The following is a 113831-nucleotide window of genomic DNA, read 5'->3' as shown; positions in this document are numbered from 1 at the left end:
AGCTTCTCGGCTGCGTTAAACCAGGCTGGCGTGTCACAATCGCAAGCCAACTAAGCTGAGCGGCTGGGGGGCCGTACATGGGGGTTGAATGGTCGAATGGGCGCCGGCTTGCCCGTTGCAAGCTGGCGCTCCTTCTTGCGGGATCGAGCAGCGCGCTTGCTGCGCAGACGCCGTCCAAGCAACCCCCACCTCCGCCGCCGACCGACACCACCACCCAGATCGAAAAGCCGGACGCTGTTCCTCCCACTCCGGAGGGGCAGCCGCCGAGCGAGCCTGTAACTCCGGCGCCGACCAAGCCCAACGCACCTGAGCAAACCAGCCCAGAGCATGTCCCGCAGGACGCTTCGGGATTCCATCTATCGACGCTGGAAACCGACAACCTGTCGCTGCTCTACATCGACCCGGTCCAGACCTATTTGGCGCCTTATCTCGGACGGGCGTTCGAGAACGCGCTCGCCTTCCACGAGAAGCAATTCCACTGGAAGCCGTGGAGCCGGACGACGATCCTGCTCAAGGATTTCTCCGACTATGGAAACGCCGCGGCTCTCGCGAGCCCGAGCAACATGGTGCTGCTCGACGTCGCGCCGCTTTCGCTGTCGATGGAGACCTTCTCGCCGGGAGAACGGTTCTTCACTCTCACCAATCACGAGCTTGCCCATGTCGCGGCGATCGACGTGTGGAACAGCCGCGACGCGTTCTGGCGCCGCTTCCTCGGCGGCAAGCCGGTGCCGCTGCAGAAGCACCCGGAATCGATCCTCTACAACTTCCTGACCAGCCCGCGGAACCTGACGCCGCGTTGGTACATGGAGGGAAGCGCCGTCTTCTTCGAAACATGGATGGCGGGCGGACTCGGCAGGGCGCAGGGCGGCTATGACGAGATGGTCTGGCGGGCGAAGATCCGTGACGACCTCAGGATCTTCTCGCCGCTGGGGCTCGAGAGCGAAGGCACACAGGTCGACTTTCAGGTCGGCGCCAATTCCTACCTCTACGGCACCCGCTTCTTTTCCTATCTCGCGCTGACCTACGGCGTCGACCGGACGGTCGAATGGCTTCGCCGGTCGGAGGATTCCAAGGCTTATTATGCGGCCCAGTTCAAGCATGTGTTCGGCCGCCCTCTGGACGATGTCTGGAACGACTGGATCGGCTTCGAGCGCAAGTTCCAGCAAGACAATTTGGCGGCGCTGGCCAAATATCCGCTGACCGACGTGAAGCACCTTTCGCCGCACGGGCTCGGCTCCATGTCGCGCGGGTTCATCGACGACAAGACGAACAGCCTGATCGCCGCATTCCGCTATCCGGGACGAATCGGATTTCTCGGAAAGATGGACCTTTCGAACGGCAAGGTGACGCCGTTGACCGACCTCGACGGGATGATGCTCTACAAGGTGACGAGCGTCGCCTACGATCCAGCGGCGCGGACGGCGTTCTACACCAACCAGAATTACGCCTTCCGCGACATCTATGCGATCGATGTCGACACCGGGAAGAAGCGGCAACTCCTCCACGACGCCCGCATCGGCGACCTCGCCTTCAACCAGGTCGACAAGAGCCTGTGGGGGATCCGCCACCAGAACGGCTATGTGACTCTGGTCAGGATCCCCGCGCCCTATTCGAGCTTCAACCAGCTCAAGACATTTCACTATGGCGAGATCGTCTTCGACCTGGACGTCTCGCCCGACGGCGAGCTCGTTTCCGCCTCGTACAGCACGATCGATGGCAAACAGTCGGTCAAAGTCTGGAAACGTTCCGATCTCGAGCAAGGCAATGCCGACGAACCGGTCGCGACGCTTTCGCTGCCCACTTCGGTGCCGGAAAATTTCACCTTCACGCCCGACAGCAAGGCGCTTCTCGGAAACTCTTATTACACGGGCGTTTCCAACGTCTTCCGTTTCGATATCGCAAGCGGGAAATATGACGTCCTGACCAATGCCTCGACCGGCTTCTTTCGGCCTCAGCTTCGTCCCGACGGATCATTGTTCGTCTACGACTATGCCGGCGATGGCTTCAACCCGTCGATCATCCAGCCGCAGGTCCGCGAGGATCTAGCCAACGTACGCTTCCTCGGAAGCGAAGTGGTCAAGGCTCGCCCTGAGCTGAAGGAATGGGGAGTCGGCTCGCCGGCCAAGATCCCGCTCGACCAGATGATCACGCAGCGCGGGTCCTACATCCCGATCCAGCGGATGCGGTTCGATGCCCATTATCCGATGGTGTCCGGCTACGGCCGTTCGCCGGCATTCGGCTATTACATTCACGTCGCAGATCCGCTCCAGTTCAGGCAGCTCAGCGTCAATGCGGCCGTGTCGCCGTTCGACAAGGTCGACGGAAGCGAGCGATTCCACTTCGACGTCGAGTATCAGACGCCCAACTGGAAGCTGACTTACTGGCACAACCTGTCCGACATCTACGACCTCGCGGGGCCGGTCCTCCGCAGCCGCAAGGGCGACGCCTTCATCGCCAGCTACACCAAGCCGCTGATCTACGATCCGCCGCGACAACTCGACGTCTTTGGGTCAGCCTCCATTTTCTTCGGCCTCGACCAGCTGCCCGGCGCGCAGAATATCGCTAGCCCGAAAAACCTTCGAAGCTTCGAGATGGGGCTTCGCTACACCAATACGACGAAGGCACTGGGCGGAGTCGACCACGAGAAAGGCTTTGCAGCGCGCATCGTAGCCGCCGGTGACGAGGCGGAGGGCCACGTCTTCCCGCGGCTCTACGGCGGCTTCGATCTCGGTACGGCTTTGCCATGGTCGAACAGTTCTGCCTGGCTCTATGCGTCGGCGGGAACGGTCGGCGGCCGCCGGCACCTCAACCCGCTTGCAGCCTATTATTTCGGGGCTTTCCGGAACAACTATGTCGATAACCGGCCGGAGAAGAGATACCGCGAGATGGAGAGCTTCCCCGGCTTCGAGATCGACGAACTGGCGCTTCGCCACTTCGGGCGAGTCACCGGTGAGGTGAACCTTCCACCGATCCGTTTCGCCGAACTCGGCACCCCGTCTTTCTATCTCAGCCACATCCGCCCTGCCGCCTTCGTCGGAGTCATGGCGGCGCAGAACCAGGACGGAACCAAGCACACCTACAGCGACGTCGGCGCGCAGTTCGATCTCAACTTCACGGTCGCGTTGCGACTGCCGATGGTTCTCTCCTTCGGTGCCGCCGCAGGGTTTGAAGACGGCCACTATCGCAAGACGGAGTGGCTCGCTTCGCTGAAGATCATGTGATGGCGCCGTTCCTGGCCGAGAGCGCCCACTGGGCCTTCGCGCTAGTGCCGGTGCTGATCCTGCTCGCGGTGTTCGTCTGGCTCGACGCCTTCAAGCTGATGAGATTTCGGGAGATCCTGTTCCTGCTGCTACTCGGCGGAGTCGCGGCGGGCGTCGCCTATCCGATCAGCGGCCGCTTCATCGACACCCTCCCGATCGGCTTTTCGAACTACAGCCGTTTCGTCGCGCCATGGATTGAGGAAGCGCTGAAGGCGTTCGTGATCATCGGTCTCTTCCGGTTCAACCGGATCGGCTACAAGCTCGACGCGGTGATCTCCGGCTTTGCCATCGGCGCCGGATTCTCAGTCGTCGAGAACATTATCTACCTCACAATCTTCCCGCAGTACGGAACCGGCACGTGGCTCGTTCGGGGTCTAGGAACGGCGGTGATGCACGGATCGACCCTGGCGATGCTCGCGGCAATCGCCCACGAATTCGCCGAACGGGAAACCCGGGAGGCGTCGACGGATTTCAACTTCAACTTCTTATGGTTCCTTCCCGGCTATCTGGTCGCCGTTGCGATCCACACGGCGTTCAACCAATTCCCGGATCAGCCCATGATCGCGATGATGGCCGCCGCGGTCCTGGCGCCGATCGCAATCATGACCGTGTTTCAATTCGGCGCCGCCGAAGCCGAACGCTGGCTTCGAACGGAATGCGCCGCTCACCAGGCACAGCTTGAGACTCTTCGCGCAGGAAGCTGGCCGGATTCGCCCGCCGGCCGCAGGATCGCCGCGCTGGCGGAGCGGCTTGGCCCCGAGACCGCGAAGCGAATGCGCCGATATTGGGAATTGCAGACCTGGCTGGTCGTTCAAGCCGAAGAGACCCTGATCGAAGAAGCGGTGGGCGATGCATCGGTCGACGAAGCGGAAGTCCGCTCCGCCTTTGCCGAGCTCGACGGCCTCAGGCGGGCCTTGGGGAGGAGCAGTTTTGCAGCGCTCAAGGCGCTGCTGCCGTTCAGCCGCAACGATTATTGGGAAATTTCCGAGCTTCGGCAGCGCCTTTAGGGACAGACCTCAGTGCGCTCGCGACTTCAATAGGTCTGAAAGCGCCGCACTGACCGCCGCGGGGTGCGCCGGTTTGCGAATCACCGGAACGTTTGCGAAGCGCCCTTCCGGGTCCACCATTTCATAGCCGGTGCAGAAGAGGAACGGCACGTGGCGTGCCCTCAGCGCTTCGGCGACAGGGTAAATCGGCCGGCCGCGCAGATTGACGTCCAGCACGGCTGCATCGACGCCATGCGACAACAAAGCCTGCGCTTCCGCCAGTGTCGCCGCGGGGCCCACGATCGCCCAGCCCAATCTCGACAACTCGGAGCTGAGCTCAAGCGCGACCAGCTCTTCGTCCTCCACGACAAGGATGCGCCGCTCATCGCCGGTCGCACGCGCCTGCGGCAGTTCGGGGGTCGCATCGTCGGGCGAACTTCCGGAACCGGCTCGAAGGAACAGCTCGCGCGGGAGCCGAATCTCCACTCCCAGCCCTTCCGGATTCCAGTCAAAGTTGAGATCGGCATCCAACTGCCGTCCGGTGACCTGCCGGAGCAACTTTGTCCCGAATCCCTGACGCTTTGGCGGAAGGACCCTTGGACCGCCGCGCTCCTTCCACGACACAATCATAGCGGAGGAAGCGAGCTTCCATTCGATATCGACATGGCCGTCCTGGCTGCCCAGCGCTCCGTGCTTGACGGCGTTGGTCGCAAGCTCGTGGAACAACAGGCTCAGCGACTGGACCGCTGCGGCACTGCAACTGACCTCCGGCCCTTGGAGAGTGAGTTGCAACTCCTTGGCGTAGGGAAGGATCTCATCCCGGATCAGTTGCTCCAACGGCGCGCCGCGCCACTGCGATTGCGACAGCAAAGTGTGGGCGCGGGCGAGGGACGCGATCCTGCCTCGAATCGATTCCCCGAACTCTTCGACCGTATCGGCCTTGGTGAGGCCGACAAGCGCCTGAGCAACGGCGAGCGCATTCTTGGCCCGATGATCGACCTCGCGGGCAAGAAGCGCCCGCGCCTCTTCGTTGGTCTTGCGGTCGGTGATGTCGCGAAGGATGATCGTGCCGACTCGCTCGCCGCTGACGGTCACCTGCGACATGGAGGCTTCGATCGGGAATTCCTCTCCCGATTTTCGAAGCGCGACGGTCGAGTCCGCTCCGTCGAGCGGGCGATTGACGTCACCGCTGGTGAAGAAGTCGCGGAAGCGTTGGCCCTGACGCTGTCGCGACGCCTCCGGGAAAAGCATCGTCACTTGGGACCCCAGGACTTCCCCGGCCGTATAACCGAATATCCTCTCCGCGGCCGGATTGAACACGACGATCCTGAGATCCTCGTCGAAGGTGATGATCCCGTCCATCGCAGACTGGACGATCGCTTCCATCCTGCGGCGAGATTCCAGGATTGCCTTGCCGGCCTGGCTGCGGTCGCTGATGTCGCGGGTGACCTTCACGAAACCGGTGACGTCGCCGTTTTGGTCACGCATCGGAAACAGGCTGACATGGGCGGCGAAAATCGTGCCGTCCTTGCGCATCCGCGGCGCCTGTTCCTCGAACCGGCCGGTTTGTGCGGCGATCTTCAGCTCGCGCCCCGGGGCATTGGTCGCGCGGCTCTCCGGCGTGTGGAGGATATTATACGGCTTGCCGATGATCTCCTCGGCCTTCCAGCCCTTCAGCCGCTCGGCGCCCTTGTTCCAGGTGAGGATTCGGCCTTCGCGGTCGAGCTCGTAGATCGCGAAGTCCTGCGCCGCGTCGATCAGCCGATATTCGCGAGCTTCGCTGACAAGCTTCTCCTCGCGCTCTTCGTACTGAGTTCGTTGCGCAAGTGTGCGCCAGGCAAACAGGATGACTGCTGCGCAAATTGCCAGAAACGCGAGAGCGTTCGTGAGCTTATCCGGGTCGGAAAAGGTGAAAGCCGGGGGCACGAATGCATATGTCGCAACAAGGCCGCCGATGACGGAGGCGAAGATTGCCGGTCCGATGCCGATGCGCGCCGCCGTGAACACGACCGCCAACACGAAAAACACAAACGTTGCGGACGTGCCGAGCAGCGGCGCAAGCGCCAGCCTGGCGCCGAACGCCAGAACCACCGCGACCAGAGCGATGCCGTAATTTCGAACCTGCTGCGTAATGCCCCCAACTCCTATCTTGGCGAGAGAACGCGGACGGGCGGAAAAGGTTACAGCCGTTGTTTCGAATGATTCAGGCGAATCGGCCGCGAAGAACTTCCAGCGAAGGATCGTGGGTGAGATCGAGATGCAGCGGAGTGACGCTGATGTACCCGTCGTCCATCGCCTCGAGATCGGTCGAATGGCCCGGCGTCTGCACCATCGGCCCAAGGCCGAACCAGAAATAGTCGTAGCCGCGCGGATCGGTCCTCTGAACGATTCGAAGGCGGCCGTAATCCCGGATCCCCTGCCGGCAAATGCGGATTCCGTTGACCTTCTCGGGAGCTAGGGCCGGGAAGTTGACGTTGATGAGGGTTCCCGGCGCGGGCTCGAAGTCGATCAGTGCGGCCAGGACCTTCTCCGCCCAGGCCTCGGCAGCGGCAAACGGCACCGTGTCGCCCATGCCCTCGCGTGAGTAGCTCTGGCTGAGCGCGATCGACGGAACGCCCGCGAGCGCCCCTTCCATCGCCGCCGAAACGGTGCCGGAATAAGTCACGTCTTCGCCGAGATTGGCGCCACGGTTGATGCCGGAGAGGATCAAGTCAGGCGGCGAGTCCTTCATCACATGGGCAAGCGCCAGCATCACGGCATCGGTCGGCGTCCCCGTGACGGAAAAGCGGCGGTTGTCGTGCCTTCGCAGCCGAACCGGCTCGGTAAGGGTGAGCGAATGGCCCGCGCCGGACTGCTCTTCCGTCGGAGCGACGATCCAGACGTCGTCCGAAAAGGACTGGGCGACCGTCTCCAGCAGGTCGAGTCCGCGGGCGTTGATGCCGTCGTCGTTGGTCAGCAGGATGCGCATTTCCGAAACCCTCATAGCGGCGACGGTCAGTGCCGCAACCGAGGCGCTTGCCGAACGGAAATTGCGCTATATCCGCAACAGCTTGCGCTTTTCTGTGGGTTGATTCCGTCAGCGCTTGTTAAGGACCCGGCGCTTATTTATAGGCGCGGTCGGGGATGACCGACTTGCCCGGTACTAAGTCCCGGGAAAGTCTAGTTGAATCCGCCTCCGGCTGCACCGGTGGGCCCCGGTCGCAGCGGCGAGGCGGGCTTGCGGTGTTCCCTCGGGTCTTCGGACCCGATGGACAGAGTGGGGGAGGGGTTTCAAATGGCGACTGCGCTAGTCGATTTCTTCAATGAAAAACCGGTTCCGTTCGACCGGACCGTCGTTCCGGAGAGCTATCGGCCATCCGAGAATGAAGAGTTCATGTGCGATCTCCATCGCGCCTATTTTCTCAAGAAGCTGCGCGAATGGAAGGATGCCATCATCGATGAGTCGCGCCAGACGATGGCGCAGCTGCAGGTCGATTCGCTTCGCGAGCCGGACATTGCCGATCGCGCGTCGAGCGAAACCGACTGGTCGATCGAGCTTCGGACCCGCGACCGCCAGCGCAAGCTGATCGCCAAGATCGATTGCGCGATTCGCCGTCTTTACGAAGGCGAATATGGCTATTGCGAAGTCACTGGCGAACCGATTTCGCTGGCCCGACTCGAAGCGCGCCCTATCGCGACGATGTCCCTCGAGGCGCAGGAGCGCCACGAGCGAATCGAGAAGATTTCACGCGACGACTGAGCTTCGGCGCGGCGAAGCCGGTAATCTGCTGAGAGTGCGACGCCGGAAGGGCCGGCGGCTACGGCCTAATGCGCGTAGTGGCCGGCAAGCGCGTCCTTGAGCCTGAGCTTTTCCTTCTTAAGCTCGTGGAGAAGGTCTTCGTTGGGGTGCGGCTGATGCTCTTCTTCGTCGATCATGGCGTGGAGAGCCGCGTGCTTGGATGCGAGAGATTCGGCCTCTGCATTGTCCATCGGTGTCATTCCTTTCGTGAAAACGAGTGACAGCGCCTCGCAGTAAATCACGAATCTTCGCTTTTGTCTTGGGGCTGTAATAACCGTCCGACGGATCGTGCGCGCGGGCTGTCGCGCAAATGTGTGATCGCCGCCTCGTCCCGCTTCGGGACAAACGAGGCACTCCATCGGACCTTCGGCGAGCATTTCGCGTTTTCTTGGCCCCCCGAAAGTGGCACCTTCATGCTTATGCACGATCCCAACGAAACGCCTGAACCGGAAGTCCGGATCACGCCGCGGCTGGTGGATTCCTTCTACACTGAGGCGATGCTGCTGGCCGACGAGGCGCGGTCCTATTTCGACGATGCGGGGCGCGAAGAGCGATGCACGCTCGACCCGTTCGTCCGGGTGAATTTCGCCTGCGAATCGCTGAAGGTCACCACTCGAATCATGCACATCGTCGCCTGGCTGCTAACCCAGCGCGCGATCGAAAGCGGCGAGATCGCCTATCGCGAGGGACGGCGGCCGGAGCGCAGGCTAGGCAATGCCCAGCTGAGCGATCCGGCGGTCGTGGCGCGCCTTCCGGAAGCTGCACAGCGGCTCGTCAATGCGAGCTCCGACCTCTACGCGCGGGTGAAGCGGCTCGACGAAGGCAATGTTGGGGACGAGCCGGTGGCCAGTCCGGCGCGCGCGCTGATGGGCCGCCTCGAACGCGGGCTCACCGGCCAGGGTTAGAACAGAGGCGCGAACGCGCTTCCGTATACTCCCGCTCGAGCTGAGCGATGTAATCGCCTGCCGGCTGAACCTTCCTGATCGCTCCGATCCCCTGCCCCGACCCCCATATGTCGCGCCATGCCTTGCTCTTGGTCGAGCCGTCGGAGCCGAATTCCGTGGGGAGTGACTCCAGCTTGTCCAGGGCGTTCGGATCGAGGCCCGAGCGCTCGATGGACGAGCGCAGGTAATTGCCGGCAATTCCGGTGAACAACGCGCTGTTGACGATGTCGGCGGCGCCGCTGTCGACGATTGCCTGGCGATATTCGTCAGAGCAACGCGCTTCCGGAGTGGCGATGAACGGCGAGCCGACATAAGCAAGGTCGGCACCCATTGCTTCCGCGGCCAGGATCGCAGAACCCGTGGCAATGGATCCGGACAGGATCAGTGGGCCGTCGAACCAGCTCCGGATTTCCTGCACCAAAGCGAACGGCGACCAGTGCCCGGCGTGTCCCCCTGCCCCCGCCGCCACGGCGATGAGGCCGTCAGCGCCTTTCGCCACCGCCTTGCGCGCGAACCGGTCATCGATGATGTCGTGAAGCGTGATCCCGCCCCACCCGTGAACCGCCTGGTTCAGCTCCTCGCGGGCGCCGAGCGAGGTGATCACGATCGGCACCTTCCATTTTTCGCACACCGCCATGTCCGCTTCGAATCGGTCGTTGGAGCGGTGGACGATCTGGTTGACCGCGAAGGGCGCAGCCGGCCGGTCGGGATTGTCGCGATCGTGAGCAGCCAGCTCCCCGGTGATTTCATGGAGCCATTCGTCAAGTTGCGAAGCTGGCCGCGCGTTGAGCGCGGGAAAGCTTCCGACGACCCCGGCGGCACACTGGGCAACGACCAGCTTGGGGTTGGAAATGATAAACAGAGGGGCGGCGATCACCGGCAGGCGCAGTCCGGAAAGTATATCTGGAATTGCCATGCCGCCCCCGCTCCTCAGGAGCGAGGCTTAGCCGCCGTGGCGGCTATGAATCCAGCGCTGGATTAGAGAACCGGCTTGCCGTCGACATTCCCCGGAGGCGAGTAGCGGCAGATGAGGAAATCACTGGCGGGGGTCCTGTAGATCGCGCAGCCGACGCGGGTCGTCGTCCGCCACACGATGGTCGTATAGTGGGACACGTCGAGCCAATTGCCCGTGCTGCTGACCGCGGGAAAGATGCCGGGGCGGAAGTAGCGCTTCTCGCTGGTCCAGTTGGACACCATCTGCTCCGGAGTGAAGGCGCCTTTGGTTCCCATCCACAGGTTTTCGCGCTGTCCGGGACGGGTCTGCTTCGGCGAGTGTTGGAGCGTGCCGATCGCCGCGAGCGCCGGGCCGTAGGAAGCGGCGGCTGCGGCCAGCGCCGGATCCCAGCTGAGCGGCGGAACTCCAAGGGCAACGCGCTCGCGGTTGTGCGCAACCAGCAGCCGCATCGACAGCGGATCGAGTGGCTGGCCCGGCGCGGGCGCCGGAAGCACACCTGCGGTTAGTATGACTGCTAAGCAGCTGAGAAACGTACGCATTCGACCTCCTGGGAGGTCATATCACTATGCGGCCGCGCGAGTCATCCAGGGCGCGTAGAATTCCCGGAGCATCGAAATGACGACCGCCGGATCATCCTGCTGGTTGATCCGGTTGCGGAGCTCCGCCGAGCCCGGAAGGCCCTTGGTGTACCAGCCGATATGCTTTCGGGCGAGGTTCACTCCTGTGTGCCGCCCGTAGAGCGACAGCATTTCGTCATACTGGCGCAGCATGACGTCGAGCTGCTCGTCGAGCGACGGCTCGGTCCAGGCGCGGCCCTCAACCAGCTCGGCCACGGTCTGGGCGAGAAGCCAGGGGCGTCCGTAGGCGCCGCGACCGATCATGACTCCGTCGGCGCCCGACTGGCGAAGCGCCTCGCGGGCGTCGTCGACCGAGCAGATGTCGCCGTTGACGATGACGGGGATTGAAACAGCATCCTTCACCTTGCGAACGAAGCTCCAATCGGCCTCACCCTTGTAGAGCTGGCAGCGCGTCCGGCCGTGGATGGTGATCATCTTCACGCCCAGATCTTCCGCGATTCTCGCAAGCTCCGGCGCGTTGAGGCTGGCATGGTCCCAGCCCATCCGGGTCTTGAGGGTCACTGGAACGCTGACCGCCTTCACGGTCGCATCGATGATCGCCGCGGCCGTGGTGAGGTCGCGCATAAGCGCCGAGCCGGCCCACCCGTTGACGACCTTGCGGACCGGGCATCCCATGTTGATGTCGATGATCGCCGCCCCGCGATCCTCGTTGAGCTTGGCGGCCTCGGCCATCACCTGAGGCTCGCAACCGGCAAGCTGCAGCGAGACCGGCTGCTCGCAAGGATCCCACAGCGATTTCTGGAGTGACTGACGAGTCTCGCGGATCATGGCCTGGCTCGCGATCATCTCACTTACGGTCAGGCCGGCTCCATAAGCCTTTACTGCGCGGCGGAACGGCAGGTCGGTGACGCCCGTCATGGGCGCCAGGATCACCGGCGCGTCGATCCTCACCGGACCGATGGATATGGGCTTCAGCATCGTCATGGGTCGGCGGGAGATAGTGGAACAGCCCTTGGCGGACAAGGCGAGGCAGCCTAGACGCGCGGGCCGTGAGCACGACCGCCCTCATTGTCGCAGCCGGGAAAGGCGAGCGGGCCGGCGGCGGATTGCCGAAGCAATACCGGCTGCTCGGCGGAAAGCCGATGCTTCGCCGGGCGGTTCAGGCGCTGGCTTCGCACCCCGCCATTTCGAAAGTTCGGGTGGTGATTGGGTCCGGCCAGCAGGCTCTGGCCCAGCAGGCGCTCGACGGCATCGACGTCGGCAAGCTGGTCGAGGGCGGCGAAGAGCGCGCCGATTCGGTCCGCGCCGGGCTTTCCGCGATCGAAGGCGAGGCGATCCTTGTCCACGACGCCGCCCGCCCGTTTTGTCCGCCGCAAGTGATCGATAGGCTGCTTGCCCCCCTGGAATTCTTCGAGGGCGCGGCCCCCGTTCTTGCAATCGGCGATACGCTGGCTCGGGCGAGCGACCGGCTAAACGAGCCCGTCGACCGGACGGGGATGGTGCGCGTGCAGACCCCTCAGGCCTTCCGGCTCGCCGCACTCCGCAGTGCGTATGAATCCTGGTCCGGCGCGACGCCCACGGATGAAACGACCGTCGCTCGCGCAGCCGGCCTCACAGTGGCCGCGGTCGAAGGGGATCCGGCGCTCGAGAAGATCACCACGCCGCGGGATTTCGCTCGCGCCGAGGAGTGGCTCTTATCGCGGCTCGTTCCGCGCACGGGAATCGGCTTTGACGTCCATGCATTCGGCGGCGAAGGCCCCATCATGCTCGGGGGAGTCGAAGTCCCGCATTTGCGCGGGCTCGCGGGCCACAGCGATGCAGACGTCGTCTTGCACGCGATCACCGACGCACTCCTTGGCGCAGCCGGGCTGGGGGACATCGGCGAGCATTTCCCGCCGTCCGACCGCCGCTGGGCCGGTGCTTCCTCCGACCTCTTCGTTGCCCATGCCGCAGCCCTCGTTCGAGACAACGGCGGAATCATCGACCACATCGACTGCACCATCATCTGCGAGGAACCGAAAGTCGGTCCGCATCGCTTGGCCATGCGCAAGGCTGTTGCGGCCGCATTGGGTATCGAGGAGGCACAAATCAGCATCAAGGCGACCACGACCGAGGGCCTGGGATTCACCGGCCGCCACGAGGGAATCGCAGCTCAGGCTGTTGCCAATATCCGGCAGGAGGTTTCGCGGTGACCGAGCGACTCCTTCCGCAGGAACTGTACGACAAGGCCAAGGAGGTCATTGCGGCCAACCGGAAGCTCGGACGCACCGTCGCGGTGGCGGAAAGCTGCACCGGCGGGCTGGTGTGCGCAGCTTTGACCGAAATTCCAGGATCTTCCGACGTGTTCGAGGCTGGTTACGTGACTTATTCCAACGCGTCGAAGATCGAGGATCTCGGCGTCAGCGAGGAGGTCGTGGAAACCTTCGGTGCGGTCAGCGTCGCGACCGCATGGGCGATGGCGCGCGGCGCGCTTGCTGCGTCGAAGGCGGACATCGCAGTCGCAATTACCGGTATTGCCGGCCCTGGCGGCGGAACTCCTGCCAAGCCGGTTGGGACAGTGGTGTTCGCGAGGGCAGAGCGCGGGGCGGACCCTTCGCAGATTGTCGCCGACCAGAAGCATTTCGACGAAACCACGCGTTCGGGCGTGCGGCTTCAGGCCGCGCTCTGCGCGCTCGAGTTGTTGATGCCGTAAAGCACGGCGGCGCGCTGCTCGAACGCGCCGGTCATCCGCCGAAGCGCGCGGTCGAACATCTGGCCTGCAAGCGTTTCGAACAGGCGCGAATTGAACGCAAAATCGACCGAGAAATGAACGTTGGTTCCGCCGTCGCGCCCGCGCTCGAACTGCCACTCGTTGTGAAGATATTTGAGCGGTCCCTCGACATAGTCGACGCAGATCCGCTCCGGGCGCCGTTTCATGACCTTGCTGGTGAACCGTTCCTTGAAGGCGCTGAAGCCGACGATGAGGTCGGCGATGGTTTCAGTCTCGCTGGATGAGCGGATTCGGACCGCAACCACCCAAGGCAGAAACTCATCATAGCTCGCGACATCCGCGACCAGGTCGAACAGCTGCTCCGGCGTATATGGGAGATGGCGCGTTTCGCTGTGCCGAGGCATCAGCCGTTCGCCCGCTCCAGTTGGGCGGCGCGCGATTCCTGCATTTTCCTGAAGTCGTCGCCGGCGTGATAGCTCGACCGCGTGAGCGGCGAGGCCGCGACCAGCAGGAAGCCCTTCGCGCGGCCGATCGCCGCATAAGCGTCGAATGCGCTGGGGGTTACGAACTCTTCCACTTTCGCGTGACGCGGCGTTGGCTGAAGATACTGGCCCATCGTCAGGAAATCGACGCCGGCGGAGCGCATGTCGTCCATCACCTGGTGGACCTCTAGCCTTTGCTCGCCCAGGCCGACCATCAGGCCGGACTTGGTGAAGATGTGCGGCGCCTTGCGTTTCACGCTCTCCAGCAGCCGAAGCGACGCATAGTAGCGGGCTCCTGGCCGGATCGTCGGATACAGCCTCGGGACGGTCTCCAGATTGTGATTGAAGACGTCGGGCCCCGCGGCAACGATCGCGTCGACTGCGCTTTCGGCCTTGTTCCGAAAATCGGGGGTCAGGATCTCGATGGTGGTGTTCGGCGTGTTGCGGCGGAGCGCTTCGATCACCTTCACGAATTGGGACGCTCCACCGTCGGGCAAATCGTCACGGTCGACGGAGGTCACGACGATATGCTCCAGGCCAAGCTCGGCCGCCGCTGTCGCAACATGCTCGGGCTCCAGCGGGTCAACCGCCCGCGGCATTCCCGTCTTCACGTTGCAAAAGGCGCAGGCGCGAGTGCAGGTGTCGCCGAGGATCATCACCGTCGCATGCTTCTTGGTCCAGCACTCGCCGATGTTCGGGCAGGCCGCTTCCTCGCAAACGGTCGCGAGGTTTAGCTCGCGCATCAGCCGCCTTGTCGCGTGGTATCCCTCGCTGACCGGCGCCTTGACGCGGATCCAGTCGGGCTTGCGCTGCTTCGGAGGGACTGCTGCAGGAACGTTCATGCGGGCCAGATAGCGATGCGGGCTTCCGCTTGCCAGCCCTGCACTGCCTGTTTAGCGCGGCTCCCATGCCCCGTTTCACTCGACTGATCGAAGGTTATCGCCGATTTCGCGAACGCGAATGGCCGCGCGAGCGCGAGCGCTGGTCCGAGCTCGCCGAGGGCCAGAGCCCGAAGGTCATGGTCATCGCCTGCGCCGACAGCCGCACGGACCCCGCACAGATTTTCGACACGAAGCCGGGCGAGATCTTCGTCGTTCGAAACATCGCGGCGCTTGCGCCTCCGTACGAGACTACCGCCGGCTACCACGGCGTGTCCTCCGCGCTCGAGTTCGGCGTCACGCAGCTCGAGGTGGAGGAGATTCTGGTGCTAGGCCACGGCTCATGCGGCGGCTGCGCAGCCGCCCTGACGGGTCAGTTCGACGGCGCCGCCGCGGGCGAGGGCCGTTTTATCGCGAACTGGGTATCGATGCTTCACGGCGCCCGCGACCAGGTCCGCGAGCACCATCACGAACTCGACGCCGATGCCGTTCTGGAAATGGAGTGGGAGGCGGTGAAGCTCAGCCTCGCGAACCTTAGGACGTTTCCCTGGATCGCGGAACGCGAGCGCGCCGGGCGGCTCAAGCTGCACGGCGCTCATTTCTCTATCGCCGAGGGCCGATTGTACGTGCTCGACGAGGTGAAAGGGACCTTCCACCCCGCCTAGCAGCGTTCGTCGGACGACTAACTTAAGTCCCTGAAAGGACTAGCAGCGCACGTTATAGTTGTAATGCGGCTGACCGTACTGGTCGACGTAATAGCAATAGCCGCGGGTATCGCGATAATATTGCCGGCCGTTCACGACGGCTCCAAGGACGCCGCCCAGGATTGCGCCGGCAATGGCGCCTTCGCCAGTGCTGACGCCCGGGATAACCGCGCCGGCAATTGCTCCGCCGGCTGCGCCTACGGCCGCGCCGGTCGCGGCGTTGCCGAGGGTGCTATTGTTGTAAGGCTGCTGGTAGCCATAAGGGCTGTTGTAGCCATAGCCGTAAGGGTCGTTGTAACCGTACGGGCTGGTTGCGCAGCCGGTCAGGCCAATCGCGCCAATGACAGCGGCTGTAAGTGCAAGGCGTTTCATTTTCTCGTCCTCCAAACTGCCCCCCATCCCATGGGTTGTTCAGTGCGTGAGAGGGCGTTTCGTTCCCGAATTAATAGGCTAAGACGCGCCGATACGAAGGGAAACAGCCGATGAGTAACGGCAATAAAGGCGCGCGAGACCCGAATGTCGCGCTACTGATCGATGCGGACAATGCGTCGCCTGAGCATCTGGACGAGGTCCTGCTGGTTCTCGGCGAACTCGGGACCATCAATATCCGCCGCGCCTACGGCAATTGGGCTAAGGCGAGCCTCAAGGGCTGGGGCGACCTTTCAGGCCTCCACTCGATCGTTCCGATGCAGCAGTTCGACGTCGTGAAGGGCAAGAGCGCAACCGACATGCGGATGACGATCGACGCGATGGACCTACTGTATCGCGGAAACGTCGACGGATTTGGGATCATGTCGTCGGACAGCGACTTCCTTCCGCTCGCCCAGCGCATCCGCGAGGACGGACTGCCAGTCTATGGATTCGGAACGGCCAAGACTCCGCTCAGCTTCCGCCAGGCGTGCACGCGCTTCTTCGACATCGCCGCTTTGGTCGCAGACCAGCATGTGGAGGGGCAGACCGAGAAGCAGGTCGAGGAACGCCCGGTCGACGAAGCACTGCTCGAGCTTCTCGGTCATGCCTACAAGGCTTCCGAGCGCGACGAGGACGGCTACACCACGCTCTCCGAACTCGGCCAGCGGGCCAAGGCGGTTTCGAGCTTCGCGACACGCAACTACGGCTACACGCGGCTGTCGGACCTCCTCCGCGCAATGCCCAATTTCGATGTGAAGACGGGTCCGGACGACCGGCTGCTCGTCAAGCGTCTGCGCTAGCGGAACCCAACTGTTGCCTTGCAGACACAAGGCCGCCGCGAACGCGTTTCCCCACACCTAAGCGTGGAACAGAAACGCGCCGCGCCTGTTCTTCCCGCTAACCTGAATTAGCCAAAGATTGCCAAATCTAATGCTCGCCGCGCCGCAGCCACAGGAAATTCTAGACACCGCCTTGGAGGCCCTACGTAACAGCGAGGATTGGAAATCCGTCCTCGATGATCTGCCCGTTCCCGTTTACACGACCGATGCGGATGGATCTGTCACCTATTGGAACCAGGCCTGCGTCGACTTCGCGGGCCGCGAGCCGCAGCTTGGCACCGACCGCTGGTGCGTCACCTGGCAGCTCTACACGCTGGATGGAGAATTCCTGCCGCACGCAGAGTGCCCGATGGCCGAAGCCGTGAAGACGCGAACCGAGGTTCGCGGGAAGGTTGCGATTGCGATGCGTCCTGACGGAAGCCGTCGCGCCTTTTGCCCCTACCCCACTCCCTTTTTCGACGAAGCCGGCAATTTCGGCGGCGCCGTAAACCTGCTCATCGATGTCAGCCACAAGCAGGCGCAGGAGCTGTCGGCGCAGGCAGCGCGATGCAAGCGGCTCGCCCGGGCGACGACGGATTCCCAGGCATCGTCCATCCTTGCCAGCATGGCGCGTGAATATGCCGCCACGGCCGCGACGCTGGACTGCGCCGACTAACGCACCAAGGCCACATTTTCGAGCTTGAGCGGCGGGCGTCGCTCGGGGCTTCTCGCCGCTCATCCTGCAAGCTATGAAAGGCGGCCGTTCGCCGCAGTGCGGGTGCGGCCTGTACGCGTGATCTTCAGCTGAAGGCCATTGGGGGGTGCGGTTATGTACGAAGTCGGTCCGGACGAATTCAGTGAGCGTTGGGCACCTTATGCGGTCGGAATCCTCCGCATCGTGACGGCGCTTCTCTTCTTCGAACATGGCACTGCGAAACTGCTTGGTTTTCCCGCCACCGACATGGCGCATCCCGCAATGTGGTCCCTCCCATGGATTGCAGGCGTGTTCGAGCTCATCGGCGGCTTCCTGCTCCTGATCGGCCTTTGGACCCGCTGGGTCGCGCTTCTTCTCTGCGGCGAAATGGCGGTCGCTTATTGGTATGCGCACGCGCCCCACAGCCCATTCCCGATGGTCAACATGGGCGAAGCAGCGATCCTCTACTGCTTCATCTTCCTGACGCTGTTCGTGGTTGGCGCCGGGGAATGGAGCCTCGACAAGATCCTTCACCGCCGCAGCTCGCCGATCGAAGGCTATGCGGCGCCGGGCGGCGAACGCGGCCTCTCAGACGAGTAGGTCGAGCCTGACGGTGACCTCGTCGCCGGCGCTAATGCCGGCGTCTCGACGCACCTTGGCCTTGATAGGCAGGATGTAGCCTCCGCCGTTCAGCGGAAACACGGACGTGCGCCAGACGACGTCGTCGATCGCTGCCTCGACTCGCACCGAGCCGAAGCCGCGCGGAGATGAATAAGCCTGCGCCTTGATGGCGTCCGACTGCTCGTCCGGGACCGTGACGAAATACCACCTCCCTGCTGCCTGTGCCTTCCAGATCCACAGCAGCGAGGTGAAGACGATCACTAGCGGGTGAGCTTCCGGTACGTCATCCGGTGGGGCCGGTCCGCCTCCGGGCCCATCCGCCGCTTCTTGTCTTCCTCATAGGCTTCGAAGTTGCCTTCGAACCATTCGACATGGCTGTCGCCTTCGAACGCCAGGATATGGGTCGCAAGCCGGTCAAGGAAGAAGCGGTCGTGGCTAATGATCACCGCACAGCCGGCGAAATTCTCCAGCGCGTCTTCGAGTGCACGAAGGGTTTCGACGTCCAGGTCGTTGGTCGGCTCGTCGAGGAGGAGGACGTTGCCGCCTTCCTTGAGCATCTTCGCAAGATGGACGCGGTTCCGTTCGCCGCCGGACAGCTGGCCGACCTTCTTCTGCTGGTCGGGACCGCGGAAGTTGAATGCTCCAACGTAGGCGCGCGTGTTCATCTCGTGCTTGCCGAGCTTGAAGATGTCGAGGCCGTCCGAGATTTCCTCCCAGACGTTCTTCTTCGGGTCCAGGGCGTCGCGGCTCTGGTCGACGTAGCCCAGGTGAACAGTCGGCCCGACTACGATCTCGCCGCAGTCGGGCGTCTCCTGCCCGGTGATGATCCGGAACAGCGTCGTCTTGCCGGCGCCGTTGGGGCCGATCACTCCAACGATTCCGCCGGGCGGGAGGTTGAACGACAGATTTTCGAACAACAGCCGATCGCCATAGGACTTGGTGAGGCCCTTCGCCTCGATCACGTTGCCGCCCAGCCGCTCCGGCATCTGGATGAGTATCTCGCCCTTCGCGGGAGCGCGATTTTCCTGCGCTTTCACAAGTTCGTCGAAAGCCCTGATACGCGCCTTGGACTTCGCCTGGCGGGCTTTCGGCGAGCGCCTGATCCACTCCAGCTCGTCGGCGATCGCTTTCTGTCGGCCGGCCTCCTCGCGCTCTTCCTGCTCGAGCCGCTTCGCCTTCTTTTCCAGGTAGGTCGAGTAGTTGCCCTGGTAGATGTAATAACGGCCGCGATCGAGCTCGAGGATCCAGTTCACCACATTGTCGAGGAAGTACCGGTCGTGCGTGACGAGGATGACGTTGCCTGGATAATCGACCAGGTGCTTTTCCAGCCACTGGACGCTTTCGGCATCGAGGTGGTTGGTCGGCTCGTCGAGAAGCAGGATGTCGGGTTTCTCGAGCAAAAGCCGGGTGAGAGCCACGCGGCGCTTCTCGCCACCTGACAGCTTGTCGACCGCGCTGTCGCCGGGAGGGCAGCGGAGCGCGTCCATCGCGATCTCAAGCTGGTTGTCGAGCGTCCAGCCGTCGACTGCGTCGATCTTCTCTTGAAGCTCGCCCATCTCCGCCATCAGTGCATCGAAATTGTCGCCGGGGTCTGCCATTTCCGCCGAAATCGCATTGAACCGCTCGAGCATGTCTGCGACCGGGCGAACGCCCTCCATCACATTTTCTTTGACCGTCTTCGAAGGGTCGAGCTGCGGCTCCTGCTCGAGATAGCCGACGGTGATGCCTTCCCCCGGCCAGGCTTCGCCGCTGAACTCCGTGTCGCGGCCGCCCATGATCTTCATCAAGGTCGACTTGCCGGACCCATTGGGCCCGACAATCCCGATCTTCGCGTCGGGATAGAATTGGAGATGAATGTTGTTGAGGATGGGCTTGTGGCCCGGAAAGGCCTTGGTCAGGCCCTTCATCACAAAGCTGTATTGGGCGGCCATGGGGTCGCTTGCGTCCTTCGGAATGCTGGAAACGTGCCGCGCGACGTAGTGGAGCGAGCGCGATTTTTCTAGTCGCGGCCCACCATGGCGGCAGCATCGGCGAAGCGATAGTCGCGATATTGGTCGCGTAGGGTCTTCTTCGACAGCTTCCCCGTCGCGCTGTGCGGGAGTTCATCGACGAACTCGATCGCGTCGGGCTGCCACCAGCTGGGCACATGCTGCTTGAGGTGCGCCCTTATGTCCTCCTCGCCGACCCGGCTTCCATCGCCCCGAACCACCAGCAGGAGCGGTCGCTCGTCCCATTTGGGGTGACGAATGCCGATGGCGGCGGCCTCGGAAACTCCGGGGCAGCCGACCGCGGCATTTTCGAGCTCGATGGAGCTGATCCACTCGCCTCCGGACTTGATCACGTCTTTGGCGCGATCGGTGATCTGCATCGTTCCGTCCGTATGCATGACGGCAACGTCGCCGGTATCGAACCAGCCATCGGCATCGAGGGCATCCTGATCCTCCTTGAAGTAACGCTTCACGATCCACGGGCCGCGGCATTGCAGCCGGCCGGAGGAGATGCCGTCGCGCGGCAGTTCGCGGCCCTCATCGTCGACGACACGCAGTTCGACCCCGAAGGGCGCCCTGCCCTGCTTCGCGATCATGTCGAGCTGCTCGTCGCTACTAAGGTCGTTCCAATTCGTGGGTTTCGAGCAGCAAGTGCCGATCGGGGAGGTTTCGGTCATCCCCCAAGCGTGGCCGATGTCGATACCGCGCTTCCTGAACCAGTCGATCATGGCCCGCGGCGCCGCCGAGCCTCCGATCGTCACTCGCTGAAGTGTGCCGAGGTCCTCGCCGGTCCGTTCGACATGCTCGATCATCGTCAGCCAGACCGTAGGCACGCCCGCGGAATGAGTGACGCTCTCCTCGCGCATCAGCTTGCACATCCGCTCCGGTCTGTAGTCCGCCGAGAGCACAAGCTTGGCGCCGGTCGCAGGAACCGACCAGGGAATGCCCCAGGCATTGGCATGAAACATCGGAACGATTGGAAGCACGACCGCGCGTCTCGACAAGTCGAACACGTCGGGGGTGACGGACATCAAGGTGTGAAGGACAGTCGAGCGATGTTCGTAAAGAACACCCTTCGGATTGCCGGTTGTGCCTGACGTGTAGCAGAGTCCGCACGGATCCCGCTCGTCGCCTTCGACCCACGAGTAATCACCGTCTTCCGGCGCAATCCACTCAGCGAAGCCGGACTCACCCTCGAGTGTGTCGAAGCAGATGTAATGCTCGATGGTTCGCCAGCGCGGCTTCATCCGGTCGACGATGGGCTGGAACAACCGGTCGTAGAGGAGGACCCGGTCTTCGGCGTGGTTGGCGATATAGTCGAGCTGGTCGTCGAATAGCCGCGGATTGATGGTGTGGAGCACTCCGCCCATTCCGCACGCTCCGTACCAGGCGGTGAGGTGGCGCGAATGGTTCATGGCCAAAGTGGCGATCCGGTCGCCCGGCTTCATTCCAAGGCGCTCTAGGGCCTGCGCCATCTGCCGGCCTTGATGGGCAACCTCTCGCCAGTTGGTTCGGCTCATCGATCCGTCCGCCCAGGCGGAAACGATCTCCTGGTCCGGATGCTCGCGCTCGGCATGGTCGACCAGCCGCATCACGCGCAGCGGCCAGTCCTGCATGGCGCCCAAGCTCATCCTGCCGCTCCCCGGCTTTCCGAGCGGGCATCATGAAGCAATTGGGACGGCAGGCAAGCCGTTTAGAAGGGAAGCTTGAACCCGGGTGGAAGCGGGATTCCGCTGGTCATTTTCTGAAGTTCGGGTGCCGCCGCGGCGTCAGCCTTCGTCTTCGCATCGTTGAGGGCGGCGGCCACCAGGTCTTCGAGCATGGATTTCTCGGACGGCTGGAGAAGGCTGTCGTCGATACTCACGCTGACGATCCGGCCCTTCGCCGAGGCGACGACCTTGACGAGGCCGCCTCCTGCCGCGCCCTCAACCTCGATCTTGTCGAGATTTTCCTGCGCCTTCTGCATCTCGGCCTGGACGCTTTCGGCCATCTTCATGATTTCATCGAGGTTCGGCATCTCAGGCATGGTCATTCACCCTTGGTGAGAGAATAGGATTCGAGCTCGGCGTCGGGAAAGGCTGTGAAAGCTGCCTGCACAGCCGGATCCTGCAGGACTTCGGCGCGCACTTTTTCCTCCGCCATCTTCTCCTGCTCCAGAAGCGAGGGCTGAGCGCCCTCGTCGGCAATGGAAACGGTCCAGGTCGTCCGTGTGATCCCCTTGAGCGCGATCGCGAGGTCGCGCGACCAGTCGGCGCCAAGGGGTCGGAGCGGTTTGACGACCAACTCCGGGGGCTCGAAGCGGACAAGTCCCACCTGGTCGTGGAGCTGGACGGCCATCTGGTGCTTTCCGTCGGATTCCAGCGCCTGAACTAGAGCGGGGAAATCGGCCGGAAGCTGGGTCGCGGGTGCAGTCGTCGATCTCGGCGCAGCGGATGCAGACGGAGCGGCGGCAGGCGATGCCGATCCTCCGCTCAGCTGCCTGAGGAGCGTGGCAGGATCAGGGAGTTCTGCCGCGTGGATCAGACGCAGGACGGCCATGGTCGCCGCCTCGTGCGGATCCGGAGCGATGTTAACGTCGCTGAGGCCCTTGAGCAGCATCTGCCACAGGCGGTGGATCTGGCCCCACGAGAGCTTTGCCGCGAGATTGTCGGCGAATTCGCGCTGCTCGCTGGAGAGCAGAGCTTCGGCTTGGGCGCCGGCCTTGGCCCTGGTCGCGGAGTGGAGCGCCTCCATCAGCCCTCGAACAAGCGATGCCGGGTCCATGCCCAAATCGTGGGCTTCGTCCATCGCGGCAAGCGCCTTGGTGGCTTCACCTTGAAGGATGAGCTCCAGAAGATCGCGGATTCGGCCACGGTCGGCGAGACCAAGCATGTCGCGCACCTGCTCCGCAGTGACCGTGCCGCCACCGTGGGCGATCGCCTGATCGAGGATCGACAGGCCGTCGCGGGCGGATCCTTCGGCGGCACGAGCGATCATCGCCAGCGCATCCTGCTCGACCTCCACACCCTCCGTCTGGGCGACGGAGCCGAAATGGGCGACCAGCTCTTCCGGGTCGATCCGCCGAAGGTCGAAACGCTGGGTCCGCGACAGCACGGTTACCGGCACCTTGCCGACCTCCGTGGTCGCGAACAGGAACTTCACATGTTCAGGTGGTTCCTCAAGAGTCTTGAGTAACGCATTGAATGCGCTCTTAGAAAGCATGTGAACTTCGTCGATGATGTAGATTTTGTAGCGAGCCGAAACCGACGCGTAGCGCACGGCGTCAATGATCTCGCGGATGTCGTCCACACCGGTGTGCGAGGCAGCGTCCATCTCGACCACATCGATGTGGCGCCCTTCCGCGATCGCGCGGCAATGCTCGCATTCGCCGCAAGGATGGATGGTTGGGTGGCCCTGCCCGTCCGGCCCGATGCAGTTGAGCGCCTTGGCGATCAGCCGCGCCGTCGAGGTTTTGCCCACTCCGCGCACGCCGGTGAGCAGGAAGGCATGGGCAATCCGGCCGCGTTCGATGGCGTTCGCCAGCGTCCGTACCATGGCGTCCTGCCCGATCAGCTGCTCGAACGTCTGCGGGCGGTACTTGCGGGCAAGCACCCGATAGGGCGAAGCCGCGGGCGCCACTTCGGGCAGGTCCATTCCAAGCGATGGCGATTCGTCGGTCATTGCCGCTGTTGTAGGCATCGCTTCACGTCTTTGCGAGCGGTTGCCACGCCGCGAAACTGTCCCCATATGGCCCCCGGGAGCCGGGCGGACGGGGCTGTCGCCAACCTGGTCAGGTCCGGAAGGAAGCAGCCACAACGATTTCGTCCCGGGTCGTTCCGGTTCCCACCTACCCCCTAAGCCAGTTGCGCGCACTCGGCGGTATCCGCACCGTGAGGCTTTCCATCTCCGCAGTCAGGAATATCTGGCAGGCCAGCCGCGACGTCCGAGTCGCGTGCGCGGCGAAGTCCAGCATGTCCTCTTCCTCGTCGCTGGCCGCCGGCAATTTTTCGAAGTCGGCTTTGTCGACGATCACGTGGCAGGTCGAGCAGGCCATCACCCCCTCGCAGGCGCCCTCCAGCGGCTGCTTGGCGGCCCAGGCAACGTCGAGCAGCCGCCGGCCGGGCTTCGCCTCGACCTCTTTGTCGAGAGTCCCGTCGGCCTTGTAGAAACGCACCAGTGTCACGCGGCAAAACGCTCCTGGGCTTCTGCCGCCTCATTGATGTGGCTGATGGCGCCCACGAGCTCCTCTTCCGTCGTGTAGCGTCCAAAGCCGAGACGAACTGACGAGCGAGCTTCGCCGTCATTCAGGCCAATCGCCCGAAGCACGTGGCTTGGCCGGCCGGACCCGCTTGCACAGGCGCTACCGAGCGAGAAGGCGATATCGCGCAAATCGGAGATTAGTCGTGCTGCATCAATGTTTTCGCGACGAATATTGAGATTTCCTCGATAGCGCTGCTCAACCCCTCCGTTGATGATCCACCCGGCGCCAAAAGCATCCAACGCGGCTGTCCAAAGCTTCTCCACGTGAGCATGGTCCTCGTCGAAGCGCTCCGCCGCAAGCCTCGCCGCAGCGCCGAAGCCTACGCACAGCGCCGGCGAAAGCGTTCCCGAACGCAGCCCGCGCTCCTGTCCTCCACCATGGATTAGAGGCGCCGGCTCCGCGCCCTTGTTCATCCACAGGGCGCCTATCCCCTTGGGCCCATGGATCTTGTGCGCCGAGACCGCGACGAGGTCAGGCCCTTCGGGGATTTGCACCCGGCCCAGCCCCTGGACCGCATCGCACAGCATCAGTGATCCTGCTTGGTGCGCAAGGTCCGCAATCTCGCCGATCGGCTGGATTACCCCGATCTCGTTGTTCACGAGCATCACGGCCACCAGCGCGACACTGTCGTCGAGTGCCGATTTCAGGTCACCCAAGCGCACAAGACCGTCGCTTCCTACCGAAAGGCGGGTGATCGGCACCCCGCGGCCCTCAAGCCACTCACAGCTGTCGAGGACCGCTGCGTGCTCCGTCTGGACGGTGATGACGCGGTTCCGCCCTGAAGGCGCCTTTTCGACCGTCCCCTTTATCGCCCAGTTGATCGCTTCCGTCGCGCTGCCCGTGAAGGCGAGCGAGCCTCCGCCAAGGCCAATCGCGTCGCTGACCTGGTCGCGAGCCACTTCAACAGCGGCCGCAGCCTCTCGCCCCGCACGATAAGGCGAATGAGGATTGGCGAAATTCTGCTCGATCCACGGCTGCATCGCCGCTGCCACTTCAGGCGCGACGGGCGTCGTTGCCTGATAATCGAGGTAGATCATGCCGCCTTGGTGACCGCCCGCTCAGCTATCCGGCGCCATTCGTCTAAAAAGGCGTCGATCTCTGCCTCGTTCGTCTCCGGCCCGAAACTGATCCGCAGGAATCCGCCGGCGATTTCGTCCGGGAGGTTCATCGCGGCAAGCACATGGCTCGCCTTCGCCTTGCCCGAGGAACAGGCGCTGCCCGCGGACACCGCGATCCCGGCGAGGTCCATCTGCACGAGGAGGGAGGCGCTGCTTCCTCCCGGAAGCGCGATTGCGCCGATCGTGGGCACTCGAGGCGCATCCTCGGCGATAACGACGCCGCCGGACGCCTTCACCCCCGCTTCGAGCTGTTTCCGAAGGCTGGTGAGGCGATCCATGTCATATGGCCTGGCTTCCACCGCAGCGGCGAAGGCCATGGCCCCGGGCACATCCTGAGTTCCGCGGCGATAGCCCTTCTCCTGACCGCCTCCGCAGGCGCGCAGAGTCGCGATATCCCGAACCAGAAGCGCTCCGACGCCCGGCGGACCGCCGAGCTTGTGGGCGCAGATCGCGATGAAATCGGCATCGGGCAGTGCGAGCTTGGATGCGCCCTGCGCGCAATCGGACAGCAGCAGGCTCCCGGCCTCGCGAATCCGCGGAGCTAGGCGCTCGAGCGGCTGGATCACCCCGGTTTCATTGTTGACCTGCTGTATCGCGACGAGTGCCGGGCCTCTGGCAAGCACCTCATCGAGCGAGCATTCGTCGATCAGGCCATTCGAATCGACCGGAAGGACCGTCGAACCTGCGCCCATCGCATAGCCGACGATCGCATGCTCGGTCGCTCCATGCGCGCGACCGCTGGGAACGGCGCAGCGCGCGGCAAGCTCAACACTCTCGCTGGCTCCGGAAGTGAAGATGACGTCATGGCGCCAGCCGAGCGCCTCGCGAATCGTCTCGCGCGCCTTCTCGAGCAGCGATCTTGACCGCCGCCCCTCCGCGTGCGGGCTGTTCGGATTCGCCCATTCGTCGACCCCGAGCGCAAAGGCTTCGCGAGCGGCAGGGATGACGGGCGTGGTGGAAGCGTGATCCAAGTAAATTCGTTGAGTCATTTTGCGCGGATATCTGCCGATTGCCAGTTGAACTCCCCTCCCTATATAGAACCCGCCGCCGAGGCGCACCCGTCGGCACGAAAACCATCCGTTAGGCGAACCCGCAACCCATGCCCGAAGTCATCTTTCCAGGTCCCGAGGGTCGCCTCGAAGGCCGTTTCCATCCCGGCCCTCGTCCCCGTGCGCCGGTCGCGCTGATCCTGCACTCACACCCGCAGGCCGGCGGGACGATGAACAACAAGATCGTCCAGCTGCTCTACCAAACCTTCGTCAGACGCGGCTTTGCTACCCTTCGCTTCAATTTCCGCGGCGTCGGCAAGAGCCAGGGCACGTTCGACAACGGCATCGGCGAGCTTTCGGACGCAGCGAGCGCGCTCGACTGGGTCCAGCAAATCCATCCCGAGGCCGAGACCACGTGGGTTGCGGGCGTGAGCTTCGGCGCCTGGATCGGGATGCAGCTGTTGATGCGCCGCCCGGAAATCCGTGGATTCATCTCGATCGCGCCGCCCGCGAACATGTACGATTTCAGCTTCCTCGCGCCCTGCCCTTCGTCCGGGATCATCATCCAGGGCGAAGACGATGAGGTCGTAACTCCAAGCGCAGTCCAGAAGCTGGTCGACAAGCTTCGCACCCAAAAGCACATCACGATCACTCACGATGTGATCCCCGGCGCCAACCATTTCTTCGCCAACGAGCTCGACCTGCTGATGAAGAGCGTAGACGACTATCTCGACATGCGGCTGGCGACCGACCCCAAGCGGCCAGCTATAACGACCAAATCAGGACGTTAGCGAGCAGGATAGCGGCGGCGCCGAGCATCAGCGCTCCCTTTGCGCGGTCGGACTTGCCGATGATGATCCTGAAGCCGCCAAAGCCGAGCAGGAAGGCCGAGATCACGGCCAGCGCCAAGGCTGCGGAGGTTAGCGTTTCCACTCCAGTCGGTCCCCTTCACCAACACTTAACGGATATCGTTCATTGTCGCGAAGGTGAACGTCAAAGAACAGCAAGCGCGGCTCGAAGAGGCCTTCGAGCGCATTGAGGAAACCATCCTCCCCTGCATCTCGATGATGCTGGAGACGCTCCTCGACGCGTCCGCCAATGCCGCCGACACCGATCCCAAGGCGCTTGCTGCAGAATTGCAGATCCTCGCCGCGGAGCTCGAAGAGCTGACCCAGGCCGTCGAGCGGTCGAGCCCGGTCCATCTGACGCCGGGCGAATATAAGACGAACACCGCGGCGGCTTAGACCCCGTCGACTATCCGGGCATGAAGGTCCGGGTCGATATTCCCTCCCGAAACCACCGCAACCGTCCCGTCCACCGGCTGGACCTTCCCCGCAAGCAGTGCAGCGAGAGCGGCAGCTCCGCCCGGCTCGACGACCATTTGATGCTCGCGCCATGCGAAGCGGACCGCTTCCTTCACCTCCTCGTCCGTGACGGAGAAGGCGGCGGCATTGCGGTCGCGCAAAATTTCAAAGGTTATCGGCGAAACTCGCGGAGTCTGGAGCGCATCGCACAAGGTAGGCGGCGCGTTCGGCGCCACAGGCACGATTTCGCCGCCTTCCAGCGAGCGTTTCATGTCGTCCCAGCCTTCGGGCTCGACGATCGCAATGTCGGCGTCGGGACAGGCCAGGGCGATTCCCGAGGCGAGCCCGCCTCCGCCGCAGGGAACGATGATCAGGCGCGGGGGCTCGGGCATCTGGTCGAGGATTTCCAGCCCCACCGTGCCTTGGCCGGCGACGATTGCGACATCGTCAAAGCTGGGGACCACGACCGCGCCGCGCTCCTGCGCCAGCTTCTCCGCAATCTCCTCGCGGCTCTCGGTCAGTCGGTCATAGAAGATGATCTCGGCTTCGTGGCTGCGGGTGGCGTCCACCTTCACCTTCGGAGCGTCGGCCGGCATGACGATGACCGCAGGAACGCCGAGGCGCTTCGCTGCGATGGCGACGCCCTGGGCGTGATTGCCCGACGAAAAGGCGACCACGCCCCGCTGCTTTTCCTCGTCCGACAGCTGCAGCAGCCGGTTGGTCGCGCCCCTCAGCTTGAAGGCACGGCCGGTCTGAAGGGATTCGCACTTCAGCCAGACCTTCGTCGTTCCGACCTTGGTTTCAATGAGCGGAGTGCGCTCGACCAGGCCGGCGATGCGCTTCGCTGCGGAGGTGACATCCTCGGCTGTTACCGAAGCTGGATTTGCTAAGCGGTTGATATTTCACCCTTTCGATATTCCGTTGCAGATCAGCGACATATGACGGCCAATTGTCGGCTTCCCGCCCAAAAAATCTTTACATGGGCGACCCCCATACATATATCGCGCGTCCGCTGCCCCATGGGACTTCCAACCGCAAGGCAGCTCTTTTGGAACGTACCTGTTGGAGGTCCCTTGAGTTGCACAAGCATCATCGCCCGCTGGGGCTAGCTACTTCCCAGAGCGGCGCCCGGGGGGGTGTCGAAATCGCAAAGCTTCGTCCGGTCCAGCCGGTCACGTTGCTGCGTCCTCACGCCGCGCGGCGAGCCGCCCGATTCTTCGTCGAGAAGTTTCCGGGCCGGTCGCTCTATGCCGTGAAGGCCAATCCATCGCCGGATCTCCTGCAGATTCTGTGGGACGGCGGGATCACCCATTACGACGTGGCGTCGATCGGCGAGGTCCGCCTGGTCTCCGAAGTTCTGCCCGGCGCCGTGCAGTGCTTCATGCACCCGGTGAAGGCCGAGGAGGTCATCGCCGAGGCCTATTTCGAGCACGATGTCCGCACATTCTCCCTCGACACGATGGAGGAGCTCGAGAAGATCGTCCGCGCGACGTCGAAGGACGGCGTCGTGGCCTCCGATCTCAACCTGCTCGTGAGAATTCGGGTCGACAACCAGCACGCCAAGCTCAGCCTTGGGGCGAAGTTCGGCGCGTCGGAGGCGGACATCAAGCCGCTGCTGATTGCCGCCCGCCAGGCAGCGGACGCGCTCGGCATCTGCTTTCACGTCGGTAGCCAGGCGATGAGCCCTGCCGCTTATGCCGAGGCCCTTGCGCGGGTTCGCGACGCGATCGTTCTCGCCGCGGTCACCGTCGACATCGTCGATGTGGGCGGAGGATTTCCCTCGGTCTACCCGGGCATGGAGCCGCCGGAGCTCGAAACCTATTTCTCGGTCATCCACGCCGGCTTCGAGGCCCTTCCCGTCAGCTACTCGTCGGAACTGTGGTGCGAGCCGGGCCGAGCGCTCTGTGCCGAATATGCGAGCCTCGTGGTCCGCGTCGAAAAGCGCCGCGGCGACGAGCTGTATATCAACGACGGCGCCTACGGCACGTTGTTCGACGCTGCGCATATCGGCTGGCGCTATCCTGTGCGGCTGCTCCGAGAGGCGGAGTCGCTCGTCCGGTCGGCGGACTTCAGCTTCTACGGGCCGACCTGCGACGACCTCGACCGGATGGCTGGGCCGTTCGCCCTGCCGGGCGACGTCGGTGCCGGCGATTACCTCGAGATCGGAATGCTCGGAGCCTACGGCTGCGCGATGCGCACCGGCTTCAACGGCTTCGGATCGGTGGCGAGTGAAATCGTCGAGGACGAGCCGATGGCGAGCCTGTACGGAACAAGCGCACCGGCGCGGACCAACGTGGTCACGCTCTAGAATTTCCTCCCCTTCTGCTCCGGCAGGAGGGAGGTCCGCCGCAAGGCGGTTGATGGGGTGAGGCTGTCCCCCACATTGAACGACATGCCTTTCGTCGCAGCGATGCCTATGTGGGCCGCGCAATGGAGCATGAGATGAACCAGGATTCCAAGGTCAACGACACTCGCAAGGCGGAGCTGCTGTCTTCGCCCGTCGAACATATCGACATCACCAAGTTCGACGCTCGCCCGATCGTCGACGCGATGGGGAAGATGAGCTTCACCAGCCGCGATCTGTCGCGAGCGACGAAAATCTACAACACCATGCTCGAGGACCAGTCCTGCTCGATCATCCTGGTGGTCGCGGGCTCGACCTCGGCCGGCGGCTGCATGGACCTCTATGCCGAGATGGTGAAGTCGAACATGGTCGACGCCATCGTCGCCACCGGAGCGACCATCGTCGACATGGATTTCTTCGAAGCGCTTGGCCACAAGCACTACCAAGCCAATGAAATCCCTGACGACGATACTCTGCGCTCGCTCTACATCGATCGCATCTACGATACGTACATCGACGAAGAGAAATTGCAGGATTGCGACTTCACGATCGGCAAGATCGCCGACAGCCTGGAGCCGCGTCCGTACTCGAGCCGGGCCTTCATCCGCGAGATGGGCAAGTGGTTGAGCGAGGGCAACGCCAAGAAGGAAGGAAGTCTCGTCCAGCTCGCCTATGAGCATGATGTCCCGATCTTCTGCCCCGCCTTCACCGACAGCTCAGCCGGCTTCGGGCTGGTGAAGCACCAGGTCGACGCGATGAAGCGAGGCGGTCACTACATGACTCTCGACAGCATCGCCGACTTCCGCGAGCTCACCGACATCAAGATCAAGGCCGGCACCACTGGCCTCCTGATGATCGGCGGCGGCGTTCCCAAGAACTTCACCCAGGACACGGTCGTCTGCGCCGAAATCCTCGGTCACGAGGACGTCGAAGTGCATAAATATGCGGTCCAGATCACCGTCGCGGACGTGCGCGACGGCGCCTGCTCGTCGTCGACGCTCCAGGAAGCGGCGAGCTGGGGCAAGGTGTCGACGGCTATGGAACAGATGGTCTTCGCCGAAGCCACCAGCGTCCTTCCGCTGCTGGCGTCCGACGCCTGGCACCGCGGCGCCTGGCGCAACCGCGAGAAGCGCAGTTTCGCGAAACTGTTCGACTAATCGATTGCACCGAGCAACCAACTGAAGCACCCTCCTCCTGAGCTCAGGGGGAGGGTTTTTCATGCACGACTATAGTCCGATTCTGATCCCGGTAGTGGCTCTGGTCGCCTGGTCGCTGGTTATGATGGTGTGGATGGCGATCGCTCGCCGCAGGGCGTTCGCCCAGTTGGGTATTAGCTGGAGCACGATCCCCCGAGGTTCACGAGGAGTGAACCTCGAAGGCAAGGCACCGCCCGAAGCCCAGTGGCCCTCGCACAATTATAATCACCTCATGGAACAGCCGACGCTCTTCTACGCGATCGCGCTAACGCTCGCGCTGATGGGGATGGGCGGCGGAATCAACTATTGGCTGGCGTGGGGCTATGTTGGCTTTCGGGTCGCGCACAGCATCGTCCAGTCGACCGTGAACATCGTCCAGATCCGCTTTCCCTTGTTCGCGCTCGCAAGCCTGTGCCTCCTCGGCCTCACCGTCCACGCTGGCGCTCGAATCCTCCACGGTGCCTGAAACCCGCCGCGACGATAGCGGCGAAACGCTGAAGCTCCTGGCGCACGTGGCGCCGCTATTTGCGCTCAGCTACGCCGTGCTGTGGTTCGCCAACCTCGACCTCTCACATGCAATTCCGCGCGACGGGACGACCCTGGTGGTCGGGCGCGACTTCCTCAATTTCTGGATGGCGGCACGCGCCTCCTGGGCTGCCGACCCTCAGCGCTTCTATGACCTTGCGACCTATCAGGCGGAGGTCGCGAGAATGGTCGGGCCCGGCTACCTCGGCCAGGTCTGGTCCTACCCGCCGAGCATCATGCTCGTCGCCGCGCCATTCGCCGGGCTGCCGTATCTGCCGGCTCTCGCGCTGTGGACCGTGCTCGGTCCGCTAGTCCTGTTCCTTTCCGTCCGCACGTGGATCGCGGATCGCCAGCTGCAGATCGCGCTCCTCCTCTCCCCGGCGGCGGTTTTCTGCGTCATCTCCGGCCAGTTCGCCTTCCTTGCGACCGCGGTCATCCTCAACGTCCTGCGCCTTCGGCAGAGCCGTCCGTGGCTGGCCGGCGCACTTCTCGGCCTGCTGACGCTGAAGCCGCAGCTCGGGCTGTTCTTCCCCGTCATGCTGATCGCCGCGCGCGACTGGCGGGTAATCGGCGGCGCGATTGCATCGGCTGCGGGGATCGTGGTGGCGACGGCGATGCTGTGGGGTGTCGAGCCGTGGCTCGCCTACTGGACCCTTGGGATGCCGACTCAATCGCGAGTGCTGAGCGATCCGCAGGTTCTCGGCGGTCCGTTCATGCCGACGGTGTTCATGAACCTGCGAAGCGCCGGAGTAGCGACCTCAGTCGCGGGCTGGGCGCAAGCCGCAGCCGCGCTCGTCGCCGTGGCGATGATCGCCTGGCGCTTCCGCAGCCGTCCCTCAGCCGCCGATTGGTCGGCAAATGCGCTGTTCCTGGCGGCGGGTGTGTTCGGCACGCCCTATCTCATGTCCTACGACACGCTACCGCTAACGGCGGCCGCCCTGCTGGCGCTGCCCACGGGTCGGACCGGCCGGCTGCTGGTGCTCGCAACCTATTTCCTGACTCTTCTGCAGCTCGTCTGTGGTGGCCTGCACCTGCCGGGGCCCGCACTGATTCCGCTGGCGTTGGCGCTCTATCTCGCGAAGCAGGCGGCAAGCTCAACGTGGGTCGACCAGCGGAACTGACCGACCGGCTTCACCCACTCGAGCCGATAACCGCCGTCGGCGAGCCGCCGCGCGTCGCGCGCGAACGTCGCCGGGTTGCAGCTGACATAGGCGATCCGCGGCACCGCTGACGCAGCAAGCTGATCGACCTGCTGTTCAGCTCCTGCGCGCGGCGGATCCAGGACAACAGCACCGAAGCCGCTGAGTTCGCTTGAATCGAGTGGACGTCGATAGAGGTCACGGTGATCGACTTGCATGGTCGGGGCCGCCCGCTTCAGTGCAGCCGCCGAATCGCGCGCGGCCTCGGCGGCGTAGGCCGCTCCGGTCGCCAGCGCGAAGGTGCCGAGGCCGGCGAACAGGTCGGCGATCGCCTTCGAACCGGCGGCGCATTCGCGAACGCACTCGACCAGCGTCTCCTGGCCATCGGCTGTCGCCTGGAGAAACGCCCCGTGCGGAAAGGTGACCTGCGCTCCGGATAGGCTCACGGTGGCGGGAACCGGCTCATACATCGTCTCCGGGCCATTGCCGCTGTCGATGGAAAGGCGTGCCAGCCCGTACGTCCCAGCGAAATCGGTCAGCGCCTGAAGCGCGGGCAGGTCCGCTGCGCTCACATTGCGCAGCAGCACGTCAGCGCCGCCGTCGATCAAGGTAAGCTGTGCCTCAGCGACCTGCTTGGGTTTGAGCAGCTGTGTGAAGAGCCCGCGAACCGGAGCCACGAGCGCAAACAGCTCGGGCCTCAGGATATGGCATTCCTGCATATCGACGATCCGGTGCGACTTCTCGGCGTTGAAGCCGACCACCGCGCCCCTGCCCAGCTTAAGCGCCTTCAGGGTCGCGCGCCGACGCGATCGGGGCGGAGATAGATGCGGGGGGCGGATCTCGGTCTCCAGCCCGTGCTGGGCAAGAGCAAGCTCGATCCGCGAGGAGAGGTAGCCGATGTACGCCTCGTCGTCGGCATGCTGGAGCTGGCAACCGCCGCATTCGGGAAAATGACGGCACGGCGGCGCCTGGTGGTGCGGGCCGAACGCCAGTGCTCCGTCATCGAGCACGGCGTCGCCCGGAACGACGAACGGCACATGGCGTCCGGTGGCGGTCACTCCGTCGCCGCGGGCCGCGATCCGGACGATAAGCTCGTTCACCGAAGGTCGAGTGCGGCCGGAATTGCGGCGGCTAGGTCGTCCGCAATCATGTGCGGCCCCGCAATCTCCGCAGCCCGCCCGTGAAGCCAGACGGCGGCGCAGGCCGCTTCGAAGGCTTCCAGGCCGCGCGCACGCAAGGCGGCGATCATTCCGGCGAGAACGTCGCCGGTTCCTGCACTTGCGAGCCATGCGGGCGCCGGGGGAGCGAAGCCGATCCGTCCGTCTGGGGAAGCAACGACGGTGTCCGGACCCTTGTAAACCACCACAGCGCCCGAGCGGCACGCGGCTTCGAGTGCCTGCTCCGCCTTGTTTCCGGGAAGCTTGCCGAACAGCCGGACGAACTCGCCCGAGTGAGGCGTCAGGATCGCGTCCTGCCCCCGCAGCCGTTCCGCATCTCCCACCTGTCCGATCGCGTCTGCATCGATCACCTTCGGAGCCCTTGCAGTCAGCGCCAGCGTCAGCAGCTGCGGTATCTCGCCCATTCCCGGACCAACGAGGATGCAGCCGATCCGCGGGTCGTCGAGGATAGCCGTGTCCGTCTGGACGATCGCCGACGGAAGCCCGTCGATCGCTCGCGATGTGCTGACCCGGACGTAGCCGGCCCCCGAGCGTGCCGCTGCAACCGTCGAAAGGGCGATCGCCCCGGGCATCTTGCCGGCGAGCGCATGAACGAGGCCGCGCGAATATTTGTGGCCGGCGGGATCCAACGGCGGGAGGTCGGGGCGACCGATCTCGCGCCACGCCGTATCGATCGCGAGACCGATGTCGGCCAGCACCACCCGCCCGCATTTGTTCATCGCCGGCATTAGCCGGTGGGCGGGCTTGAGCGCGCCAAAGGTCACCGTCAGGCCAAAGCCTGGAACGTCGTTCAGAAGCTCGCCGCTGTCGCTTTCGGCACCGCTTGGAAGATCGCAGGCAATGCACACAGAGGCATCGGTGCTGAGCCGCAGAAGCTGTTCAACCAGATCCGGTTGAAGGGCTTTCTTCAGTCCTGTTCCGAACAGGCAATCGATCAGAATAGGCGCGCGACCTGTTTCCGCGCCCAACTGCTCGACCTCGCCGTTGAATTTCGAACGCGCCCACTTGGCGGCGTCGCTTTTGGGGTCGCCAAGCGCAGCCACGCGAACCCTGATTCCACGATCTGCCAAATGGCGTGCCGCGACATAGCCATCGCCGCCATTGTTGCCCGGCCCGCAGAGAATCAGCACGGGCAGCGGCGCACCGAAGCGAACCGTCGCTTCCGCCAGCGCGGCCCCGGCGCGTTCCATCAGCGTTTCGACTGGCATCCCCGCGTCGATTGCCGCCTGCTCGGCGGCCCGCATGCGTTCGGCAGTGAGGATCGGGCGCCCACTCATGAGCGGGCGTTTAGCGCAGGCGTGTGGAAAGGCGCCACCATTCCCGCGGAACGCCTTCCGCCGAATGGTCGCGCTGCTCCTCGCTTTCGAACAGGGCGAAGCAGGTCGCCCCGCTTCCCGACATGCGAACGCAGGTCGTTCCCGGCTGAGCAGAGAGCCACGCCAGCACCCCGCCAATCTGCGGTGCAAGCGACGTGGCTGCCTGCTCCAGGTCATTTCGGCCGTGCCGCCAGTCTTCAAGCGGCCCGCGGTCGTTCCCGTCCCAAAGGGCAAAGACCTCGGCGGTCGGAAGCGTCTCGCGCGGGTTGACCAGTAACACCGGGGTTCCGGTGAGGCCGAGGTCCACGCTTTCGAGGACGTCACCCCTGCCATCGCCGCGCACCGACCTCGAGTGGACGCAGGCGGGGACGTCTGCCCCAAGCTCGCGGCCGATATCTTCCAGTTGGTCGGCTGACAGCTTCAGCCCCCACGTCCGGTTCAGCAGGCGCAGGGTCGCAGCAGCATCGGCTGAGCCGCCCCCTAGGCCGGCCGCGACTGGCAGCTGCTTTTCGAGGTGGAGTAAGGCCGTCTGGTCGCTCCCGCTTACCTCCCGAAGAGCATTCACAGCCTTCAGAACCAGATTATCTGCCTGGCCCAGGGCGTCGGCGAATTCGCCGTCCAGTGTCAGCGAAACCGGAACCGCGGGCTGGGCGGTGACCTCGTCGCCATCTTCGCAGAAGGCAAAGACCGTCTCGATCCGGTGATAGCCGTCCGGCAGTCGCTCGCGAACGTGCAGGGCCAGATTGACCTTCGCGTAGGCTGTTTCCCGGTTTCGGCTCAAGGCGCCGCTGTCGCCTTTGTAAGGCCCCCTGCAATCTTGCTCTTTAGCCGCCCCGTCTCGTTCTCGTCGGCGGTCGCCAGCGCGGCGCTCCAGGCGAAGCGCGCCTCGAAGCGGCGACCGGCGGAATAGAGCGCGTCGCCCAGATGCTCCTGAATTTCGGCCTGCGAGGGATCGCTGACCGCGGCTTTCTGGAGAATTTCGATCGCCTCCTCGATCCGGCCCCGCTTGAACAGCGCCCAGCCGAGCGAGTCGGAGATGGAGGCGTCGTCGGGCGCGAGCGAACTCGCCTTGCGGATCATCGCTTCGGCGGAATCGAGATCTTCGCCGTGGACCAGCTTCGCATAGCCCAGGAAATTGAGCACCTGCGGCTCGTCCGGCGCCAGCGCGATGGCTGAGTTGAGGACCGCCTTCGCCTCCGGCCAGCGTTCCGCCGATTGTAGCGCGCTCGCCTGCAACAGAAGCAAAGGCCAGCTTTGCCCGCTCGTCGGGTTCTGCATCCGGGCGATCGCCTGCTTGTACGCCGCAGCAGATTCGTTGAATCGCTGCATTGCCGAATAGACGTCGCCAAGCCGCGCGAAATCGTCGCTCGTTGCCGCTGGACTAGCAGCCGCGCGGCTTGCAAGCGCCAGCGCCTCATCGAAGCGCTTGGCGTCGGCGAGAGCACGGGCTTCCGCATCGACAGCTTCGGACTTGAGCGGGTCGCCGTCCCGCAAGGACCGGAACGCGGCGAGCGAATCCTGTAGCCGGCCGTCCTCGGAAAGCACGTTTCCAAGCAGGATCGCCGCCGAGCTGCTTTCGGGTGCGGCGTAGCGCGCGATCTGGACGATATTAAGCGGATCCGCACTAGGCTGCTCGGACTGGTGCATTTGCAGGGCAAGGGCGACCAGCTGGTCCGAAAACGCTTTTGCGACATTGTCGATCGCGACGCTGTCGGTCCGCCCGGAATCGAGCGCCTGCCGGATTGCGGTCGTATCGCCCGATATCCCTTCGAGCATCGCCAGCGCCCGTTGCCGGTCGCCTGCCGAGCGGAATCCCGCCGCAAGGGCAATCCTTACCCGGAATTCGCGAGCGCCGGCCGTCCCGATCGCCCGGCGCGCATAAGGCTCCGCGTCGGCGGTCTTGCCCAGCTTGAGAAGCGCATAGGCCGTCTGCTCGTCCGCGAAGGCCGCAAACGCACTGTCGCGCGGCACCTGCGAAAGGATCGTGACAGCCGCTGACGCATCACGACGCTCGACTGCCTGCCACGCGCGCAGAAGCGGCTGCCAGAAGCTGAGATTGGCGCCGGTCGCCGATGGGGAGAGTAGCTGGTCGGCTGCCCCGTCTTTACCGCGGCGCAATGCGTCGGCGACCAGCAGGAGCTTGGAATCCACGGTCGAAGGCTGGCGCGAATTGCCGATCAGGCGAAGCGCCAGCGGCATGTTGCCGGCGCTGATCGCCTCGGCAATTGCCCGTTGCTCCAGCCCGCTGTTCTTCGATGCCGTGGCGAGGCGGGCATAAATTTCCGCCGCTTCGACGTGGTTGCCGCTGATCGAAGCAGCCCTGGCGGCGACATAGGCCCTCGCCGGGTCCGTCGCCGCCGGAAGCGACGCCGCAGCCGGGGCCCCGACGCAAAGCATCGCTACAGCGAGTGGAAGTGCATTACATGTTCGGATAATTGGGCCCTCCACCGCCCTCCGGCACGACCCAGTTGATGTTCTGGGTCGGGTCCTTGATGTCGCATGTTTTGCAGTGAACGCAATTCTGGGCGTTGATCTGCAGGCGCGGCCGTCCTCCCTCCTCGACGAACTCATATACTCCCGCTGGGCAGTAACGCTGCTCGGGACCGTCATATTCGGCGAGGTTCACCGTGACGGGTATGTCGGCGTCCTTGAGTGTCAGATGAACCGGCTGGTTCTCTTCGTGGTTGGTGTTCGAGATGAACACCGACGAGAGCCGGTCGAATGTGAGGACCCCGTCCGGCTTGGGATAGGCGATCGGGACGGCCGCGTCCTTTCGCCGAAGCGATGAATGATCCGGCCGATGCTTGAGCGTCCACGGAACTCCAACGCGCAGGTAATTGAGCCACATGTCGATGCCGGCGTAGAGCGTGCCAGCGAGCCCTCCCCAATGAGCGACCGCCGGCTGGGCGTTGCGGACGATCTTCAGCTCCTTTGCGACCCAGCTGTCGTGCAAGGCTTTCGGATAGGCTTCGAGCACGTGGTCCGAACCGTCGGAAGCGATCGCTTCGAACGCCGCCTCGGCGGCGATCATCGCCGACTTCATCGCCGTGTGGCTTCCCTTGATCCGGGGCACGTTCACGAAGCCCGCCGAGCAGCCGATAAGGGCGCCGCCCGGGAAGACCAGCTTCGGGATTGCCTGGTAGCCGCCCTCGTTGATCGCCCTGGCGCCGTAGGACACCCGGCGCCCGCCCTCGATCTCCGCGCGGATCGCCGGGTGGGTCTTCCACCGCTGAAGCTCCTCGAACGGCGAGATGTACGGGTTGGAATAATCGAGCGACACGATGAAGCCGAGCGCGACCTGGTTGTTCTCCTGGTGATAGAGGAAACCACCGCCCCAGGCGTCCTCGAGCGGCCAGCCTTGCGTGTGGATCACCCGACCCGGCTTATGTTTCTCGGGAGGAACGTCCCACAACTCCTTGACGCCTAATCCGTAAACCTGCGGTCCGCTTTCGCCGCGAAGGCCGAAGATCCGGGTCAGCTCCTTGGTTAGATGACCCCGGGCGCCCTCGGCGAAGAAGGTATAGCGGGCATGGAGCTCAATTCCCGGCTGGTAATCCGGCCGGTGGGTTCCGTCGCGGGCGACGCCCATGTCGCCGGTCGCGACACCTTTGACCGACCCATCCTCGTTGAACAGGATTTCCGCCGCTGCAAAGCCGGGAAATATCTCCACTCCCAGCTCTTCCGCCTGGCCAGCGAGCCAGCGGCACAGATTGCCCAGGCTCAAGGTAAATGTGCCGTGGTTGTGCATGAACGGGGGCATCAGGAACTGCGGAAGCGACCACTTTCCGCGCTTCGTCAGCACCCAATGCAGGTTTTTCGTCACCGGAACGGTCAGCGGCGCGGCCTTCTCCTTCCAGTCGGGAATAAGCTCGGTCAGGGCCTTTGGATCGACGACTGCGCCGGAAAGGATGTGAGCGCCGATCTCGCTGCCCTTTTCGAGGACGCAAACGGCAATCTCGCGGCCGGCGTTCGTCGCCAGCTGCTTCAGCCGGATCGCCGCGGACAGCCCTGCAGGCCCGCCGCCAACGATCACCACGTCGTACTGCATCGACTCGCGTTCGCTCACTCTTGCTCCTTTTGCCGCACGCTAGAGGCAGTTCGACTCTATGGCGCAGCCGCTTGCTTGACGCCACCGGCAATGGTGGGGAAGACTCTCCGCCATGGGTGGGCCAGGGATCGCGATCGACGCACGCGAGGCCGCCAGCGCCTTGCGCTGGTGGTTGGACGCCGGCGTCGATGTCGCAACCCAGGAGGAGCCCCGCAATTGGCTCGAGCGAACGCCGGAGATTCGGCCGCTCGACCCGTCGACCGAGCCCGAGCCCCTGCCCTCCACGCTCGAGGCATTTCGGCGGTGGCTGGCCGGCCCCGATGCCCCGCTCGCCTCTGCCCGCTCAAAGCCGGTGCTCCCCGACGGAGCGGAAGGCGCCGAGGTCATGCTCCTGTGCGAGCCGCCGACCCGCGATGAGCTTGCGGCCGGGCAACCGATCGGCGGCGAAGCAGCCATCCTGATGGAGCGGATGCTCAAGGCCATCGATCTCGACGGCAAGGCCTATGCCGCGAACCTCGCCTGCTTCTACGCTCCGGGTTCGAGGCTATCGGACAAAGAACTCGAACTTTGCGCTTCGGCGGCCCGCCGCCACGTCGCCCTTGCGCGGCCGAAACGGCTGCTCCTGCTCGGCGACGCGCCCTGTCGCGCCCTTCTTGGCAAGCCGCTGCTCCAGGCGCGCGGCCACGTTCACAAAGTCGAAGGCATACGCACGGTAGCAACATTCCATCCGCGGCAGCTGCTCAAGCGACCGTCGGACAAGTCGCTGGCGTGGAAGGACCTTCTGTTGCTGATCGAGGACGTCGCATGAGCATCCTCTCGCTCGCGCTTTCGGCTGCAGTGGCGGCCTCGGCGCAGCCGGTTCCGGCGGGCGATCCGCTCGCCCCTCTTCCGCAGGTCCAGGTACCTCCTCCTGCGGCGCAGCCCGCAGCCCAGCCGCAAGCACAGACGCAGGTTCCACCGCCGCCGCCGCGCGCGATCGTCATCCCGCGCGATTGGCGCGAAGTATTTGCGGCGATCCGCGCCGGAGACTGGGGGTCCGCCCAGGCCGGAATCGCGGTGCTTCCTGACGACGTGCTGGCGCCGGTCGCCAAGGCCGAGCTTTACACCGCCAAAGGGTCTCCGCCTGTCGATCTTCCCCGAATCCAGTCGCTGCTGGCCCAAGGTCCTGACCTTCCGGACGCCGACCAGCTGGCTCGGCTTGCCGCGGCCCGTGGCTCGACCACGCCGATGGCGATAATTCCGGAGCGGCCAACCGTCGGTCTTGGAGCGGGCCCTCGCCGCTATCGTCCCAAACCGGTCGGTGCCGAACCCCTCGCCGATGCGCTCCGCGCACAGATCGACGGTTTCGTGAAAGCTGACGACGCTCCCAACGCCGAGGCGGCGCTGATCGCTCAGGCACCGTATCTGTCCGCCGATGCGCGCACCGAAGCGGCCCAGCGCATAGCCTGGATATATTATACGAACGGCGACGACCTGAATGCGCGCCGGGTCGCCGACACCTGGCGTGCAAGCGCCAGCGGCGAATGGGGCTCTCAAGCGGCCTGGGCGTCGGGCCTGGCCTCTTGGCGGATGGGGGATTGCAACGCCGCCGCACGAGCGTTCCGCGAGGTGGCCGCCACGGCCCCCCAGCGCGAACTCTCCGCCGGCGGCTATTATTGGGCGGCACGTTCCGAACAGGCTTGCAGGCGCCCGCAGAGCGTGGAGCCCTTGCTGAAGGCCGCAGCCGCCTCGCCGGAGAGCTTTTACGGGCTCGTCGCTCGCGAAACCCTCGGAACCAGCACCCGACTCCCGCCCCCTGCGCCGATATCTACGGCTTCGGTGGAGGCCTTGCCGAACGTTCGCCGCGCAAAGGCGCTTGCCGCGATCGGCGAGACCGCGCTTGCGGAGGAGATGCTGCGCCACCAGGCGAGGATCGGCGCACCCGCCGATCACGCCGCCCTTCTGGAGATGGCAAGGAGGCTGAACCTCGCAGGCGCGCAATATTGGCTGGCAACCAACGGCCAGCGAGGCGTTCGGGTGCAGGCCGCGTACCGCTATCCCAGGCCGGAATGGACGCCGATCCGCGGCTGGCGGGTCGATCCTGCCCTCGCCTTCGCCCACATCATCCAGGAATCGAACTTCCGGCCGGGCGCCGTAAGCTCGGCGGGCGCCGTCGGACTGATGCAGGTCCTGCCCTCGACCGCAGCGGCGATCGCCGACCAGGACGGGCTGGGTTATTCGCGCGAGAACCTGTTCAGCCCGACCTTAAACCTCGAGTACGGGCAGAGCTTCATCGAGCGGATGCGCCGCTCGGCCAACACGGGAGGGCAGCTTCCGAAGGTGATCGCCTCGTACAACGCCGGGCCCCTTCCGGTCGGTCGCTGGGCGGCCATCCGCGACAAGGGCGACCCCGTCTTGTGGATCGAGAGCATCCCTTATTGGGAGACTCGCTACTACGTGCCCGCAGTGATGCGGAATTTGTGGGTCTACGAAGGCCTGGAGGGTGACGACCAGTCGTCGCTCAAGGCGATCGCACAGCATCGTTGGCCGGCATTCCCCGCGCGTTCCGGAGCGCTTCAGCGCTGAAGCAGCCTCACGCCGCGGTCTGGCGGTTCTTCCGGTAGATCGCGACCAGGATCAGCAGGAACGCGGCCAGCCGAAGCAGGTAGATCGACCCTCGCTCCTCAGTCGGGATGTTTGCGAGGGCGAGCACTGTCTGTCCCAGCCCGAGCAGGAAAAAGGCGAGCGCGAAGGCAAGGAACAGCTCCTCGCGAGTCCGGCGCCAGAACCGAAGGAAGAAGAGAGCACAGGTCGCAAAGCCGAGAGCGACCGCTCCGGAGAGGAAGTCGTAGAGTGTCATAAGGGTCATTCCTCGCCAACCTTCCAGATGAAACCGAAGAGCATCGAGCAGCTGGCCGCCAGAGCGAGCAGCAGGCGCGGCAGCCGCAGGTCCACTTCAGGGGCGGGCCAGATCACAAGATCGATTACCAGCACGAGGTTGTTCAGGGCGAGGAACACGAAGCAGATGCTGCTCCACAGCAGCATTCCCGTCCCGTTCCGCCTATAACTTCGTCCCAGAAGCCAGGCGCACGCAGCGCTGGTCAGGAAACACAGGATGTACACGACCGCCGGAAACATTTCCCCCATTCGTCAGTCCTTCCGAAGCCTGAATGCATCGGCGAAGGCGGTAGCCCCGCTCGCGCTTGCTGATACGATCGCTCTCCGAACCGCATTCGGCCGGGCAGAATAGACCTTTTCCACTTGATCGACGTAACTGGCGATATCCCTGCTCACAGGCATGTAGCGAAAGCCGTCGCCCTCCCCGGCCAGCAGACCTGCGGCAACGAGCTCGTCCACCGCCTTGTTGACGACAAGCTCGCTTGCCCGAAGCGTCGATATCAGCTCGTCTCTCGACCAGGACCGGGCCTCGCGTTTCATCAGGAGCAGCAGTTCAAGCGCCCAGACTGACCGAAAGCTGGACCCGATGAAACTGGACAGATCGTCGCCCAGGCCCGTCACGAGCCGGAATATGCCCTGCAGCGAAGCATGTCGGGTCCCTAACCAGCCGAGGCGGGACATTGCAACAGTGCGTCAAATATTGGTTTTTCGACTCGCTTTTTAGAAAGAAGAAACCAAAACTCTGATATATTTGTATCTAGCGGCAGCCGGGGGGCTGCCTTTGTGCAACCTTCTGACGGGGGGGAGACGAGCCACACGGAGAGTTAGGTGAATATCCAGGCCCCCCGCGACTTTATTGACCGCCGCCAGCTTGTCACCGCGCTGCGTGCGCTTCGCCGCGGCGACTTCACCGTGCGCTTGTCCGAAGACGTCGACGGTCTCGATAGCGAGATCGCCAGCCTGTTCAACGAAGTGGTCGGAATGAACGAGGCGATTACCGCCGAGTTCGAGCGCCTTGCCAAGGTCGTCGGCAAGGAAGGGAAGATCACCCAGCGCGCCCGGGTCCGCGGCGCGACCGGCGGCTGGGACAGCAAGCTTCGCGCAGTCAACGAGCTCATCGACGACATGGTCCAGCCGACCGCGGAGGTTTCGCGGGTCATCGGCGCCGTCGCCAAGGGCGATCTTTCCCAGACGATGACGGTCGAAATCGACGGCCGTCCGCTTCGCGGCGAATTCCTGCGAATCGGCAAGGTGGTGAACACCATGGTCGAGCAGCTCGCCTCGTTCGCGTCCGAAGTGACTCGCGTGGCCCGAGAGGTGGGCACCGAAGGCAAGCTCGGCGGCCAGGCGAAGGTGAAGGGCGTCGCCGGCACCTGGGCCGACCTTACCGACAACGTGAACGCCATGGCGACGAACCTCACCGGTCAGGTCCGCAACATCGCCGAAGTGACGACCGCGGTCGCCGGCGGCGACTTGTCCAAGAAGATCACCGCCGAGGCGAAGGGCGAGATTCTGGAGCTGAAGAACACGATCAACACCATGGTGGACCAGCTCAACGGCTTCGCCAGCGAAGTGACCCGCGTGGCCCGCGAGGTCGGTACCGAGGGTAAGTTGGGCGGACAGGCGCGCGTCGAAGGCGTCGCCGGCACCTGGAAGGACCTCACCGACAATGTGAACTCGATGGCCGAGAACCTGACCGGCCAGGTGCGAAACATCGCCGAGGTGACGACCGCTGTGGCTCGCGGCGACTTGTCCAAGAAGATCACCGTCGACGTGAAGGGCGAGATCCTGGAGCTGAAGGATACCATCAACACGATGGTGGACCAGCTCAACGGGTTCGCAAGCGAGGTGACCCGCGTCGCGCGCGAAGTGGGCACGGAGGGCAAGCTCGGCGGCCAGGCAGAAGTGCCCGGCGTCGCTGGAACGTGGAAGGACCTCACCGACAACGTCAACCTGATGGCGGAAAACCTGACCAGCCAGGTCCGCAACATCGCCGAGGTGACCACTGCCGTTGCGCGAGGCGATCTTTCCAAGAAGATCACGGTCGACGTGAAGGGCGAAATCCTGGAGCTCAAGGACACCATCAACGTCATGGTGGACCAGCTCAACGGCTTCGCTTCGGAAGTGACCCGAGTGGCCCGCGAAGTGGGCACCGAAGGAAAGCTTGGCGGACAGGCGGAAGTGCCCGGCGTCGCAGGCACCTGGGCCGATCTTACCGACAACGTGAACCTGATGGCGGCGAACCTGACCGGCCAGGTCCGCAACATTGCCGAAGTCACCACCGCGGTCGCCAAGGGCGATCTTTCGAAGAAGATCACGGTGCAGGTGCGGGGCGAAATTCTGGAGCTGAAGAACACCATCAATACGATGGTCGATCAGCTGAACTCCTTCGCTTCGGAAGTGACCCGAGTGGCGCGCGAGGTGGGCTCGGAAGGAAAGCTCGGCGGACAGGCTCAGGTCGAAGGAGTCGCCGGAACCTGGGCCGACCTTACCGACAGCGTGAACCTCATGGCGGGTAACCTCACCGGCCAGGTCCGCAACATCGCCGAGGTGACGACCGCCGTTGCCCGCGGCGACTTGTCGAAGAAGATCACCGTCGACGTGAAGGGCGAGATCCTCGAGCTCAAGGACACCATCAACGTCATGGTGGACCAGCTCAACGCCTTCGCCAGCGAGGTGACGCGAGTTGCCCGCGAAGTGGGCACGGAAGGAAAGCTCGGCGGCCAGGCGCAGGTGCCGGGCGTCGGCGGAACCTGGAAGGACCTCACCGACAACGTCAACGCCATGGCCGCGAACCTGACCGGCCAGGTGCGAAACATCGCCGAGGTGACCACGGCGGTGGCGTCGGGAGACCTTTCGAAGAAGATCACCGTCGACGTGAAAGGCGAGATCCTCGAGCTCAAGAACACCATCAACGTCATGGTCGACCAGCTCAATTCCTTCGCTTCCGAGGTGACCCGAGTAGCCCGCGAAGTGGGAACGGAAGGAAAGCTTGGCGGCCAGGCGCAGGTGCGCGGCGTCGCCGGCACGTGGAAGGACCTCACCGAAAACGTGAACCTGATGGCCGAGAATCTGACCGGCCAAGTCCGTAACATCGCCGACGTCACGACCGCCGTCGCAAAGGGTGACTTGTCGAAGAAGATCACCGTCGACGTGAAGGGCGAAATCCTGGCGCTCAAGAACACGATCAACACGATGGTCGATCAGCTGAACGCTTTTGCCTCGGAGGTGACTCGCGTCGCCCGCGAAGTCGGAACCGAGGGCAAGCTCGGCGGCCAGGCGCAGGTGCCGGGCGTCGGCGGAACCTGGAAGGACCTCACCGACAACGTGAACCTGATGGCCACCAACCTCACCAACCAGGTGCGCGGCATTGCGCAGGTCGTGACCGCGGTGGCGCAGGGCAACCTCAAGCGGAAGCTGACGCTCGACGCGAAGGGCGAGATCGCGGCGCTCGCCGACACCATCAACTTCATGATCGATACGCTTTCGACCTTCGGCGACCAGGTCACCAACATGGCTCGCGAGGTGGGCATCGAAGGCAAGCTTGGCGGCCAGGCGAAGGTGCCTGGAGCCGCCGGCCTGTGGCGCGACCTCACCGACAACGTGAACCAGCTGGCCGCCAACCTGACCAACCAGGTGCGCTCGATCGCGGAAGTCGCGACCGCGGTGACCAAGGGCGACCTTACCCGGTCCATCGCGGTCGAGGCGTCGGGCGAAATGGCGGCGCTCAAGGACACGATCAACGAGATGATCAGCAACCTGAAGGAGCAGACGCTCAAGAATGCCGAGCAGGATTGGTTGAAGACCAACCTCGCCCGCTTCTCGCGAATGCTCCAGGGCGAACGCGACCTCGCGACCGTGTCGAACCTGATCATGTCCGAGCTCGCGCCGTTGGTGAACGCCCAGTACGGCGTGTTCTACGTCACCAAGCGCGAAGAGGATGAGACCAAGCTCGAGCTCGTTGCGAGCTATGGCGCGGAAACGGCCGACGAGCTGAAGCAGGAGTTCAAACTCCGCGAAGGTCTGATCGGCCAGGCCGCGGCGGACCGCCGTCCGATCCTGCTCAAGGACGTGCCGCCGGACTTTATCCGGATCGGCTCCGGGCTTGGCCATGCCAAGCCGGCCAATGTGAACATCCTGCCTGCGCTGTTCGAGGATGAGGTGAAGGCGGTCATCGAGCTCGCTTCGTTCGGGGAGTTCAACGAAACCCACCAGAACTTCCTCGACCAGCTGATGGAATCGGTGGGAATCGTGTTGAACACGATCGCGGCGACGATGCGCACCGAGGGCCTGCTCAAGCAGTCGCAGCTGCTGACGCAGGAGCTCCAGGCGCGGCAGACCGAGCTCACCCGCAAGCAGGAAGAGCTTCACGCGACCAACGACGAGCTCCAGGAGAAAGCGCAGCTTCTCGAAAACGAGAAGAAGCAGGTCGAAGCCAAGAACCTCGAGATCGAAATGGCGCGCCGGGCGCTCGAGGAGAAAGCCGAGCAGCTGGCGCTCACCTCGAAGTACAAGTCCGAGTTCCTTGCCAACATGAGCCATGAGCTTCGTACGCCGCTCAACTCGCTCCTGATCCTGTCGAAGCTCCTGGCCGACAACCAGCAGCGCAATCTCAACGACAAGCAGGTGGAGTTCGCACGGACGATCAATTCGGCCGGATCGGACCTTCTAAACCTGATCAACGACATCCTCGACCTGTCGAAGATCGAATCCGGAACCGTGACGATCGAGGTCGGCGACATGCCGATGCGCAACCTCAAGCAGCACATGGAGCGGACCTTCCGCCAGCTCGCTGCCGACAAGCACCTCGACTTCAACGTCAAGTTCGACCCCAAGCTTCCGGACACGATCCGGACCGACGAGAAGAGGCTTCAGCAGGTGGTCCTCAACCTCCTGTCAAACGCGTTCAAGTTCACCTCGAAGGGCGACGTCACTCTATCGGTCAGCTGCGCGAAGGGGGGCTGGAGCCCAACCCACCCGGTTCTCCGCAACGTCGACCACGCGATCGAGATTTCCGTCTCCGACACCGGCATCGGAATTCCCGAGGACAAGCAGAAGCTGATTTTCGAGGCGTTCCAGCAGGCCGACGGGACCACCAGCCGCAAATATGGCGGCACCGGCCTCGGCCTGTCGATCAGCCGCGAGATCGCTCGCCTTCTGGGCGGCGAGCTCCAGGTACGGTCGAGAGCGGGAGAAGGATCGACCTTCACCCTCTACGTCCCGCTCGAAAGCCACGCCGAGCCGGCGATCACCGACGGCACCTCGGCCCGCTACGACAATAGCGGAGCGGTGGTCCCGACAGCGCTTCCGACTAATTTCGAGGTCAACGACGATCGCGACGAGCTCGGCGACCGGCCGTTCGTCCTCATCGTCGAGGACGACCCGACCTTCGCATCGATCCTACTCGACGCCGCTCATGACGCAGGCCTCAAGGGGGTCATCTCAACTGCGGGTGCAGGAACCCTGGCGATGGCGCGCAAACTTCAGCCGAGCGCCGTCACGCTGGACCTGGGCCTTGCTGACATTGACGGGTTCGTCCTGCTCGACCTCCTCAAGCACGATCCGGACACGAAGGACGTCCCGATCCACGTGATTTCCGGGGCGGAGCGCCGGCAATCGGTACTCGCGATGGGCGCTGCCGGAGTGATCGAGAAGCCGGCTGAGCGCGCCGACCTGGTGAAGATGTTCAAATCGATCCCGGCGGGCGCCAAGGCCCGTAAGCCTCGCCGCTCGAAGCAGGTTTCCGCAGTTTCCCGCCCGCTTCCCGAGCTTGCCGGCGCGAAGATCCTCATCGTCGACGACGACATCCGCAACATCTTCTCCCTCACCAGCGTTCTTGAGAGCCACGACGTTGAAGTCGTCCACGCCGAGCGGGGAAAAGACGGTATTTTGATCCTGGAACAGACACCCGATGTCGATGTCGCGCTGATCGACATCATGATGCCCGACATGGACGGCTATGAGACGATGCAGCAGATCCGAAGCAGGCCCGAGCTTGCGGACGTTCCGCTGATAGCCGTCACCGCCAAGGCGATGAAGGGCGACCGCCAGAAGTGCCTCGACGCAGGCGCCTCCGACTATATCGCCAAGCCGGTCGACATCGAGCTTCTCCTCGCTCTGCTTCGAGTGTGGGTCGCCAGAGCTCGGGAAGCTGCGGCTGCCGCTGCTCCGCCGATCCCGGCTGAGGCGGCGGAGTAATCGATGAACCGGCCGATAGGCGAAATACCGGCGATTCCGCAGGCCGAGGTGGCAAGCCCCTCGGCCGCCGAGGAACCGCAGCGGGCCCGGGTCCTGCTGGTCGATGACGACGAGCGAAACCTGCTGGCGCTTGCAACCGTGCTCGAGGACCTCGGCGAGGTGGTTCTCGCTCGCTCAGGCGAGGAAGCCCTTCGCCATCTCCTGAAAGGCGAGTTCGCGGTTATCCTGCTCGACGTCTACATGCCGGGGATCGACGGTTACGAAACCGCCCAGATCATTCGCGCCCGCGACCAGACCAAGGGCATTCCGATCGTCTTCCTGTCAGCCGTCAACAAGGAAGCGGAGCACCTGATCCGCGGCTATTCGATGGGCGCCGTCGATTATGTGTTCAAACCAGTCGATCCGATCATCCTCAGGTCGAAGGTCGCGGTCTTCGTCGACCTGTTCGAAAAGACGAAAGAGATCGAACGCAAGGCCCGACACGAACAGGCGCTCCTCGACGCGAACCTGCGCGCCAACGCGGAGAGGCTTCGAGCCGAGCAGGAGCTTCGCCGCGCGGAGCAGCGCCAGGCCGCCATCATCCAGTCGCTGCCGATGGTCCTCTACCTTGAGCCGTATGATTCGACCCGCCGAACTCCGAACTTCCTGAGCGGAGACGTCGAGGCGATCACCGGCATCAGCTACCAGAAGCTCAAGGCAGATCCGGCAATGTGGTTCGAGCGGCTCCACCCGGACGACCGCAACAAGGTGACCAGCGCGCTCAAGGTCCGGAGCGCCGCCGGCCGCTTCTCGATCGAATATCGCTGGCAATGCGCCGACGGCAGCTACAAGCATTTCCTCGACCAGGCGGTGCTCCTGAAGGACCCCGACGGACGTCCGATCGAGTTTGCCGGCACGATCACCGACATCACCGATCAACGGTCGCTCGAAATGCAGCTGGTCCAAGCGCAGAAAATGGACGCGATTGGCAAGTTGACCGGAGGAATCGCGCATGATTTCAATAATTTGCTCGCTGCCGTGATCGGTGGCGTGAGCCTTCTCGAAAAGAAGGCGACTCTCGACAAGGAGCAGCAGCGGATACTCGGAATGACCAAGCGGGCGGCGGAGCAGGGAAGCGACCTCGTTCGCCGGCTTCTGGCCTTCGCGCGCCGCCAGAATCTTGAACCGCAGCCGGTTGAGCTAGACGCGCTTCGGCAGGCCGTTTCCGACCTGCTCACCCATACGCTGGGAGGGCTCGTTGAGATCGACTGGAAGATTGCGGATGGCGTAGCCGACGCTTTCGTAGACCAGGCGCAGCTGGAGCTCGCCCTCCTCAATCTGATCATCAACGCTCGCGACGCGATGCCCGATGGCGGCACAGTGACGATCATCGCGGAAAACTGCTCGGTCGAAGCCGACAGCGACTCGGGAGCCGAGCCGGGCGATTACGTCCGGATCGCAGTCCGGGATACCGGGACGGGCATTCCCCCGGACGTACTCGCCAACGTCATGGATCCGTTCTTCACGACCAAGGCCGTCGGCAAGGGCAGCGGCCTTGGGCTCAGCATGGTCTACGGCTTTGCAAAGCAGTCGAACGGCGCCTTCCTGATCGAAAGCGAGGTGGGATCCGGAACGCTCGCCGAGCTGCTGCTGCCGAGGGCGCCCGAAGGTGCCGCTCGATCGGAGCCGCCCGCGCCCAAGCGAGCGACCAGGAAAAAAAGCCGCAAGCTCAACATCCTGCTCGTCGATGACCACACGCAGGTACGCAACACGACCGCGGCACTTCTAGAAGATCTCGGCCACGTGGTAGCCCAGGCCCCTGACGGAGCCCAGGCGCTCGAGATTCTGAAGAACCGCGAATGCGACTTCGACCTGCTGATCAGCGATTATGCGATGCCCCAGCTTTCCGGCACCGACTTTCTTCGCCAGGCGCGCGTCCTGTGTCCGGCAGTCCCTGCGCTGATCGTCACGGGTTACGCTGACGCTGACGCGATCGGCGACCGCGCGGAGGGCATATCGATCCTGCAAAAACCTTTCACTGCGTCGGCGCTTGAATCGGAGATTGCAAACCTGTGCGATAGCGGTTCCACCACCGAACCGAAGAAATCCGGCACGCCAGTCTACAACAAGGCGTGACGGGGGCAGCGAGGTGATTCAGTCACCGACGCCTGAGCGGAGAATGCGGGCGACGAGCCGCTTAGAGAGAATCCTATGATCGTGCGTCGGTTGGTGCGGCTTCCGCCACCAAGCCGGCTGAGTCGGCCGAGGTCGACCGATGATCGGAAAGCTCTCCACCGTCGTTAGGTTCCGGACGCTTTAAGCTTCGCGCGATCAAGGTTTTTCGCAGTTGCAGCGCGGGCCTCTCCACGAATTTCCACGATAGCATGCCGCAAAGCAAGGATATGGACAGCGAGAGCGCCATCAATGCCCCAACGCCAATGTTGGGCATCACGGCAGCAATCACCTGGCCGACGAGGAAGCCGTAAATGTACGTGCCGTAGGAGAAATCCCCCATCTTGTTGTAAGCAAGCAGTGCGGGGGCTCGCGCAAAGCCTAGCCAGAGGGCCCCGTAAGCTACTGCGACGGACCAGAGCTCCTCGACGGGGTGATGCATCGCGCCCAACCCGGTCGCCGCGACGAACAGCACGAGCGCGAACCAGCCGTTCAGGATTGGCGACTCGCGGTACTGATACACGGCCATTCCGATAAGGAACGGCAGGCTGAACACGGCGAAGTAAATGTCTTCCTTTAGTGCGGGGAGATACCGCACGATGGCGTAGACGGGCAGCCAAGCGAGGACGATCCAAAGAAAGCGTTCTCGCCGGAGAAATCCCAGTATTCCCGCGAAAAACAGGCCGATGTAGCAGGCCACCTCGAAGAAGAGCGTCCATAGCGATGCGTTGACGTAATCAGGCACCGGATTCGTCGCGAAAACCCCCGGCAGGCTCGACGACATGATTTGAATGATCGACAGGTTTTGGAGCGTGTAGAGCCACACCGCCCTCTCGGCGAAATAGGCGGAGAGTGGCAAGGTTGTGAGTAGCGGCCCGACGACGAATGCGGCGACCAATGAAACGACGAGCAAGCCGGGCAGGATTCGGGTCGCCCGAGCGATGACGAACGCAATGTTCGACTGGCGGCGATCGAAGCTGAGGGAAATGAAATATCCTGAAATCGCAAAGAAAACGAGCACTGCTGTCGTGCCCAGGTCAAAGCCGATAAGCGTCTCGAACGGGTCGTACGATTGTGGACCGCTTGTCAAAGCATAGGCGTGCGAGATGATGACCGAACAGGCCGCGAGAAGCCTGAGGAGATTGAAGTGATTCCGGCCACCGCCGGCGGGGAGGCTCTCGAGAGACAGATCCTGGGCCCCTAGCGACGCGGCGGCCGGCCCCATCGCCCCGCCCGCTCCTGAATTACCTCAATATCTCATTGGACAGAAGCGGCATTCTACGGTCTCCCCTCAGCAACCCATGCCGAATTTGCGTGGTGCGGCCCGATACGGCTGATAACAATGCGCCCGAGATCATCGGGACGTCGAGATTCGCAGCATTCTGCGACGGACAGTGGAGAATCGGACGACAACATGCCGGGTAAGTCGTCGCGCGCGCCGCGGGTCTCCGTAATCACGATCTTTTACAATGCCGAACAGCATTTCGTCGAAGCGATTGAATCCGTGCTCGCTCAGGATTTCGGCGATTTCGAGCTTCTTCTCATCGATGACGGATCGACTGACTCGAGCACCGCAATCGCCAGGCGTTACGAAACGAGCGACCCTCGCATTCGCTATTTCGAGCACCCAGGGCACGCCAACCGAGGAATGAGCGCGACGCGCAACCTCGGGCTGAGCATGGCGCGCGGTGAATTTGTCGCCTTTATCGACGCCGACGACCGGTGGCGAAAATCAAAGCTGGCCGAGCAGGTCGAACTTCTGGACCGGTTGCCGGGCGTCGATGCAATCGGCGGTGCAGTCAACTACTGGAAGAGCCACAGCGGCGGCGAAGACAGGATCATTCCCACAGGGCATGTGCGCGGCCGGCCGATTCCTCCGGGCGAGGCGACGCTGGCGCTGTACCCCCTTGGCAAAGCTGATGCACCAAGCATGTCGGACCTGATGCTCCGCCGCGAGAGCATCGCCAGGGTCGGGGGCTTCGAGGAGAAGTTCGAGAACGCCTATGAAGATCAGGCCTTCCTCGCCAAGCTCTATCTGAATTCGACGCTCTATTTCACCGACGCGATCTGGTCCGATTACCGCCTTCATGACCGGTCATGCATGGCGCAGGTGAAGCGTCGCGGCAGCTACCACGACGCTCGTCGAGCCTTTCTTATGTGGTTCGAGAACTACGTCGACCGGAGCACGCATCGCGATGACGAGCGGCTCCGCCGCGCTCTCAAGCGCGCTCTCCGGCCATATCAGGGAGTTCGCGCCCGCTTTTCCGACATTGCGCGCTCCCTTCCCTTCGCCGTGCCGGTGGTGCGAGCCGCGCGAGCTTCAATCCGGCGACTGCGGCCGATGATCGCCCCGGGACCGGCGATCCTGATGTATCACCGGATCGCTGAGGAACGCTTCGATCCCTGGTCGCTTGCGGTCTCTCCCGCCAACTTCGACGACCAGCTCCAGTGGATATCGCGAAACCGCACGCCCTTGCCGCTCGATGAGTTCGTCGAACTCAACAGGGAGGGGAAGCTTCCCCGCAACGCAATAGCGGTGACGTTTGACGACGGATACGCCGGCAATTTCCATACTGCCCTCCCCTCGCTTCAACGCTTCGGCATACCCGCGACAATCTTCATCTCGCCGGATCTCATCGATCGCGGCGAGGAATTCTGGTGGGACGACCTCGAGCGTATCGTCCTGGCTCACGAAGGGGAGACACTGCGGATCGACTCACTGGAAGTCGCGCTTGGCAAGCGTCATGACCTTGATTCGGAGTGGCCGGCGGGAGCGCCGGCGCTAACCCCGCGCCAGCAAGCCTACCAGCGAATTTGGTCGCTCCTTTACGATAAAACGCCTTTGGATACGCGCGACGCGTTGAACCAATTGCGCGAGCAGGCCGGCGTCCCCGCCCATCCCCGCGATTCTCATCGCCCGCTGACCGCCGCGGAAATCGCAGCGATGCCAGACATTGTCGCGTTCGGCTCGCACGCTCTCAGCCATCCATCGCTACCGCAGCTGCCGGCCGGCGAACAGGGGCGCGAGATCAGTGACAGCGTTTCGCGATGCCAGGCGCTGACGGGCGAAAGGCCGCGAACCTTCGCCTACCCTTACGGCGATTACGACCCTGCGCTCGAGCAACTGGTCGAGCGTGCCGGCTTCCTTTGCGCTTGCCTTGCGGAGGGCTTGTTTGTCCGCCGCGAGGCTAACCCGTTCGCGCTTCCGCGGGTCTTCGTCGGAGACTGGGACTCTGCTCGCCTTGCGCGGCAGCTTGGCCGCCCATAGTCACTGACAATTGAACAGGAGAAACCGGTTGCGGCAACTCGCGGGCAAACTGCCACGTCCGATACGGTTGGTGGGCAAGGCCGTCAGGCGGGTTCACGGCCTGGGCGCCATGAGCCTCGGGAGAGTCACCTCGGCGCAGCCCCTCAGCCAGAACTGGGGTTACGATCGCGGCACTCCCATCGACCGCCATTACATCGAGGACTTCCTGAATCAGCATGCGTCGGACGTCCGCGGTCATGTCCTCGAGGTCCAAGAGGACGATTATTCGCGCCGCTTCGGCGGCTCAAAAGTAACGCAGCAAGACATCCTCAACGTCGATGCGAGCAATCCACAAGCGACCATCATCGGCGACCTAGCCGATCCGGCAACGCTTCCGACCGCGCGTTTCGACTGTGTCATCCTCACCCAGACGTTGCACCTGGTCTACGACATGCCGGGGGCCGTGGAGAACGTGCGTCGCTCGCTCAAGCCAGGCGGCGTCCTGCTGGTCACGACTCCCGGAATCACGCCCGTTCAGCCGGACAAGGGCTATCATTGGTATTGGTCGCTTACGGAGGAAGCCCTGGGCAGGCTCCTCGAAGGGAGCTTCGACCCGAAGAGCGTGACCACGCACAGCTACGGTAATCTTTCGAGCGCAACAGCCTTTCTTCATGCCGCCGCGGTGCAAGAGATATCGAAGCGCAAGCTCAACCGTTTCGATCCCCGCTATCCGGTGGTCATCGGCGCGCGAGCCGTTGCGTAGTAGACTCCCTTCGCATGCATGATTCAGATCCGCTCGCCAGGGATCGCAATCTCGAGGCATGGCCGAAGCGGGCCACCCTGTGGCGCGACCTGGGGCAGATTTACGCGGAGATGTCAGCTGCTCGCAGGCGGCAGTTCTATAGCCTCATCGTATTGATGTGCGTCGGCGCTGTCGCGGAGCTCGCGACAATCGGCTCGGTCGTTCCGTTCCTCTCGCTGCTTGCAAACCCTGGTGCCGTTCACGGCATCAGCTGGCTAAATTCGGGGGGTCTGCCGGTCGCGGCGCTCCTGTTCGCGCTGCTGGTGCTGCTAGCGGGCGCGATCCGGCTTTATCTTACGTTTTCGGTCCAGGATTTCTCCTACCGCCTCGGGCACGAGATCATGGTTGCGATCGAGCGCCGCGTCCTCATGCAACCCTACAGCTTCCACATAGAGAGCAATTCGAGCAGCATGCTTGCGGCGATCGAAAAGGTGGAGGTGCTCGTTTTCGACGCGCTCCTGCCGTCCATGCAGGCGCTCGCTTCAGCCGTCCTTGCAATCTTCATCGTTGCTGCCCTGCTCTACATCGAGCCGGTCACCGCGCTGATTGCGGCATCGGCCTTTTCGGTGGTTTATCTCGGCGTTTCAGCGCTCGCGCGGCGGCGCCTCGCTGTAAATTCGAACGCGATCGGGCGTTCGTTCAACGAGCGCATGAAGATCGCCCAGGAGAGCCTCGGCGGCATCCGCGACATCATCATCGACGGAAACCACGACCTTTACGTCCGGTTGTTTCGTGAAGTCGATCTGCAGCTTTGCGTGGCGCGAGCGAACACCGCCTTCATTTCGACGGCGCCGAGGTACGTCATCGAGACGGTCGGCATCATCATCCTTGCCGGAATCGCTGTCGTCATGAGCGAGCGCGACGGCGGGCTTGCGGCCGCCGTTCCCGCTCTTGGAGCCATCGCGCTCGGCGCGCAGCGGCTGCTACCACTGTTGCAACAGGTCTATACCGGCTGGTCGACGTCGTCCGGATACATCTCAATCGTCAGCCAGGTCGTTGAGCTGCTGCGCCTCCCTACTGGCCAGCCGATCGACGACGGCAGGGCCATGCCGGTCAAAAAGAGCATTGAGGTCACCGATCTTTGCTTTGCCTATCCCACCCGCAAGGCGCCCGCGCTCGACGGCATCAGCTTCGAGATTCCGGCAGGGGCAGCTGTGGCGCTGATCGGCGAAACCGGGAGCGGCAAAAGCACGCTTGCCGACCTGCTGATGGGGCTTCTCCACCCCACAAGCGGCGTAATTCGTGTCGATGGCGCCGCTCTGACCGAGCAGAATCGGCGGCAGTGGCAGCGTAGCATCGCCCACGTTCCGCAGGCGATCTTCGTTGCGGATTCCACGATCGCGGGAAACATCGCTTTGGGCGCGCAAGAAGACGTCGATCGCAATCGCGTCATCGAAGCGGCAAAGGTCGCCCAGCTATCGGATTTCGTCGAGTCACTCCCCAATGGATATGAAACCCTGGTTGGTGAACGCGGCATCCGCTTATCCGGTGGCCAGCGCCAGAGGCTCGGAATCGCTCGCGCCATCTATAAGGGGACGCCTGTCCTGGTTCTCGACGAGGCAACGAGCGCGCTCGATGAAGCCACTGAGAAAGCAATTTTCGACGGGCTCGAGAAGCTTCGCCAGCGCGGACGGACATTGATCATCATAGCCCACCGGCTGTCCACGATTGCACGCTGCGACCTCGTTATGCGGTTGCAGGCTGGTCGGGTTGTTGAAGCGGGCCGCTTCGCAGACGTGGTCCCGCCCGGAAGCCGGCAGGCTACGACCCGCTCTTCACGAGATCGTAAGTCAGGCACCCGGCGATCCAAGACCGCCGCTGCACGTCGAACAGGCCCGAAAGCCACTTCCTGAGGTCGCGGTCCCGGATCTGAAGGTGATCCTCCTGCAGCGGCCAGCGGCCGGTCAGCTTGGCGCGCACGGCGGCAATTAGCCCCATGTGAATTCCTGCCACGCCGCGACGGCCACGGAGACGGGCGACCACCCGGCGAACCCCGTCTCCGAGCAGGTCGGCCCAGCGCGGCTCCACATCTTCAAGAACCACACGCACCCGCCCGCCAGGCTTTAGGACGCGCGCCATCTCGCGGATGCACGCGGAGGGGTCGCGGACGTGATTGAGGGTCCAAAGCGCGAGCGCGACGTCGAACTCCTTCTCGGCAAATGGAAGATCCTCGCCCGCCGCGCTGACGAACTTCGCATCTGGGCCGGAACCGCGGAACTTGGCTGCGAACCGCTGCCATTCGGGCGCGCTCCACATTTGCGAAGGTTCGACGACGACATAGGCAACGTCCGATTGAAGATAACGGCCGGCCAGGCCGGCGCCTCCGCCGATATCCACGACAGAACCCCGCAGGCCCTCGAGGAATTTTCGGTGGGGTGCGTAATCGAGGACCAACGAGCGTTCACGATCCTCCTGGTTCAGGAGAGCTCGATACCAATCCTCCATGAGGCCGAGACGGACGGAATATCCTGATTCCACGAACGAACCTCGCTGCCGGTGCTAAAAGTGATGACAGTTGAAGCTGCCAAGCGCAATTGCCGGCTCAACCGCGTCCGACGTGCAGACCATCGTCATTTTCGGCCAGATTCAGCCATTTCCGAAGCTGCGGCGCTGCTGACCGGCTCGGTTCACTTTGCAGCGGCGATCCTCTAGGGCCCGCCGATGACTCGCGACTATTTCCGGCAGAAACGCATCCTGGTCACCGGCGGAGCCGGATTCCTCGGCTCGCATCTTTGTGATCGGCTGATCGCCGCAGGGCATGAGGTGCTGTGCGTCGACAACCTCTTCACCGGCACGCGCAAGAACATCGCGCACCTGCTCGACAATCCGTCGTTCGAGTTCATGCGGCACGACATAACGTTTCCGCTCTATGTCGAAGTCGACGAGATCTACAATCTGGCGTGCCCAGCGTCGCCCATTCATTACCAGCACGACCCCATCCAGACGACCAAGACGAGCGTCCATGGGGCAATCAACATGCTCGGGCTCGCGAAAAGGCTGAATGCGCGGATCCTCCAGGCATCGACGAGCGAGGTGTACGGGGACCCCAACGTCCACCCGCAGACCGAGGACTATTGGGGTCACGTGAACCCGATCGGGCCGAGAAGCTGCTATGATGAAGGCAAGCGCTGCGCCGAGACACTGTTCTTCGATTATCACCGGCAGCTCGGGCTGAAGATCAAGGTCGCGCGGATCTTCAACACCTATGGACCACGAATGCATCCGAACGACGGGCGCGTCGTATCCAATTTCATCGTCCACGCCCTTCAGGGCATTCCGATCACCCTTTACGGCGACGGGAGCCAGACACGCAGCTTCTGCTACGTCGACGACACGGTCGATGGACTGGTTCGCCTTATGGAATCACCAGACGAGGTCACCGGGCCGATCAACATCGGCAATCCGGTGGAGATGACCATCGGCGACCTTGCCCGGAAGATCATCGAACGAACCAATTCCGCGTCATCGACCGAATTTCACGATCTGCCCGCCGATGATCCAACGCAGCGGCAGCCGAACATCAGCCGGGCTCGAGATCTGTTGGGCTGGGAACCGAAGGTGACGCTTGACGACGGGCTGGAGAAGACGATTGCCTTCTTCCGTGCATCTCCCTCGATCCACGTCGCAGGCTAAGGGCCGGCCCGCGGGACAGCTCGCGGAAACGCTCGGTCCGGGACTGCGAGAGGGTGCTTGGCATCCGCAGGATCGGCATCTACGTTTGCAAGGCCAACCCATTCGTTCGCGGGTCCAACATGCGGAGCCGATTTGACCAATAGCCCGCAAGCCAGGTCGAAGCTCCCCCCACTCAGCGTCGTCATGCCGGTGCATAACGCGCTGCCATACCTCGACCAGGCCATCGAAAGCATTCTCGGCCAGAGTTTCGCGGATTTCGAGTTCGTCATTCTTGACGACGCATCGACGGACGGTTCGACGGACCGGCTCCGCGAATGGGCGGCCCGGGATTCCCGTATTCGCCTTCTCGAGGTCACGGAAAACCTGGGCCCTGCGCTAAGCTCGCAGTTCGTCGCGAATGCGGCGCGAGCACCGATCGTCGCTCGGATGGATGCCGACGACATCTCCAATCCCGAACGCCTCCGGCTGCAGCTGGATGTCATCGAGCAGAACCCCGACGCCGGTGTGGTCGGCTGTCTTGCCGACCTGATCGACTCCAAAGGACAGCAGGTCCGAGGGCCGGAGATGTGGCGGCTGGCCCGCCGCTCCCTGCTCGTGCCTTTCGCGCACGGTGCGATGATGTACCGCAAGCGCCTGTTCGACGAGACCGGCGGTTACCGTAAGGAATGCGTCTTCTGGGAGGACTTGGATCTCGTCACCAGAATGGCTCGCATATCGAATGTGCTCGTCATCCCGGCCGCGCTTTACCGCGTCCGTCAGTCGGCGCTCAGCACTCGGTTCATTTCCGGCCACGACGAGCTCGAGCGTGCCCTGGACCTGATGTACCGCTCGGTCGACAGGGTCGGCCAGGGTCGGGACTATGAGGACATTCTTGCGCGTTCGGACGACATTGACCGGAAGATCGACCCTCGATCCTACATTGCGCTCGGATCGGTGATCCTCTGGGCTGGCCACAGGCCGCGACTCTTTCGGCGGTTGCTTGCACGCGGCAGCCTGTCGGCAAACTTCGCTTCTCTCAGCGCGATCATCTGGACAGCTTGGGCCTCCTTGAGCCCGGGAACGTTGAGGCCGTTCCTGCTGATGCTCGTCCGCCTCCGCAGCGCTCTTGCGAAACCAGCCGAACATCCTTCGGAACCTGTTCCCTGGCCAGTCCGATCGGAAGCTAGGCTGTCCGGTCCCAGAGCCGCGGAAACAGGCGGGAGAGCAGCATCAACGCTGTCGGCAGGAACAGGGTCAGCGCAAAACCGATAAGCTTCTGGTGAAACTCGGTATCCGTGGCGGGCCAGCCGTCTGCCGCTACCGTCAGGGCGGTATAGGTTACGATCAACAGCTCAACGCAGATCCACGGCCAGATGCTTGAGATCGGCCGTCGCAGAACCCCGCACAGCAGGAGCTGCACCATTACCGCGACGATGACCTCAACAGAATTGATTCCAAAGCCGATACTGTGGGCGAGAAAGGTCTTCGCCCGCGCCGTTGCGAACGGAAGCGACCAGAGCCCCGCGAGGACTTTCAGAAGGTCGGATCCGATCATGTCCCCACCGGCTCGCCAGCGATAGGAACGACTAGCGCAAACGGCAGCGGGTGAACAATCGGAAAGGGTCGCTTGGGGTTCGCGAAGTCCCGCATTAGCGCCTCCACGGGAACTGTGACATGCTGACTGTCCGATTCGGACTGATCACGGACGGGGAGTGATGAAGGCCGGGACGCCCGAAGTTGCGCTGATCACGCTCCGTGATCTGGAGGGATCTAAGCGATGAGTATCACCGGCGTGACCCTTGCGGCGCAGTCGGATCGCAGCCAGAGGAGGGACCTCTCCCTCCGGGCCGACGAACATTGGCCGACCTACGCCGACGACGAGATCGACGCCGTCGTTGCCGTCCTAAGGTCGGGCAAGGTCAATCAGTGGACGGGCCCGGACGTCTTCGCCTTCGAGGACGCGATGAGCAGCCGTTTCGGTCTCGGGAAAGGCATCGCTCTAAGCAACGGTTCGGTCGCTCTCGAGCTTGCCCTGCGCGCCCTGCGCATCGGCCCCGGGGACGAGGTTATCGTCTCGCCACGGTCGTTCGTGGCATCCGCATTTTGCGCCATGCTCGTCGGAGCGACGCCGGTCTTTGCCGATGTGGACCCGGACAGCGGCAATATCACGCCCGAAAGCGTCGCCCGGGTGGCGACCGACAGAACCCGCGCCGTGATCCCCGTCCACCTCGCCGGCTGGCCCGCCGACATTCCAGGTATTGCATCAGTGTTGAGCGGCCGAGACATCGCGATCATCGAGGATTGCGCGCAGGCTCATGGAGCCGAGATCGACGGTCGCAGCGTCGGAAGCTTTGGCGACGTCGCGGCATTCTCCTTCTGCCAGGACAAGATCATCTCAACCGGCGGCGAGGGCGGGTTCACCAGCTTTCGCGACGAGATGCTGTGGGACTGGGCCTGGTCGTTCAAGGACCATGGCAAGAACCATCGGAAGGTGCAGGAGCCGGGAGCTCCCGGCCAGTTCCGCTGGCTTCACGACCAGGTGGGAACGAACTGGCGGCTCACCGGGCCACAGGCGGCGATCGGGCTCAAACAGCTGGAAAAGCTTGATGAATGGCGGGAAGCTCGAACTCGCAACGCCGCGGTCTGGCTGGATGCGCTGGGCGGAATCCCGCGCCTTCGAGCTCCGCTGCCCGGCGGCAATTCGGTCCGCCACGCTTTCTACAAGCTCTACTTTTACATCGAAGGCGGAAGCGACGAGGAAGCGGCGGAAAAGCGAGCGGCGATCCTTGAACGCTCCGCCGCAGCCGGTCTCAGAGTTTTCTCGGGCAGCTGCTCGGAAATGTATCTCGAAGAAGCGTTCGCAGCGCTTCCCCGCCCGGATTGTCCAGTCGCCCATTCGCTCGGGGAGCGCAGCCTGATGGTCGAGGTTCACCCCACGCTGCGGCAGGACCTGCTGCAGCTTCGGGCCGAGCAGCTGGCCGAGATTTGCCGAGAGGTCCTGCGTGATTAAGGGCCAAAAGCTGAGTGGCGACCTGATCCGACTGCTTCCCAAGCTCAGCCGGCGCAAGAAACGTGCGATCGTCGTCGGTTATGACGTTGCGGCAATGGTGATCGCGCTGTGGGCCGCTTTTTTAACCCGCTTCGGCGATCTCTATGTTCCCACCGGCCGATCCGTCATCGTTGCCGCCGTCGTCGCGGTCCTGGCGGGATTGGCTGCCCTTTATCAGTTCGGCGTTTACCACCTTGTCCTGCGCTATTTCGATCTGCGTGTTGTCACCCGTCTCCTCTCGGCAGCTGGGCTGTCCGCACTTGCCTGGGTGACGACGGTCTATTTCCTTCACGCGCATATCTCCTACGCGCATCGGACCTTCCTCGTCCCGCGGTCCGTAGCCTTCATTTATTTTGGCTTCCTGTTCGTCGCGCTCTTCATGGGCCGGTTCATGATGTCCACCTTGCTCGCGGGAACGGAGCATGAGCCCCGCAGCAAGGCCGATGCACGCAAGATCATTATTTACGGCGCAAACGTCGCTGCGATCCGGCTCGCGGAATCGGTGCGAACCTCGACCAAATACCGTCTGATCGCGTTCATCGACCCCGACCCGGCGGTCAACGGCCAGATGGTCTCGGGTGTGCCGATCCACTCGCCGGACGCGCTGGCGGACCTAGCGGCTTCAAACGACGTCAAAGAAGTCTTTCTGGCTATGCCCAAGGCGACCCGCTCCGAGCGCCTCGCCGCGATCGACCACGTTCGCAATCTGGGTCTCGAGGTGAAGACCGTCCCCGCGCCGGAAGAGATTGTTTCCGGCCGATTCACGGTCACCGACGTTCGCCCCATCGATGTGAGCGACCTTTTGCGCCGCGAGCCGGTTGAACCGCTTCAGGAACTCATAAGGGAAGCGGTGCGGGGAAATTCCATCCTCATCACCGGGGCTGGCGGTTCGATTGGATCGGAAATCTGCCGCCAAGTATTCGGCGAGAGCCCATCGAAGGTCGTGCTGCTCGATCACAGCGAATTTGCGCTCTATCAAATCCACGACGAGCTCCTGGAGATGAGCGAAGCGCTGCCGCCGAAGGAGCGCCCGGAGCTCGTCGCCGTCGTCGGGTCGATGCTGAATGAGAAGTTTGTGCGGCAGATCATCGACGATCACTCGGTCGACACGCTCTACCACGCGGCGGCCTACAAGCATGTGCCATTGCTAGAGGACAATGAGGTTGTCGGGGTTGAGAATAACGTCTTCGGGACGTTGAGCGTGGTGCGCGCGGCCGCCGGCTCCCGCCTTGCCCGCTTCACGATGATCTCCACGGACAAAGCCGTCCGCCCGACGAGCCTGATGGGCGCAAGCAAGCGCATTGCGGAACTTGTCGTCCAGGCCTTCGCCGCCGAGCCGAACTGCAAGACCCGCTTCGGCATCGTGCGGTTCGGCAATGTCCTCGATTCCTCCGGGTCGGTCGTCCAGCGCTTCCGTCGCCAGATTCAGGCCGGCGGCCCGGTCACGATCACGCACAAGGACGTGACCCGCTTCTTCATGTCGATCCCCGAAGCCACGCAGCTCGTGCTTCAGGCTGGGGCGATGGCTAGCAAGGGCGAAGTGTTCGTCCTCGACATGGGCGAGCCGATAAGGATCGCCGACCTCGCGCGGCACATGATCAACCTGTCCGGGATGAGCGTTCGCGACGACGACAATCCGGATGGTGACATCGAGCTTTCCTATGTCGGGCTCAGGCCTGGCGAGAAGCTTCACGAAGAGCTGTTCGTTAACGGGGAAACACTTCCGACGATCCATCCGCGCATACGAATGGGGCAGGAACGCATTCTGCTTCAGGCCGAGCTCGACAAGGTCTTGAGAAGCCTTCGGGCGACGATCGAGAAATCGGACCGCGGAAAGCTGCGGCAAGTTATCGACGACTGCCTATCCTCGGAAAAGCACCCGCGAGATCGTGCGAAGGCAGCGACGCTCGAAGCGCAGGGCTACCGCAAGAGACGTGGCGCTAATTCGCCAACATCATCCTGACCGGGTTTCACAGTTGCCGCATGGGCCTGGACGTGAAAGCTGACGCGCGGGCATCAGAATGACGCCCTTATCCGCTTCAGGCGCGCTCGAAGAGCTTGGCTGGGTTACCGACCACGGTCGTCCCTGGGGCCACGTCCTTGGTCACGACCGCGCCCATTCCAATTACGGCATTTTCCCCGATGACGAGGGGCTTCTCCGACGTGCCTTGCCGCAAGACCGCACCGGTGCCGACATACGCGCCGTCTCCGATGTGAACATTGCCGTTGCAACATACCATTGGCGCGAAGGTGACAAAGTCGCCGACAATGGAGTCATGGGCGACGTAGGAATAAATGTTGCACTGAAAATGCGCCCCGATCTTCGCCGATGCGGTGACCATCGTGTAATCGCAGAAAACTGCTCCGGGGGCGATATCGACGCCGGGGCCGATGAGAGCTGTACGAGCGCGCAGGAAACCCGGTTTTCCCTTCAGTCGCGAGGCAATGCTCTTTCGCGTTGCCGAACTTCCGACCGCGATCACCACCGTGTCTTCGTCGGAGATCTCGTCGGCCGAAATCACGGGAATGCCGAGGACGGGCCCTTCGGGTGCGTCCGACGCGAACACCAGCTCGCCTCCGGTGACGCTCAGCATCTCCTGCGCGGGCCGCACGAGCTCACGGCCGAAGCCACCGGTTCCAAAGATCACGAACACCGTGAAAATCTATACGCCATCCCAGGACCGCCGCAAAGCCACGGGTGCGGCAGCCGATGAGAACCAAACACATATTGGTCCTGGGGTCGTTTGCGCCGTCCCTAGTGACCTTTCGCGGTCCCTTGATCGCTGCAATGATCAAGGCAGGTCACACCGTCACGGCCGCGGCCCCGAACATGGATGCGGCGACTTCGGAGAAATTGCGTTCGATGGGCGCGCAACCCGTCGACGTGCCGCTCAGCAATGCGAGCCTAAGTCCTCGCGGGCTGGTAAAGTCGCTCGCTGCCGTTCGGGCGCTCATCCGGGAGAAAAGTCCGGACGTCGTCCTGGGTTATACGATCAAGCCGGTGATCCTGTCTGCCATCGCCGGCCGGGCGGAGGGCGTTCGCGTCGTGTCACTGATTACCGGCGCCGGCTATGCCTTCACTGGAGGTCTCGAACCCAAGCGGATCATCAGCCGCGCAGTCGCTTCGCTCCTGTATCGAATAGCCCTGACCCGCTCGGACGTGGTGATTTTCCAGAACCGCGACGACGAAAAGCTTTTCCGCGACCTCCGGCTCGTCTCTCGGAACCGCGAAACCCATATCGTCAACGGCTCGGGCATAGACCTCCGCCACTTCGCACCGGCTCCGCTTCCCGAAAAGCCGGCCTTTCTGATGATCGCCCGGCTTTTAAAGGACAAAGGCATTCGCGAGTTCGCCGAGGCCGCAAAGCGCTTGAAGGCGGAGCATCCCAAAGTCGAAATCAGCCTGGTCGGCTTTCGCGACCCGTCGCCGGATTCGCTGCCCAAGGAAGAGCTCGACGAGCTGATCCGCTGCGGCATCGACTTCAAGGGACATCTTGCCGACGTCCGTCCTGCAATCGCCGAATGCTCAGTGTACGTGTTGCCGTCGTACCGCGAAGGAACGCCACGGTCCGTTCTTGAAGCCATGGCAATGGGCCGCGCCATCATCACTACGGACGTCCCAGGGTGCCGAGAAACGGTTCGCGATGGCGAGACCGGATTCTTGGTGAAAGCACGCGACGCCAACTCGCTTCACGATGCGATGGAACGCTTCGTCGACGAGCCCGCGCTCGCCGCAACCATGGGCACGCGGGCGCGCCGCTACGCCGAGGAAAAATATGACGTCGTTGAGGTGAACGCCAAGCTGCTTCAACTGATGGGTCTGTCGGATGCCAGGAAGGAGGTGGCATGAAGCGTCTGATCGACTTCACCGCCGCACTTGCAGCCCTTGTCCTCCTGTCGCCGTTGATCGCGGTGCTTGCGCTATTGATCCGAACAAAACTTGGAAGCCCGGTCTTCTTCCGGCAGCAGCGCCCCGGTCTTCACGGCAAGCCGTTCACGCTGGTGAAGTTCAGGACCATGCGCGACGCGTCAGATACCAATGGAAAGGCGCTTCCCGACGAGGAGCGCCTCACCCCGTTCGGCTCGTGGCTACGGCGCTCCAGCCTCGACGAGCTTCCGGAATTCTGGAACGTGCTTCGCGGCGAGATGAGCCTCGTCGGCCCACGCCCGCTGATGATGCAATATCTTCCGCGCTACACACCCGAGCAAATGCGGCGCCACGAGGTCCGCCCCGGCCTGACCGGCTGGGCGCAGGTCAACGGCCGCAATGCGGTCGACTGGGATGAAAAATTCCGGCTCGACGTCTGGTACGTGAACAACAGGTCGCTGCTGCTGGACTTGAAGATCCTGTGGCTGACGGCGCGCTCGGTCCTTCGAAGTGAAGGGATTTCGTTTGAAGGATCGGCAACCATGCCCGAGTTCATGGGCAGCGAGCCGCCTGACAAAGCATCGGGAAGGCGACCGCTCTAGCTCGCCGCGGCGAGGGGCACATCGAGCCGAGTGCGCTGCTGCGCATGTTCGAGCCATTGCTGGAACATCAGAATGATCCAAAGGCGATGCTGCTCGTCAACGCCTCCGTCCAGATGCGCTTTCCACAGGCGGCGGATCGGTTCAGGGTGGAAATAACCCTCCTCCCTCAACCTTCGCTCGTCGAGAAGCGCCTCCGCCCAGTCCCTGAGCGGTCCGCGAAGCCATGCCCCGATCGGAATACCGAAGCCCATTTTCGGGCGTTCGATCAATTGCCTCGGAACGTGGCGATAGAGAAGCTGCCGGAGAATCCACTTGGTTTCGCCGTTGCGGATCCGGAAGTCGACCGGAAGCCGCCAGGCGAATTCGACGACATTGTGATCGAGGAACGGAACGCGCGTTTCCAGCGAAACTGCCATTGCCGCCCGGTCCACCTTCACAAGGATGTCGTCGGGCAGATAGCCGGCCAGGTCGAGTGCCATCATCCGTTCGACGTCGCTCAGGCCGGCCAGAGTGTCGCTGCCGTCCGTCGCGGCAGTCGCCGGCTCTGTCCCGCCGATCACGACCGACGCCGGGTCGCGCCATTGCGATACCATCGCCGTATAAAGATCGGACACCGAATTGCTCGAGAGCAACGATGCGCCCTTGTGAAGCTTCTCACCCAGCACCCGGGCCCGGGCAATCCTTGGCAGGAATCCGCCGGCCCGGTTCCCGAAGCTCGTCCATGCAGACGCTGGAATGGAGGTGATCGCCCTGGCGGCAACGGAACGCAGCGGCTTCGGCAACGCGGCAATCTTCCCCCACAGCTGGCCGGTGTAGAGATAGCGATTGTAGCCGCCGAAAATCTCGTCGCCGCCGTCTCCCGAAAGCGCGACCTTCACCTGCTGATGGGCGAGCATCGAGACCAGATGAGTCGGGATTTGCGACGAATCCGCGAACGGCTCGTCATAAATCTTCGGTAGCGACGGGATCACGTCCCGCGCTTGGGCCGGTGCAACGTACAGCTCGGTGTGGTCGGTGCCCAGATGGCCGGCGATCGCTTTCGCGTGATCAGCCTCGTTATAGTCCTTCTCGACGAAGCCGATGCTGAACGTCCGCACGGGCCGCGAAGACAGCTTCTGCATGAGCGCGACCACGGCGGAGGAATCTACACCGCCCGATAGAAATGCGCCGAGCGGAACGTCGGCGATCATTTGCTGTCCGATGCTTGTCTCGAGGAGACGTTCGAGCTGGTCGATCGCTTCCTCTTCTCCAAGCTCCAGCCGGTTTCGAACTCCGGATTGAGCGACCTCAGCAGCCGACCAATAATGCTCGATTTCCGGCTCCGCGCCCGAAGATCGAAGCGTCAGGATCGTTCCGGGAAGCAGCTTGTGAATCCCGCGATAGATCGAGAACGGGGCCGGCACATTGTTGTAGCGGAGAAGCAAAGTCAGCGAGCGCCGATCGATGTCGGCTTCGAACTGCGGGTGCTGGGCCAGTGCCTTGACCTCGGACCCGAAAAGGAAGGGAGAGTCTGCACCGCCCTGCCGGCCGTAATAGAGCGGCTTTTCGCCCAATCGGTCGCGGACGAGAGTCAGCGTCCGTTCGCTTCGGTCCCACAAGGCAAAGGCGAACATTCCAGTGCAGCGCTCGACGGCGCCGCGAACGCCCCATGCTTCGATCGCCGCGAGCAGGGTCTCCGTATCCGAATGGCCTCGCCAGTTGACCGCGAGGCTCGCTGCTGCGAGCTCGTCGCGGATCGTGGAGTGATTGTAGATCTCGCCATTGTAGACGATGACGAACCGTCCGCTCGCCGATGTCATTGGCTGGTCGCCGGCGGGCGACAGGTCGAGGATGCTCAGCCGGTTATGCGAAAATGCGACCAGGTTATCGGCATCGATCCAGCCGTCGGTGCGGTCGGGCCCGCGGTGGTCGAGGCTCCGGCCCATACGCGAGACCGTATCGCGAACCGCGGCGGTGCTAGACCAGTCCCCGCCCACAAATCCGGAAATTCCGCACATGCCTTAGTTTGCCACGATTGCGCGCATTCCGGAAACGAATTGGCCCGCCAAGGGCCGGAGCCGTTCAGACCAGGCGCACCGATTTGCCTTTTGTTGGTGGTTCGGCCCGATTTGGCGTTTATGGAAGGCAAGCTACGGCAAGGCTGTGTAAGGTGATTAGGTGAATGCTTCGGACAATATTGACGAGGTAACGGTCGCCGGCTTCGGCAAAGAATGGGCCGCCTACGATCAAACACGCTTCCGCGGCGAGGAATATCAACGCGCGTTCGAAAGTTACTTCTCGATCTTTCCGTTCAGCGAATTGCCCGCGAACGCGGAAGGCTTCGACTTGGGCTGCGGTTCCGGACGCTGGGCAGCTGGCGTAGCTCCGCGAGTGGGCCAACTCCACTGCATTGACCCGGCGAACGAGGCCCTCGAAGTTGCTCGGAGGCGGCTGGCGAAGGCCGGCAATGTCGATTTTTACCTTGCATCCGTCTCGGAGATTCCTCTCCCCGACGACAGCCAGGATTTCGGCTATTCGCTAGGTGTCCTTCACCACGTCCCGGACACTGCGCGCGCGATGAAGGATTGCGTCCGCAAGCTGAAGCCCGGCGCTCCGTTCCTCGTCTACATCTATTATGACGTCAGCAACCGGCCTGGATGGTTTCGCGCCCTGTGGAGCGTCAGCGATGGCATTAGGCGGGTCATTTGCCGGTTGCCCTTCGGTCCTCGCAAAGTTGTGACGTCGATACTCGCCGGAATTGTCTACTGGCCGCTCGCACGCGCCTCGCTCGTCGTTGAATCGATGGGCAAGAACCCTTCGAACATGCCACTCAGCAGTTACCGTCACATGAGCTTCTACACGATGCGGACCGACGCTCTTGACCGCTTTGGGACCAGCCTCGAACATCGCTTCTCGCGCGAGGAAATCCGCCAAATGATGGCCGACGCCGGCCTTGAGGACATTCATTTCCGGACCTCCGAGCCATATTGGATTGCTTGCGGAAAGCGACGGTCGGACGCGACTTCATCCTAAGGTCGTGGACGCGACCGTTCAGTCGATCGAGCTTACGCCGGACGTCGGAATATCGCGGGTATAAAGCGACGGAAACCAGCGTGCCGTGACGAGAAGGACCGAGGGCGGAAGGATGGTCAGCACCGTGTCCTTGACCGACTCCGCGACATGGTGCGTGAACCAGATATCGATGCCCTCATTGACGCTCGATGCCAGAACCAGAAGCGTCCATGGAATGAAGCTCGCCAAGCTTTTCCCAGTCACCAGCGCGAAGAAAATGATCAGAAGCACGCCGCAGACGACATGGAGGCTGTCGGCCTGATACCAAAAGAGGGCCTCCACACCGTGCTTCCAGTGTTCCCAGCCTGCGGCTGATTCCTCTATCCACCCCCCCAGCCCAAAGTTCATGCCGCGCCCCGCTAAATCTAGGGAGCTGGCCGCGGCGGGCTTCGGCCGGGACCCATCATGGCGCCGGCAGGCCTGGGAGGCGCTCCCGCGAGTAAATCTATAGGCCGCCTAGGCACGCCCTCCGGTCGCGGACGAGAAGGAATCAGCGACCTGTTCAACGACAGCCCAATCAGGAGATACAGAGGCGTGAATCGGGAATAGTTGCCCGTCAGTCCCGTCACGATCGACGGCACGATGACGATCATGAAGCCCAGAAGTCCGCGCTCCTTGAGGATCAAGCGCGTCCAGATCACCCACGTGCCCATGTACAGCAGGAAGCCGATAAGACCGTATTTTCCCATGAACGACCACCAGGTGCTGTGCACCTCGATCCGATAGAACATCGTACCGATGCGGGCTCGTTCAGTACCGACACCAAACAGGAGCGACAGCGGGTCGTGGAACGGGATCGTATAGCCGCGAGCCAACAGGTTGTCGTACCGGTTCCCGCCCGTGTCCTTTAGGCGTTCGACGAACTGGAGCTTGTCCAGAAGACCGGCGCTATACGCCATCCAGACGGCGGCTACGAGCGTGAGCGCGCCGATCATCACCATTGGCGAAAGCCGGCGCTTGTCGAGCGTCGATGCGAAGCCGAATGCAAGCAGCACCAGGAGCGCGCCCGAAGATGCTCTCGACACCGACAACATGACCAGCGCCGATGCCAACGCCCACAGCAAGAGGCAAAGGTTCCTCGACAGCGCATCACGAAGATAAAGCAGCCCGGCCATGGAGGCCACGCAAATCGCGAAATAGCCTTGCTGGTTCGGGTTATTGAAGAGGCCGGTGGATCTCTCGAATCCCGACTGCACAAGAGTGAAGCTGGCGCCGAAGTACCAAACCGACACCGCCGCGATGAACGTGCTCGCTGCCAGGCCGCCGATGACTGCCCACCGGAAAGCTCTGTCCTGCAGCGGTACTCGACTTAACGAGATGACGACCAATGTATTGAAAGCGAGATACGCAGGCTCGAGAAGCGAACTTATCGATGCCCCGGTTGCAGTCGCAAATCCTTCGACAATCAACGATAGGATTGTAAGAAAAATCAGAAAGATTTCTGGCCGCGTGAACTTTGTCTGCTGATGTGAAAATCTGATCAATATGAACAGGGCAAGCACGATGTGCGCGTATTGGACAGTACCGGACTTGAAGGAGTAGATTGGAAGCAGCGTGATCCCTAGGGCGAGCAGTAGAGGTTCCAACTGCAACTCCTCCGAAAATGCCCCAACCGGCGATCAGGCGCGCGATAGACTTGCCGATTTCGGTGCGATATGCCAGCCGAAGAGAGCGTCCGTCCAGAGGCTGATAGCCGAAAAACAGCTAAGCGGCCCTACAAACCTCCGCACGTGAAGGGACAGGATGAGTAGCAGATCGCGGAGCGCCGCAACGGACGAAATGGCAACCGCTGATCCGCACTGGTTTGTAAAGTGCGACCCCTGCGCAACCGAAGCTGTCGAGAAATACAATTGGTTGAACGCGGTCGCGAAATCCAACGGCTTTCAGGCACCACGAGGGGCGGTCATCCTGCGAGACGGCAGGCAATTGGTGAGTCTCGAATTCATTCCAGGTTTCGTGCCGCTCCAGGAGCTGTACATTCGCCATCTCCTTCGCAAGCCGACGAAGCCCGCTTTTCTCTCGATAATGAGAGACGCAGGTCGCGCGCTAGGCGCCATTCACGCTACCGAAGTTCCCCGCCACTGGACACTGCACCCCCTCGATTCCAAGCTTCAGGATGAGGCTCGCCGTTACGGCTTACGGTCCCGCACGGATGCGATCCCAGTGCCCCTGCACGGGGATTTTGGCCAGATGAACGTGGGGATTGCCTCGGCGACCGGAGCAACCGTGGTGCTGGACCCGTGCGCCAACGTAGAAACGACTGTCGGCGGACATTTGGTTTACGGCGACCCAGCCATCGATCTCGGTCAAATGCTGGCGTTCCTGGAGGGGGAGTTGAACTCTCCCGCCATCCTTCTCGCGACCCCCCGGCGCGTTTGCAAAGCTCAGGCGGCTTTTATCGAAGGCTACGCCGAAATCCGGCCCGAGATCGACCTGGAAAGTGCGTTTGCATACAGCAGCGCCCTAATGCGCCTGCGGATGCAAAGCGCCGGTTTGTTGCGCAGCATCGTGGCCCGTATGCTGTATAATCCCGCTCGCCGAAATTCGACGCTTCAATCGAAGCTCGCTTACTTCCGAAGGTATGCAAGTGTCTGACCAATATCGACAGAGCCACGTCGGAGTGAACCGTGCGGCGTCGTACGTCTCCACGTACACGCACGGCTATTATGCAGGGCAGTGGGAAGCGGTCGAAAAGCCTTTGCTCGAAAAGCTCTTCGTGGAGCTCCGCGACGCCGGCACTCAAGACGTCCTTGATTTTGCAGCAGGAACCGGCCGCATCACGGCCCTGGCCGCGCAATATTTTCCGCGAGTGACGGCGGTCGACATTTCGGGAGACATGCTCGCGCACGCTCCGGCCGATCCGAATGTCCGACGAATCTGCCGGGACATCACCGTTGAACCGTTGGACGAACACTTCGATCTTTGCACGGCATTCCGGTTCTTCCTGAATGCGGAGCCAAGCCTTCGGAAAGCCGCTCTGACCGCGATTTCGGGCGCGTTGAAGCCGGGCGGCCACTTGCTCGCGAACATTCACATGATGAGTTCGAGCCCAATGGGCCTCGTGTACCGCTCTCTAGGCACCGTTGGTCTCAGGGCGCATCAAGTACTCTCCGCGGCCGACTTTCGAGCGCTTCTCGAACACCACGGCTTCGAGGTGGAAAAGGAAATCGCGTACGGATATCTGCCGCGGCCCGGACCGTTGTTTCCGTCGTTGATGCAATCGCTCAGCGGCTCCATCGAACGGACCGCAAAGCAGTTCGCGATACCTGAAGCCCTGGCCCAGTCCCGGCTGTTCCTTGCCAGAAAGCGGTAAAGCGATGGCCGTTCTGGTGAGCCACTCCGATCGTCGCAAATGATGATCGACTTCGCGGATGATCGTCTGAAGCCCGTGCGCCTGTCGGGGTTGCGTGGATGAAGCGGCCGCGGTGGCATTACGGCCTGCCGATCGTCATCAACTTCGCTTCGGTATTCTTATCCTTCTGCGCGAATATCCTCCTCGCGCGCCTGATTGCGCCTGCGGCGTTCGGTGTCTTCGCTATCTGGCAAAACAACGCCCAGCTATTCGGCACGCTCGGCACATTCGGCCAGATGAACTATGTGCTCCGCGAGCTCGCCCACACCGGCGGACCTCGGACGGACGAATCCCGAGCGGTCGCAAAGAGCGCAGTCGTCCTTTCCATCGCCGCGTCCATCGTCCTGGGCGCTGCCGGCGCCCTGTTCTTCGCGGCGGTTCAACATGGGTCCGTGGCAGGGGCAGGCTTACAGCTCGTCGCGACTTTGATGATCGGCCTTCTGTTCACTCTCTCCGCGGTGCATCGCGGAATGGGGTCGCTCGTAACCGGCCTCGTCTTCGACCGCCTCGTTTACCAGGTTCCGTTCGTGCTCTTGCTCCTGTTCGGCGGCGCACTGTTGGCGGGAAGCACAGCGGCCATGGCTGTTGTGACGGCGCTGATGGCGATCGCGGCTGCAGCGTCGGTTGCCTATCTCCTTCACCGGACCGGCCCTGGGCTGATGGGCGCGGACGTCCCTCGCAGCTATTCGGCAGAAGCGCGAGCCGTCCTGCCATTCTTCGTCGTCAACTGCCTGTTCGTCGTCAACGCGCGATACCTGCTCAGCTATTTCGGAATATTCCTGAAGGGCGAGATCCTGGGTCAGATCGGCTTCGCCTTCACATTGGTCGCGGTCATGATCATTCCGATCTCGACGCTGAACCTTGTCGCCGGTCCGTATCTCGCACGCCGGGTCCGCGAGCGGGGCGGCGAGCGGATCACCCTGGCTTATCTTGGTGCCGTCGCTGCAATGGTGGTAGCCGGCGTCCTTGTCGTCGTTCTTGCCCAGCCCCTCTTCTTCAGCATTGCCCGGATGGAGCTGACGCTCCCCGTCACCTTCATCCTGCTCCTTGCCACGGCGATCGGTGTCACATGCATCGGAAACGCGGGCCTCATCATCCTGCAGTTCCGCGGCCGCGCTGGCGAGGCCGCGAAGCTCTTTTCCTTCGCCATTGGAGCAAAGCTCGTCGGCGGCTTTTTCGTCGCCAGCTACCTGGGCATGACGGCTCTGCTGTGGGCCGACATCTTGATCGGAGTGGCATTTCTTGCCGTGCTCCTCATCAAGGTGCTTGCGCCGGCGAAGGCAACCGGCTCCGATCTCCCGGAAGCGGCCGTGGATCTCGCCTGAGAGCGACCGGCTCTAGCACAATGTAAAAGCCGGTTCGGACGCAGCTCTCATTGCCGCCCAAAGGCGCACGACGCACCGGACGGGTCGAAGGTCCGATTGTCGGAGTGCTGCGAGCTCAGGCGTTGGTATCGTCGCTGTCGTCGGGGATCAGCACGATTTCGGTACGCTTGTCGCGGACGGAGCCATATTTCGCCCCGTAACCGTAGCCATAGCCGTAGCCGTAGCCGTAACCATAGCCGTAGCCGTAGCCGTAGCCGCCGTGGCCTTCCTTCGACTTCGTCAGCACGACGCCGAGGATATGCGCTCCCGCCGCTTTCAGCTTGCTGACGGAGTCGCGTGCCAATCCGGTGCGCGTCTTCCCGGACTCGATGATGAAGACGACGTTCTCGCACATGGATGCGATCAGCGGCGCATCAGCGAGACCGATGACTGGCGGAGCGTCGATGATGACGACGTCGAACTCCGCGGAAACCTCGCGAATGATCGCATGGAAGCGCGATGTCGACAGAAGATCTGCCGGGTTTGGCGGCACGGGCCCAGAGGGAAGCAACCAGAGATTTTCGAAATGCGTAGCCGCAATTGCCGTGGACGCCGGCTCACTGTTGGTGACGAGCGTCGTCAAACCGCCTGCGTTGGAAGGCGTCTTGAAGGCAGGCTTGCGCAAATCGCAATCAACGAGAAGTACGCGTTGTCCTCGCCTCGACAGGTTCTGGGCAAGGGCCATTGCGCTCGACGACTTTCCTTCGGAAGGCCGCGCGCTGGTCAAGAGCACCACTTTCGGAACTCCGTGCTCGGTAGTGAACCCGAGCGAGGCTGCAACTGTCGAATAGGCTTCGGACACGACGGACGTCGGATCCCTCAGGTCGTTGACGAAGTTCCCCTTGGCGGACCGCTTCGGCACCGTGCCGAGGCACGCCAGTCCAAGCTTGCGACGGACATCTTCACGATTCTTGATCGTGTCGTTCAGATATTCGAGGCCGATGGCCGCCAGTAGTCCGAAGACAAAGCCGAGGACCAGCCCGAGCGCGACGTTGAGCGGGAGGTTGGGCTTGTAAGGCGACGCTGGCGCGTCCGCACGATCGACAATTGAAACGGGCGCCGTTCCGATGCCGCCGGCAACTCCAATCTCCTTGTAGCGCTGCAGAAGCGCATCATAGAGAGCGCGGTTCGTGTCCACGTCACGCTGCAGAATCGCATAGCGGATGCTGCGGCCGCGAAGATTCAGGACCTCGCCTTTCAGCGAAGACATTTTTGCCTCGAGAGCACGCTCGGCGGAAAGTGCCGCCTGATACTCGTCGCGCAGGGTGTTCACCCTCGCCGACGCCACGGCCGAATTCTCGCGCGCAATTTCACGGTCGAGCTCGGTGATTTGCGCCCGCAGGCTCAACATCTCCGGGTGGTCCGGCTTCATGACCGAACGCTTCTGCTGATATTGCGCTTCCAGCCCTGCCCGATTTTGACGGAGGACCTGGCTGCTTTGCGACTCCGTCGAGGTGATGCCGCCGCCGAGGGCAGCTCGATAAGCGCCTTCTGCGGCAACGCGGCGAGCTACGGCCTCCGACAGCGCCTGGTTGGTACCGGCAAGCGCCTGCCCTTGCGGGGAATTGGCATCCGTCGACAGCGCGCTCGCATTCTGGTCCGTCGCAGTGTTGATGATGCCCTGTTCCTGCGCATAGGCCACCAGGGCGCGCTCCGAATTCTGCAGCTCTGCCCTCGTCTTGGCGATTTGCCGCTGGAGGAAGTTGCGCGCGTAAGCCGAGGATTCGTACTTCCTCTGGAGGTTCGACTGAATGAACGCCTCGGCGATTCCGTTGGCAACCTTCGCCGACAGGTCCGGGGAGACCGAGTCAAAGCTGAACTTGATCAACTGCCCCTGCTCGGGCGGGATTACGGTCAGGCTGTCAGAGACCTTCGCCGCAGCATTCTGCAAGCGTTTCGCCGGATCGTCGTCGAGCGGGACGAACTTGGGGTTGTTGGCCAGGTTCAGGTCCTGGGCAACGCGCTCCGCCAGGCTCCGGCTCGTAAGCAGGCCGGCCTGCGTCGCGACGAAATCCCAGGCGGTCTGGGTATCGGCCTGAGCGCCCATCTGCTCATTGAGGATTTCGACGGTCGGCGGGTTTACCTGGAGGATCACCCAGGCCCGGTACATCGGCGTCGTGATCATCGTGTAGACGACGGCAAGCGCGAGGCCCGCAGCGACCGATGCCAAAACCAGCCAGCGCCATTCGTGCAAGACCTGGAGAAGCATTCGAAAATCGAGCGAGGGACCATGTTCAGCGGGCTGCTGGACCGGCGGCTCATAGGGCTGGAGTTGCCAGTTGCGCTCATCGAGAGCCAGATCACGGTTCATTTATACGCGCCCCTGCAAAGCCAAAGTCCGCCCGATGATCGCGGCATCCTGATCAGTCAGCGCGCTTTGTTCAGAACAAACCACTGTCCGCGCTCTCCGTACCGAACGATTCTGCAGCCATAACCGACTTGTTCAGTGGGAGAAACCCTGCCCAGTTCGGTCATAGTCCTGGATTGGACCACACTATTCCGCCGCGGTTGCGCAGAGACGGCAAAGCTCCTTGGACTTCCACGCGTCGAATGCGATCCGCGCACGATCCGTGTAAGCCGCCTTGCGGTCGGCTTTCCTGGCACGTCCGGGCGGTGGCGGCATCAGTCCGAAATTGACGTTCATCGGCTGGAACGTCTCCACGTCGGCTCCGCCCGTGATATGGCCAAGAAGCGCTCCGCAAGCCGTCTCGAGCGGCGGCGGGGCAATCTCTTCTCCCCGCAATTCCGCCGCCGCGAACAGCGAACCAAGGAGGCCGATGGCCGCGCTTTCGACATAGCCTTCGCAGCCGGTGATCTGGCCCGCAAACCGTATATTCGGTTTGGACTTCAATCGCAGGTGCCGGTCGAGAAGGCGCGGCGAGTTGATGAAGCTGTTCCGGTGAATTCCGCCGAGGCGCGCGAACTCCGCATTCTCCAGACCGGGAATCATCCGGAAGATCCGGACCTGTTCGCCGTGCTTCAGCTTGGTCTGGAAGCCGACCATGTTCCACAAGGTGCCGAGGGCATTGTCCTGCCGAAGCTGGACGACCGCATAAGGCCACCGGCCCGTCCTCGGATTGTCGAGGCCCACCGGCTTCATCGGGCCGTGCCTCAAGGTCTCGGACCCGCGTTCAGCCATCACTTCGATCGGCATGCAGCCTTCGAAATATGGCGTGTCTCGCTCCCAATCCTTGAATTCGGTCTTTTCGCCTTCGTTAAGGGCCTGGACGAACGCTTCATATTGCGGCTTGTCCATCGGGCAGTTCACATAGTCCTTCCCGCCCTTGTCCCATCGCGCCGCCATCCAGGCGACATCCATGTCGATGCTGTCCTTGTGCACGATCGGGGCAATCGCATCGAAAAAGGCCAAGGCCCCCTGCCCCGTTTCCGCAGCGATCGCATCCGCCAGCGCCGAACCCGTCAGCGGGCCGGTGGCGATGATCGCCGGATGGTCGGGAAGCCTGTCGATGCGCTCCCGCACCACGGTCACCTTGGGGTGATCCTCAATCCTGTTGGTGACTGCCTCGGCGAATTTCTCGCGGTCGACGGCCAGCGCACTTCCGGCCGGCACTCGGTGTTCGTCGGCGCACCTCATGATCAACGACCCCAGGTCGCGCATCTCCTGGTGGAGCAGACCGACAGCATTGTTCCTCGCGTCATCGGAGCGGAAGCTGTTCGAGCAGACCATTTCCGCGAGGCGATCTCCCTCATGCGCGGGGGTGCTGTCGCCGCCGCCCCGCATTTCCGACAGCCGCACTTCAAAGCCGGCCTCGGCAAGCTGCCAGGCGGCCTCGGAACCCGCCAGGCCGCCGCCAACGATGTGAATGTCGTGAGCCATCGCGCCGCCCTCTAGCGCGAGAGGGCGAGGGCATCCACCGCCGCAAGACCGACGGTTGGCGCCTACTTGGCCTTATGCATGACCACGAGCACCTCGCCATGGTGCATCGAACATTCGACGGTAGCGCGGTCCGAGACCATCTCGCTGATGTCGTGCCGTGGGCCGCCAGGCCCGGGGCCGCTGATGATGAAGTGGCCGTTCTCGCACCGGAAATCCCATTTGTGGAGAGCGTAGTAGAGCTCGTTCTGGCCCTCGTTCTCCTCGTGAAGCAGGACCACGAACCCGCTTGGCTTGGCGAGCGCAAGCATCTCTTCGACGCCGGCGACCGCATCGCGCGAGTGGTCGAGCGAATTCTGGGCGTGCACGATGTCGAACTGGCGACTGCCGAGTTCGCTTCGGAGCGACTCCGCCTCGGCGTAGATCGTCCTGACCGGGGGCTTGTGACCGGTCTGGTCGAGGATTCTATTATATTCGCAGGCGAGCGGGTCGGTCGGCGTAATGACCAGCGTCTTGGACGGGTGGGTCTTGCCCAGGACGGTCGCCGGACCGGCCCCCACATCGAGGATTTCGACGATCTCTCGCGGAATTCGATCGGCAACGCGGGCGACATGCTCCTGGAGCGGAGCATCGGGATCGAAGCGCATCTTGAAGTCGTCGCGCCATTGGAGGCCTTCAGTCACGGCCCAGCGCCGCCAATATTTGACCTCGGTGCGAAGGTGCCGGTCCCGCCTGTCCGACCGCAGGCGGCGAAGCAGTTCCACGGCACGTCGCAGTACCGAAGACTTTCTAAGCTGGAGCCGGGCATTCCAAATGCCCAGCTGAAGGTGCCCCGCTACGTTCATGTTGGCCGTGCTACCCCAGCGTTCCGACATAGCCTAGCCCCAGGAGGTCTGGACGGATGATGAGCCGAATCATCGGCGCCGCAATGTTGACCGTCGCCGCTTTGGCGCTTCCGGTGACCGAGGCGAGCGCCAGCCAGTTCGCCCAAAGCCAGTCCGTCACCCCGCAGCAGTTCCTACAAGCCGGCGAACGGCTTTCGGTCGATGCCGGACCGGCCATACGGCGCGCCTTGGCGAGCGGTTTGCCAGTACGCTTTCCCGCCGGCGATTACGTCGTTCGTCCCGATCCGGCGGCGACCCCCAGGCTCGCTTTCCGCACCTATTCGATACGCATTCCCGACAACGCGCACCTGATCTTCGACCCCGGCGCCAGGATCGTCCAGGCGCCGGGCGCGGGGTCCTGGGTCCGCACCGTTTCCTTCCAGGACGCCGACAATGTCCGCGTCGAGGGCGAGCTTTGGGTCGACGCGAACGTCTCGGCGATCTCCGCCGCGAACAATGAACAGATGCACGGCGTCATGCTATTCAACACGTCGAACGCGCGCATCGACGCAATCCGGTCGGAGAACGCTCGCGGGGACAACGTCATGATCGGCGGCGACAACAACAGCGCCGGCAGCCACGACGTCTGGATCGGGACAATCCGCGCCTCGACCGCCGGGCGGAAGAACCTCGTGCTTCATTCCGTCCGCAACGTGCGAATCGACCGCGCCATCCTCGACAATCGCGCCGGCGGAGCGCGCCTGTATGGGGGAAAGCCGACCGGATCGGACGGCCACTCGCTGGACGCCGAGCCGGATAAGTTCACCGGGGCGGTCCAGAACTCTGCCTCGATCGGGGAGGTTGTGACTTACGGGTCCGGCAACGATTTTTCGGCCGGCACCAATGCCCGGCAGGCCTCCGCCTATCGTCTCGATATCGGAACGTTCAAATCCTATGTCGAACCACGCCGCGGCGTTGCTCCCTGGATCCAATATGCAATCACTGTGTCGGTCCGAGACCTGCAAATCAGTGGCGCGAGTGGCGATTCTCCTTCCGAAATCCGCTATGCCGCGCGGCTGCTGGCTGACCGTCTTCGACTAACCGGCTCCAGCCGCGGGAAGCCCCTCCTGTGGATCGCGCCGGCACGTGGCGAAGCGCCGGACGTGCGGATCGGGACGGAAGATGTGCGCAACGCGACTGGACCGGGCGTACAGCGAGGCGGCCGACCGCTCTGGAGAGCGGCGCCGTCATCGCCTTAGTGCGTGGGGAGCGCCGTGGCTCGGTGCGCAAACGGGTTTCGCTTGGCGAACAAGTCGGTTAGGTGAGGGCAAGAGGCATGCTGGAGACATTAATGTCCAAGTTCGTGAGTCCTTTGCGTCGCTTTGGATTGATCTGGCTCGGAATTGCTGCCTTCGCGGCCACCGGATGCACCGACAGCCGGGGCGGCGAGATTCCGTATGACGTCAGTAACTTCGGCCCTCCTGACAAGCCCGTGACCAACGGGCCGGGCGCAAATTACCGGATCGCACCGATGGACACGCTCACCGTCCGCGTATTCGGCATGCCGGATCTCACGGGCGAATATCAGGTCGATCTTCTTGGCACATTGTCCATGCCGCTGATCGGCGACGTTGCCGCCACCGACCTCACTCCGGCCGAGCTCGACCAGGTTCTGACCAAGAAATATGGCGAGAAGTACCTCGAGAATCCGGACGTCAGCGTCGGCGTGAAGGAGTCGGCCGGGCGGATCGTCACCGTCGACGGCGCAGTAAAGAAAGGCGGAGCCTTCCCGGCTCCGGGTCCCCTCACCCTGATGCAGGCTGTGGCGCTCGCCGGTGGTGCTGACGCCGAAACCGCCAACATGCACCGCGTGGCGATCTTCCGCACGGTGAATGGACAGCGCCAGGCGGCGGCTTTCGACCTGCTCAGCATCCAGCACGGCGAGTCGCCCGATCCGCCGGTCTATTCCGGCGACATCGTCATCGTCGACGGATCGAGGATCAAGGCAACGCAGAAGAAGTTCTTCCAAACCTTCCCGCTGTTCGCCATTTTCCGGCCCTTCTAGCCACCAGGCCGCACGTAAATCCGCGGCGGCGCCTGTGGCGCGGCGAAGAAGAGGCATGAGCCTGGAATGTGCTCGTGCCTTGTAAACGGCTCACGAAGGGAATTTGAGCGAACCGATGCACATCTTCACCATCGGCTATGAGGGCACGACGCAGGCGGAGTTCGTCGCCGCTCTGCAGGCAGCAGGTGTGCAGCGGGTCATCGACGTTCGCGCAGTGCCCAACTCTCGCCGCCCCGGCTTCTCCAAGACTCCGCTTCGCAACGCTCTTGCCGAAGCGGGCATCGATTACGTCCATCTTCGGGCCCTCGGCACCCCGGCCGATGGAAGGGCGGCGGCGCGCGCCGGACGCCACGCGGACTTGGAGCGCATCTACGCGGGCCAACTGGAGCTTCCGGAGGCGATTGCCGCCGGCGCGCAAATGCTCGACCTGGCGGCGGAAAAGCCAAGCGCCCTGCTCTGCTACGAGCGCGAACCCTCCGGCTGCCACCGCACCCTGCTGCTACGCTCCATCGCTCCCACCGCGAAGGTCGTCGACCTGTTCGCCTGAGAGTGCCTGCCCAACAAGGCGTTCCAGATCCTCCGGCCGTGCGAGCTCGCTGCCGCAGCTCAGCACCGCCGCGGCGCCGGCGGCGAGGCCCACCCGCAACGCTTCGGGAGCGCTTCGGCCGACCGCGAAGCCGTGCACCATTCCGGCAACAAAGCTGTCGCCTGCCCCGACGGTGCTGCAGGCTTTGACGGGGAGCGCCGGAAGCTCGATCAATCCCTCCGAGCTTGCCAGGACGGCTCCTTCGCCGCCCAGCGTCAGCGCGACATTCTCGGCTTTTCCAGAAGCCACGAGCCGCTTCGCCTCTTCGGCCAGCTCCTCCCGCGAAAGCTCCCGTCCAATAAAGCCCTCCAACTCCCTCTTGCTCGGCTTGACCAGGAAAAGGCCGCCCGCCTCGAGAGCGGCGGCGAGAGGCGCGCCCGATGTGTCGAGAACGAAGCGGGCCCCGCGGTCGGTCACCGCCGTGCAAAGCCTGACGTAGAAATCCTTGCGCACTCCGCGCGGGAGCGATCCGCTTGCGACGAAATAATCGCAGGATTGCGATACCGCCGCGTCGAATGCCTGGGCCTGCTCGGCGTCGGAGACCTCCGGCCCCTCCGGGACGAACCGATATTCCTTCCCTGTCGTGCGCTCGACGACGGTGAAGCTCAGCCGGGTGTCATCCGCAATCGGGATCATCCGGTGCCGGACACCCCCCCGATCGAGAAGTTCTTCGAGCACTCCGCCCGTCGCTCCGCCGCCGAGGAACAGCGCCGTCACGTCGTCGCCGAGGCGGCTGAGAACCCGCGCGACGTTGATGCCTCCGCCCCCGGGCTCCATCACTTCGTTGGAGGTTCGCACCTTGTGCGTATGGCGGACGGTCTCCGCCTCGCTCGACATGTCGAGTGCCGGGTTGAGTGTCAGGGTGACGATCCGAGGCCGCCTGCTCACCCCAAAATCCCCCCTGGCTGCATCAGGCCGGCGGCGCGCCTTCGCCGATCAGCAATTCCTCAATATCCGGGATCGGCCGGTCGGTCATTTCCTTGTTCACGGTGAGCACGATCCGCCGCTCGACTTCCTTGTGGAGCTCTTTTCGCAGCACTCCGAGCGCCTTGGGCGGGGCGATGATGACCAAAGAATCGAAATCATTGTTCAGCGCTCGGCGGTTCAGCTCCTCAGCCGCATCCTTGACCCAGCGGTCCTCCCCCTGCTGGTGGAAGTCGGCCTCATCCATCGTCGGGCGTCCGTCGCCCCATCTTTGTCCCTGCGTCCCGGGAGCATCCGTCTTGATCTCCCGGTCCATCGGGTCGTCGCGCTCGCCGTGGGCTTCCGTTCTTAGGTCGAGAAGCTCCGAATCCCCCTGGTTGCGCAGGAACAGGGTCTTCTTCCCATCCGCGACAAGCACGAGGGCGCCGTGAGGAATGGCCATTGCGACAATCTCCTTTGCGTCGGTTCTCGATGAAGCCAACGCGGTCCGGCGCGGGCGCGTTCCCCCCTATTCCTCCTCGGCGGATTCGCCCGAAGCCAGATCCTCGCCGACGACTGCGTCCGGCACCGGGTCGAGTTCCTCGCCCGCCTCCAGCTCGATATCCTCTTCCTCGCTCTCGTCGATCTTGGCCACCGAAACGACCTTCTCGTTGTCGGCGACGTTGAAGATGGTGACGCCCTGCGTGTTGCGCCCGGCAATCCGGATGTCGCCTACGGTGGTGCGGATGACCTTGCCCTGGTCGGTGACGAGCATGAGCTGCTCGCCCTGCTTGACCGGGAAGCTCGCCACCACGCCGCCGTTGCGCTCGCTGGTAACGATATTGATGATCCCTTGGCCGCCGCGGTTGGTCCGGCGATACTCGTAGGTAGAGGACCGCTTGCCGTATCCGTTTTCGGTGACGGTAAGCAGGAATTGCTCCCTTTCGGCGATCTCCGCATAGCGATCGGGCGATAGTCCTTCCGCCGAATCATTGTCGCGCCACTTTGGCGAGCGGAGATAGGCCTCGCGCTCCTCCGGCGTGGTTCCGACGCGGCGGAGGATCGACATTGAAATCACCTGGTCGCCGCCGACCAGCCGCACTCCGCGGACGCCGGTGGAATTGCGCGACTGGAATTCGCGAACATCGGTCGACTTGAACCGGATGGCCTTGCCGTTGCGGGTGGCGAGAAGAACATCGTCCTCCTCAGTCAGCAGGTTCACTCCGATGATCCGGTCGGTGATGTCTTCTTCCTCGCCGTCTTCCGGCGTGCCGAACTTCATCGCGATCTTGCCGGCGGTCGGAATGTTGGTGAAGGCGTCCATGCTGTTGCGCCGCACCGTGCCCTTGCAGGTGGCGAACATGATGTGCAGCCCGCCCCATTCGTTTTCGTCTTCGGGTAGCGGGAGAACGGTCGAGATTACCTCGCCTTCCGCCAGAGGAAGCAGGTTCACCATCGGCCGTCCCTTGGTGTTGGGGCCGCCCTCGGGAAGCCTCCAGACCTTCATCCGGTACACCCGGCCGATGTTGGAGAAGAACAGCACCGGATTGTGGGTCGAGGTGACGAACAGCTCGGTGACGATATCCTCGTCCTTCGTCGCCATTCCCGAACGGCCCTTGCCCCCGCGCTTCTGCTCGCGGAAGATCGAGAGAGGGGTACGCTTGATGTAGCCGGTCATCGTGACTGTGACGACCATCTCCTCGCGCTCGATCAGGTCCTCATCCTCGATGCCGTCAGCGGCCGGAGCAAGCTCGGTCACGCGCGGGGTCGCGAATTGCTCCTCGACCTCGTCGAACTCCTGCCTCATCACCTCGTAGAGGCGGGCCCGGTTGGCGAGAATCTCGAGAAGCTCGCCGATGGAATCCGCCAGCTCCCTCAGCTCTCCGGCGATCTCGTCGCGGCCAAGCGCCGTGAGCCGATGGAGCCGAAGCTCCAGGATCGCCTTCACTTGGGCTTCGCTGAGCTGGTAATCCTTCTTCTTGCTCTGCGGCTCGACCGCTTCGACCAAGGCGATGTACGGCCGGATTTCCTCGCCCGGCCAGGTGCGCGCAAGCAGCTTCTCGCGCGCTTCGGCCGGAGTCTTCGACCCGCGGATCAGCTTCACGACCTCGTCGAGGTTAGTCACCGCTACGACCAGACCAAGCAGGATATGGGCCCGTTCCCGCGCCTTCATCAGCTCGAACTTCGAGCGGCGGGTGATCACTTCCTCGCGGAAGCGAATGAACGCCTCGATGAAGTCGCGGAGCGTCAGCGTCTCGGGCTTGCCGCTGCGGATTGCGAGCATGTTGGCGGGAAAGCTCGACTGGGCCGGCGTGTGGCGCCACAGCTGATTGAGCACGACTTCGGGCGTCGCGTCCCGCTTCAGGTCGATGACGATCCGGACGCCCTCGCGGTTGGATTCGTCGCGGATGTCGGCGACGCCTTCGATCCTCTTGTCCTTGGCCGCCTCGGCGATCTTCTCGACCAGTCCGGACTTGCCGACCTGGTAGGGGATTTCGGTCAGGACGATCGAGCGGCGGTCGCCCCTGCCCTCCTCGACCTTGTGGCGAGATCGCATCATCACCGAGCCTCGGCCGGTGGTGTAGGCTGAATGGATGCCCGACTGGCCGAGGATGAAGCCTCCGGTCGGGAAGTCCGGACCCTTCACATGCTCCATCAGGCCTTCGGACGAAATCGCCGGGTCATCCATGTAGGCCCGGCAAGCTGCCAGAACTTCGCCCAAATTGTGGGGCGGGATATTGGTCGCCATTCCGACCGCGATTCCGCCCGCTCCGTTGACCAGCAGGTTCGGGAAGCGCGCGGGGAGGACCTGCGGCTCGCTCTCGCTGGCGTCATAGTTCGGCTGGAAGTTGACCGTATCCTTGTCGATGTCGGCCAAGAGAAAGTTCGCGACCTTGCCGAGCCGCGCCTCGGTGTATCGCATGGCCGCCGGCGGGTCCGGGTCCATCGATCCGAAGTTGCCCTGTCCGTCTATCAGCGGAACCCGCATCGACCATGGCTGAACCATTCGGGCGAGTGCATCGTAGATCGCCTGGTCGCCGTGCGGATGGTATTTACCCATGACGTCGCCGACGATGCGGCTGGACTTGCGGTACGGCCGCCCGGCGACATAGCCGGCCTCCTGGCAGGCATAGAGGATTCGCCGATGCACCGGCTTCAGCCCGTCGCGAACGTCGGGCAGCGCCCGGCTGACGATCACGCTCATCGCGTAATCGAGATAGCTGGTCTTCATCTCCTCAATGATGGAGATGGGCGCGATGTCGCTGGGTTCGCTCGGAGGGTGCTGTTCGTCGGCCGGCGGCTCAGTCGCCAATTGAATTTCCTATCGATGAAACGTGTTGGTACACGGGGGTGAAAGGCGTTCGAACGGCGCCTCCCCCCAGATAGGAGGGCCTAACCGATTGTGAACCGCCGCGCCACCCCGCGCGTACGCGTATGCGCGCGCGAGGAGCACATTCTGAGGCCGCCACGGTTCAAAGACAGTTCATCGCAAAGCGCCTATCGCCTTGGCGACGCGACCGCCCCGATATATGGGCGACGGTCTACCATTTCAGATACACCGCCCGGCCGGCTGGACCGGTGAAGGAGAGCTTGATGAAATCGACTATGACCGCAGTCGCCGCGCTCGCGATCGGCGCAGCTTTCGCCGCGTCGCCGGCCGCTGCTCAGAAGGGCTACGGTCCGCAGGGGGCTTCGCAAACACCGGCGCAGACAAGCCAGCAAGCAGAGCCCGACGCTCCGAAACCGAAGATCTCGCGTGAGGCGCAAAAGCCGCTTCTGGCGCTCGAGGCCGCGGTCAAGGCCAACAACGGCGCTGATGTGAAGGCCAAGGCGGCCGAGGCCAATGCAGCCGCGAAGTCCGCTGACGACCGCTACATGGTCGGCGCGCTGGAGTACCGATATGCCGCCGCCGCGAAGGACGACTCCCTGCGCGCGCAAGCGGTCGAGCAGATGCTCGCCTCAGGCTTCAAGGGTCTGCCCGCAGCCAATCTCTACGTCGATCTTGGCGCGACCTACACGCGGCTGAAACAGGCTCAGCGCGCCGCCGATGCTTATCAGCATGCGCTGCAGCTTCGCCCGAACGACGTCGAGGCGACCGCGGGCCTGGCTGAATCGAAGGCCGACCTCGGTCAGGCGGCAGAGGCAATCACGCTTCTTGAGAAGGGAATCGCTCTGCAGTCGGCGGGCGGAGCCAAGGCTCCGGAAGCCTGGTACAAGCGCGCTCTTCAGATCGCCTGGAAGGCAAATCTTCCCCAGGCCGTTCAGATCAGCCGAGAGTGGGTTGCCGCTTATCCTAGCACCGACAGCTGGCAGAATGCCCTGATCATCTACCAGAACGTCTCGTCGCTCGACGACTCTCGAGCGCTTGACCTGATGCGGCTGAAGCGCAGCGCGAAGGTGCTGACCGCGGGCGACTATTTCAACTATGGCGACATTGCCGTGCGCAAGGGTTTCCCCGGCGAAGCCAAGGCCATCCTTGACCAGGGCTTTGCCGCGAACACGATCAAGAAGAGCGACCCTAGCTTCAGCCAGCTCTACACGCTGGCGAGCCAGCGCTCGAAGGGCGACCGTGAGAGCCTGGCGGCCGCTCCGGCGGCCGGGGCCACCGCCCGACAGCTGATGGGCGTCGGCGACGCTTATTACGGCTACGGCGATTTTGCGAAGGCGGTGGAATTCTACCGTGCTGCGCTCGCCAAGTCCGACGCGGAGGCCGACGTCGGCAACCTGCATCTGGGCATGGCTCTCGCCGCGCAGGGCGACAAGGCTGGCGCTTCGGCTGCCCTCGCGAAGGTCGGCGGAACCTACGCTGACCTTGCCAAATACTGGCTGCTTTCGCTTCGCGCTTAGACCTGAATCCGGGCCTCGCGCCTGGCCACGCAAGGGCCGCTCCTACGGGGGCGGCCTTTTTGCTGTTAAATCGGAGCAAATTCCTGTCCCATATCGGGATAGTTAATCAATGCTAACTTCCTTCGCGCGTCGCTCCGGATAGAGCGGACGGAGGAGAATTTTCCGATGATCAGGCGCGAGTGTGGCCAGTGCGGTTTGATGACCGACTGAAGACTGTGCTGGCTCAGCCGGCAACGTCTGCGCACGACGCAGCCGTTCGCTGGCGGCAGCTGGTCGAGCTCGCCGCCCGGGCCCCGCCGGACGGCGACCGCGATCTGTTCACGCAGGCAATTAGCGAAATTCGGGACGCCGCGGCGACCCTTGAAGAACGCGTCCGGTCGGCCGCAGCGCTCGCAGTCGCCTCGCTCCCGCTGCCGGTCGACCTTGTCGCCGCCTTCGCAGCTGACCGGCTCAACATCGCCGCCCCGATCCTAGCAAGCGCCAGGCTCACCGCGCTGGAGTGGAAGTCCGTTTCCGCTCAGGCCAGCGACGATTGCCGCGCCTTCATCGGCACGATGCACGCGGGGAGTCAGCCTGTCCGGCAACCCGCGCCTCCCGAAGCGAAAGAGCCGGTCCCCTCGATCAGCGACGTCGTCGCCCGGATCGAACGGCTACGGCAGTCGCGGACTTCCGCCGACACCGGCCGTAGCGCGGCGACGGATGAGGACGAGCAACCGCGGCTCTTCCGTTGGGAATGCAATGAATCCGGCGAGATCGAGTGGGTCGAAGGCGCGCCTCGCGGCGCTCTCGTCGGCCAGTCAATTGCTCAGCGCGGATCGGGCGCGGGGGTCGATCGGACGGTCGAGCGCGCCTTTGCTTCGAGAGCCCCGTTTCACGGGACCCTCGAGCTGCCAGCCGACAGCGCGATCGGCGGCACGTGGAAGATCGGAGGAGTGCCCGCATTCGATCGCTCGAGCGGCCGCTTCGCCGGCTATCGCGGGGTCGCCGAGCGATCCGACGGCACAGCTTCGAGGGCGAGCGGCCGGTCGATCAATGGCCCGGATCCGCTCCGCGAACTCGCCCATGAAATCCGCACCCCGCTCAACGCGATCATCGGTTTCGCCGAAATCATCACTGGCGAATATCTCGGCCCTGCCGGCAGCGCCTATCGCGAGCGGGCAAGCGAGATCGTCGCCCAGGCGCGACTTCTGCTCAGCGCAGTCGAGGACCTCGACTTCGCGGCGAAGCTTCGCTCGACCGACGGTGCCGAAAAGGCCCGGTGCAACCTCGGCGAGCTGGTCGAACGGCTTGTCGTCGCCTTGCGCGAAACCGGCGACCAGAATGGAGTTGAGATCGAGGCAGCACGGTCCGTCGGCGATCTCGCCGCGGCAGTTCAGCCGGAGGTGGCCGAGCGGCTGATCCTGCGCATGTGCGGAGCGGTGATCGGCCGATCGGCGGAAGGCGAGCGCCTGCGGCTCACGGTCGACTGCAACGGACAGCATTGCCTCGTTTCGATCACTCGCCCCACGGGCCTTCACGGGATGTCAGAGGAGCATCTGTTCGGAACCGCCGACGACGCAATGTCTGCCGCCTTCCCGTTAAGGCTTGCGCGCGGACTGGCGCACGCTGCCGGGGCCCGCCTGGTCGCCTGTGAGCGACGGATAAGCCTGCTGTTTCCGAAAGCCTGACTTGGCGCGCCTCGCGGGCGCGTCTATCTCCGGCGCTCACCGGTGCGGGGCCTGTAGCTCAACGGTAGAGCCGGCCGCTCATAACGGCTAGGTTGGGGGTTCGAATCCCTCCGGGCCCACCGCTGCGTCTGGCATTCCGGGGGAATGCCACTAAGCAGCGGTCGCGCCGGTGCGGAACTGGTGTCGGGGAGTGGCGCAGCCTGGTAGCGCATCTGCTTTGGGAGCAGAGGGTCGCAGGTTCGAATCCTGTCTCCCCGACCATCAGTCCGCGAGCGCTCAAATCGCCCGGATCAGCATCTACTGCTTGTTCTCGGCCGTGTTGGACGCCTGATTGTTGTCGTCCTGGGTGACGATCCCGCTGTTGTTGACCTTCGCCGCCGTCTCGTCCGCTTCGTTGGCGATCGCATTGCCCATGTCGCGCGCGGTATTGCCGACGTCGGCAGCGGCATTCTCCGCAGTGTTCTGGTCGTACTGCACGGTGACGGAATTGTTGTCCGTCGAAACGTTGCACGCTCCGACGAGCAGTAGCGGCGTGAGAAGCAATATGCGCATTCGATTTCTCCTGTCGTTGCAGTCAACGCTGCGCAGCCGTTTCGGGTCCGGCCCGATTGCGGTCACAAGAGCCTGAGCTGGTCGCCTTCCGGCGGCTCGAACAGGTCGCGGCGAAGCTGGAACTTCGCCTGCCTCAAGCCATATTTCTTCACCGCAATCTCGAACCTCGTCTTGAGCAAGTCAGCCCACGGCCCCTGCCCCCGCATCCGGGTGAAGAAATTGGGATCGTTGTCGCGCCCGCCGCGCATCTGGCGGATGACGCTCATCACCTTTGCGACGCGATCCGGGAAATGCTCGTCCAACCAGTCGCGGAACAGCGGCGCCACCTCGTGCGGAAGCCGGACCGGAAGGAAGAAGCCACCGCGGGCACCGGCGGCGACAGCAGCCTCGACGATGCTTTCCAGCTCGTGGTCGGTGATCTGCGGAATGACCGGAGCGATGGCGACGTGGCACGGGACGCCCTCTTCGTTCAGCCGCCGGATCGCCTCCATCCGCTTGCGGCCGGCGGGAGCCCGCGGCTCCAGTATCCGGCTGATGCTTGGATCGAGCGAAGTCACCGATAAGGCGACCGAGGCGATCCCCAGAGCCGCGGCGGGCTTCAACACGTCGAGGTCGCGGAGCACCCGATCCGACTTGGTCGTGATCGTGAACGGATGCTTGCACTCCAGCAGCAGCTCGATGATCGAACGGGTGACTTTCCACCTCTCCTCGATCGGCTGGTACGGATCCGTGTTGGTGCCCATCGCGATCGGCGCGCAGGCGTAGCCCGGCTTGGCCAGCGCCTGATGGAGAAGCGCTGCTGCGTCGGGCTTCACGAACAGCCGTGATTCGAAATCCACGCCCGGCGATAGGTCGTGATAGGCGTGGGTCGGCCGCGCGAAGCAATAGATGCAGCCGTGCTCGCAGCCCCGATACGGATTCACCGAACGGTCGAAACCGATATCCGGTGACGCGTTGCGGGTGAGGATGGTCTTCGGCCGCTCAATGGTGACGGTCGTTCGCCGCTTCGCCAGCCCGTCGAGAGCCTCGACCGTGTCCAGCCAGTCGCCTTCCTCCAGCCGTTCCTTGAGGTTGAAGCGCGTCGGCGTGGAGTTGCGCGTTGCGCCGCGCCCGGGGATCGACTCGACCGGCATCAGCGAAATGTACGTGAGGGCCAGAACAAATCAAGAACATCGCGACAAGGCGGTGCAATCATGCGGGGAGGATTCTGGAACCATTCATCTCGCCGGGGTAAGCTAAGCCAATGAGGGTGGGACTTAAGCTTCTCGCGGCCGCGGCTGCGTTCGCCTGCACGCCGGCGTTCGGCCAGTCGCAGCCGCTCGAGCCGATCGACCTGCCGCCGAGCATCGATCAGGGCGTCGACCTCATTTACATCGATCCCGAGATCAAGCCGGAAATCGACCGCCGCAACGAGCTTCTCAAAAGCTTCGGCTTCCAGGACTGGACCGGTGCTCCGATCGACCTTTTTGTCCCGGTCAACGACACTTACACGGCGCTCCGCCGCGGCCTGATGAAATACAAGCAGCGCTGGGGCGCGCTTCCCCTGGTGGAGATCCCCACGGGTCCCTCGATGAGGCTCGGCTCGAAGGACGAGCGGGTGTCGCTGCTCCGCAAGCGCCTCGGACTTTCCGATGGCACGCAGTTCGACGCCGCGCTGGACAAGGTCGCTCGCGAATATCAGGCCGCGCATGGAATGAAGGCCGACGGAATCGTCGGCAACGGAACCGTCGCGTCGCTCAACCTCGGCGCGGACCATTACGAGCGGCTGATCATCCTCAATATGGAACGGGCGCGCAGGCTTCCGGCCGCCGACGACAAGGATCGCTATATCCTCGTCGATGCCGGCGCGGCGCGGCTCTACATGTATGAGAACGGCAAGGTCGTCGACAGTATGAACGTGATCGTCGGCGACAAGGACCGGCAGACGCCGATGATGGCGGCCGAGCTTCGCTACGTGCAGCTCAATCCCTATTGGAACGTGCCGCCCGACCTCAGCCGGACCATCGTCGCGAAGGCGGTGCTAGCCCAGGGGCTGACGTATCTCACCGAGCGCAATTACGAGGTTCTGTCCGATTGGACCGACGATGCGAAGCAGCTCGACGCGACGGCCGTCGATTGGCAGGGCGTTTATGACGGCAAGGTCGACGTGCGGCTTCGCCGCGGCCCCGGCCCGTGGAATTCTATGGGCGACATGAAATTCATGATCCCGAACGACTTTGGTATCTACCTGCATGACGTGCCCGATGCGGAAAACCCGATGTTCCTCACCGATGACCGCTGGATCAGCAACGGGTGCATCCGCCTTCAGGACGCAAAGCGCCTCGAAAAGTGGGTATTCGGCAAGTCGCCCACGCCGAGCGGCGATCCCGACGAACGGGTGGACGTGCCCGATCCGGTGCCGGTCTACATCACCTATTTCACCGTAGCGCCGACTGCCGACGGAGTGACCTTCCGCCCCGACCGCTACGACCGCGACCAGAAGCTCCTGGCGCGAGTCCGGCTCGACGCACCGACCGAGACCGCCTCGGTCGAATAATCAGCAGCCGCATCGCGGCTTCGGGCGTGGCTTGGGCGCTGTCGACGCATATTCGGCGCGGGTCAGCTGGCCGTTGCGATCGGCGTCCGCGCCCTTGAACTTCTCGACCGTGCTCGCTGCCCATTCCTCGAACGACAGCCTGCTGTCGCCGTTGCGGTCGAGCTTGGCGAAGGGTTTCCTGCGGGGCTGAAGAAGCTCATCGAGGAGGATTTTCCCGTCCTTGTTCTTGTCGGCGCGGTTGAATCTCTTCTCCTCGCGGCTCTTGGGCGTCGCTTCGGGCGCGGATCGTGCTGCCGGAGCGAGGATCGAAGGAGGTGCCGAGCCGCCCGGCGGCGGCGGGGGAAGCTGCGGCCCGCCCTCGGCTCGGCCCTGCCAGACGAGGAACGCGCCGGTAACCAACAGGAGAGAGGCCAAAGCCCCGGCCAGGAATCGCCACACAGGGATGTCCCCCAAGATCGGAGATTCGGCGCGACCATCGTCCATATCGGACGGCGCGCTGTCAACCGATGCGGCCGCTCCAGCGATGGGCGAGCATCGCTGCTGTGCGGGCCCGACTTCCTTCGGGCTCGTTCAGCTTGAGGTCGCGCGCCGCGGCCCTGGCGAGCATCGTCATCGAGCGCACCCGCCGTTCCATTCTCTGACTCCCGAGCTGTTGGAGATACGCGCGCGCCGGCTCGAGAAGCTCGGGCACACCGCGGCGTGCAACCGAAGCGAGCGCGTATAGCGCGCCGGCGCCGGAAAGATCGGCGTCGGAGCCGAGAAGCCGCGCGCCAAGCGCGAACAGGGCGCTGCCGCGCCCGGCGACGAGACGAGGGTCGATTCCGTCGTCAAGCAAGGTCGCCCAGCCGGTCTCCAGCTCCGCAACCTCGGAGCCGCGTACGCCTCGCGGGATCAGCTGCTCGGACACGGCGCGCAGCCGCGGTTCCGCGGGCGGCTCTTTCTCGTCAAGCGCTTCCAACTGCTCACGCCACCAGGCGAGCTTGATTCGGCTGAGCGTCGGATCCGTGGAGCGCGCAACCACGTCCGCCATCGCAGCATCGATCGCGAATAGCGCGCGGAACGCCTCGCGCACCCGCGCCGGAATGTGGATAAGCGCCAACTCGACGTCGGCGCTAGCCGGTTCAGCGATAGCAGACCTGTTTTGCTGCAGCGACGACATCATCGGCCTTGATCAGCGCCAGCTTCTCCAGGTTCGCGGCATAAGGAAGCGGAACGTCAGCGTTGTTCACTCGAAGCACCGGCGCGTCGAGGTCGTCGAACCCTTCGGTCATCGCGATGGCGATGATCTCGGCGCTGATCGAGCAGGTCGGCCACCCTTCCTCAACGACCACCATGCGGTTGGTCTTGGCGAGGCTCGCGAGCACCGTCTGCTTGTCGAGCGGGCGCAGCGTGCGAAGGTCGATGACTTCTGCGTTGATTCCCTCGGCCATCAGCAGCTGCGCGGCTTCGAGCGAGACCCCGACTCCAATGGAATAGCTGACGATGGTCACGTCCTTGCCGGGCCGGACCACTTTCGCCTTGCCGATCGGAAGGACGTAGTCCTCGACCTCGGGCACGTCGAAATGCTGGCCGTACATCAGCTCGTTTTCGAGGAAGACGACCGGATCGTCCGTTCGGATCGCTGCCTTGAGAAGGCCCTTCGCATCGGCTGCGCTGTAGGGCGCGATTACGATCAAGCCGGGCACGCTCGCATACCAGGGGCCGTAATTCTGGCTGTGTTGCGCCCCGACACGCGCCGCTGCGCCATTTGGCCCGCGGAACACCACCGGGCAGCGCATCTGGCCGCCCGACATGTAATTCGTCTTCGCTGCCGAGTTCACGACATGGTCGATCGCCTGCATCGCGAAGTTGAAGGTCATGAACTCGACGATGGGCCTCAAGCCCCCCATCGCCGCTCCGGTCCCCAGTCCCGCGAAGCCATATTCGGTGATCGGCGTATCCACGACGCGCTTGGCCCCAAACTCCTCCAGCAGCCCCTGCGTGACCTTGTACGCGCCTTGATACTCCGCAACCTCTTCGCCGATGACGAATACCCGGTCGTCGCGGCGCATCTCTTCCGCCATCGCGTCGCGAAGCGCCTCGCGAACCGTCGTGTTGGCCATGGTCGCACCCTCGGGCGCGTCAGGCTGATCGACCGTGTCGGCGACGTCGTGGACCAGATCGCGCGCAGCGGTCTCCATCTGGTGCGGCGTCGGAGTGGCTTCTTCCTGTTGCGATTCCGGCGCGGGGATCGAAGGCTCTTCCTTCGACGCGGCTTTGGCTTGCGCTTCGGGCTCGTGCTTTGGCGCGGCCGCTGGCGCTTCGCCGCCTTCCGTCTCCAGGAGCGCGATCGGCTGCCCGACCTTCACTCCGTCGGTGCCTTCCGGGACCAGGATCTTGGAGATCTTGCCCTCGTCGACCGCCTCGAACTCCATCGTAGCCTTGTCGGTCTCGATCTCAGCCAGGATGTCGCCGCTCGATACCTCATCGCCTTCCTTGACCAGCCACTTGGCAAGCGTCCCCTCCTCCATCGTCGGGGAAAGCGCGGGCATCTTCAGTTCGAGCGCCATCAGTAGGACCCCACCAGCACATCGGTGTAGAGCTCGGATGCGTCCGGCTCCGGCGCATCCTCCGCGAACTTCGCAGCTTCGACAACGATCTCCTTGATCTCCTTGTCGATTGCCTTGAGCTCCTCTTCCTTCACGCCGAGCTTCTCCAGCTCCTTTTCGGCGTGAGTGATCGGATCGCGATGCTCGCGCACCTCCTGCACTTCCTCGCGGGTTCGGTACTTGGCCGGGTCGGACATGGAATGGCCGCGATAGCGGTAGGTCATCAGCTCGAGGATGATCGGGCCTTTCTCCCTAACCCACTCCAGCGCCATTTCCGCAGCGCCGCGCACGGCCAGGACGTCCATTCCGTCGACTCGGATTCCGGGAATCCGAAAGCTCTCGCCGCGCTTGTAGAAGTTCGGCTCCGAAGCCGAGCGCGCGACCGAGGTGCCCATCGCGTAATTGTTGTTCTCGATCGCGTAGATGACCGGCAGGTTCCAGATGCGGGCCATGTTGAAGGCCTCGTACACCTGTCCCTGGTTGGCCGCTCCGTCGCCGAAATAGGCCAGGCAAACGCCGCCGTCGCCGCGATATTTGTGAGCGAAGGCCAGTCCCGTCCCCAGAGGCACCTGCGCGCCCACAATCCCGTGCCCGCCGTAGAAGCCGTGGTCGACGCTGAACATGTGCATCGACCCGCCCTTGCCCTTGGAAATCCCCGCCTGGCGGCCAGTAAGCTCGGCCATGATCACCTTGGGATCGATCCCGTAAGCCAGCATGTGGCCGTGATCGCGATAGCCGGTGATGACGCTGTCCTTGCCGACCGTCATCGCGCTCTGCAGCCCAACGGCCACCGCTTCCTGGCCGATGTACAGGTGGCAGAACCCGCCAATCAAACCGAGCCCGTAAAGCTGCCCCGCCCGCTCCTCGAAGCGGCGGATCAGAAGCATCTCCTTGTAGAAGTTCAGAAGCTCGTCTTTCGAAGCCTTGTAGCGCTTCGGCTCAGGCGGGCGCTCGATCTTTCCCTCGGCGGGTGGAGCGGTCTTTGCGGCTTTGGCGGAACGCGCCACGTTTGATTCTCTCGGGTTGTGATGAGGCGCCGCGTCTATAGGTGGGGGCAGCCATGGCGGCAACAGCCGCTCCACCGCCTGCACTTACAATCTGCGCAAATCTCCCCTATGTAAGGCCCGCTACTAGTCGCAAACGGACGGTCTATAGGCGCTTTGCGGCTCCTCATTCCTTCTCTTCGCCTCTCCTAGCACCGGGGGGCCGATTGGCGGTCCGCCAACAGAAGTAAGGAATGCACTATGCCAGTAGGCACCGTGAAATTTTTCAATAGCCAGAAGGGCTACGGATTCATCCAGCCGGACGACGGCGGCAACGACGCCTTCGTCCACATCACAGCCGTTGAGCGTGCAGGAATGCAGACTCTCAACCAGGACCAGAAGGTCAGCTACGAGCTGGAGCAGGACCGTCGTGGCAAGATGAGCGCCGTCAATCTCAAGCCGGCCGACTAAGGATTCGGCGGGGCGCCGGTTTTCCGGCGCCCCGCTGCACCCTCAGTTTCAATGGGAACAATGACAGACAGGGAAACCTATCTAACCCGAGCTGCCGAGGCGCGGAAGGACGCGGAGTCGACATCGCTCGACAATGTCCGCGACCGCTGCCTTCGGTCCGCCGCAGCCTGGACCGCAATGGCCGAACGCGCCGAGCGGACCGAGAAGATGCGCGCGACCCTAGCCGCCGACAAGGCGAAGACACTGGCCGAAGAAGCCAAGAAATAAGAAGATTCCAAGTGAAGACTATAGAACGTAAAAGCCGGCGCGCCCTTAGGCGCCGCCGCACCCCACAACTATCCATTTTCCAATCGATGAGCCCGGCGGAAAGCCGGAACGCACGAGCGATCGCCTATCAGGCCGCGCTCGCAGTCATCGGCTGACTTTCCGCCGCGACCGCGGCTCACTCAATTCAAGGGAACGATGATCTCGTCGTCGCGGACGAGGCCGAGGTCACGGCGGACGAGCTCGTCCGCCATGTCCGGATCGGCCTTGTTCGGGTCGAGTAGCTTCGAGCGATGCTGGAGCTTGGCTTTTTGCTCTTCGAGCTTCGCCAGCTCGACCTTCCGCTCGTTGAGGTTGCGGTGATAGCCGCCCCAGGCGAGCAGCCCGTTGGGCCCGGCGACCGCATAGCCGGCGAAATTGCCGACGACGAGCAGCGCCAGCGCGGGCCAGAACATCCGCCGGATCAGTCCAATGCTTCGCTTGCCACCACCCATCGCGCTCACAGGAGAATCACGAGTGAGTCACGAAGGCAAGCAAAATCCGTGCTTTGGAGCGACAAGCTGTGGATCAGCCGCGATTATAGGCCCTTAGCGCCTTTACTCCCGGGTAAACCGCGCGCTCGCCGAGATCCTCCTCGATCCTGAGCAGCTGGTTGTACTTCGCGACGCGGTCGGACCGCGCCAGGCTGCCGGTCTTGATCTGGCCGGTGCACAGGGCAACCGCCAGGTCGGCGATCGTCGCATCTCCGGTCTCGCCCGAACGATGCGACATCACAGCGGTGTACTCGTGGCCTTGCGCCAGCCGTACCGCAGCGATTGTCTCCGTCAACGTGCCGATCTGGTTGACCTTGATCAGGATGGAGTTGGCCACGCCCTCCTCGATGCCCTGGGCAAGCCGCTTCACGTTGGTGACGAACAGGTCATCGCCGACAAGCTGCACCTTTGATCCGAGCCGGTCCGTGATCATTTTCCATCCGGCCCAGTCGTCTTCCGCCATCCCGTCCTCGATCGATGCGATCGGATAGTCGCGGACGAGCTGCTCGAAATAATCCGTCATCTGCTCGGGGCTGAGCGCGAGGCCTTCCCCGTCGAGCCGGTACGCGCCGTCCCGGAAATATTCGCTCGCGGCGGGATCGAGAGCCAGTAGCACGTCCGATCCCATCTTGTACCCGACCGCCTCGACCGCTCCGATGATGAAATCGAGCGCCTCGCGGGCTGACGAAAGATTTGGAGCGAACCCGCCCTCGTCGCCGACCGCCGTCGAAAGCCCCTTCGAGTGAAGCGCCGACTTCAGCGCGTGGAACACCTCGGTCCCGCAGCGCAGAGCTTCCGAGAAGCTCGAAGCTCCGACCGGCATGATCATGAATTCCTGGAAGTCGATCGGGTTGTCGGCGTGGGCGCCGCCGTTGACGATGTTCATCATCGGCACCGGAAGCATGTTGGCCGTGCCGTCGCCGATATAGCGGTAGAGCGGCAGTCCAGCCGACACCGCAGCGGCCTTCGCACAAGCCAAGCTGACGCCCAGGATCGCGTTTGCTCCAAGCCTGCCCTTGTTCTCGGTGCCGTCGAGCGCGATCATGGACGAGTCCAGCTCGCCCTGGTCCTCTGCGTCGTGCCCGACCAGCGCGTCGGCGATCTCCCCGTTCACTGACTGGACCGCGGTTTCGACGCCCTTCCCGCCCCAGCGGCTCTTGTCGCCGTCGCGAAGCTCGACCGCTTCGTGCACTCCCGTCGACGCTCCCGAGGGCACTGCGGCCCGGCCAAGGCTTCCATCCTCGAGCGTGACATCGACCTCCACGGTGGGGTTGCCGCGGCTGTCGAGGATCTGTCGGCCGCGGATCGCGGTGATTGCAGTCATGGAATTCCTTCTTACGTAAGCGTAATGAAGTGCCGCCGGGCGGCAGTGCGCGCGGACCTAATAGGCGCTCGCAAAAAGCGCGCAACTTTCCGCCGCAGAGAGCGGAACGGTGGTGCGGCCACGAGGGTTGAAGTCCGAAAGGAGAAAGCGACGATGGCGCAGCAAGACAAAGACCTTCCGGAAGGCACCGACACGATCATTCCCGGCGCATTGGAAACGGACACCAGCGATATGACGACAAGATCAGGAAGCGGCCGGGCCTCCGGCTCCATCGGAAGCGAATTGATGGGCAAGGTTCGCAGCGGCGGCGACAAGCTCTCCGAGCAGGCAGCGGACAAGGCTCGCGGTTTCGTCGGCCAGGGCATCGACCGCTCGGCCGAAGCCATCGCCAACGTCAGCAAGCTGGTCGGCGACACCGCCTCCGGCCTCGATGAGCGTCTCGGCGAGGAATATGGCGATTACGCGCGCCGCGCCGCCGAGGCTCTGGAAAGCACTGCCAACCGGCTTGCTTCCAAGGATCCGGACGAGTTGATCGACGACACGCGCGAATTCGTGCGCAAGAGCCCGGGCGTAGCGCTCGCCGGAGCGGCAATCGTCGGTTTCGCCCTCGCCCGTCTCATCAAGTCCGGCCTCTCGATGGGCGACGACGACGATGAAGATAACGGCCGTTCGTCGCGCTCCTCGCGCAAGCGGAGCTGATGCTAAAACCGGCGAGCGACCTTCCGCCTTCGGGCGGTGAACGCTCGTTCGGCGAGCTGGCGAGCCAGCTGGTCGACGACGCCAAGGCCTATGCCCGAGCCGAGGTCGACCTGGCCAAGGCCATCGCCGCGGACAAGGGCAAGTCGGCCGCAGTCGCTGCGGTCTTCTTCGGAGCGGCGCTTCTGGTGGCCATGGGGGCCGTTTGCGGGCTGTCCATCGCGATCTTCGTCGCCTTTGCCTACCTGATGAGCCCCCTGCTCGCCGGGCTGCTCACATTCTTCATCTTCGCGGCCGTCGCCGGCGGTCTCGGCTGGTTCGGCTGGCAGAAGCTGAGGGACGCCCTGTGATCGCCGACCCGCCAGCAGTCGTGGAAGCTCGCCGCCGGGCCGACGACGCTCGCGAGCGGATGATGAGCTCGTTCGAGGCGCTGCTGACCCGCGCCCGTCAAATGCCCGAAAAGCTGGCGCCCGGGAATCTTGCCCGAGGCGCCTGGGAGGCTGCCAAATCCAAGGGCGCGGACGTCGCGGAAGACGCGGTGGACGCTGTGCGAAAGCGACCCGTCGCAGCAAGCAGCGCAGTCGCCGCTCTCGCCTTGTTCATCGCCCGCGAGCCGTTGATGGATCTCGCCGGCAAGCTGATGAGTTCGAAACCCAAGAAGAAACCCGCGAAGGCCGCCAAAGCCAAGGCGCGCAAGCAACGAGTGGAGAAAGTCGATGAGTGAGACAGATCGCAACAGCAGCTCGGGTGACGGCGGAAGCTCGGGCCTCCGGCAAACCGCGATCGAAGCCTATGATTCGACGCTCGACGGAGCCTCGGCAGCAGGCAGGCGCGCAGGCGACACGATCGGCGAGGCGCCTTTGGTCGCGCTCGGTGCGGGCATCGCCGCAGGTGCCCTCCTCGCAGCTCTCCTCCCGACCAGCAGGCGTGAGCGTGAGCTTCTCCGCCCCTATGGCGACCGCGTGACCGGCGCTGCCCGTGGGGCCGCGGACGCGGCCCGCCGCGCGGGGTCGGACAAGCTTCGCGAGTTGGGCCTCACGCCAGACGTCCTGGCGGACAAGGCGAGCGAAGCGGCCAAGGCGACCGCCCAGGCCGCGATCGGGACGTTCAAGGACGAAGCGGCGAAGAGCTGACCCCGGTTCGCAACCGCCGGTTTCGCTGCTAGCGCTTCCTCATGAGCAAGCTTCACCTGGTGTTCGGCGGGCGAGTGAAAGACCCGCGCGGGCTCGACTTCGACCTCGAGACGATCGACCTCGTGGGCCTCTACGGCAATTATGCCGATGCCGAGGATGCCTGGCGCGGCAAGGCGCAGCGCACGGTCGATGATGCCGAGATGAAATATGTAATCGTCCACCTGCACCGGCTTCTCGAGCCGGACGGGGATGGAACAACTCGGCCGAGGGAATCGGCCTGAGCTAGGCCTTCCGGTACCGCCACATGAGAAGCGGCCGCTGAAGCAGGAGGCCGGACAGGAAGCCGCCGACATGGGCCGGCGTCGCGACCAGCACGCCCTCGAAGCCCGCAAGCATTCCAGTCATGAGCTGGAGCACGATCCAGGCCGCGAGCAGCCAGAGCGCGTTCAGCGCCCGGTTCAAACGTCGCGATTTCACGATCTGCTTCTGCTGGCCGAAGCTCAAGGCGAAGGCGCCGATGATCCCGCTGATCGCACCGCTAGCTCCGACCATCGGTGTCTGGGCGTGCGGCTGGACCAGCCATTCGGCGACCGCCGCTACGTAAGCCGAAATCCCGTAGATGAAGATGAGCGCCTTGGCGCCGAGCACCCGCTCGACCTGGGCCCCGCACCACACGAGGATCACGAGGTTGAGCACCAGGTGCAATACGCCCGCGTGGACCAGAGTGGCCGAAAGCGGGGTCAGGAATGCGGGAACGGCCGGGCCGAGCATCGCCGCCCCGCTCCACCGCGCGGGAATAAAGCCCATCGCGATCGCCGTCTGGTCGCTCAGCCCCAGGAAAGCGGAGACCAGCCAGAATAGCGCGATGACGACCGCGATCCACGCGGTCGCGGATCGCGGAAGCGCCGGTGCGTAGCTTCGCGCCGTCAGACGAACTCCACCTTGGCGATCCCGTAATAATGGTCGCCAGACGGGGTCGACACCTCGACATCGTCGCCGACCTCGCGGCCGATCAGAGCGCGGCCAAGCGGCGAGTTGAAGCTGATCTTGCCGTCCTTGGCGTCAGCCTCGGACTGTCCGACGAGCTGGTATTTCACCTTCTTCTTGTCCTCGTCGATCAAGGTCACCGTCGCTCCAAACACGACCTTGTTGCCCGAAAGCGTCGACGGGTCGATCACCATCGCCCGGCTCAGCTGGTCGTCCAGGTCGGCGATCGTCGCCTCGATCTGCCCCTGCCGCTCTTTCGCGGCATGATATTCGGCATTTTCCGACAGATCGCCGTGGGCGCGCGCGGATTCGATCGCCTCGACAACAGCCGGCCGCTCCACCTGCTTGAGGTGACGGACCTGCTCGGAGAGCCGGCGATGCCCTTCCGGCAGCATCGGCACTTTTTCGCTCGCCATTTCGATCAGTCCCTTTCTCAAAACCGCCCCGCCGGCGCCGCGACCGGCGCCGTGCTCAAAAGCGGATTGTCGGATGAAATCTCTGCTTACTTCAGGCGGAATAATAGGATTGGAGCGAGTGCACTTCAAGCGCCCGCCCCCGAACCGTGCCCAGCGAGCGCGCAACCGCGAGGCTCGCGGCCGCAGTCGTGAAATAGGGCACTTTCCGCTGAAGAGCGGTCGCCCTGATCGAATGGCTGTCCTTCAGCGACTGCCAGCCTTCGGTGGTGTTGAACACCAGCTGGACCTTGCCGTCGGTGATGAGGTCGACGATGTGCGGACGCCCCTGCGCGACCTTGTTGACCGTCTCGACCGGAAGCCCGGCCTTCTGCAGATATTCAGCAGTCCCGCCCGTCGCGATCACCTTGAAACCGAGCTCGACCATCGCCTCGACCGCCGGGACGATATGCGGCTTGTCCCCATCCTTCACGGAAACGAAGACCGTGCCCTCCTTGGGTAGCTTGATCCCCGCCCCGAGCAGGCCCTTGCTGAAGGCCGCGTCGAAGTCGCCGTCGATGCCCATCACTTCGCCCGTGCTCCGCATTTCCGGCCCGAGCACCGGGTCGGAGCCCGGGAAGCGCGCGAAGGGGAAAACCGGCTGCTTGACCGCGATATGACCGAGCTCCCGCGTGATCGGGTCGAGCGCGCTGAGCGCCTCGCCGGCCATTACCCGGGCGGCCATCTTGGCAATGGGCCGCCCGATGGCCTTGGCGACGAACGGCACCGTCCGACTTGCACGCGGGTTCACCTCGATCAGGTAGACCTGGTCGCCCTTCACCGCGAACTGGACGTTCATCAGCCCCTTCACCTGAAGCGCCGTCGCAAGCGCCGTCGTCTGCCGCTCGATTTCCGCGACGATCTTGTCCGACAGGCTGTGCGGAGGGATCGCGCAGGCGCTGTCGCCCGAATGGACGCCCGCCTCCTCGATATGCTGCATGACGCCCGTCACCACGACGTCCTTGCCGTCGGCGATGGCGTCGACGTCCACCTCGATCGCATCGCGCAAATAGCGATCGATCAGCACCGGCGACGATCCCGACACCGCCACGGCCGTCGCGATATAATGGTCTAGCTGCTCGGGACCGTCGACGACCTCCATGCCGCGCCCGCCGAGCACGTAGGACGGCCTCAGGAGCACCGGGTAACCGATGCGGTCGGCGACGATCATCGCCTCGTCGCGGCTCCGGGCAATGCCGTTTTCCGGCTGCTTGAGCCCAAGCTTCTGCACCAGGTCCGCAAACCGCTCGCGGTCCTCGGCAAGGTCGATGCTGTCAGGGCTGGTGCCGAGGATGGGAACGCCCGCATCCTGCAGGGCCTGCGCAAGCTTGAGCGGGGTCTGCCCGCCGAGCTGGACAATGACTCCCAAAAGCTCGCCCTTCTCCGCCTCGCGCCTCATGATCTCCATCACGTCCTCGGCCGTCAGCGGCTCGAAATAGAGCCGGTCCGAAGTCTCCGGGTCGGTCGACACCGTCTCCGGATTGCAATTGACCATGATCGTCTCGAGCCCCGCGTCGCGGAGCGCGAAGGCGGCGTGGCAGCAGCAATAGTCGAACTCGATGCCCTGCCCGATCCGGTTCGGCCCGCCGCCCAGGATCGCGACCTTCCTCCGGTCCGAGATCTTGGCCTCGTCCACTGGCTCGCCGAACAACGGCGCCTCATAGGTCGAGTAGAGATAGGGCGTGGTCGCATCGAACTCCGCCGCGCAGCTGTCGATCCTCTTGTAGACCGGGCGGACGCCGAGCTTCAGCCGCTTCGCCCGGACCTTCGCTTCACTGCTCTTTGTCAGCTCCGCCAGCCGGGCGTCCGAAAAGCCGAGCGCCTTCAGCCGCCGAAGCCCGGCCGCGTCCGCCGGAAGCCCGTGCTCGCGGACCGCATTCTCGGCCGCGACGATACCTTCCATCTGCCTCAGGAACCAGGGATCGAATCCCGCGATCGCGTTGATCCGCTCGACGCTGAATCCCTGGCGAAGCGCCTCGCCTGCAACCAGCAGCCGGTCGGGCGTTGCCCTGGCAAGCGCAGTCTCGATCCGCTGCGCGTCCGCGCCTTCCAGCTCGCGAACCCGGTCGAGCCCGGTCAGACCGGTCTCCAGCCCGCGGAAGGCCTTTTGAAGGCTCTCGGCGAACGAGCGGCCGATCGCCATCACCTCGCCGACCGATTTCATCGAGGTGCTCAGCACCGCTTCCGAGCCCTTGAATTTCTCGAAGGCGAAGCGGGGGATCTTGGTGACGACATAATCGATCGTCGGCTCGAAGCTCGCCGGCGTCGCTCCGCCGGTGATGTCGTTCTGGATCTCGTCGAGCGTGTACCCGACCGCCAGCTTCGCAGCGACCTTCGCAATCGGGAAGCCGGTCGCCTTCGACGCCAGCGCAGACGACCGCGACACGCGCGGGTTCATCTCGATCACGACCATCCGCCCGGTCTTCGGATCGACCGCGAACTGGACGTTCGATCCGCCGGTCTCCACGCCGATCTCGCGAAGCACCGCGATGCTCGCCGAGCGCATCCTCTGATATTCCTTGTCGGTCAGCGTCAGCGCAGGGGCGACGGTGATCGAATCGCCGGTGTGCACGCCCATCGGGTCGATATTCTCGATCGAGCAGATGATGATGGCATTATCCGCGCGGTCGCGGACCACCTCCATCTCATATTCCTTCCAGCCGAGCACCGATTCCTCGATCAGCACCTCGGTGGTCGGCGAAGCTTCGAGCCCGCCGGCGACGATTCGCTCGAACTCCTCGCGGTTGTAGGCAATCCCGCCGCCCGTCCCGCCCAGCGTGAAGCTCGGGCGGATGATCGCCGGAAGGCCGATGTGCTCCAAAGCCGCGAGCGCATCCTCCAGGCTGTGCGCAATCGCCGAGCGCGGGCTTTCCAGTCCGATCCGGTCCATCGCCTCGCGGAACTTCAGCCGGTCCTCGGCCTTCTCGATCGCTTCGGCGTTGGCGCCGATCAGTTCGACCCCGAATTTCTCGAGCGTCCCGTTTTTTGCCAGCGCCAGCGCGGTGTTGAGCGCCGTCTGCCCGCCCATCGTCGGAAGCACCGCGTCCGGCCGTTCCTTCTCGATGATGCTGGCGACGAAGCCCGGCGTGATCGGCTCGATATAGGTCGCCCCATCTGTTCCCTCACCGGCCACAAGCTCCGGATCGGTCATGATCGTCGCGGGGTTCGAGTTGACGACGATGACGCGATAGCCCTCGGCCTTCAGCGCCTTCACGGCCTGCGAGCCCGAATAATCGAACTCCGCCGCCTGGCCGATGACGATCGGGCCGGCGCCGATGATCAGGATGGATTTGATGTCGGTACGCTTAGGCAATGAGCCCTCCAATCGCGAGCGCTCTGCATAAGCTTTTCTTAAGTCTCAGCTGTTTAAGGCTACTTCGATGCACACCCCGTCCGAAGACACGGCCACCACTCGTTGGATACGTGCCCACCCGTGGCTCGCATCCACCATAATGCTGGGGAGCATTTTCGGGTTCGTCCTTTGGCTCACCTGGAATCAGGTCCAGAGCGGTCCCGCTCCGGGCAGCAAGATTTGGATACTCAAATCGGCAGGGCTCGTTCTGGTAGCCTTGGCAGCCGTTGTCGGCAGTCGCAGGAAAACGAACAAACACTAACGCATCATCCCCACAAACTTTTCGAACAGATAGAAACTGTCCTGCGGCCCCGGGCTCGCCTCGGGGTGGTACTGGACGCTGAACGCCGGCTTGTCCGTCAGCTCGATCCCGCAGTTCGAGCCATCAAACAGCGACACGTGAGTCTCCCGCACATTCTCCGGCATCCCCTCGCGCTCCACCGCGAAGCCGTGGTTCATGCTGGTGATCTCGACACGGCCGTCGGCGAGCCGCTTCACCGGATGGTTCGCGCCGCGGTGGCCCTGGAACATCTTGCTCGTCTTCCCGCCGACCGCGAGCGCGAGCATCTGGTGGCCGAGGCAGATGCCGAACAAAGGCTTCCCGCTCTCCAGCATCTGCCGGATCACCGGCACTGCATATTCACCCGTCGCCGCCGGATCGCCCGGCCCGTTCGACAGGAAGAAGCCGTCCGGCTCGTGCGCCATGATCTCGTCGAAGCTCGCGGTCGCAGGCACCACCGTCACCCGCGCACCGGCCTCGCAAAGGTTGCGGAAGATGTTGCGCTTCGACCCGTAATCCACAGCGACGACGTGCGGCCGGTCATTGCCCTCGCCGCCCATCTCATAGCCCCGCCCCCAGGCCCATTTACCGCCGGTCCAGCGCTCGACCTGCAGCCGGCTGACCTCCTTCGCCAGGTCCATGCCTTCCAGCCCCGGCCATTCCGCGGCCATCCGCTGAAGCTTGTCGAGGTCGAACTTCCCATCCGCGCGGTACGCGACGGCAACGGTCGGCGGCCCTTCCTCGCGCACCAGCTTGGTCAGCGCTCGCGTATCCACGCCCGCTATCCCGATCCGCCCGCGCTTCCGCATCCAACCGGCGAAATCCTCGCCCGCGCGATAGTTGGACGGCGCAGTGACGGGGTCGCGAACCAGGCAGCCGAGCGCATGCGCCTCGACCGCTTCGACATCCTCGTCATTGGCGCCGACATTGCCGATGTGCGGGAAGGTGAAGGCGATGACCTGCTTCGCGTAGGAGGGATCGGTCATCACCTCCTGGTATCCGGTCATCGCGGTGTTGAAGCACAGCTCCCCGACCGCCTCGCCTTCGGCTCCGAAGCCCTCGCCCCAGACGGTCCGGCCGTCCGCGAACACCACGACTCCCGTCGCACCCTCAGGCTGGGGCGCGGGCGTGCGTGGGGCGTCGGCCATGGGCTGGGGGGAAGCCTTCCGTGAGCGGTTGAACAGCGATGTCGCTAAGGCATCGCAGCTAGGGGCCGCGGGCGCGCACGTCAACGCTGTAAAATCGCCGCCGGTGCGGCTAGGGCATTTCGATGATCAGGGACGACATCAAGGCCGCGACCATCGCCGCGATGAAAGGCGGCGACAAGGAAAGCGTAGGCACGCTTCGCCTCATCTCAGCGGCGATCAAGAACCGCGACATCGAGCTTCGGACCTCGTCTCAGACACCGGACGACGACCTTCTCGTCACCGAAGTCCTGCAGAAGATGATCAAGCAGCGCCGCGAATCGGCGGAAGCCTACCGCGGCGGCGGCCGCAACGACCGCGCCGAGATCGAAGAGGCCGAGATCGCGGTCATCGAGCGCTTCCTGCCCAAGCAGATGGGCGACGAGGAAGCCCGCGCGGCAATCGAGGCGATCATCGCCGACACCGGCGCTTCGTCGATCAAGGACATGGGCCGGGTGATGGCCGAGGTGAAATCCCGCCACGCCGGCTCCATCGAGCCCGCGCGGGCAAGCGCCATGGTCAAGGCAGCTCTGAGCTAGCCGTCGAAAGGCTCCGCCGCCGTGAGGCAGCGGAGCTGAAACAATTGGCTTTAGGTTCTTGCCGCTTTCCTGCGGCCGGATGCTTCCGCACCGCCCATCACGCCCATCGCGCCTTCCATTGCGAGATGGAACAGCTTGATCGCGATCGCGGTCGCGACTGCGCCGGCCATTGCCATCTGCAGGTTCAGCGCGACGGCGTTCAGTTGCGCCCCGATGGCTGGGATCTGGCTGAGCGCCCCTCCCACGATCGGGAGCGCGATGACCGTGGCCATGGCCAGAAGCAGCCGTTCTTCGGGCATGGCAAGGCCCGCAACCAGGCCCAGAACGACCAGCAACAAGGGTACATTCATCGTGCCGATGGCGACAAATGCTGCGACTATCGCGAGCAGAATGCCGAGAGTGCGGGCAAGCCCGCCGATTATCATCAACATATTTCCCCTCCCTTTGTCGTCCCGAACCAGGTCTTGTAATCCGTGTCGGAACCGTAACAGTTTACCTTCAATCCGCCGCTCTGGCTGTGTTAATTATTCGCACAGCCGATTTCCCCGGTTGACCTGTGGATAAGTCTTGCCGCCCGCTTGCGGGTAATCGGCAGAGTGGCAATGTGATTCGCGATGACCCTCTCACCGCAATGGCTTGATGAGCTTCGAGCTCGGACCTTGCTGTCGAGCGTCATTTCTCCGTCGGTGAAGCTGATCCGCGCCGGGCGGGAGTGGAAGGCGTGCTGCCCGTTCCACAACGAGAAGACGCCCAGCTTCACGATCAACGACGACAAGGGCTTCTACCATTGCTTCGGCTGCGGAGCCCACGGCGATGCGATCCGCTTCCTCACCGAGGCACGCGGCCTGCCGTTCATGGATGCGGTGAAAGAGCTTGCAGCCAAAGCGGGCATGGATGTCCCCGCGCCCGATCCGGCGGCAAAGGAAAAGGCTGAGCGCACGGCGTCCCTGACCGACGTCATGGGCGAGGTTCAGAAATGGTATGCCGAACAGCTTCAGGGGGTCGCCGGCGCCTCGGCCCGCGATTACCTCAAGAACCGCGGGATCAGCGCCGCCACCATCGCCCGCTTCGGCATCGGCTTGGCGCCTGACGGCCGCAACGCCCTGAAGCGCGCGCTCGCCAGCCTCGGCGAAGAGCGGCTGGTCGAAACCGGAATGCTCATCAATCCCGAGGAAGGCGGCAAGGAAACCTACGACCGTTTCCGCGGACGGCTAATGATCCCGATCCGCGACCAGCGCGGCCGGGTGATCGCGTTCGGCGGGCGGATCCTCGGTGACGGCGAGCCCAAATACCTTAACTCGCCGGACACCCCGCTCTTCGACAAGGGCCGTACCCTCTACAACATCGACCGGGCGGGCCCCGCCAGCCGCCAGGCGAAAAGGCTGATCGTCGTCGAAGGCTATATGGACGTGATCGGCCTCGACCGGGCCGGCATTTCCGAGGTCGTCGCCCCCAACGGAACCGCAGTCACCGAGGCGCAGCTCGAGCGCATGTGGCGGCTCGATCCGGCGCCGATCCTCTGCTTTGACGGCGACAGCGCTGGGCAAAAGGCAGCGATCCGGGCGGCAATGCGCGCACTTCCGCATATTCGACCAGATCGCACACTTCGCTTTGTCGAGCTTCCCGCCGGCCAGGACCCCGACGACCTCGTTCGGTCGGGCGGAAGGGAGGCGGTGGAAGCCTTGCTAGCCGAGCCAGAAGCACTCCACGAGCGCTTGTGGAGGCACGAGCGCGACGCAGCACCTCTCGCTACGCCTGAAGCCCGCGCCGGTCTTCGCCAGCGGCTCATCGAACATGCGCAGGCGATCCAGGACCCGGAGCTCCGCCGCCTTTACCGCGACCAGTGGCTGGCCCGCTTCGAGGCCGAGTTCGCGACCGTCCGGGCCCCCTTCCAGCGGCGCCCGCAGAACCGCTTCGACAAGCGCACCGGCAAGTGGGTCCCGCCAGCCGAGCCCGCGAGCGCGACCGCGCGCCGCATCGGCCGTTCGGGCATCGACACCTCGACCGCCCGAGCCCTCGTGCTTGGCTTCGCTTTCTACCCCGAGGCGCTCGCTTCCCACCTCGAGCAGCTGATGCACATGCCGATCGCGGATCGCGCCCTCTCAGGGCTCCGCGACCGCATCGTCGACGCCGCACTTGCGGAAAGCGCGCTTGATCGCCAGAAGCTCGCCACCATATTGCAGGGAGCCGGAGCCGCCGAAGCCCTTGACCAGGCACGCCGGGCCGGCGGAATCGGCTTCTCTTTCACCCGAAGCGACACCGACCCCGAACGGGCGGTGCGTGACCTGGGGGTCGCTATCGACGCGCTCGCAGCGGAAGAAGAGATCGGCGCGGCTCTCGACGAGGCCACCGAGCGTTTGAAGGCCGGCGACGACGATGCGCTCCAGGAGCAGCTTAGGCTCCACCTGGCGCGCGAGGAGAACAAGCAGCGGCTGGCGTCACTCGTCGGCACTGAGTAAGCGGCGGGAAGAATGGCGAAGAACGAAGCAGCAGAGACCGAGGCCCAGGACAGCGGCGACGCCCCCCTGATCGACCTCAACGACGCGTCGATCAAGAAGTTGATCGCCCGCGCCAAGAAGCGCGGGTTCGTCACCTATGACGAGATCAACGAGGCGCTTCCGCAGGACCAGATGAACTCCGAGCAGATCGAGGACATCATGTCCGCGATCAACGAGATGGGCATCAACGTCGTCGAGAACGAGGAAGAGGCCGAGGACGAGAAAGAGGAAGAGACCGCGCAGGAAGACGAGGTCGATCCCCTCGACGACGGCGGCCCCCGACCCGCAGCCGCGACCAAGAAGGAAGCCGTCGACCGCACCGACGACCCCGTCCGCATGTACCTTCGCGAGATGGGCGCGGTGGAATTGCTCTCCCGAGAGGGCGAGATCGCCATCGCCAAGCGAATCGAGGCCGGCCGCGACATCATGATCTGGGGGCTTTGCGAAAGCCCGATGACCTTCAACGCGATCATCCAGTGGTCGAAGAACCTCAACGAAGGCACGATGCAGCTTCGCGAGATCCTCGATCTCGAAGCGATGCTGTCCAAGGGCCCGACCGCCGAGCAGATCGCGGAGAGCGAGGAAGGTGCCGAGGGCGGCGACAAGGACGAGATCAGCGAGAAGACCGCCGGCCCGACCATCAAGGAAGAGGAAGAGGTCGCCGACGAGCCCGAAGCCGGGACCAACGAAGACGACGAGGACATGGTCGATCGCCGCGCCAAGCCGGTGGTCGAGGAAGAGGACGACGAGAACGCGCTCTCGCTCGCCCAGATGGAAGAGCAGCTCAAGCCGCAGGCGCTCGAGAAGTTCGCCACCATCACGTCATTGTTCAAGAAGTTCGCCAAGCTCCAGGCCAACCGCCTCGACGCTTTCGCCGCGGGCAACGAATTCCCCGCCTCGGACGAGAAGAAGTACCACAAGCTTCGCGAGCAGCTGACCGCCGAGGTCGAGAGCGTCCAGTTCCACCAGGCGAAGATCGAATATCTCGTCGACCAGCTCTACAGCTACAACCGCCGGCTGATGGCCCTTGGCGGCCAGATGCTCCGCCTCGCCGAGCGCCACCGGGTTCCCCGCAAGGCGTTCGTCGAAAGCTATTCGGGCCACGAGCTCGACGAAAACTGGCTCGACGACGCGTCCAAGACCGACAAGAAATGGGCCAGCTTCGCATCCGCCGAGCGCGACAGCGTCGACCGGATCCGCGGAGAGATCGGCGAGATCGCGCAGGCCGTCGGAACCTCGCTCGCCGAGTACCGGCGGATCGTCAACATGGTGCAGAAGGGCGAGCGCGAAGCGCGCATCGCCAAGAAGGAAATGGTCGAGGCCAACCTTCGCCTCGTCATCTCCATCGCCAAGAAATACACCAACCGCGGGCTGCAGTTCCTGGACCTGATCCAGGAGGGCAACATCGGCCTGATGAAGGCGGTCGACAAGTTCGAGTACCGCCGCGGCTACAAGTTCTCGACCTACGCCACCTGGTGGATCCGCCAGGCGATTACCCGCTCGATCGCCGACCAGGCGCGGACCATCCGAATCCCGGTCCACATGATCGAGACGATCAACAAGCTGGTCCGCACCGGCCGCCAGTTCCTCCACGAGACCGGCCGCGAAGCCACTCCGGAAGAGCTCGCCGAGCGCCTCTCCATGCCGCTGGAGAAGGTCCGCAAGGTGATGAAGATCGCCAAGGAGCCGATCAGCCTCGAAACGCCGATCGGTGACGAGGAGGACAGCCACCTCGGCGACTTCATCGAGGACAAGAACGCCGTCATCCCGGTCGACGCCGCGATCCAGGCGAACCTCAAGGAAACCGTGACCCGCGTGCTGGCGTCACTGACCCCACGCGAGGAGCGAGTTCTCCGAATGCGCTTCGGGATTGGGATGAACACCGATCACACGCTGGAAGAGGTCGGGCAGCAGTTCAGCGTCACCCGCGAGCGCATCCGGCAGATCGAGGCGAAGGCGCTTCGGAAGCTGAAGCATCCGAGCCGGTCGAGAAAGATGCGGTCATTTTTGGATCAGTAGGACGCGCAGCGTTGGGGTGACATCGCTCGCAAGGTAGGGCATTTACTGTCGTTGCTCGGTTCACTCGCCCTAACTACTGTGCGTAGAAATTACGTCGGGGGGACAGTTGACGAGCGTATCAGAGCCAGAGCGCCCATCTGCTAACGTAGACCAGCGCCCCCGCCCATTTCTCAAATGGGCCGGGTCGAAGCACTCGCTCCTCAGCCACATTCTCCAATTTATCCCGGAAGAATTCGGTACATATCACGAGCCGTTTCTAGGTGCTGGCTCGCTTTTCTTACGGCTGCAACCGGAACGTGCGCGCTTAGGCGACTTGAGCACTGAGGTCGTAAAGGTTTGGCAAGCGATCAAACAGGACGCCGAGCAGGTTATCGCGAAGCTCCCATCGCCGCGGCCGGATAGGGAAATATTTTACCGCATTAGAAAGACCCGCTCGAACGCCGGCGCTGAGAGGGCTGCTGAATTCATCTACCTGAATAAGAGCTGCTGGAACGGCTTGTTTCGAGTCAACTCCAAGGGTGAGTTCAATGTCCCATTTGGTTCAAACCCAAATACGGAAATACTGGATGCAGAGAACCTCCGACGCTGTGCCAAGCTGTTGCAGCCCTCTGGGGTGACAATCGCCTGCTGTGATTTCGCGCAATGCACGCAGGATGCGAAAGCGGGAGATCTTATATTTTTCGACCCGCCTTACGTAACGAAACATAATTTCAATGGCTTTAGAGATTACAATGAAAAGTTGTTCAGCTGGGCCGACCAAGAACGGCTGGCAGCGGAAGCACTCAGGTTGAAGAACTTGGGAGCGCGAGTGATTGTCACGAACGCCGCACACAAAGATATCTGTGATCTCTACCCAAAATTCGGACAGTATTTTTTCGAACGTTCGTCAACGCTCGCGGGAAATGCAAACTTTAGGGGAAAAGTGAAAGAAGTTGTTATTTATGGCTGAAAATCGGCTCAGAACGGACCCCGGTGGGTCAGTTCGTCTGATCGACCCTGCAAATATTGAGCGAAATCCTCAGAACCCCAGGCTAATCTTCCGCGAAGATGAGCTGAAGTCGTTACAAGAGAGTATCGCCGGACAGGGTATTCTCGTGCCTCTCACCGTTTATCAAACGGAAACGGGCGATTACATCATTCTGGACGGTGAGCGACGTTGGCGCTGTGCGCTTCGCCTTGGGCTAACCTCAGTTCCGGCAATCGTCCAGCCGCAGCCAGATCCCGTCACAAACATCATGATGATGTTCGCGATCCATAAAACGCGAAACGACTGGGACCCGTTACCAACTGCGATCAAACTATTCGACCTTCAGCAAGCACTCGCCGAGCGCCTAGGGCGACCTCCCACCGAGAAGGAACTCGGCGCCGCTGCGTCACTCGATCGTGGTGAAGTTCGCCGATACCGAAACATAATGGCTTTGCCCGAAAAATACAAACGTCAGTTACTCGCAGAACTCAAGAAACCACGTAACGAGCAAGTCCTAACAGTCGATCATGTTCTTGAATCAACTCGGGGAGCCCTCGCTCTTCGGAAGCAGGCGATTATAGACGAAACTGAAGAAGACAAGCTCGTCGATGCCCTAGTTGCAAAGTTTCTAGATAAGCTACTAACGAGCACTGTGGATCCCAGACTGCTCACTCGTATGGCCGGAGCTGTTCATCGAAAAGAAATTGACGATAAACTGATTCGTAAAGTGGTTATTAGATTAATAAATGAGAAGTCATATACAATCAGTGATGCGTTTCGTGACTCAATAGAGAAGGTCGATTTTGAGCACGGAACTGAACAGCTTGCTGAACGAGTTAGCAATAGATTAGTCGAACATTTGGAACGATCGTACGAGCTCGGTGATGGGTTGGAGCAAACCCTGCGCGAGTTAGCGTCCGTAATTCGGCGAATTCTGCGCGATGCCAGAGGCTGATTTCAAGACTGTTCCAGATGAGGCGTTGCCGCTTGCCGTGGCGGCAGAGACCTATTTTACCAACGAGGGCTATGACGTCGCGATCGAACGTCGAGATCTCGGGTTTCCATTTGTGCCCACCTTGGTCTGCACTCGAGATCATGAAACGCTTGTTGTGGAATGTGCCACAGCGCTCGACCGCAAACGTGTGGCTAGGTGGGTAAGCTTTTGTAAGTCACAGCCCTCTGACACACGTGTTGCTGTCGTCCTGTCGGAAGCCGAAGCCAATGCAGCGGAAACGACACGATTCGCGATAGAAGAGAGGATAGGACTCTACAGCGCTCACGACGCCAACTTGGACGAGCTCAGGCAGCCCGTTGACTTGGCGCTCAATGTTGATCTCCCAGACCTAGCGGACTATTCCCCAAAAGTCCGGCGCGCCCTTGCTCCGTGCTTCCGAAAAATCCGACGTGGCGAGTGGCGGGATGGCCTGAACGACGTTTACTTGCTGGTTGAGGACAATGCTCGCGAGTTGCTCGCTGAACGCATTCAAGCAAATCAAGTAGTCAGCTTAGATCGCAATGGTAATCCGATTGCCGCGCGATCGGTGCGGGATATGACTATGGGTCAACTCGGATACGCCTATTCGGGAATTGTAACCAAGAACCAACAGGAGTCGCTGATTGCGGGGACTCTCACATTGATCAATCCGACTAGGGTTAAGCTGACCCACCGACGTCGTAACCGCCAAGCCGAAGAGGCAATTAGGTTGGCGATGGGAAATCACGTCCATGCCGCCACCCAGTGTCTCGAAGACATTCTACGTTAAACTACTTCTATGCCCTAACTCGAACGGATTCTCTGACGTCCGTCATGAGCCGTTCCCCTATGGGGATTACGGTGACGGGTGAGAATTACGAATTACGGTGACAGTTTACTGATTCGCCAAACTCCCGCCCTCTTCCACTCCACAGCGTTTCGCCTAAGCTCGCCTCCCTCAGCGTTGGGGGGCCGCGCGTGGACAGTTTCAGCTATTTCATCACTTTCTACAGCCTGATCCTCGGCCTTGCGCTGACGGAGCTGCTCGGCGGGTTCGCGCACATGGTCCGCGCCAAAGCGCTGAAGAAGCTCGAGCCGCAGACCGCCCTTCTCGCCCTCTTCATCCTCGTCGACATCTGCTCGACCTGGGTCGACGGCTGGCTGTCGCTGAAGGACGTGACGGTGAATTTCGCCGGGCTGTGGGCGCCGGTGCTCCTCGCCATCTGCTTCTACCTCGCCGCCGCAGTCGTCTTCCCTCACGACGATTCCGATCACGAGCGGCTGGCGGATTACTACCGGGAGCGGAAGCGGTTCGTCGTCGGGCTGCTGCTGGCCGGGGAGATGCTGATCCACGTGACCTATCTGCACGTCTTCCAGGACCGGATCGCGCACCAT

General features: G+C 63.3%; 107 protein-coding genes, 2 tRNA genes and 1 other RNA gene (2 of these 110 only partly in view). 57 read left to right on the top strand and 53 right to left on the bottom strand.

Features of this window, described 5'->3' with window-relative positions:
* The 3 genes in view from LZ519_RS02030 to LZ519_RS02020 are tightly spaced (at most 23 nt apart) and all read left to right on the top strand, a layout consistent with a single transcriptional unit that may run on beyond the window.
* On the top strand, nt 1–54 hold the final stretch of the coding sequence (locus tag LZ519_RS02030; protein WP_249867073.1) for a hypothetical protein. The gene continues 1506 nt to the left of window position 1, outside the view; only the last 54 of its 1560 coding nucleotides appear in the window; its start codon lies off the left edge, out of view; it ends in the stop codon at nt 52–54.
* 23 nt (nt 55–77) lie between these two features.
* Nucleotides 78–3221 (top strand): WD40 repeat domain-containing protein, encoded by a 3144-nt coding sequence (locus LZ519_RS02025; protein WP_249867072.1) that lies wholly within the window; start codon nt 78–80, stop codon nt 3219–3221.
* Complete coding sequence (locus LZ519_RS02020) at nt 3194–4267, top strand: PrsW family intramembrane metalloprotease (protein WP_249867071.1); 1074 nt, start codon at nt 3194–3196, stop codon at nt 4265–4267. Before LZ519_RS02025 ends, LZ519_RS02020 begins: the two co-directional genes overlap by 28 nt.
* 9 nt (nt 4268–4276) lie before the next feature.
* Here the strand turns inward: LZ519_RS02020 and LZ519_RS02015 are convergent, their stop codons facing one another.
* Together LZ519_RS02015 and surE are read right to left on the bottom strand one after the other, a co-directional pair.
* The gene (locus tag LZ519_RS02015) at nt 4277–6346 is read right to left on the bottom strand and encodes a PAS domain S-box protein (RefSeq protein ID WP_283937357.1); all 2070 of its coding nucleotides are present in this window, start codon (nt 6344–6346) and stop codon (nt 4277–4279) included.
* 103 nt (nt 6347–6449) lie between these two features.
* Nucleotides 6450–7214 carry a 5'/3'-nucleotidase SurE gene (gene surE, locus LZ519_RS02010; protein WP_249867069.1) on the bottom strand — a complete coding sequence of 255 codons (765 nt, stop codon included), beginning with the start codon at nt 7212–7214 and terminating at the stop codon, nt 6450–6452.
* A gap of 306 nt (nt 7215–7520) precedes the next feature.
* Here surE and dksA point away from each other — a divergent pair, with 306 nt between their 5' ends.
* Nucleotides 7521–7985 carry an RNA polymerase-binding protein DksA gene (gene dksA / locus LZ519_RS02005; protein WP_249867068.1) on the top strand — a complete coding sequence of 155 codons (465 nt, stop codon included), beginning with the start codon at nt 7521–7523 and terminating at the stop codon, nt 7983–7985.
* Nucleotides 7986–8050: 65 nt separating this feature from the next.
* On the opposite strand, the gene LZ519_RS02000 is transcribed toward dksA, so the two are convergent.
* The gene (locus tag LZ519_RS02000) at nt 8051–8215 is read right to left on the bottom strand and encodes a YdcH family protein (protein WP_249867067.1); all 165 of its coding nucleotides are present in this window, start codon (nt 8213–8215) and stop codon (nt 8051–8053) included.
* A gap of 222 nt (nt 8216–8437) precedes the next feature.
* On the opposite strand from LZ519_RS02000, the gene LZ519_RS01995 reads away from it, so the two are divergent.
* Nucleotides 8438–8929: a DUF1465 family protein gene (locus LZ519_RS01995; protein WP_249867066.1), complete on the top strand. Its 492-nt coding sequence runs from the start codon at nt 8438–8440 to the stop codon at nt 8927–8929.
* Here the strand turns inward: LZ519_RS01995 and LZ519_RS01990 are convergent.
* From LZ519_RS01990 to dusB, 3 genes are all read right to left on the bottom strand, one after another.
* The gene (locus LZ519_RS01990) at nt 8913–9884 is read right to left on the bottom strand and encodes an NAD(P)H-dependent flavin oxidoreductase (RefSeq protein WP_249867065.1); all 972 of its coding nucleotides are present in this window, start codon (nt 9882–9884) and stop codon (nt 8913–8915) included. The genes LZ519_RS01995 and LZ519_RS01990 overlap by 17 nt on opposite strands.
* A gap of 62 nt (nt 9885–9946) precedes the next feature.
* Nucleotides 9947–10462, bottom strand: a complete 516-nt coding sequence (locus LZ519_RS01985; protein ID WP_249867064.1) for a CAP domain-containing protein — start codon at nt 10460–10462, stop codon at nt 9947–9949.
* Nucleotides 10463–10486: 24 nt separating this feature from the next.
* Nucleotides 10487–11485 carry a tRNA dihydrouridine synthase DusB gene (gene dusB / locus LZ519_RS01980; protein ID WP_249867063.1) on the bottom strand — a complete coding sequence of 333 codons (999 nt, stop codon included), beginning with the start codon at nt 11483–11485 and terminating at the stop codon, nt 10487–10489.
* A 65-nt stretch (nt 11486–11550) separates the two neighbouring features.
* Between dusB and LZ519_RS01975 the strand changes: the two genes are divergently transcribed.
* Nucleotides 11551–12693, top strand: a complete 1143-nt coding sequence (locus tag LZ519_RS01975; protein ID WP_249867062.1) for a bifunctional 2-C-methyl-D-erythritol 4-phosphate cytidylyltransferase/2-C-methyl-D-erythritol 2,4-cyclodiphosphate synthase — start codon at nt 11551–11553, stop codon at nt 12691–12693.
* Nucleotides 12690–13193, top strand: coding sequence for a CinA family protein (locus LZ519_RS01970; RefSeq protein ID WP_249867061.1), 504 nt, complete (start codon nt 12690–12692; stop codon nt 13191–13193). Before LZ519_RS01975 ends, LZ519_RS01970 begins: the two co-directional genes overlap by 4 nt.
* Here LZ519_RS01970 and LZ519_RS01965 read toward each other — a convergent pair.
* Nucleotides 13154–13615 (bottom strand): type II toxin-antitoxin system RatA family toxin, encoded by a 462-nt coding sequence (locus LZ519_RS01965; protein WP_249867060.1) that lies wholly within the window; start codon nt 13613–13615, stop codon nt 13154–13156. The two genes, LZ519_RS01970 and LZ519_RS01965, sit on opposite strands and share 40 nt — an antisense overlap.
* Nucleotides 13615–14535 carry a lipoyl synthase gene (gene lipA, locus LZ519_RS01960; RefSeq protein WP_249867059.1) on the bottom strand — a complete coding sequence of 307 codons (921 nt, stop codon included), beginning with the start codon at nt 14533–14535 and terminating at the stop codon, nt 13615–13617. The genes LZ519_RS01965 and lipA overlap by 1 nt, the downstream gene beginning before the upstream one ends.
* Nucleotides 14536–14600: 65 nt before the next feature.
* Here lipA and LZ519_RS01955 point away from each other — a divergent pair, with 65 nt between their 5' ends.
* Entirely contained in the window at nt 14601–15236 is a 636-nt protein-coding gene (locus LZ519_RS01955) for a carbonic anhydrase (protein WP_249867058.1), read from the top strand.
* Between the two features lie 39 nt (nt 15237–15275).
* Here LZ519_RS01955 and LZ519_RS01950 read toward each other — a convergent pair whose 3' ends face one another.
* On the bottom strand, nt 15276–15647 hold the full coding sequence (locus LZ519_RS01950; protein ID WP_249867057.1) for a YMGG-like glycine zipper-containing protein: 372 nt from the start codon (nt 15645–15647) through the stop codon (nt 15276–15278).
* 110 nt (nt 15648–15757) lie between these two features.
* On the opposite strand from LZ519_RS01950, the gene LZ519_RS01945 reads away from it, so the two are divergent.
* The 3 genes from LZ519_RS01945 to LZ519_RS01935 all read left to right on the top strand — a co-directional run bounded on the left by LZ519_RS01945 (nt 15758) and on the right by LZ519_RS01935 (nt 17798).
* Nucleotides 15758–16486 carry an NYN domain-containing protein gene (locus tag LZ519_RS01945; RefSeq protein ID WP_249867056.1) on the top strand — a complete coding sequence of 243 codons (729 nt, stop codon included), beginning with the start codon at nt 15758–15760 and terminating at the stop codon, nt 16484–16486.
* Nucleotides 16487–16616: 130 nt separating this feature from the next.
* Nucleotides 16617–17180 (top strand): PAS domain-containing protein, encoded by a 564-nt coding sequence (locus LZ519_RS01940; RefSeq protein ID WP_249867055.1) that lies wholly within the window; start codon nt 16617–16619, stop codon nt 17178–17180.
* A 153-nt stretch (nt 17181–17333) separates the two neighbouring features.
* Nucleotides 17334–17798, top strand: a complete 465-nt coding sequence (locus LZ519_RS01935) for a DoxX family protein (protein ID WP_249867054.1) — start codon at nt 17334–17336, stop codon at nt 17796–17798.
* Here the strand turns inward: LZ519_RS01935 and LZ519_RS01930 are convergent.
* The 5 genes from LZ519_RS01930 to LZ519_RS01910 all read right to left on the bottom strand — a co-directional run bounded on the left by LZ519_RS01930 (nt 17787) and on the right by LZ519_RS01910 (nt 23425).
* Nucleotides 17787–18080, bottom strand: a complete 294-nt coding sequence (locus LZ519_RS01930; protein WP_249867053.1) for a DUF1905 domain-containing protein — start codon at nt 18078–18080, stop codon at nt 17787–17789. The genes LZ519_RS01935 and LZ519_RS01930 overlap by 12 nt on opposite strands.
* The gene (ettA, locus tag LZ519_RS01925) at nt 18080–19750 is read right to left on the bottom strand and encodes an energy-dependent translational throttle protein EttA (RefSeq protein ID WP_249867052.1); all 1671 of its coding nucleotides are present in this window, start codon (nt 19748–19750) and stop codon (nt 18080–18082) included. Before ettA ends, LZ519_RS01930 begins: the two co-directional genes overlap by 1 nt.
* Before the next feature lie 68 nt (nt 19751–19818).
* On the bottom strand, nt 19819–21438 hold the full coding sequence (locus LZ519_RS01920; protein ID WP_249867051.1) for a long-chain fatty acid--CoA ligase: 1620 nt from the start codon (nt 21436–21438) through the stop codon (nt 19819–19821).
* A gap of 62 nt (nt 21439–21500) precedes the next feature.
* Nucleotides 21501–21824, bottom strand: a complete 324-nt coding sequence (locus LZ519_RS01915; RefSeq protein ID WP_249868834.1) for a YbaB/EbfC family nucleoid-associated protein — start codon at nt 21822–21824, stop codon at nt 21501–21503.
* 11 nt (nt 21825–21835) lie between these two features.
* A complete protein-coding gene (locus LZ519_RS01910; protein ID WP_249868833.1) occupies nt 21836–23425 on the bottom strand; it encodes a DNA polymerase III subunit gamma/tau in 1590 nt (529 codons plus the stop codon).
* Nucleotides 23426–23539: 114 nt separating this feature from the next.
* Between LZ519_RS01910 and ffs the strand changes: the two genes are divergently transcribed.
* An RNA gene (gene ffs, locus LZ519_RS01905) (signal recognition particle sRNA small type) lies at nt 23540–23637 on the top strand.
* On the opposite strand, the gene LZ519_RS01900 is transcribed toward ffs, so the two are convergent.
* From LZ519_RS01900 to LZ519_RS01890, 3 genes are read right to left on the bottom strand one after another with little or no spacing between them, the layout of a single operon-like run.
* On the bottom strand, nt 23634–23969 hold the full coding sequence (locus LZ519_RS01900) for a 2Fe-2S iron-sulfur cluster-binding protein (protein ID WP_249867050.1): 336 nt from the start codon (nt 23967–23969) through the stop codon (nt 23634–23636). The genes ffs and LZ519_RS01900 overlap by 4 nt on opposite strands.
* Complete coding sequence (locus LZ519_RS01895; RefSeq protein WP_249867049.1) at nt 23966–25084, bottom strand: cysteine desulfurase family protein; 1119 nt, start codon at nt 25082–25084, stop codon at nt 23966–23968. The genes LZ519_RS01900 and LZ519_RS01895 overlap by 4 nt, the downstream gene beginning before the upstream one ends.
* Nucleotides 25081–26136 carry a cysteine desulfurase family protein gene (locus LZ519_RS01890; RefSeq protein WP_348539371.1) on the bottom strand — a complete coding sequence of 352 codons (1056 nt, stop codon included), beginning with the start codon at nt 26134–26136 and terminating at the stop codon, nt 25081–25083. Before LZ519_RS01890 ends, LZ519_RS01895 begins: the two co-directional genes overlap by 4 nt.
* Before the next feature lie 128 nt (nt 26137–26264).
* On the opposite strand from LZ519_RS01890, the gene LZ519_RS01885 reads away from it, so the two are divergent.
* Complete coding sequence (locus tag LZ519_RS01885) at nt 26265–26945, top strand: alpha/beta hydrolase (RefSeq protein ID WP_249867047.1); 681 nt, start codon at nt 26265–26267, stop codon at nt 26943–26945.
* On the opposite strand, the gene LZ519_RS01880 is transcribed toward LZ519_RS01885, so the two are convergent.
* Nucleotides 26920–27087 (bottom strand): hypothetical protein, encoded by a 168-nt coding sequence (locus tag LZ519_RS01880; protein WP_249867046.1) that lies wholly within the window; start codon nt 27085–27087, stop codon nt 26920–26922. The genes LZ519_RS01885 and LZ519_RS01880 overlap by 26 nt on opposite strands.
* Before the next feature lie 53 nt (nt 27088–27140).
* On the opposite strand from LZ519_RS01880, the gene LZ519_RS01875 reads away from it, so the two are divergent.
* Nucleotides 27141–27398 (top strand): hypothetical protein, encoded by a 258-nt coding sequence (locus LZ519_RS01875; RefSeq protein WP_249867045.1) that lies wholly within the window; start codon nt 27141–27143, stop codon nt 27396–27398.
* Here the strand turns inward: LZ519_RS01875 and LZ519_RS01870 are convergent.
* Complete coding sequence (locus LZ519_RS01870; protein ID WP_283937353.1) at nt 27395–28285, bottom strand: threonine ammonia-lyase; 891 nt, start codon at nt 28283–28285, stop codon at nt 27395–27397. The genes LZ519_RS01875 and LZ519_RS01870 overlap by 4 nt on opposite strands.
* Before the next feature lie 251 nt (nt 28286–28536).
* On the opposite strand from LZ519_RS01870, the gene LZ519_RS01865 reads away from it, so the two are divergent.
* The 4 genes from LZ519_RS01865 (at nt 28537) to LZ519_RS01850 (ending at nt 32644) form a co-directional block, all read left to right on the top strand.
* Nucleotides 28537–29766, top strand: coding sequence for a type III PLP-dependent enzyme (locus LZ519_RS01865; RefSeq protein WP_249867044.1), 1230 nt, complete (start codon nt 28537–28539; stop codon nt 29764–29766).
* A gap of 134 nt (nt 29767–29900) precedes the next feature.
* Complete coding sequence (locus LZ519_RS01860) at nt 29901–30959, top strand: 1,9-bis(guanidino)-5-aza-nonane synthase (protein ID WP_249867043.1); 1059 nt, start codon at nt 29901–29903, stop codon at nt 30957–30959.
* Nucleotides 30960–31020: 61 nt separating this feature from the next.
* Nucleotides 31021–31464 (top strand): MAPEG family protein, encoded by a 444-nt coding sequence (locus tag LZ519_RS01855; RefSeq protein WP_249867042.1) that lies wholly within the window; start codon nt 31021–31023, stop codon nt 31462–31464.
* Nucleotides 31457–32644: a glycosyltransferase family 87 protein gene (locus LZ519_RS01850; protein WP_249867041.1), complete on the top strand. Its 1188-nt coding sequence runs from the start codon at nt 31457–31459 to the stop codon at nt 32642–32644. The genes LZ519_RS01855 and LZ519_RS01850 overlap by 8 nt, the downstream gene beginning before the upstream one ends.
* On the opposite strand, the gene LZ519_RS01845 is transcribed toward LZ519_RS01850, so the two are convergent.
* From LZ519_RS01845 to LZ519_RS01825, 5 genes are read right to left on the bottom strand one after another with little or no spacing between them, the layout of a single operon-like run.
* A complete protein-coding gene (locus LZ519_RS01845; protein ID WP_249867040.1) occupies nt 32593–33762 on the bottom strand; it encodes a class I SAM-dependent RNA methyltransferase in 1170 nt (389 codons plus the stop codon). The two genes, LZ519_RS01850 and LZ519_RS01845, sit on opposite strands and share 52 nt — an antisense overlap.
* Complete coding sequence (locus LZ519_RS01840; protein WP_249867039.1) at nt 33759–35117, bottom strand: NAD(P)H-hydrate dehydratase; 1359 nt, start codon at nt 35115–35117, stop codon at nt 33759–33761. The genes LZ519_RS01845 and LZ519_RS01840 overlap by 4 nt, the downstream gene beginning before the upstream one ends.
* A 10-nt stretch (nt 35118–35127) precedes the next feature.
* The gene (locus tag LZ519_RS01835; protein ID WP_249867038.1) at nt 35128–35937 is read right to left on the bottom strand and encodes a 4-(cytidine 5'-diphospho)-2-C-methyl-D-erythritol kinase; all 810 of its coding nucleotides are present in this window, start codon (nt 35935–35937) and stop codon (nt 35128–35130) included.
* Nucleotides 35934–37553, bottom strand: a complete 1620-nt coding sequence (locus LZ519_RS01830; protein WP_249867037.1) for a tetratricopeptide repeat protein — start codon at nt 37551–37553, stop codon at nt 35934–35936. The genes LZ519_RS01835 and LZ519_RS01830 overlap by 4 nt, the downstream gene beginning before the upstream one ends.
* Before the next feature lie 22 nt (nt 37554–37575).
* Nucleotides 37576–39222: an electron transfer flavoprotein-ubiquinone oxidoreductase gene (locus LZ519_RS01825; protein ID WP_249867036.1), complete on the bottom strand. Its 1647-nt coding sequence runs from the start codon at nt 39220–39222 to the stop codon at nt 37576–37578.
* A 94-nt stretch (nt 39223–39316) separates the two neighbouring features.
* Between LZ519_RS01825 and LZ519_RS01820 the strand changes: the two genes are divergently transcribed.
* Both LZ519_RS01820 and LZ519_RS01815 read left to right on the top strand, forming a co-directional pair.
* On the top strand, nt 39317–40012 hold the full coding sequence (locus LZ519_RS01820) for a uracil-DNA glycosylase (RefSeq protein ID WP_249867035.1): 696 nt from the start codon (nt 39317–39319) through the stop codon (nt 40010–40012).
* Nucleotides 40009–41769: a lytic transglycosylase domain-containing protein gene (locus tag LZ519_RS01815; protein ID WP_249867034.1), complete on the top strand. Its 1761-nt coding sequence runs from the start codon at nt 40009–40011 to the stop codon at nt 41767–41769. Before LZ519_RS01820 ends, LZ519_RS01815 begins: the two co-directional genes overlap by 4 nt.
* A 7-nt stretch (nt 41770–41776) precedes the next feature.
* On the opposite strand, the gene LZ519_RS01810 is transcribed toward LZ519_RS01815, so the two are convergent.
* The 3 genes from LZ519_RS01810 to LZ519_RS01800 are packed head-to-tail and all read right to left on the bottom strand — an operon-like array spanning nt 41777 to nt 42762.
* Nucleotides 41777–42052: a DUF5985 family protein gene (locus LZ519_RS01810; protein ID WP_249867033.1), complete on the bottom strand. Its 276-nt coding sequence runs from the start codon at nt 42050–42052 to the stop codon at nt 41777–41779.
* A complete protein-coding gene (locus LZ519_RS01805; RefSeq protein ID WP_249868831.1) occupies nt 42049–42321 on the bottom strand; it encodes a DUF5985 family protein in 273 nt (90 codons plus the stop codon). The genes LZ519_RS01810 and LZ519_RS01805 overlap by 4 nt, the downstream gene beginning before the upstream one ends.
* A gap of 12 nt (nt 42322–42333) precedes the next feature.
* Nucleotides 42334–42762 carry a hypothetical protein gene (locus LZ519_RS01800; RefSeq protein WP_249867032.1) on the bottom strand — a complete coding sequence of 143 codons (429 nt, stop codon included), beginning with the start codon at nt 42760–42762 and terminating at the stop codon, nt 42334–42336.
* A gap of 147 nt (nt 42763–42909) precedes the next feature.
* On the opposite strand from LZ519_RS01800, the gene LZ519_RS01795 reads away from it, so the two are divergent.
* Nucleotides 42910–48279, top strand: coding sequence for a HAMP domain-containing protein (locus LZ519_RS01795; RefSeq protein WP_249867031.1), 5370 nt, complete (start codon nt 42910–42912; stop codon nt 48277–48279).
* Between the two features lie 3 nt (nt 48280–48282).
* Nucleotides 48283–50394 carry a response regulator gene (locus LZ519_RS01790; protein WP_249867030.1) on the top strand — a complete coding sequence of 704 codons (2112 nt, stop codon included), beginning with the start codon at nt 48283–48285 and terminating at the stop codon, nt 50392–50394.
* 73 nt (nt 50395–50467) lie between these two features.
* Here LZ519_RS01790 and LZ519_RS01785 read toward each other — a convergent pair whose 3' ends face one another.
* Nucleotides 50468–51655, bottom strand: a complete 1188-nt coding sequence (locus LZ519_RS01785) for an acyltransferase family protein (RefSeq protein WP_249867029.1) — start codon at nt 51653–51655, stop codon at nt 50468–50470.
* A gap of 189 nt (nt 51656–51844) precedes the next feature.
* Between LZ519_RS01785 and LZ519_RS01780 the strand changes: the two genes are divergently transcribed.
* The 3 genes from LZ519_RS01780 (at nt 51845) to LZ519_RS01770 (ending at nt 56332) form a co-directional block, all read left to right on the top strand.
* Complete coding sequence (locus LZ519_RS01780) at nt 51845–53698, top strand: glycosyltransferase (RefSeq protein ID WP_249867028.1); 1854 nt, start codon at nt 51845–51847, stop codon at nt 53696–53698.
* A gap of 109 nt (nt 53699–53807) precedes the next feature.
* A complete protein-coding gene (locus LZ519_RS01775) occupies nt 53808–54440 on the top strand; it encodes a class I SAM-dependent methyltransferase (RefSeq protein WP_249867027.1) in 633 nt (210 codons plus the stop codon).
* A 14-nt stretch (nt 54441–54454) separates the two neighbouring features.
* Nucleotides 54455–56332: an ABC transporter ATP-binding protein gene (locus LZ519_RS01770; protein WP_249867026.1), complete on the top strand. Its 1878-nt coding sequence runs from the start codon at nt 54455–54457 to the stop codon at nt 56330–56332.
* Here the strand turns inward: LZ519_RS01770 and LZ519_RS01765 are convergent.
* A complete protein-coding gene (locus LZ519_RS01765; RefSeq protein ID WP_249867025.1) occupies nt 56241–56957 on the bottom strand; it encodes a class I SAM-dependent methyltransferase in 717 nt (238 codons plus the stop codon). The genes LZ519_RS01770 and LZ519_RS01765 overlap by 92 nt on opposite strands.
* A gap of 183 nt (nt 56958–57140) precedes the next feature.
* Here LZ519_RS01765 and LZ519_RS01760 point away from each other — a divergent pair, with 183 nt between their 5' ends.
* Both LZ519_RS01760 and LZ519_RS01755 read left to right on the top strand, forming a co-directional pair.
* Complete coding sequence (locus LZ519_RS01760; RefSeq protein WP_249867024.1) at nt 57141–58112, top strand: UDP-glucuronic acid decarboxylase family protein; 972 nt, start codon at nt 57141–57143, stop codon at nt 58110–58112.
* Nucleotides 58113–58169: 57 nt separating this feature from the next.
* Entirely contained in the window at nt 58170–59363 is a 1194-nt protein-coding gene (locus tag LZ519_RS01755) for a glycosyltransferase family 2 protein (protein ID WP_348539370.1), read from the top strand.
* Here the strand turns inward: LZ519_RS01755 and LZ519_RS01750 are convergent.
* Nucleotides 59275–59646 (bottom strand): hypothetical protein, encoded by a 372-nt coding sequence (locus LZ519_RS01750; protein WP_249867022.1) that lies wholly within the window; start codon nt 59644–59646, stop codon nt 59275–59277. The genes LZ519_RS01755 and LZ519_RS01750 overlap by 89 nt on opposite strands.
* Nucleotides 59647–59868: 222 nt before the next feature.
* On the opposite strand from LZ519_RS01750, the gene LZ519_RS01745 reads away from it, so the two are divergent.
* Both LZ519_RS01745 and LZ519_RS01740 read left to right on the top strand, forming a co-directional pair.
* Nucleotides 59869–61101: a DegT/DnrJ/EryC1/StrS family aminotransferase gene (locus LZ519_RS01745; RefSeq protein WP_249867021.1), complete on the top strand. Its 1233-nt coding sequence runs from the start codon at nt 59869–59871 to the stop codon at nt 61099–61101.
* The gene (locus LZ519_RS01740; protein WP_249867020.1) at nt 61094–63103 is read left to right on the top strand and encodes a polysaccharide biosynthesis protein; all 2010 of its coding nucleotides are present in this window, start codon (nt 61094–61096) and stop codon (nt 63101–63103) included. Before LZ519_RS01745 ends, LZ519_RS01740 begins: the two co-directional genes overlap by 8 nt.
* Nucleotides 63104–63179: 76 nt before the next feature.
* On the opposite strand, the gene LZ519_RS01735 is transcribed toward LZ519_RS01740, so the two are convergent.
* A complete protein-coding gene (locus LZ519_RS01735) occupies nt 63180–63794 on the bottom strand; it encodes a PglD-related sugar-binding protein (RefSeq protein ID WP_249867019.1) in 615 nt (204 codons plus the stop codon).
* Nucleotides 63795–63850: 56 nt separating this feature from the next.
* Here LZ519_RS01735 and LZ519_RS01730 point away from each other — a divergent pair, with 56 nt between their 5' ends.
* Nucleotides 63851–64990, top strand: coding sequence for a glycosyltransferase family 4 protein (locus tag LZ519_RS01730; RefSeq protein WP_283937269.1), 1140 nt, complete (start codon nt 63851–63853; stop codon nt 64988–64990).
* Nucleotides 64987–65610, top strand: coding sequence for a sugar transferase (locus LZ519_RS01725; protein ID WP_249867017.1), 624 nt, complete (start codon nt 64987–64989; stop codon nt 65608–65610). The genes LZ519_RS01730 and LZ519_RS01725 overlap by 4 nt, the downstream gene beginning before the upstream one ends.
* Here LZ519_RS01725 and asnB read toward each other — a convergent pair.
* Entirely contained in the window at nt 65607–67607 is a 2001-nt protein-coding gene (gene asnB / locus LZ519_RS01720) for an asparagine synthase (glutamine-hydrolyzing) (protein ID WP_249867016.1), read from the bottom strand. The two genes, LZ519_RS01725 and asnB, sit on opposite strands and share 4 nt — an antisense overlap.
* 160 nt (nt 67608–67767) lie before the next feature.
* Between asnB and LZ519_RS01715 the strand changes: the two genes are divergently transcribed.
* On the top strand, nt 67768–68622 hold the full coding sequence (locus LZ519_RS01715; RefSeq protein ID WP_249867015.1) for a class I SAM-dependent methyltransferase: 855 nt from the start codon (nt 67768–67770) through the stop codon (nt 68620–68622).
* A gap of 18 nt (nt 68623–68640) precedes the next feature.
* On the opposite strand, the gene LZ519_RS01710 is transcribed toward LZ519_RS01715, so the two are convergent.
* Entirely contained in the window at nt 68641–68943 is a 303-nt protein-coding gene (locus tag LZ519_RS01710) for a hypothetical protein (protein ID WP_249867014.1), read from the bottom strand.
* Nucleotides 68944–69026: 83 nt separating this feature from the next.
* A complete protein-coding gene (locus tag LZ519_RS01705; protein WP_249867013.1) occupies nt 69027–70247 on the bottom strand; it encodes a hypothetical protein in 1221 nt (406 codons plus the stop codon).
* Nucleotides 70248–70440: 193 nt separating this feature from the next.
* On the opposite strand from LZ519_RS01705, the gene LZ519_RS01700 reads away from it, so the two are divergent.
* The 3 genes from LZ519_RS01700 to LZ519_RS01690 all read left to right on the top strand — a co-directional run bounded on the left by LZ519_RS01700 (nt 70441) and on the right by LZ519_RS01690 (nt 73338).
* The gene (locus tag LZ519_RS01700; protein ID WP_249867012.1) at nt 70441–71256 is read left to right on the top strand and encodes an aminoglycoside phosphotransferase family protein; all 816 of its coding nucleotides are present in this window, start codon (nt 70441–70443) and stop codon (nt 71254–71256) included.
* A 103-nt stretch (nt 71257–71359) separates the two neighbouring features.
* Nucleotides 71360–71974: a class I SAM-dependent methyltransferase gene (locus LZ519_RS01695; protein ID WP_249867011.1), complete on the top strand. Its 615-nt coding sequence runs from the start codon at nt 71360–71362 to the stop codon at nt 71972–71974.
* 98 nt (nt 71975–72072) lie between these two features.
* Entirely contained in the window at nt 72073–73338 is a 1266-nt protein-coding gene (locus tag LZ519_RS01690; protein ID WP_249867010.1) for a hypothetical protein, read from the top strand.
* A 115-nt stretch (nt 73339–73453) separates the two neighbouring features.
* Here the strand turns inward: LZ519_RS01690 and LZ519_RS01685 are convergent, their stop codons facing one another.
* From LZ519_RS01685 to LZ519_RS01675, 3 genes are all read right to left on the bottom strand, one after another.
* Nucleotides 73454–75688, bottom strand: a complete 2235-nt coding sequence (locus tag LZ519_RS01685) for a GumC family protein (RefSeq protein WP_249867009.1) — start codon at nt 75686–75688, stop codon at nt 73454–73456.
* A gap of 183 nt (nt 75689–75871) precedes the next feature.
* Complete coding sequence (gene trmFO, locus LZ519_RS01680) at nt 75872–77215, bottom strand: methylenetetrahydrofolate--tRNA-(uracil(54)-C(5))-methyltransferase (FADH(2)-oxidizing) TrmFO (protein WP_249867008.1); 1344 nt, start codon at nt 77213–77215, stop codon at nt 75872–75874.
* 62 nt (nt 77216–77277) lie between these two features.
* Nucleotides 77278–77976 carry a class I SAM-dependent methyltransferase gene (locus LZ519_RS01675; RefSeq protein ID WP_249867007.1) on the bottom strand — a complete coding sequence of 233 codons (699 nt, stop codon included), beginning with the start codon at nt 77974–77976 and terminating at the stop codon, nt 77278–77280.
* 137 nt (nt 77977–78113) lie between these two features.
* Here LZ519_RS01675 and LZ519_RS01670 point away from each other — a divergent pair, with 137 nt between their 5' ends.
* The 3 genes from LZ519_RS01670 to LZ519_RS01660 all read left to right on the top strand — a co-directional run bounded on the left by LZ519_RS01670 (nt 78114) and on the right by LZ519_RS01660 (nt 80648).
* Nucleotides 78114–79295, top strand: a complete 1182-nt coding sequence (locus LZ519_RS01670) for a hypothetical protein (protein ID WP_249867006.1) — start codon at nt 78114–78116, stop codon at nt 79293–79295.
* Between the two features lie 92 nt (nt 79296–79387).
* Entirely contained in the window at nt 79388–80101 is a 714-nt protein-coding gene (locus LZ519_RS01665; protein ID WP_249867005.1) for a polysaccharide biosynthesis/export family protein, read from the top strand.
* Nucleotides 80102–80216: 115 nt separating this feature from the next.
* Complete coding sequence (locus LZ519_RS01660; protein WP_249868830.1) at nt 80217–80648, top strand: DUF488 domain-containing protein; 432 nt, start codon at nt 80217–80219, stop codon at nt 80646–80648.
* On the opposite strand, the gene LZ519_RS01655 is transcribed toward LZ519_RS01660, so the two are convergent.
* The 3 genes from LZ519_RS01655 to gyrA form a co-directional block, all read right to left on the bottom strand.
* Entirely contained in the window at nt 80601–81575 is a 975-nt protein-coding gene (locus LZ519_RS01655; protein WP_249867004.1) for a 1-phosphofructokinase family hexose kinase, read from the bottom strand. The genes LZ519_RS01660 and LZ519_RS01655 overlap by 48 nt on opposite strands.
* A 22-nt stretch (nt 81576–81597) precedes the next feature.
* On the bottom strand, nt 81598–82053 hold the full coding sequence (locus LZ519_RS01650; RefSeq protein WP_249867003.1) for a host attachment family protein: 456 nt from the start codon (nt 82051–82053) through the stop codon (nt 81598–81600).
* Between the two features lie 66 nt (nt 82054–82119).
* On the bottom strand, nt 82120–84822 hold the full coding sequence (gyrA, locus tag LZ519_RS01645; RefSeq protein ID WP_431358106.1) for a DNA gyrase subunit A: 2703 nt from the start codon (nt 84820–84822) through the stop codon (nt 82120–82122).
* Nucleotides 84823–85184: 362 nt separating this feature from the next.
* Between gyrA and LZ519_RS01640 the strand changes: the two genes are divergently transcribed.
* The 4 genes from LZ519_RS01640 to LZ519_RS01625 all read left to right on the top strand — a co-directional run bounded on the left by LZ519_RS01640 (nt 85185) and on the right by LZ519_RS01625 (nt 88366).
* On the top strand, nt 85185–86438 hold the full coding sequence (locus LZ519_RS01640) for a tetratricopeptide repeat protein (protein ID WP_249867001.1): 1254 nt from the start codon (nt 85185–85187) through the stop codon (nt 86436–86438).
* Between the two features lie 188 nt (nt 86439–86626).
* Entirely contained in the window at nt 86627–88105 is a 1479-nt protein-coding gene (locus tag LZ519_RS01635) for a sensor histidine kinase (protein WP_249867000.1), read from the top strand.
* Between the two features lie 47 nt (nt 88106–88152).
* Nucleotides 88153–88224, top strand: a tRNA-Ile gene (locus LZ519_RS01630).
* Between the two features lie 65 nt (nt 88225–88289).
* Nucleotides 88290–88366, top strand: a tRNA-Pro gene (locus LZ519_RS01625).
* Nucleotides 88367–88402: 36 nt separating this feature from the next.
* On the opposite strand, the gene LZ519_RS01620 is transcribed toward LZ519_RS01625, so the two are convergent.
* Nucleotides 88403–88657, bottom strand: a complete 255-nt coding sequence (locus tag LZ519_RS01620) for a hypothetical protein (RefSeq protein ID WP_249866999.1) — start codon at nt 88655–88657, stop codon at nt 88403–88405.
* Between the two features lie 62 nt (nt 88658–88719).
* Nucleotides 88720–89790, bottom strand: a complete 1071-nt coding sequence (locus LZ519_RS01615; protein ID WP_249866998.1) for a PA0069 family radical SAM protein — start codon at nt 89788–89790, stop codon at nt 88720–88722.
* A gap of 110 nt (nt 89791–89900) precedes the next feature.
* On the opposite strand from LZ519_RS01615, the gene LZ519_RS01610 reads away from it, so the two are divergent.
* Nucleotides 89901–91193: a L,D-transpeptidase family protein gene (locus LZ519_RS01610; protein WP_249866997.1), complete on the top strand. Its 1293-nt coding sequence runs from the start codon at nt 89901–89903 to the stop codon at nt 91191–91193.
* Here the strand turns inward: LZ519_RS01610 and LZ519_RS01605 are convergent, their stop codons facing one another.
* From LZ519_RS01605 to pdhA, 4 genes are all read right to left on the bottom strand, one after another.
* Nucleotides 91194–91607: an EF-hand domain-containing protein gene (locus LZ519_RS01605; RefSeq protein ID WP_348539369.1), complete on the bottom strand. Its 414-nt coding sequence runs from the start codon at nt 91605–91607 to the stop codon at nt 91194–91196.
* An 85-nt stretch (nt 91608–91692) separates the two neighbouring features.
* Nucleotides 91693–92292 carry a squalene/phytoene synthase family protein gene (locus LZ519_RS01600; RefSeq protein ID WP_249866995.1) on the bottom strand — a complete coding sequence of 200 codons (600 nt, stop codon included), beginning with the start codon at nt 92290–92292 and terminating at the stop codon, nt 91693–91695.
* Between the two features lie 22 nt (nt 92293–92314).
* On the bottom strand, nt 92315–93742 hold the full coding sequence (locus LZ519_RS01595) for a pyruvate dehydrogenase complex E1 component subunit beta (protein WP_249866994.1): 1428 nt from the start codon (nt 93740–93742) through the stop codon (nt 92315–92317).
* A complete protein-coding gene (pdhA, locus tag LZ519_RS01590; RefSeq protein ID WP_431358075.1) occupies nt 93742–94788 on the bottom strand; it encodes a pyruvate dehydrogenase (acetyl-transferring) E1 component subunit alpha in 1047 nt (348 codons plus the stop codon). Before pdhA ends, LZ519_RS01595 begins: the two co-directional genes overlap by 1 nt.
* Before the next feature lie 237 nt (nt 94789–95025).
* Between pdhA and LZ519_RS01585 the strand changes: the two genes are divergently transcribed.
* Nucleotides 95026–95235, top strand: coding sequence for a cold-shock protein (locus LZ519_RS01585; RefSeq protein WP_249866993.1), 210 nt, complete (start codon nt 95026–95028; stop codon nt 95233–95235).
* A 60-nt stretch (nt 95236–95295) separates the two neighbouring features.
* Nucleotides 95296–95502 (top strand): hypothetical protein, encoded by a 207-nt coding sequence (locus tag LZ519_RS01580; RefSeq protein WP_249866992.1) that lies wholly within the window; start codon nt 95296–95298, stop codon nt 95500–95502.
* A 179-nt stretch (nt 95503–95681) separates the two neighbouring features.
* On the opposite strand, the gene LZ519_RS01575 is transcribed toward LZ519_RS01580, so the two are convergent.
* Entirely contained in the window at nt 95682–95954 is a 273-nt protein-coding gene (locus LZ519_RS01575; protein WP_249866991.1) for an FtsB family cell division protein, read from the bottom strand.
* Nucleotides 95955–96066: 112 nt separating this feature from the next.
* Nucleotides 96067–97356, bottom strand: a complete 1290-nt coding sequence (gene eno / locus LZ519_RS01570; RefSeq protein ID WP_249866990.1) for a phosphopyruvate hydratase — start codon at nt 97354–97356, stop codon at nt 96067–96069.
* 153 nt (nt 97357–97509) lie between these two features.
* On the opposite strand from eno, the gene LZ519_RS01565 reads away from it, so the two are divergent.
* The 5 genes from LZ519_RS01565 to LZ519_RS01545 are packed head-to-tail and all read left to right on the top strand — an operon-like array spanning nt 97510 to nt 99466.
* Complete coding sequence (locus LZ519_RS01565; protein WP_249866989.1) at nt 97510–98055, top strand: hypothetical protein; 546 nt, start codon at nt 97510–97512, stop codon at nt 98053–98055.
* On the top strand, nt 98055–98402 hold the full coding sequence (locus tag LZ519_RS01560; RefSeq protein ID WP_249866988.1) for a phage holin family protein: 348 nt from the start codon (nt 98055–98057) through the stop codon (nt 98400–98402). The genes LZ519_RS01565 and LZ519_RS01560 overlap by 1 nt, the downstream gene beginning before the upstream one ends.
* On the top strand, nt 98399–98776 hold the full coding sequence (locus tag LZ519_RS01555) for a hypothetical protein (RefSeq protein WP_249866987.1): 378 nt from the start codon (nt 98399–98401) through the stop codon (nt 98774–98776). The genes LZ519_RS01560 and LZ519_RS01555 overlap by 4 nt, the downstream gene beginning before the upstream one ends.
* On the top strand, nt 98769–99185 hold the full coding sequence (locus LZ519_RS01550) for a hypothetical protein (protein WP_249866986.1): 417 nt from the start codon (nt 98769–98771) through the stop codon (nt 99183–99185). Before LZ519_RS01555 ends, LZ519_RS01550 begins: the two co-directional genes overlap by 8 nt.
* Nucleotides 99186–99226: 41 nt before the next feature.
* Complete coding sequence (locus LZ519_RS01545) at nt 99227–99466, top strand: DUF4170 domain-containing protein (protein ID WP_249866985.1); 240 nt, start codon at nt 99227–99229, stop codon at nt 99464–99466.
* 1 nt (nt 99467) lies between these two features.
* Here LZ519_RS01545 and LZ519_RS01540 read toward each other — a convergent pair whose 3' ends face one another.
* The 4 genes from LZ519_RS01540 to carA form a co-directional block, all read right to left on the bottom strand.
* Nucleotides 99468–99992 (bottom strand): rhomboid family intramembrane serine protease, encoded by a 525-nt coding sequence (locus tag LZ519_RS01540; RefSeq protein ID WP_249866984.1) that lies wholly within the window; start codon nt 99990–99992, stop codon nt 99468–99470.
* Nucleotides 99993–100111: 119 nt separating this feature from the next.
* Complete coding sequence (gene greA / locus LZ519_RS01535) at nt 100112–100588, bottom strand: transcription elongation factor GreA (protein WP_249866983.1); 477 nt, start codon at nt 100586–100588, stop codon at nt 100112–100114.
* A gap of 91 nt (nt 100589–100679) precedes the next feature.
* On the bottom strand, nt 100680–103937 hold the full coding sequence (carB, locus tag LZ519_RS01530; protein ID WP_249866982.1) for a carbamoyl-phosphate synthase large subunit: 3258 nt from the start codon (nt 103935–103937) through the stop codon (nt 100680–100682).
* 297 nt (nt 103938–104234) lie between these two features.
* Nucleotides 104235–105404, bottom strand: a complete 1170-nt coding sequence (gene carA, locus LZ519_RS01525) for a glutamine-hydrolyzing carbamoyl-phosphate synthase small subunit (protein ID WP_249866981.1) — start codon at nt 105402–105404, stop codon at nt 104235–104237.
* Nucleotides 105405–105526: 122 nt separating this feature from the next.
* Between carA and LZ519_RS01520 the strand changes: the two genes are divergently transcribed.
* On the top strand, nt 105527–105979 hold the full coding sequence (locus LZ519_RS01520) for a GatB/YqeY domain-containing protein (protein ID WP_249866980.1): 453 nt from the start codon (nt 105527–105529) through the stop codon (nt 105977–105979).
* Nucleotides 105980–106029: 50 nt separating this feature from the next.
* On the opposite strand, the gene LZ519_RS01515 is transcribed toward LZ519_RS01520, so the two are convergent.
* The gene (locus LZ519_RS01515) at nt 106030–106410 is read right to left on the bottom strand and encodes a hypothetical protein (protein WP_249866979.1); all 381 of its coding nucleotides are present in this window, start codon (nt 106408–106410) and stop codon (nt 106030–106032) included.
* Nucleotides 106411–106593: 183 nt separating this feature from the next.
* On the opposite strand from LZ519_RS01515, the gene dnaG reads away from it, so the two are divergent.
* The 6 genes from dnaG to LZ519_RS01485 form a co-directional block, all read left to right on the top strand.
* Entirely contained in the window at nt 106594–108438 is a 1845-nt protein-coding gene (gene dnaG / locus LZ519_RS01510) for a DNA primase (RefSeq protein ID WP_249866978.1), read from the top strand.
* Between the two features lie 12 nt (nt 108439–108450).
* Entirely contained in the window at nt 108451–110496 is a 2046-nt protein-coding gene (gene rpoD / locus LZ519_RS01505; RefSeq protein WP_249866977.1) for an RNA polymerase sigma factor RpoD, read from the top strand.
* Nucleotides 110497–110602: 106 nt separating this feature from the next.
* Nucleotides 110603–111445 carry a DNA adenine methylase gene (locus LZ519_RS01500; protein ID WP_249866976.1) on the top strand — a complete coding sequence of 281 codons (843 nt, stop codon included), beginning with the start codon at nt 110603–110605 and terminating at the stop codon, nt 111443–111445.
* Complete coding sequence (locus LZ519_RS01495) at nt 111438–112418, top strand: ParB/RepB/Spo0J family partition protein (RefSeq protein WP_249866975.1); 981 nt, start codon at nt 111438–111440, stop codon at nt 112416–112418. Before LZ519_RS01500 ends, LZ519_RS01495 begins: the two co-directional genes overlap by 8 nt.
* The gene (locus LZ519_RS01490) at nt 112405–113226 is read left to right on the top strand and encodes a hypothetical protein (protein ID WP_249866974.1); all 822 of its coding nucleotides are present in this window, start codon (nt 112405–112407) and stop codon (nt 113224–113226) included. The genes LZ519_RS01495 and LZ519_RS01490 overlap by 14 nt, the downstream gene beginning before the upstream one ends.
* Before the next feature lie 188 nt (nt 113227–113414).
* Nucleotides 113415–113831: the 5' portion of a hypothetical protein gene (locus LZ519_RS01485; protein WP_249866973.1), read on the top strand. The gene runs 192 nt beyond the window's last position; 417 of the gene's 609 nt are visible here — the first part of the coding sequence; it begins with the start codon at nt 113415–113417; the stop codon falls past the right edge of the window.

It is taken from the genome of Sphingomonas anseongensis, from assembly GCF_023516495.1.
In the GTDB taxonomy this organism is placed as follows: Bacteria; Pseudomonadota; Alphaproteobacteria; order Sphingomonadales; family Sphingomonadaceae; genus Sphingomicrobium; species Sphingomicrobium anseongensis.
The sequence above is the reverse complement of the archived record's forward strand: the minus strand, read 5'-3'. Positions and strand labels throughout refer to the sequence as shown.

Bases quoted from the DNA above. Each gene is read 5' to 3' on its own strand.
- LZ519_RS02025 (WP_249867072.1), top strand. From the start codon at position 78: ATGGGGGTTGAATGGTCGAATGGGCGCCGGCTTGCCCGTTGCAAGCTG.
- surE (WP_249867069.1), bottom strand. From the start codon at position 7,214: ATGCGCATCCTGCTGACCAACGACGACGGCATCAACGCCCGCGGACTC.
- dksA (WP_249867068.1), top strand. From the start codon at position 7,521: ATGGCGACTGCGCTAGTCGATTTCTTCAATGAAAAACCGGTTCCGTTC.
- LZ519_RS02000 (WP_249867067.1), bottom strand. From the start codon at position 8,215: ATGGACAATGCAGAGGCCGAATCTCTCGCATCCAAGCACGCGGCTCTC.
- LZ519_RS01995 (WP_249867066.1), top strand. From the start codon at position 8,438: ATGCTTATGCACGATCCCAACGAAACGCCTGAACCGGAAGTCCGGATC.
- LZ519_RS01990 (WP_249867065.1), bottom strand. From the start codon at position 9,884: ATGGCAATTCCAGATATACTTTCCGGACTGCGCCTGCCGGTGATCGCC.
- LZ519_RS01985 (WP_249867064.1), bottom strand. From the start codon at position 10,462: ATGCGTACGTTTCTCAGCTGCTTAGCAGTCATACTAACCGCAGGTGTG.
- dusB (WP_249867063.1), bottom strand. From the start codon at position 11,485: ATGACGATGCTGAAGCCCATATCCATCGGTCCGGTGAGGATCGACGCG.
- LZ519_RS01965 (WP_249867060.1), bottom strand. From the start codon at position 13,615: ATGCCTCGGCACAGCGAAACGCGCCATCTCCCATATACGCCGGAGCAG.
- lipA (WP_249867059.1), bottom strand. From the start codon at position 14,535: ATGAACGTTCCTGCAGCAGTCCCTCCGAAGCAGCGCAAGCCCGACTGG.
- LZ519_RS01955 (WP_249867058.1), top strand. From the start codon at position 14,601: ATGCCCCGTTTCACTCGACTGATCGAAGGTTATCGCCGATTTCGCGAA.
- LZ519_RS01950 (WP_249867057.1), bottom strand. From the start codon at position 15,647: ATGAAACGCCTTGCACTTACAGCCGCTGTCATTGGCGCGATTGGCCTG.
- LZ519_RS01945 (WP_249867056.1), top strand. From the start codon at position 15,758: ATGAGTAACGGCAATAAAGGCGCGCGAGACCCGAATGTCGCGCTACTG.
- LZ519_RS01940 (WP_249867055.1), top strand. From the start codon at position 16,617: ATGCTCGCCGCGCCGCAGCCACAGGAAATTCTAGACACCGCCTTGGAG.
- LZ519_RS01935 (WP_249867054.1), top strand. From the start codon at position 17,334: ATGTACGAAGTCGGTCCGGACGAATTCAGTGAGCGTTGGGCACCTTAT.
- ettA (WP_249867052.1), bottom strand. From the start codon at position 19,750: ATGGCCGCCCAATACAGCTTTGTGATGAAGGGCCTGACCAAGGCCTTT.
- LZ519_RS01920 (WP_249867051.1), bottom strand. From the start codon at position 21,438: ATGAGCTTGGGCGCCATGCAGGACTGGCCGCTGCGCGTGATGCGGCTG.
- LZ519_RS01915 (WP_249868834.1), bottom strand. From the start codon at position 21,824: ATGCCGAACCTCGATGAAATCATGAAGATGGCCGAAAGCGTCCAGGCC.
- LZ519_RS01895 (WP_249867049.1), bottom strand. From the start codon at position 25,084: ATGATCTACCTCGATTATCAGGCAACGACGCCCGTCGCGCCTGAAGTG.
- LZ519_RS01885 (WP_249867047.1), top strand. From the start codon at position 26,265: ATGCCCGAAGTCATCTTTCCAGGTCCCGAGGGTCGCCTCGAAGGCCGT.
- LZ519_RS01860 (WP_249867043.1), top strand. From the start codon at position 29,901: ATGAACCAGGATTCCAAGGTCAACGACACTCGCAAGGCGGAGCTGCTG.
- LZ519_RS01855 (WP_249867042.1), top strand. From the start codon at position 31,021: ATGCACGACTATAGTCCGATTCTGATCCCGGTAGTGGCTCTGGTCGCC.
- LZ519_RS01840 (WP_249867039.1), bottom strand. From the start codon at position 35,117: ATGAGTGGGCGCCCGATCCTCACTGCCGAACGCATGCGGGCCGCCGAG.
- LZ519_RS01830 (WP_249867037.1), bottom strand. From the start codon at position 37,553: ATGCTTTGCGTCGGGGCCCCGGCTGCGGCGTCGCTTCCGGCGGCGACG.
- LZ519_RS01820 (WP_249867035.1), top strand. From the start codon at position 39,317: ATGGGTGGGCCAGGGATCGCGATCGACGCACGCGAGGCCGCCAGCGCC.
- LZ519_RS01815 (WP_249867034.1), top strand. From the start codon at position 40,009: ATGAGCATCCTCTCGCTCGCGCTTTCGGCTGCAGTGGCGGCCTCGGCG.
- LZ519_RS01810 (WP_249867033.1), bottom strand. From the start codon at position 42,052: ATGACCCTTATGACACTCTACGACTTCCTCTCCGGAGCGGTCGCTCTC.
- LZ519_RS01805 (WP_249868831.1), bottom strand. From the start codon at position 42,321: ATGTTTCCGGCGGTCGTGTACATCCTGTGTTTCCTGACCAGCGCTGCG.
- LZ519_RS01800 (WP_249867032.1), bottom strand. From the start codon at position 42,762: ATGTCCCGCCTCGGCTGGTTAGGGACCCGACATGCTTCGCTGCAGGGC.
- LZ519_RS01790 (WP_249867030.1), top strand. From the start codon at position 48,283: ATGAACCGGCCGATAGGCGAAATACCGGCGATTCCGCAGGCCGAGGTG.
- LZ519_RS01785 (WP_249867029.1), bottom strand. From the start codon at position 51,655: ATGGGGCCGGCCGCCGCGTCGCTAGGGGCCCAGGATCTGTCTCTCGAG.
- LZ519_RS01780 (WP_249867028.1), top strand. From the start codon at position 51,845: ATGCCGGGTAAGTCGTCGCGCGCGCCGCGGGTCTCCGTAATCACGATC.
- LZ519_RS01775 (WP_249867027.1), top strand. From the start codon at position 53,808: ATGAGCCTCGGGAGAGTCACCTCGGCGCAGCCCCTCAGCCAGAACTGG.
- LZ519_RS01770 (WP_249867026.1), top strand. From the start codon at position 54,455: ATGCATGATTCAGATCCGCTCGCCAGGGATCGCAATCTCGAGGCATGG.
- LZ519_RS01760 (WP_249867024.1), top strand. From the start codon at position 57,141: ATGACTCGCGACTATTTCCGGCAGAAACGCATCCTGGTCACCGGCGGA.
- LZ519_RS01750 (WP_249867022.1), bottom strand. From the start codon at position 59,646: ATGATCGGATCCGACCTTCTGAAAGTCCTCGCGGGGCTCTGGTCGCTT.
- LZ519_RS01745 (WP_249867021.1), top strand. From the start codon at position 59,869: ATGAGTATCACCGGCGTGACCCTTGCGGCGCAGTCGGATCGCAGCCAG.
- LZ519_RS01730 (WP_283937269.1), top strand. From the start codon at position 63,851: ATGAGAACCAAACACATATTGGTCCTGGGGTCGTTTGCGCCGTCCCTA.
- LZ519_RS01725 (WP_249867017.1), top strand. From the start codon at position 64,987: ATGAAGCGTCTGATCGACTTCACCGCCGCACTTGCAGCCCTTGTCCTC.
- asnB (WP_249867016.1), bottom strand. From the start codon at position 67,607: ATGTGCGGAATTTCCGGATTTGTGGGCGGGGACTGGTCTAGCACCGCC.
- LZ519_RS01700 (WP_249867012.1), top strand. From the start codon at position 70,441: ATGGCAACCGCTGATCCGCACTGGTTTGTAAAGTGCGACCCCTGCGCA.
- LZ519_RS01690 (WP_249867010.1), top strand. From the start codon at position 72,073: ATGAAGCGGCCGCGGTGGCATTACGGCCTGCCGATCGTCATCAACTTC.
- LZ519_RS01685 (WP_249867009.1), bottom strand. From the start codon at position 75,688: ATGAACCGTGATCTGGCTCTCGATGAGCGCAACTGGCAACTCCAGCCC.
- trmFO (WP_249867008.1), bottom strand. From the start codon at position 77,215: ATGGCTCACGACATTCACATCGTTGGCGGCGGCCTGGCGGGTTCCGAG.
- LZ519_RS01670 (WP_249867006.1), top strand. From the start codon at position 78,114: ATGATGAGCCGAATCATCGGCGCCGCAATGTTGACCGTCGCCGCTTTG.
- LZ519_RS01665 (WP_249867005.1), top strand. From the start codon at position 79,388: ATGTCCAAGTTCGTGAGTCCTTTGCGTCGCTTTGGATTGATCTGGCTC.
- LZ519_RS01660 (WP_249868830.1), top strand. From the start codon at position 80,217: ATGCACATCTTCACCATCGGCTATGAGGGCACGACGCAGGCGGAGTTC.
- LZ519_RS01650 (WP_249867003.1), bottom strand. From the start codon at position 82,053: ATGGCCATTCCTCACGGCGCCCTCGTGCTTGTCGCGGATGGGAAGAAG.
- gyrA (WP_431358106.1), bottom strand. From the start codon at position 84,822: ATGAAGACCAGCTATCTCGATTACGCGATGAGCGTGATCGTCAGCCGG.
- LZ519_RS01640 (WP_249867001.1), top strand. From the start codon at position 85,185: ATGAAATCGACTATGACCGCAGTCGCCGCGCTCGCGATCGGCGCAGCT.
- LZ519_RS01620 (WP_249866999.1), bottom strand. From the start codon at position 88,657: ATGCGCATATTGCTTCTCACGCCGCTACTGCTCGTCGGAGCGTGCAAC.
- LZ519_RS01615 (WP_249866998.1), bottom strand. From the start codon at position 89,790: ATGCCGGTCGAGTCGATCCCCGGGCGCGGCGCAACGCGCAACTCCACG.
- LZ519_RS01610 (WP_249866997.1), top strand. From the start codon at position 89,901: ATGAGGGTGGGACTTAAGCTTCTCGCGGCCGCGGCTGCGTTCGCCTGC.
- LZ519_RS01595 (WP_249866994.1), bottom strand. From the start codon at position 93,742: ATGGCGCTCGAACTGAAGATGCCCGCGCTTTCCCCGACGATGGAGGAG.
- LZ519_RS01585 (WP_249866993.1), top strand. From the start codon at position 95,026: ATGCCAGTAGGCACCGTGAAATTTTTCAATAGCCAGAAGGGCTACGGA.
- LZ519_RS01580 (WP_249866992.1), top strand. From the start codon at position 95,296: ATGACAGACAGGGAAACCTATCTAACCCGAGCTGCCGAGGCGCGGAAG.
- LZ519_RS01575 (WP_249866991.1), bottom strand. From the start codon at position 95,954: ATGTTCTGGCCCGCGCTGGCGCTGCTCGTCGTCGGCAATTTCGCCGGC.
- eno (WP_249866990.1), bottom strand. From the start codon at position 97,356: ATGACTGCAATCACCGCGATCCGCGGCCGACAGATCCTCGACAGCCGC.
- LZ519_RS01565 (WP_249866989.1), top strand. From the start codon at position 97,510: ATGGCGCAGCAAGACAAAGACCTTCCGGAAGGCACCGACACGATCATT.
- LZ519_RS01560 (WP_249866988.1), top strand. From the start codon at position 98,055: ATGCTAAAACCGGCGAGCGACCTTCCGCCTTCGGGCGGTGAACGCTCG.
- LZ519_RS01550 (WP_249866986.1), top strand. From the start codon at position 98,769: ATGAGTGAGACAGATCGCAACAGCAGCTCGGGTGACGGCGGAAGCTCG.
- LZ519_RS01545 (WP_249866985.1), top strand. From the start codon at position 99,227: ATGAGCAAGCTTCACCTGGTGTTCGGCGGGCGAGTGAAAGACCCGCGC.
- LZ519_RS01540 (WP_249866984.1), bottom strand. From the start codon at position 99,992: ATGGGCTTTATTCCCGCGCGGTGGAGCGGGGCGGCGATGCTCGGCCCG.
- greA (WP_249866983.1), bottom strand. From the start codon at position 100,588: ATGGCGAGCGAAAAAGTGCCGATGCTGCCGGAAGGGCATCGCCGGCTC.
- carA (WP_249866981.1), bottom strand. From the start codon at position 105,404: ATGGCCGACGCCCCACGCACGCCCGCGCCCCAGCCTGAGGGTGCGACG.
- LZ519_RS01520 (WP_249866980.1), top strand. From the start codon at position 105,527: ATGATCAGGGACGACATCAAGGCCGCGACCATCGCCGCGATGAAAGGC.
- LZ519_RS01515 (WP_249866979.1), bottom strand. From the start codon at position 106,410: ATGTTGATGATAATCGGCGGGCTTGCCCGCACTCTCGGCATTCTGCTC.
- dnaG (WP_249866978.1), top strand. From the start codon at position 106,594: ATGACCCTCTCACCGCAATGGCTTGATGAGCTTCGAGCTCGGACCTTG.
- rpoD (WP_249866977.1), top strand. From the start codon at position 108,451: ATGGCGAAGAACGAAGCAGCAGAGACCGAGGCCCAGGACAGCGGCGAC.
- LZ519_RS01495 (WP_249866975.1), top strand. From the start codon at position 111,438: ATGGCTGAAAATCGGCTCAGAACGGACCCCGGTGGGTCAGTTCGTCTG.
- LZ519_RS01490 (WP_249866974.1), top strand. From the start codon at position 112,405: ATGCCAGAGGCTGATTTCAAGACTGTTCCAGATGAGGCGTTGCCGCTT.